The sequence below is a fragment of the Pontibacter amylolyticus genome (assembly GCF_014638845.1).
GTDB classification, from domain to species: Bacteria; Bacteroidota; Bacteroidia; order Cytophagales; family Hymenobacteraceae; genus Pontibacter; species Pontibacter amylolyticus.
In genome coordinates, this window is record NZ_BMFP01000002.1 from 1 (window position 1) to 115,343 (window position 115,343).

The following is a 115,343-nucleotide window of genomic DNA, read 5'->3' on the forward strand; positions in this document are numbered from 1 at the left end:
TCTTGCTCGTCTCTTGCATATAAGTCAACTTTTGTGTCAACTCATTTCAGGACGGTACACAGGTATAAAACAAAAGGCCTGCTGATTGCTCAGCAGGCCTTTTTTATGGTGCAAGGTATAAAGCAGGTTACAACCCGAACTCTGCCTTGATCTTGTCTACATAATCAAGCTTCTCCCAGGTGAAGGTCTCGAACTCCCTCACCTCTTTAGTGCCGTTTACAGATACTTCTACCTGCTTCTTGCCCGGCGTTCTGCCCATGTGGCCGTATGCGGCTGTTTCAGAGAAGATCGGGTTCTGCAGGCCAAAGCGTTGCACGATCGCGTACGGGCGCATGTCGAACAGCTTGTTTACCTTCTCGGCAATCTCACCATCGCTCATCAGGTTACCGCTCGCGTCCTTTACTTTGGTAGAGCCATAGGTGGTTACGTACAAACCTACCGGCTTGGCCACGCCAATGGCGTAAGCCACCTGCACCAGCACCTGATCGGCTACGCCGGCCGCTACCAGGTTCTTGGCGATGTGACGCGTGGCGTACGCTGCGGAGCGGTCCACCTTAGAAGAGTCCTTACCCGAGAAAGCGCCACCACCGTGCGCACCTTTGCCACCGTAGGTGTCTACGATGATCTTGCGGCCGGTCAGGCCTGTGTCGCCGTGCGGACCACCGATCACGAATTTGCCGGTTGGGTTGATGTGGTAGGTAATCTTGTTGTTGAACAGCTTCTGGATGCGCTCCGGCAATTGCTTCAGCACGCGTGGGATCAGGATACTGTCTACATCAGCTTTGATCTTGGCCACCATCTGCTTCTCAGCTGATAGCTTGGCGTCATTGCTGTCGTTTTCCGGTAACACAAACTCGTCGTGCTGGGTTGAAATCACGATCGTATCGATCTCCTCCGGCACATGGTTATCGCTGTAGCGGATGGTCACCTGCGACTTGGCATCCGGACGCAGGTACGTCATCTCCTTGCCTTCCTTGCGGATGGCGGAGAGCTCCTCCAGCAGCAGATGCGAAATGCTCAGCGCCAACGGCATGAAGTTGTCCGTTTCGTTGGTGGCATAGCCAAACATCATGCCCTGGTCGCCAGCGCCCTGGTCTTCCGGGTTGGTGCGCTCCACCCCCTGGTTGATGTCCGGGGACTGCTCATGTATAGCCGATATCACACCACAGGCGTCGGCATCGAACATATATTCTGATTTGGTATAGCCTATACGCTTAATCACGTCGCGGGCGATCTTCTGCACATCCACGTATGCTTCCGTCTTCACTTCGCCGCTCAGCACAACAAGTCCTGTCGTAACCAGCGTTTCGCAAGCCACTTTAGACTGTGGGTCTTGCTTTAAAAATGCATCTAAGAGGGCATCAGAAATCTGATCCGCTACTTTATCCGGGTGTCCTTCTGATACAGACTCGGAGGTGAACAAATATGGCATCTCAATGATGGGTTTAGGTACAAAGTATAAACCAACTGCCGGAAACGACAGCGATTGCAAAGCTACGGCAATTCCGCCACAATAAAAACGATCATTTACACAGGGTATACTTGCATTTAAAACCTAATCGCTCAGCCAAACTTTATACCTGCAGAATTGTATATAACAGATAAGAACCAATTACTCTGAAGCATAGCTAAGTGCCAGGCAAAAGATTGTTACAAGGCATCGTAACTAAACAAAAGCTATACAAAACCTTTTATATATAGCCTCGTTTCATTCATTAAAATTGCACATTTAAGACTCAACGATGAAAAAATATATTCTGATGATATGGTGTCTGGCTATGACAGCACAGGTCAGCCTGGCCCAAAACGATTCTCCTTACAGAACGAAATTTGCAGTAGACGCCCCCATAACGGTAGCAGGCATGGGCCTCAGTTATTATGGCCTCACCCGCATGCAGGACAAAGACGGGCTGACCGAAGAGCAGATCGCCAACCTGAACAAAAACCAGGTCAACAGCTTCGACCGCTTCTCTGCCGGTTGGCACTCCGACCAGGCCAAGAAAGTAAGTGACATCCCGTTCTACGGCTCTTTTGCGCTTCCGCTGCTACTGGCTTTTGACGACGATGTGCGTGGCAATGCAGGTCAGGTATTCGGCATGTATGTGCAGACCATGGCCATCACAGGCGCCCTGTTCACGATGTCGAGTGGTTTTAATCCGCGTACAAGACCCCTGGTGTATAGCTCGGAGGTTGAGATAGAGGACAAGACCCGTGCCAATGCCCGCAACTCCTTTTATGCCGGCCACACTACAGCGGCAGCGGCGGCTTCTTTCTTCTTTGCCAAGGTGTTCCATGACTTCAACCCGGACTCGCCTGCCCGCACCTACGTGTGGTTAGGAGCTGCCGCTGTACCTGCTACCGTCGGTTACCTGCGTTTGCGAGCAGGCAAGCACTTTCTGAGTGATAACCTGCTGGGCTATACGGTAGGTGCAGCTGTTGGTATTTTGGTACCGCAATTACACAAAAAGTCTAATAGCAGTGGCTTGTCACTAAGCCCAACCATCATCCCAACATTTACTGGCACTGCTTCGCAGGGAGCTAACCTGAGCTATACCTTCTAAGCTGCGGTATAAGGACCGTGCTGTTATCCGTTACTCCGCTCCCGCTGAAACCAATTCTGGCGTTTCGATACCAGGGTTAGGAGCAGGAAGCGAAGGGTTGATTTGCAATAGCTGATAAAGTGCTGCTTCCTTTGACAAGCGACATAAAAAAAGCGTCCGGCAGAATCTGCCGGGCGCTTTTTATTGGCTGTATGTGTGTTTTACTTTTTAAGGTTCTCCTCAAAGAGTTTGTAGATGCGCTTGTATTCGTCGGTCCAGCTGGCTGGTTCTGTGAAGCCGTGGTCCTCTACCGGGTACACGGCCAGTTCCCAGTTGTCTTTGCCCAACTCGATCAGGCGCTGGGTCAGGCGCACCACATCCTGGAAGTGCACGTTGGTGTCCACCATACCGTGGCAAATGAGTAACGCTCCCTTCAGGCCTTCGGCATAGTAGATCGGCGAACTCTTGGCATAGGCCAGGCTGTCGAGCTGCGGTACGTTCAGGATGTTGGAGGTATAGCCGTGGTTGTAATGGGCCCAGTCGGTAACGGATCGCAGGGCTGCGCCGGCGGCAAACACATCCGGCTCTGTGAACATGGCCATCAGCGTGATGAAGCCGCCGTAAGAACCACCGTAAATACCGATGCGTTTTGGATCCACGTTATACTTGTCTACGAGCAGCTTGGCACCATCCACATGGTCGCTCAGGTCTTTGCCGCCCATAAACTGATAGATTCCGGTGCGCACGTCGCGGCCGTAACCAGCACTGCCACGGTAATCGATGTCCAGCACGGTATAACCGTTGTCAGCCAGGAAGTTGTGGAACATGTACTCTCTGAAGTAAGAGCTCCACCACTTGTGGGCGTTCTGCAGATAGCCGGCACCGTGCACGAAGATCACCGCAGGGCCATTCGCCACCGCTTTCGCCGGACGGTACAATCGGGCGTATACGTCCTCTCCATCACTTGCCTTGAAGCTGATCACCTCCGGTTCGCGCCAGTTGTAGGACTTGAACTCGTCGGTAAGTGATTGCGTTACCTGGCGTGGCTTGGCTCCTTTTTTGTTGTCCTGCACAAACAACTCCCAGGGCTTGTTGCTGTAAGAGTAGCGGATGGCCAATGTCTTTTCGTCCGGCGACAGGGTTACTTCGTGCGCCCCGGTACCAGAGGTCAGTTGGGTCATCTCACCACCGTTGATCGGCATTCTGTAGAAGTGCTTCTCGCCCGGGTGTACCTTGTTCGCTGTGAAATACCAGTTCTTTTTGTCTTTGGAGATCTGGGGACCGGAAATCTCAAATTTGCCACTCGTAAGCGCTTTCTTGCTGCCATTGGTCAGGTTCACCGCATACAGGTGCGAGTAACCGCTCTCTTCGGACTGAAACCATACCTGCTCGTTATCCGGCATGAACCCGATGTCACCGGTACCGAAGCCTATACCTGGCCCATTGACCCAGGCTTCGTCGCGCTGGCGGTCGAGTGTGCTCAGTTTACCGGAAGCCGGATCAAGCTTCAGGATCCAGCGGTCTTTGTTATCGGCTGCGCGGGCTACCATCACGGCATGCTTGCCATTGTCTGACCACACGGGTCCAAACAGGGTTACGGCGCGTGCTTCTGTTTTGACAGGTTTAGTGGCAGGTTCTTTGGCGGTGCTTGCCTTCGTGTCGCGGTCGCGGAGATAGGCTGGCTGGTCGTTTATACCTTCAATACCCCCTACCTGCAGCGCATAGGTTGTGTCACGGCTGATATCGTACACAAATGACTCGAACGTTGCCTGCGCATCGCCTACCTTGGTGCGGGTGTTGATATCCTCGGTATAGCCCGTCGAGGTCACGAAATCTGGCACGATGGCTACTTTGGCATTCTTCGGACGCGTCACCATCCGGTAACTGATGTAGCGCTCGTCCGGGCTGAGCACGATGTTATCCACTGACTTGTCGCCAATGTAAATCTCCTTGGGCCTTTTTGGATTGTCGGCTTTCTGCTGTTGCTTGGCTGCCTTGCTATCTGCTTCGCGGTCGCGTACGATCTGCAGGAGGGCTAGTTGCTGCTCTTTCAGCCAGTCACGCTGTGGATTTTTGCCCTCTTCAGCCGGTTTGTTTCCCTTTTTGAAGTCAGTTAATTGTGCTAACTGGCCATTAGCGATCGTCCACAGGTATAAGTTACCATCTTTCACGAAGGCCACCTTCTTCTCGTCATGGCTAAACGAAGGACTGTTCTCGCGCTCTACCGTATTGGTGATCTGCTGCGTCCTGCCACTCTTAATATCGAGCAGGTAGAGGTCGCCGTTCTGCTCGTATACCTTCTGGGTTTTGGCTCTGTTATAACGGGCGTTCCAGGTTCCTGGCAAGGCTCGGCGTTCCTGCGCGCTCACCTTTTTCAGATTACTGCCACTAGCGGTTACGCTGTAGAGTGAGTCTTTGCGGTTCCCGTCCGGATTCCAGCTAAAGTAGATCTTCTTGCCGTCCTCTGACCAGAACACATTGCTCGGAGAGGTGCCGATCCAGGTCGGGTCGCGCATTATCTTCTCCACACTCAGCTTGCTGCTGTTTTCCTGCGCCTGTACTGCGGCACCGCCAGCCAGCACGAGCCAAGACATCAGGAGAAGGGCTTTCTTCTTAAGAAGCATAATAGTTGATTAGATTGTTGTTTGAGATAAAATTAAGCGATAAAATTCAAACTTACCAAACGGAGGCATATACCTCTTCCTGCCTGGGGCTATACCTTACTTGTTGCTACTTAGTGCCATAGGCGGACGCTGCTCGTCATGGTTCGTCAGATCCTGGTACAGCTTGGCCAAAGCCAATACTTTTGCCTCCCCGTAGAGTTGGCCCATGAAGGTGGTCGTCGTTGGCATGCCGTTTTTCTGGAACCCATTCGGCAACACTACACAGGGGTGACCGCTCAGGTTTGTCATCACCAGGTTACTGCCTGCAAAGGATGGGCTCAGGTATACGTCTATCCCTTTGAGCTTCTCGTGCATTTGCTGGATGATGAGCGAGCGCACACGCTGTGCCTGCAGGTACTCCACGGCGGTAATGAAGCGTCCTGCCCGGAATATATTTGGCCAGGCATTCCTATGCTGCTGCACCATCAGGCTGTCGCGGCGGCTACGGGTCAATTCGTCAAAGGCGGCGGCGCCTTCCACTGATATGGTCATGGTCAGGTCGCGGGCGGGCAGGTCAGGCAGTTCGATCGGCACCAGTTCTATACCTGCTTTTCGGAGTGCGTCCAGTGTGGCTTTGTCGTTTTCTTTGAAAGGATAGTCACGGTCAAAGTCTTTTTGCAGGTAGCCGACCCGAAGCTTCCGCACATCCACGTTTTTGTTGTAATTAAACGGCGCATCTACAACGGTCAGGTCCTTTCCATCAGGTCCGTAGATAGCGTTGAACACAATGGCACAATCCTCTGCAGAGCGGGCGATCGGGCCGATCTTATCCATCGACCAGCTCAGGGCCATGGCTCCATGCCGGCTCACCCGGCCAAACGTAGGACGCAGCCCTGTCGTGCCGCAAGCTGTTGAAGGCGACACAATAGAGCCCAGCGTCTCGGTCCCGATTGCAAATGGGAGCAATCCTGCTGCCACCGCTGCAGCCGACCCGGCTGAGGAGCCACTTGAGCCTTTCGTGGTGTTCCAAGGCGAGCGGGTCTTGCCGCCATACCATACATCGCCCATCGCTAGTTCCCCTAGTGTCAGCTTGGCAACCAGTACTGCACCCGCCTGCTCCAGCCGCTGTACAACTGTGGCATCCAGGTCAATCTGCTGATCTTTGTAGGGCACGGAACCCCAGGTTGTTTTATATCGTTTGGTGGCCAGCAGGTCTTTCACGCCATAGGGTATGCCGTGAAGCATCCCTTTGTATTTCCCGGATTTTATCTCCTGATCAGCACGCCTTGCCTGCTCCAGGGCTAGTTCTTCGGTTAGACTGGTCACACATTGCAAGGTAGGTCCATGCTGCTTCAACCGGCCCAGGAAGAACTTAGTAAGTTCCTCGGAGCTGATCTGCTTTGTGCGTACCAGCTCCGCCAGTTGAGGGACAGAATAAAAAGCGAGTTCTTCTCGGTTAGCAGGCAGCTTTATATCTTTCCTACGCTCCACCTCAAACTTTTCGCGCTTTTGCTCCAACTCAAACCCGACAGGTATAGGGTTAAACTGCAGAGCAGGTGCGACATCATTCGTCACCGGCTGCTTTCTGATGCGCTGGTAGCTTTCCCGGAATTCCGCAACACTGGCTGTGGCGGAGTCCAGCTGCGCATCCGTGAAATTCAGGCCGATCACTTGCTGCGCATTTCGCAGCACATCCACTGTGATCTTGTCTTCAGCCAGCTTCATTACAAAAGCTCCTGACAGGAAGCATGTGGCTCCGAGTATTGAATAGGTATAGGATTTTTTCATAGAAACATTCAGCTGTATTTGAGAGCTTTAAGTTAATAATTCTGATCCACTTATAGCTTTTACTACTGTAATATTAGTTATAAAAAAACCGCCCCCTGCAGAGCAAGGGGCGGTTTGTAAATTCTAAGTATTCAGAATCTGTTAAGGGTTCTGATCACCAGCAGACAAAGCCTTGTTGTTATTAAGCTCGTCCTGAGGAATTCTGAACAAGATCTGTGGATCCGTGATAGAACGCTCTTTTACCAGGATAAGTGCCTCAACGTGCTCGCCGTTAGGTCCAGTGCCGGTGATTCTCTTAACTGGCCTGTTCAGACGTTTCAAATCCAGGATAGAGAAACCTTCGCCCCAAAGCTCGATTCTTCTCTGGATCAGGATCTCTTCGATCAGGGCTGTACCAGAAGTTGCAGGAGCTACATACTGTGGATCTCTTGCTTTCACAAGCGTCTCAAGTACCGCTACCGCCTCTGCGTCTCTACCAAGTCTTGCAAGTGCCTCGGCCTCGATCAAGTACATTTCAGAAGCTCTCATCAGCACGTAGTCAGCTGCCCATGAACCAGCACCTGGCAGACGGAACTTCAGAGAAGTGTAGTTGTAGTAAGTACCTTTGTTATCAGCAGAAGGAGCCTGTACGATTTCTCTACGAACGTCAGTAGCTGACATTTTCTCGTAAAGTTCTCTTGTGATCAACTTCGTGCTACCCAAACCGGCGTAACCACCTGCGGTGTTTGCCATGTGCGAAAAGAAAGAAGCGTAGATCGTAGACTGGTCGTTAGGAATCTGAAGACCCCACATCCACTCGCTGTTTGATGCACCGAAACCAGCTTTGTAAGTAGCTGCGTTCATCAGCGTATAACCCTGACGAGCTTCGTTTGCTTTTGTAGCAGCTCTCTCCCAGTTCTCCATCTGCAAGGCTACACGAGCCTGAAGACCTTTAACAGTCTTCTGGTTGATGTGAGAAACGTGGTCTTTCGATTTGCCTTCCAACAATGCTTCAGCTGCATCAAGGTCAGCGATGATCTGGTTGTATACTTCCTGTACAGTACCACGGCCTTTACCTTCAGTAGTTGGCTCTGTGTATACAGGCACACCTGGGGCATTCTCGTTGCCTTTGTACGTATGCTGGAACAGGTTAACCAAATAGAAGTAAGAGTGCGCTCTCAGGAACAGGGCGTTGCCTTTGATGTAATCTCTACGCTCCTGCGTACCAGTAGCCTCATCCACATTAGAAATGATCAGGTTCGCATTGTTGATGGTTCTGTAGTAGTATCTCCAGGTACCGCCGGAACGAGACGTCTGGGTAGCTGTTCCGTAAGCAGAGTGGTTGTACTCTGCCACAAACCAACCGTAACCACGTACTGGTGTGATCACGTCGTTACCCATCATGTCCATGGTCAGGTCATATGACTTCTGACCAAAGTGACCGTGGCTACCATCCATCGATGTCCACATAGAACGGTAGATGCCGTTCAGGGCTACTGAAGCGCCTTCTGTAGAAGAAAACACCAAATCATTTGGCACCTGAGACTTAGGAGTTGTCTCCAGGTACTCTTTCTCGCAACCCGTCAGCACTAAAACTGCCAGTGCCAGCGGAGCTAGTTTTTTAACTATATTTTTCATACTAATAATATTCCTAATTAAAAGTTAGCGTTTAGACCAAGCGTGAAAGTACGCATCACTGGGTAAGTGAAGTCTGATGTACCAGTGAAGCTGCGCTGTGGGTCCATACCTTCGTTCTTCGTGAAGATCTTGGCATTGTCAACAGATACGAATGCACGCATGCTGTTTACACCTACTTTTGAAGTCAACGTGTTAGGCAGAGTATAACCCAGGTTGATGTTCTTGATGTTCAAATAAGAAGCGTCGAACAGCCATCTTGATGAAGCACCGTCCTGCGTTGCCAAACCTTGCTGCAGTCTAGGAACATCTGTGTTGGTGTTCTCTGGAGTCCAACGGTTCAGCATGTCCTTGCTGAAATGTGTACCGTATGTGCCTCTGTGCATCAAGCTACCGTAGTTGCTGTCGTAGAATTTACCACCAACCTGGAAAGTCATCAGAACAGCAAGGTCGAAGCCTTTGTAACGGAATGAGTTAGTAAAACCACCCATTAAGTCAGGTATAGCAGAACCCTGATAAGCATAAGTAGCGTTGTTGATAGCATTCGTTACTGTATCCTGGCCGATGATCTGGTAAGCTGGGTTATTTGCCTTATACAGTGTGTGGTCAGTGCGGTACAATGCATCACCATTAGATGGGTCTACACCATAGTACTCACGCAGCCAGAAATCGTAGATGTTCTGACCTTCAGCATAACGTTTAGTACCCTCTATAATTGGATTACCATCTGGCAATTTTGTGATCTTGTTGGTATAGCTGGTCAGGTTCAAGTCCATTCTCCAATCAAAATCGTTAGTAGATACAGCGTTGTAGCCTAACTGCAGTTCCCAGCCATTGTTCTTCATTGTACCAATGTTTTCCCACTTACCTAGGCCACCTGTAGAGTAAGGAAGTGGAATCAGGAACAACAGGTTATTAGAAATTCGCTCGAAGTATTCAACCGTACCTTCTACTTTATTGAAGAACTTGAAGTCAGCACCAATGTTAAAGTTAGCGTTAGATTCCCACTGCAGATCCATTGCTGGAAGTGAGGTTACCAGTGCACCTGGTGCATTCACGTTGTTCCAACCCAGTGAGTAAAGTCCTTGCCAGGCGTAATAGTTCTGCGAGCCATCTAAATTCAAGGTATTTTCGTTACCCTGCTCACCGTAGCTACCTCTCAGTTTCAATTCATCAACCCACTCAGCGTTGAAGAAGTCTTCTTCTGAAATTCTCCAGCCTGCACCAATGGAGAAGAAGTTACCCCAACGTGTATCTTTGTGAAAGCGGGAAGATCCGTCTCTTCTGAAGCTGGCAGAAGCCAGGTATTTATCAGAAAGGCTATAGTTCAACTGAGTGAAGTATGACTCGATTTTGTGATCTTCAAAGTCAGAAGTACCATCAGTCAAAGTTGCTGCAGAAGCGAGCTCAGTTGTACCTGGGAATGCAAAACCAGTTTTAGTGGCAGATACGTTTCTGCTCTCCCAATCATAATTTTCGTGGCCAGCCAAAGCTCGTAGGCTGTGGTTGCCGAACTGCTTGTTCCACGTCAATACCTGGTTGAAGGTATATGAAAGAGTTCTTCTATCAGACTTGGTAGAGCGACCGCTAACGTTCGCGGCATCACCGAACTGTGAGTTTTGGTAGGTAGTACCGAAGCCGTTATAGTAGTTACCACCGAAAGTTGTCTTGAAAGTAAAGTCCTCCAGGAACTTAACCTCAGCAAATGTATTCACAGTTGCCTCGCTTCTTCTCAGGGATCTTTCGTCAAGAGCCAGTGTACCAAGTAGGTTAGAGTTTGGTGCATATGGTCTGGCACCCATTTGGCTGGCATTACCCCAGTCAAGTGCATTACCACCACGGATTGGATCCGTTACGAAATTACCTTCGCCATCACGCTGCCATACTGGATAGATTGGGCCCATGTAGCGAGAGTAGTAGAATGGGTTAGATGTAGCAGTACCGGTTGCGTAGTTACCCTGGTTCTCAGACATGTTACCGGCAATATTGATACCTGACTTTAACCAGTCAGTTATTTGCGTATTGATGCTTGCACGCGCGTTTACACGATCATAACCAGAGAATTTAGCGATACCATCTTCTTTAATATAACCAACAGACAGGTAGTAATCGCTCTTCTCAGCACCGCCAGACACGTTCATGCTCAGGTCCGTACGGTTAGACTGCTGGAACAACTCCTCAGCCCATGAGTCGCTGTAAAGTAGACGGGCATTTGGGTTCAGACGACCAGTGGCCGGATCGATTACCTGGTTGCCAGGTACGTTGAATGGGTTGTATACAAGTCCGTTACCACCTGCAATGTTATCAGAAGCAAATTGGTTAGCAGCTGTGAGATCCTGGCCAGGCTGAGGCGCGCCTCCAAGCTTTGCGTTACGCATCGCTTCCCACATCAACTCATAGTACTCCTGCTCGTTAACACGGTCGTACTCTTTGATAGCACGATCAGAAACACCTCTTCTCAGGTTAACCGCAATGCTAGGCTTGCCAGTCTTACCTCTCTTAGTTGTGATCATGATCACACCGTTCGCAGCACGTGAACCATAAAGAGAAGACGCAGCCGCATCTTTCAATACCGTTACAGACGCGATGTCGTCAGTTGAAATAGACTGAAGTGTACCGCTGAAAGGAACACCGTCTACTACATACAGCGGCTCGCTGCTTGAGTAGATAGAACCAATACCACGAACACGCACAGATGCGTTAGAACCAGGAGCACCACCACCGTTGGTAGTCTGTATACCTGGCACAAGGCCTTCCAGTACGCGTGTAACCGAAGTCACCTGCTGTCTCTCGATCGCTTTTGTCGTGATAGTTGACTCAGCACCAGTGAAGGCCGTTTTCGCAATAGTACCGTAAGGCACCTGGATCACAACTTCTGACAGCTGCTTGCTGTCCATTTCCAATGCCACGTTAATAGAAGTATTTGCGCCAATCGCCACTTCTTGTGCCACGTATCCGATGTAACGGAACACCAGGGTGTTCGCATTTTCTGGTACGTTTACGCTGAATGAACCGTCTGCATTCGTTGCTGTACCAGTAGTGGTACCTTTCACAACTACAGATACCCCAGGAAGAGGTACTCCGTCCCCTGCCCCCGTAACTTTACCTGTTATTGTCCTGCTTTGTGCCGCTACCTGGCCCAAAAGCGCAAACAAAAACAAGAAGTTAAGTAGTAATACTTTCTTCATAAACTACACTTGTTTTGTTAGGTTGATGATAAATAGATTAGATAATAGAATAGTTTTATCACCAAATATAGGCATTAAAAACATTTAACAAAACCTTAACAAAGATTCTGCGTAATATTTTCCTTGCCCTTTAAAATCCCTCTGACGGCGCCTAAAGGCACAAAATGGCCTTTGCAGCACATTGAAGGCCACATAATTCGACAAAACATATATTTTGTTAGAGAACAGCCAAGGCATGTCTCTACCTAGAACGGAATTAATTTCCAATAAAATCTACGATCTGTACACGGGGTGTTATAACAAGCGTATAAGCATCCGTAACAAAGGCTAAACGTCGTAGTCCCCGGAGCCTCCGTAAGCGCCTGACTGGGCCATGACGATGGCATGCGCCTGCTGTGCTTCCTTGATGTTGTACTCGAATGCCAGGCGCTTGTAGTTAATCAAATCGATGATAGTGCCTATAAAACACAGGCCGCCCGTAAAGATGTAAAGCAGCCCCATGCCTATATGCCCTAATACAAAGCGATGCACGCCGGCTACCCCGAAGAAACCGATGGCGGCCGTTATGAGCACCAGCAATGGTTCACGGCGCCGCGCTCTGTAAACGGACACAAACTGCTGTGCCTCGTGGTCCGACATGGAGTTCAGCAAACCTTGCACATAAGCCATCTCATCGGGCTCAAGCTCAGGCATTAAATTAAATACATTAGCCATAGTTTATAGTTTAGAGTGATGCAGGTATAATTTGCGGAACTGCGCGAACAGCCCCGTCACACGCCAGCTTAGCAGCAACAACGCTGGCACCCCCAGCGGGTGGGCCTGCCAGGAAGATTCCAGTTCTCCCCTAAACAGGTAAGCGATGCTATGCCCAAGACCGCAACCAGGGCAGCCGCCCTGCCATACCCAACTCACCGGGCACAGGCTGAACAGGTGGTCGCCCGTGGGTTCCATACCGGCCAGCAGCAACAGGCCCAGTAGCCAGGCACCGGCCTCCGGCATGACACTGCGTGCCGCATAGAAGGCACTATTTCTGTTTATCGCTTGCATTGCCCCTATAAGGTATAGTTAATATCATGATTGTCCAAATTATAACACAATCATTTTAGAACATCTTCCTGCAGGTGTCTCGTATGAAAGTAAAAGGTATAAAAGATATCAGTATGGAATGTAACGTAGGATTGACTGAGCAAAAAGTTCGTGTGTTGGCAGGACTAGCCATCATTGGGGTGGGAGCCTATTACAATATAAAGGCCTTGTCGGCTATCGGCGTTATACCTATCCTGACAGGTATGCTGCGCTATTGCCCCGTAAACCAGGCGCTCGGCTATAATGGCTGCGCAGGGGAAGAGCATCGGGTAAAAAGCGCGGTGCTCTAATTTTTTATAGTACCTTACCTGTCATACCTAAGCGCCGGCTTTACGTACCTATAGCGCTATGAGAAAGATCATCCTATACATTGCGGCCAGCACCGACGGGTACATTGCCCGACCTGACGGGAACATTGACTGGCTGCACGACAAGAAGTACAACATCCCGGACGAGGATTTCGGCTACAGCGCTTTTCTGCAAACCATCGACACTACCCTGATGGGGCACAATACCTACCGTGAAATCCTGGGCTTCGATATGCCATTCCCCTACCCCGAACTGAAAAACTACGTCTTCAGTCGTTCGAAGCAGGAGGAGGCCGAGCATGTCTCGTTTGTGAGAGACGGGGCGGTGGACTTTATCGAAAAGCTCAAGGAGCAGCCCGGTAAGGACATCTGGCTGATAGGCGGCGGCATGTTGAACGCCACAGTGCTTAATGCAGGCCTGCTGGACGAGATCATCCTGACCTACATCCCAATCGTGCTGGGGAAAGGCATCCCGTTGTTTTCTGCGGAGACCGAAGAGCATAAACTGAAACTGATCCCGACCGAAAACAAACTGTACCGCAATGGTTTCCTGCAGGTCAGGTATAGCTGCTAAGGCTTATAATTCTAAGGTTACTTTTCCTCTATGTTGATACTTATATCCTGCTCATAAAAGAAGCCTGCCGGACGGTTTTGTCTGGCAGGCTTCTTTTACATAGGATGTATCCTTAAGACTATTTCTTTTTCTTGGCCTTCGCTTTGGCTTTTTTGGCTTTGGCCGCCTTCACTTTCGACTCTGTTTCCTCTGCTTCTTTCATCAGGGCTTTCCAGTCAAACTTGGCTTCCGGGCTGAAGTCGATGGTGGCTTCGCGGTCCTCCGGGTCGAGTTGCAGCACTTTAATGTCTTTGGTAAGGTAAGTCTGTATCTCGTCCAGGATCGGCTTCTCTTCGGAGCTGCAGAACGAGACGGCTATACCTTTGGCGGTGCCACGGCCGGTACGGCCCACACGGTGCACGTAGTTCTCGGGCTGGTCGGGCAGGTCGTAGTTCACCACGTAGTCCACGTTGGGTATGTCAATACCGCGGGCGCTCACGTCGGTGGCGATCAACAGTTTCACGTCACCCTTCTTGAAGCGCTTCATCACGTCGGTGCGGTCTTTCTGCTCTTTGCCGCCGTGTATACTGAGGGCTTCTATACCTACGCGCTCCATGGCTGCCACCACGCGCTCGGCACGCACCTGCGTGCGCACAAAAGCCAGTATCTTCTTATCCGGATTCTCCTTCACGACACGCTCCAGGAAGAAGCGCTTCTCGTCCATCTCCACATACATCACAGAGTGGTCCACGTTCTTGGACACGGGGTCTTTCGGAGAGATCTGGATGCGCACCGGCTTGTTAACCAGCGAATAGGCCAGTTCCTTGATCTTTTCGTTGATGGTAGCCGAGAAGAACAGCGTCTGGCGCTTGCGTGGCAGCTTGGTGATGAGCTGGCGGATGTCGTGGATGAAACCCAGGTCGAGCATGTGGTCGGCCTCGTCAAGCACCAGCACCTCCACGCGCTCCAGGCGGATGTAGCCTTGGCTCACAAGGTCGAACAGGCGGCCGGGTGTGGCCACCAGGATGTCTATACCTGCCTCCAGCCTGGCAATCTGCGGCCCCTGCTCCACGCCCCCGAACACGCAGAACGTCTTCACGCGGGTATAGCGTCCCAACTCCTCAAACACTTCGGTGATCTGCAAGGCCAGCTCGCGGGTCGGCACCATCACCACGCATTTGATGCCGTCGGAGCGGCGGCGGTTAATGGCGTACTGCAGCCTGTCGAGGATAGGTATAGCGAAGGCGGCGGTCTTGCCCGTGCCGGTCTGGGCGATGGCCAGCACGTCCTCCCCTTTCATGATGGGCGGTATGGCTTTGAACTGGATATCGGTCGGTTTGCGGAAACCAAGCTTGTCCAGGCTCTTCTTGATCTCGTCGGATATGCGGTAATCTTCGAACTTCATGGTGTTGCGTTACTGGTTAGCTACTGACCATTACGCAGGGCCGCAGCGAAATGCAAAGGTACGGCTTCTTTTTCTGATTTAATTCGACTGCCAGAAAAGAGGTGCCGGCTTCTAAGGCATAGGCTGCGTAGCAGATTACGAACCTACTGGTTTCTGCAGCCCGCCAAATGAAATTAACCAAGCCATTATTTAAAATTCAGAAGCAAAATAAAACTTATTTGATAGCTTTACTATTGTAAGGATAAGTTGTTATAACTTTGCCGCCCTGCTAAACGAATATAAGTTGGATCAGCAGACAGGTATCAGCCAAAACAAAGGGAAAGGTATGCGCTATGCCGGATACGACAAACCCACTACATGTTTCCCTACCCCCAGCTGGGCCGCATAACGGCGGAGACAGCCCAGCAGCAAGTGTCTTCTGCCGGACCTGTGCCCCTACCGAAATGGGCGCGCACTGGGGAGAACACTTGAAACAGCAGATTTTTGAAACATCTTATTTACGAGGCAGTTGACCAGATAAGATAAAGCATACATGAACAAAGCATACAAACACAAACCACAATTCACTCCGATGCAGCGCTTTTGGCAGCTCCTTGCTGCAGAAAAGCGTGAGATCGTATACCTGTACATTTATGCGGTCGTGGCCGGCCTGATCAGCCTTTCGCTGCCGCTGGGCATCCAGAGCATCATTGCGTTTGTTTCCAGCGGGCAGATCACGGTGTCGGTGGTGGTGTTGATTACCCTCATCGTGCTGGGCCTGCTGATTGTGGGCGGCATGCAGATCATGCAGCTGTGGCTGGTGGAGTACATCCAGCAGCGCATTTTCGCACGAACGGCCTTCGACTTTGCCTACCGGGTGCCGCGCCTGCAGTCCGAAGCGCTGCACCGCTATTACCCGCCCGAACTGATGAACCGCTTCTTCGACACGGTGTCGCTGCAGAAGTCAATGGCCAAGCTGCTCACTGACTTTACGACCTCTGCCATCCAGATCATCTTCGGCCTGATCCTGCTATCGTTCTACCACCCCTACTTTATTGTATTCGGCATGATCTTGATGATCGTGCTCATTGGCATCCTATACCTGACAAGTCCGCGCGGCATCGACACCAGCATCACCGAGTCGAAGTACAAGTACAAGTTGGTGGCCTGGCTTCAGGAGATGGCTCGTTCCATGAACACTTTTAAGCTGGGTGGTCAGTCCGGGTTACCGTCCGAAAAGACCAATGGCTTTGTCACCAGTTACCTGAAGGCACGCAAGCAGCACTTCCGGGTACTGATGACGCAGTACTTTAGCTTTGTGGGTTTCAAGACCGTGATTACGGGCGGTTTGCTGGTGCTGGGTGCTGTGCTCGTGATCCAGCGCGAGATCAACATCGGCCAGTTTGTGGCCTCCGAGATCGTGATCATCCTCATCATGACGGCCGTGGAGAAGATCATCATCAAGCTCGACACCATTTACGACCTGCTCACCAGCCTCGACAAGCTCGGGCAGGTAACCGACATGCCTCTGGAAGAGGAGCGCGGCGTTCCTGTCCCTAAAAGCGGGCAGGGGCTGTCGATCCAGGTAAATAATCTGCGCTACCGGTATCCGGACGTGGAGGAGTTTGCCATTGACGGCGTGTCGTTTGATGTGCTGGCCTCCGAGCGGGTATGCATTGCGGGCTTCAACCGGTCGGGCAAGTCGACGCTTAGCCAGCTGCTGCTTGGCTTGTATGAAAACTACGAAGGCAGCATCGCCTACAACAACCTCTCGATGCGCGACCTGGACAAGAACAGCCTGCGCCGCCTGATTGGTGACAACACCTCCAAAGAACAGGTTTTTGACGGCACCATCCTGGAGAACATCACGCTGGGCATACCTGACGTGCCGATCGAGGATGTGATCTGGGCGACTGACAACGTGGGCCTCACCGACTTTATACACGAACTGCCAGGCGGTTTGCAGACCGAGCTGACCGGCGGCAGCATCCGACTTCCGGCCAGTGTGTCGCGCAAGATCATCATGGCCCGCTGCCTGGTCCGGCACCCTAAAATGCTCTTACTTGACGACTTCTGGGGAGGTATGGAGAAGCACGAGAAACTACGCCTGATCCAGATGCTCTCATCGCATGAGTTCAGCTGGACGCTCCTTATCATCTCCAACGACCCGGAAGTGATGGCCATCTGCGACCGCACCCTGCTTTTAAAGGAGGGGCAACTCGTGGCAAACGGCAGTTTTGAGGAAATCCGCCACAGCATGCCCTATCAGCAACTGGCCAACCTGACAGTATGACTATGAAAGAAAAAGATCCTTATACCCCGTTGCAGGATGGCAGGACGATGGAGGCGATGGAAATGGTGCGCACACCCAGGCTCGGGCGTACGCTGGCCTACTGGATTACGGGCATCATGCTTTTCCTTATCCTGATCCTGTTTCTGCCCTGGACGCAGAACATCTCGTCCCGCGGCGCACTGACCGCCCTCAATCCGGAGGATCGCCCGCAAACCGTGCAGAGCACCATCGCCGGCCGCATTGAGCGCTGGCATGTGCAGGAGGGCCAGCTGGTGCAGAAAGGTGATACCATCGTGAGTCTGTCGGAGGTGAAGGAGAAATTCTTCGACCCACAGCTGCTGGATCGTCTGGATGAACAGGTGCAGGCCAAGGAAGGAGCCGCCACTGCCACCAAAGCCAAAACCGAGGCACTGCAGGATCAAGTAAAGGCCTTGCGGGAGGGCTTGCAGTTTAGCCTGGAAAAGGGGCGCAACAAAATAGCCCAAACCCGTCTGAAGGTGCAAAGCGACAGTGCCGACCTGGTAGCGCAGCGTGTAGAAGTGGAAATAGCCCGCAACCAGTATGCCCGGCAGGAAACGCTGTACGAGCAGGGGTTGAAGTCGCTGACCGAGCTGGAAGCCCGCCGCCTGAAACTGCAGGAAGCCGAGGCCAAGCTGATTGCCAACGAAAACAAGCTGGGCAGCGCCCGGGCCGAACTTCGCAATGCCTATACCGAGCTCAATTCGCTGCAGGCCGAGTACGCCGACAAACTGGCCAAAGCAGAATCGGAGCTTAACTCCAACCAGGCCTACCTCTACAGCACGATCGGGGACGTATCGAAGCTACGGAGCGAATACAGCAGCACACTGGTGCGCAGCGGCTTTTACCAGGTGGTGGCACCCCAAACGGGCTACCTCGTGCGGACGCTCCGGGCAGGTATAGGCGAGAACATCAAGGAAGGCGAGGCCATTGCCACCATCATGCCCGACAACCCGCAGCTGGCCGTGGAGCTGTACGTGCAGCCCATGGACCTGCCACTCCTCTACCGCGGCGCTCCGGTGCGCCTGCAGTTCGATGGCTGGCCGGCGCTTGTGTTCTCGGGTTGGCCAAACGTGGGCTTTGGTACGTTTGGCGGCAAAGTGGCCGTGATCGACAATACCGCCACCAACGGCTTGTACCGCATGCTGGTGGTACAGGACCCGGAGCAGGAAAAGTGGCCGGAGGCCATCCGGATAGGTTCCGGCGTACAGGGCTGGGCCATGCTGCACAATGTGCCGATCTGGTACGAGTTGTGGCGCCAGCTCAACGGCTTCCCGCCAGACTATACGGGCACCCTGCCTGTGGATGGGGCCAAGACCCAGACCAAAGAAGAGAAATAAGCACATGAAGCGATATCGTTTTTTAATCTTTTCGCTACTGCTGCTTTGCCTGACAGGTATAGCCAGATTAGGTATGGCCCAAACGGCGGACTCGGTGAAAGTGCTGACCATGCATGCGCTGTACGAGCAGGTGCTGGCGCACCACCCGCTGGCGGCGCAGGCGGCGCTCCTTGCCCGTCAGGCCGACCAGGAGTTACGTATGGCCCGCGGCGGCTTCGACCCGGTTATCGACAGCAAGTATGGCGAAAAGCAGTTTTCGGACAAGGAATACTATACCTACTGGAACAACAGCCTGCGTGTGCCGCTGTGGTTTGGCCCCGAACTGCTGGCAGGCTACGAGCGCAACAGTGGCCCTTACCTCAACCCTGAAAAGTACACGCCCTCCAATGGATTGAGCTACGCAGGTATAGCCGTGCCGCTGGGGCAGGGCTTGTTCATGGACGAGCGCCGTGCCATGGTGCGGCAGGCGCAGTTGTTACCCCAAATGGCCGAAGCCGAACGGCTTAAGCTGGTGAACAAACTGCTGCTTGACGTGGCTAAGGATTACTGGGACTGGCTCTACTATTATAATGAAGTACAGGTATATCGCGAGGCTCTGGAGCTTGCCGAAGTCCGCACCCGGGCTGTGAGTGAGCGTGCCCGCCAGGGCGACCTGGCTGCCATCGACACCGTAGAGGCAAGAACCGAGGCACTCAACCGCCGCGTCTTGCTAAGCGCCGCCCTGCAGCAGTATAATAACAGTAAGCTACGGGTGGAGATGCACTTGTGGGACGAAGGCAATCAGCCGCTGGAGCTTGCCGCTAATGTCATCCCCTCGGCAGCCGGCACCGAACTGGATCCGCTCAGCCCCGAAGACCTGCAGGAACTGGTGGCCCTGGCCAAAGTTAACCACCCCGACATTGTTAAACTCGACCTGAAAGGACAGCAGCTGGAAGTAGAGCGTCGCTTTGCCGCCGACAAGCTCAAGCCAAAGCTTAACGTAGAGTACAACCTGCTGCAAAGCGATTTTTTCCTGGACGGAGAGGCTTTTCAGGCTCCTTACATGCGCAACAACTATAAGGTGGGCATCAGCTTCAGCCAACCCCTGTTTTTGCGACAGGAACGGGGTAAGCTACAACTTACCAAAATAAAACAGCAGGAAGTGGGTTTTCAACAGTCCTTTACCTCGCGTGCCATCGAGAATTCGGTGCAGATGGTATACAACGAATGGCTGGCGCTGGAAGAACAGTTGGCGCTTCAGGAGCAGATGGTGGCAAATGCCCGCATCCTGCAGGAGGGGGAAGTTATTAAATTTCAAAGTGGCGAAAGTTCGATTTTCCTGATCAATGCCCGCGAGCAGAAGTTGCTGGAGTCGCAGATCAAGCTCTACGACCTACGCAGCAAATACGCTAAAACCAAAGCCCAGCTTTATTGGTCAGCTGGCAGTATGCAGCAGAAGTAAACGCATATTCTAAAAAAAATAGCAAGCACTTGTGGATAAGTGTGAGTTATCCACACGGTTGCTAACATGTTTAGCCACTTTCCAAAGAAGTTAGTTTATGAAGTTTTTATATGACTTTAAGAGGGGGTAGTTAAGGGTTATACCTATTAAGGCTAAATTGTTGCTGGTTAAATGGTTGTTGCATGATCACCCTATCCCCTCGTTTTATCGAGAACCCCTACCAGCAGAGGGGAATTTCCTAACGTTTCTACTAATAAAGGGATAGGCATTGTAGTCACCGTTTTAACTTACCGAGTCTAGCTACTCCTGCTCCAATGCCACCAACTTAAGGATTGTTTTGTCATTTCGACCTTGGGGAGAAATCTGGAATGTAGTCAAGGTTCTGAAATAATCCAGATATCTCGATTCTTTCGAGATGATGGTTTAGATTCACTATTCCTGACGTTGGCAGCACTCCTTCCTGCCCAGACGAAATTTTTCGTGCACGATTCGGACAGGTCGCGACCTGTCCCTACAAGTGATCACGTTTTCTAAAAGGCTCTTCGGGATTGATAAATCCCCGACAGTGAGGGTTTCATTTATAGGTATACGGGGACAAGTATGTCCCCCGCAGAACTACTTCCAGACAGGGATGTCCAGAAGGGCCAGTGTAAAGACGTTGCACGTAAACGACGTTACGGTATTACGTCGTTACACCCCAAAATCTCAAACTTCTAAACTCCCAAACTCACACTTCTTCAACTCCTACAGTCTGCCGCCCACTACAACCCGCTCTTTGTGCACGCTCTTTTGCCCATCCAGGTCGAAGAGCTCGATATAGAACAAGTAGTAACCGATAGCTGCTTTTGAGCCGTCCTGCCGGGTGCCGTCCCAGCGAAAAAAACCGTTGGTGGCCAGTAGTTCGTTGCGCACCAGTTTGCGGACTTCGCGTCCCTGTGCGTCAAACACGGTGATGTTGGCGATAAGACCGCTCTGATCAGCGGTGAAGTTGATGGTGGTAAAATCTTCGTAGCCGTCGCCATCCGGAGAGAAAACCCGGGGCTCGATGGTGAACGTGCGCTGGGCCGTTATACCTGGCTGTGACTGCGAATTGAGGTAGCCGGGTGTAGCAAAGACCGTGGTAGCCGCCGAATGGAAATTATCAGGCGTAGTCGGTCCGCCCAGCCGGATGCGCTCCAGCGAGATGCCGTTGCGGTCGTCAATCAGGCTGAAATGCATGCGCTCGGTATAGTCGAAGCGATCAGCCACCCGGCTGTCAGCCTGCAACAGCACCACTGAGCCAGCTGCATCCGGGTAAGAGGGCAGCGAAGCCATTCGCAGGAAGGTTTCATCCCGCGCTGCCGGGTAGTTGCTCTTTATGTTCTCGGGGTTAGTCGTGAGCACCATATACTGGCCTGGCTCGAGTACATAATGGGCGGTCGTGATCACCCTCCGGTTGGCGATGCTGTCGTTGCTGGTGTTAGCTAATTGCCAGTTCTGCAGGTTGATATACTTATCGCTGCGGTTCACGAGCTCCACAAAGTCCACGCCGCCCGGCCTGGGGTTGAAGAGCACTTCGTTAATCACTACATCGCCGGACTCCGGAGGAGAGGGCAAGGCAAAGGTAGCTGTGAGCGGTTGCGAAGCCAGGTTGCCGGCGCAGTCGCGGATGCCGGTGGCAGTCAAGGTATAGCGTTGCCGCTCCTGCAGCGGACTGGCCAGTTGCAAGACCACCTCATCAAACAGTGGCGAGACAGCCTGCACCGCAGCTATACCTATACCTGCCGGATTCAGGGTATAGCGGTTCACATTAGCAACCTGCGCACTGTCCAGCCGCTCGTTGAAACGCAGTGACAGTCGGTCAGGCGCCAGAGCGGTCACGCTGAGCAAGGCAGGCGGGGTATTATCAGGTATAGAGGCTGCTACGGAGTTAGGCTGGGCAGGCGTTCCGCCACGCGGGTCGTTGGAGGCGATCCAGTTTTCGGCGCCGGCGCAGGGGTTGCGTACGTCGATCATCTCAAGACTCCAGCCGCCGTTGCGCTTGTTGCTGTCGCGGTACCAGGAGTCGGTGTAGTTCACGGCGTAAATCAATCGGCCATTGGGCTGGCGCAGCTGTAGGAGCTCGCCTGTGTTGTTGAGGCTCGGAAAATTGCTGATGCCGATCACGCGGCCATGCTCCGTAAAGTTGGCTGCCTGTGTGTTGGGCACTACCACGGCATACTCGCCGGGCTGTAGCAGCGTGTTGGGTAGCGTCGTGGTAGAAGTAGCATCGGAATAGCGTATACCTTGCAGGGCCAGCACCTTTTCGGTCGGGTTGTGCAGTTCAATGTATTCCACGGCCGGCAGACCGAGGGCCGGTGTTTCGCGGGCCATGATCTCGGTGATGAGCAGCTCGTTATACCCGGGCAGCACAGGCGGCAGCGCATACTGGAAAATCTGTTCGACCGGGTTCGGCAGGACATTGCCATACAGGTCGGCTATACCTGTGGCTGCTATCGCATTGGCGCCGTTTCGCAGCGATTGGGCAAATGTAAGCAGTACCGTGCCACTCCCAGTGAGCTCGGCAGAGGTCGGTTTCATGTGGCCATTTAAGGTATAGCTGTCCGTTTTCTGGGCTTGTTCGCGGTCCAGCGGCTCATTAAAGCGCAGCTCCAGGGTATAGGGGCTCAGCGGCTGGGCGCTCTTTAGCACCGGTGGGTTAGTGTCCTTTATCCAGAAGTCATCAAAATAAAAGCGCTGGCTATTGGCCGAGCTATACCTGACCAGCACACCAAAATAGGCGGAGTGCTGGTGGGCGGCATCTGTTACCGTACCCTGACTTACATAGGTTTGTCCCGTTCCGGTCACATCGATCTCGAGCCGCCAGGTATAATCAAGGCCCCGCGTCACCCGCACCCGCACCACGTTGTTGGAGCTCGCCACCGTTTTGTCTTGCCCCTTGATGATCAGCACAGGGGTCTTTCCGGCATCTTTTCTATAGAGACTCACCTCGTCGGCCGTGTTGCCGATCCGTACAAAATAGCCGTTCACGTCAGCGGCTTTCAAATCCGCTTTGTCCGCGATGAGAAAAATATCGGCATAATTGCTCGATGAGGTAGCCAGGCGCAGGTTGGCCCAGAACTCCCATACCGCACCCACCGCTGCCTGCGAGGGTGTGGCCAGGTATAGCACGGTGCCCGTCACTGCCGGCCCGTTGCTCTGCATCTGGTTCTGCGGGTTGACAAAGAAACCTTTCACATCACCTGACCAGGCGGGGTTTTGGGTGAAGTTTCCGTCAGAGAAGTCGTCCTGGAGTTGGGCGGTCGCCAGGTATGGGAGGAAGAGCAAAAGCCCAGCTATTAGTATTCTGCGAACAGAAACCGCTTCAATGGCATAGCGATAGAAACAATGGATAAACTTCCATAATGCTTGAACACACTTTGATACCCTGAAAGCACCTTGGCAACCAGTGCGACAAATGGTGCGATTACTGATTACCCGGTCTTTGGTTAACCCTCCACACACGAGAGCAGGTATGAGCTCTGATATAACAAATGCTTGGCGTAAAGTTTGTTTCATGCGCAGATGTTTCGGTGAAAACTTACGAACTTCGCAGCCGCAAAAGGGAAAGGGCGGGTCACGAACCCACCGAAAACAAGGACCTCACAAGCATCCCAGGACGCTGTGAGGACAGTAAACCGGCCACTTTTGTAAAATTTAGAACTTTTACGCGAGCTAAGAGAGTTAGTTAGAGGAAGTTGAGAAGATAAGGGTTGCGTAGGGGCAGGTCGCGACCTGCCCGAATCGTGCACAGTTATAATTTGTCAGAATCATGAAATTCCAGGAAATCCTGATTCTGACAAGAAGCAATCAACAATTCAATATTCACTAATTTACTCCATCACTCATTCACTCAATTACATAATATACCCTAAACAATGAAAGTAGCAGTAGTAGGCGCCACCGGATTGGTGGGCGGCGAGATTTTGAAAGTACTGGCGGAGCGCGACTTCCCGGTAACGGAATTATTGTTGGTTGCTTCTGAGAGGTCTGTTGGTAAACAGATGGCGTTTAAGGGTAAACAGATAAAGGTGATCGGGATGCAGGACGCGATTGCGGCTGTCCCGCACATTGCCATTTTCTCTGCCGGCGGCAGCACCTCTACCGAGTGGGCCCCCAAGTTTGCTGAGGTAGGCACCGTGGTGGTAGATAACTCCTCGGCCTGGCGCATGGACCCGACTAAAAAGCTGGTAGTACCGGAGATCAACGCCAAAGAGCTGACCAAAAAAGATAAGATCATCGCGAACCCGAACTGCTCGACCATCCAGATGGTGGTGGCCCTGAACAAGCTGCACGAAGAGCTGAAGGCCAGGCGCATTGTGGTGAGCACCTACCAGTCGGTGACGGGCACAGGTGTGAAGGCGGTGGAGCAGCTCATGAACGAGCGCGCCGGCAAAGAAGGAGAGAAAGCCTATCCTTACCCGATTGATTTGAACGTGCTGCCGCACATCGACGTGTTCCAGGACAACGGCTATACCAAGGAGGAGATGAAAATGATTCTCGAGACAAAGAAGATCATGGGCGATGATTCCATCCGCGTAACAGCTACAGCAGTGCGTATACCAGTGATGGGCGGCCACTCCGAGTCGGTGAACGTGGAGTTTGAGAAGGACTTTACGCTGGACGAAGTATACCGCATCCTGAATGAGACTGAAGGCGTGAAGGTGGTAGACGACGTGAAGAACCTACAGTACCCGATGCCGAAAGACGCCCACGGCAAAGACGAAGTTCTCGTAGGCCGCGTGCGCCTGGACGAAACGCAGCCACGCACCCTGAACATGTGGATTGTAGCCGATAACCTGCGCAAAGGCGCCGCGACCAATGCCGTGCAGATAGCAGAGTATTTAGTAAAGCAGGGGTTAGTGTAGGTATAGCTGCAATACTCCAATAAGACTTAATAGATTGAAGGATGGGGACTGATGAGGTCCCCATTCTTATTTCTTATGGACAGCAGGGCAAGCTCCTTTATGGCAAATTAAGCGCGCCAATTTGCTATAATCGTCTTACATGGCAAGTTCAGTATATCAATCTTGTTGCTACCTTAGCAGAGCCTATACTTTTTGTATTGATTTCCCGGTGACAAAATTTCTTTAAAATGCCCATCCAGCCCATTCATACCCAAAGGCTCGTCCTAATCCCCTTCACTCTTCCGGTGGCACAGGCGCTTTACGCCTTCAACACAGGTATACTTGCCGAGATTGGCCTGCAACCCACCCGCTACTGGCCAGACCAGGAAAGTATGGACAGCCTGCCGCGCATCATTAAAAGACTCGAGAAACTACCGGAACCGACCGGATTTGAATCGTGGATGATCGTGCTGAAACACAATGCCACTGTCATTGGCGATGCCGGTTTCAAAGGAGGGCCTAATAAGGAAGGGGCTGTAGACATCGGTTATTCCATCATCGAGCAGGAGCAACAGAAAGGATATGGGCTGGAAACAGCCAGGGCATTGGTGAACTGGGCATTTTGGCACCCGGAAGTGAAAGCTGTTACAGCGAATTGCCTGCTGGAAAATCCCGCCTCGATCCGGCTACTGGAAAAATTAGGCATGCAGGAAATTGTCAGGGATGATGAAATGATTTACTGGAAACTACTTCGTTCCTAAGTAGTTAGGCACAACGAAGCTATGCTTAAAAATCTACCCGATACAAGTCCTCCATTTGCCGCTGCGTAATGAACGGGGGCATGGCACGGAAAAGCGTGTTCCGGAGCCTACTCAGCAGTGGATTCCGCCAATGGGCGACTTCCCCTAATGTTCTGGACAGTTGGATTACTTTGGCGGTGCGGGCCTTGCGGCGCTTTTCGTAACGCTTCAGGGCGTTTGCCAGCACAGGCTCCTGCTTCAGGCACTGCGCCAGTACTACGGCATCTTCTATGGCCTGGCAGGCGCCCTGCCCCATGTTGGGCGTAGTAGCATGTGCTGCGTCACCGAGCAGCACAACGCGGCCGTACACAAAATGCTTCAGCGGTTTCAGGTCGGCAATGTCGTTCCAGATGAGTTGGTCCTGCGAGGTGGAGGCCAGCACAGCTTCTACAGGCGAATGCACTTTTTCGAAGTGCCGGGCCAGTTTCTCGGGCGTCATGCGCCGCATTTTCTCGTCGCGCTGCGGGGCGTTGATACAGGCATACCAGTAGATTTTGTCATCGAGCAGCGGCGCTATACCTACCCTGCCCTCCGGCGCCCAGGTTTCTGCCGATATCATTTTGTTGATGTCTACACCCGGATTCTCGATCACAGCCCGCCAGCAGGTATAGCCGGCGTAGCGCGGCACACTGTCGGGCACCAGTTGCTGGCGCACCACCGAACTGATGCCATCAGCGGCGATGAGCAGATCGGCGGTGGCGTGGCTGCCGTCGGCGAACAGGACCTGTACCTGGTTGCCGTGCTGACTTACTTCCTCACAGCGCTTGCCCAGTTCCACGGTGTCGGGCTTGAGGTGGCTGAGCAGCACCTCGTGCAGGTCGGCCCGGTGAATCACAAAGTTGTTGATGCCATACTTGTTGCTCAGGCGGCGGGTGTCCATGTTGCTGATTTCGCGGCCATGCTCGTCGAAGATCACCAGCGCGTCGAGCTGCTTCCCTCTGGCCACCACGTCGTCCATTACGCCCAGCCGTTGCAGGCCCTGCATGGCATTGGCAGCCAGCCCCACGCCTGCTCCCAGCCCCCTGAACCTGGAAGCTGCCTCGTAAACGGTGGCCTCTATACCTGCCTGCTGCAGCGCGAGCGCCGCGCACAGACCGCCGATACCTCCTCCTACTATAATGGCTTTCATACCTGTTGCGGTTTTATACCTTTACTTCATCTTCTACCGAAGACCTGCCAAACACTTTTGCCACCCACCTGGGCAGGAAGATAGAGCCCAGCACCAGGTATGGATAGTACGTAATCAGACGGTAAAGCACTACCACAATGTTGCTGAAGCCTCCCAAAAACAGCCCAAAGAAACTCGGGAAGGCCATTTCCACGATGCCGGCCCCGCCTGGTGTTATGGCTACCAGCATCACGATCCAGAAAATAAGGTTGCGCGAGATGATGAGCAGGTGATCGTCAAACGTGACATCGACGAAGGCCGCGATGAGGCAGTTGAGCAGGAAGTAGCGGGCGCTCCACACGAAAATTGTCGAAATAATTGCCCGGGCCCAGTAGTTAAAGTCTTTGCCGCGCAATTGCTGCGACGCCCATATGATCTCGTTGCCATGCTGGTGCGCGTTGATGCGCCACTTGCGCAGCAGTCTCCAGCCAGTCAGTTTCAGCAAAATCCACTTGAAGGCACGCGGGCGCACAAACAGCGCATAGATCATGATGAAGGTATAGACGGCAATCAGGGAGTAGCTGATGTAAAAGGCCATTTTGAGCGCACCGATATCGGCTGCCGAAAGCCCGAAGCTGGGAAACACTTCGCCCTGGATGAATAGCAACACGAGGGGCGCCGCAACGATAAAGAACATATTGTCGAGCACGGCCGTGACCATGACGTAGGCCAGCGACTTGCCCAGCGGTATACCTTCTTTGTTGAGCAAAATAGTGGCGATGGTAGAGCCGCCCACTACCGAGGGTGTGATGGCAGAGGCGAATTCCCAGAGCATGATCACGTCGAGGCTGCTGCGCCAGCTCAAAAACTTGTCGGTCAGGTTGCGGATGCGGTACATGTAGCCAAAATCGCGGATCACGAGCACAAGCAGCGCCGCGGCCATCCACCACCAGTTGGCCTCAGCTATACCTTTCAGATCGCCGAGCTTATCGTCTTTGATAAACAGCCAGGCCGTGGCACCCAAACCCAGCAGAACCGGGATCAGGATCTTGATCGGACTGAAACTCTTTAATATGGTTTTTCTATTTTGATCCATGTAGGCTATTCTAACCCAGTTCTTCGGCCCTTGCTCTTACATAGCTGACGTGCAAAACTACTTAACTATTCGGCAACTTGGGGAAGCGGGTTGGCTTTTTAAGGATTTTCTGGCATCGCTACCCGAGAATGAGCTGTGTTACCTGTGCTGCCTGCCCTTCGGCTCTGGTAATAATAAAGTCGTTGAAACCCTCGCCTACCTCGATGCCGATCAGGTTGAGCTGCAACATGTCGAGTATGGCCAGAAAGTTGAAGATCATGCCAATTTTGTCCGGGAAGGCCGAAATGATCTCCGAAAAGGCGATCTGCTCCTTCTCCTCCATCACCCGGATAATGTAGTCCCGCTGCTCCTCTATGGTATAAGGATAGGTGAGCACGGTATGTTTCGGTCGGCTCTGCTCCTCTTCAAAACGGTGCATCACCTTGTCGAACACGCGCATGAGTTTGTAGAGGCTCAGGTCCTGCAGTTCGTACTCGAAGTGGTTGGCGTTGGCGATCTGCTGCAGCTCTTCGTGCACGTTGCCCCGGTTTTCCTGCGCCAGACGGTTATCTTCCATCTGCCCGAGGTCGCCCAGCACGGCCTTGTACTTCTTGTATTCCAGCAGGTGCTGCACCAGCTCCTGACGCGGGTCTATCTCGTTGCCTTCCTCGTCTTTTTCGGTGCGGGGCAGCAGCATTTTGGCCTTGATGCGCATCAGCGTGGCGGCAGTCAAAATAAAATCGCTGGCCACCTCGATGTTGAGCTGCTCCAGTTGCCGGAGGTAGCCCATGAACTCGTTGGTGATCTGAAAAATCGGAATGTCGTGTATATCCAGCTCGTCACGTTCGATAAAGAAGAGCAGCAGGTCGAATGGCCCCTCAAACAACGGTAATTTAATTTCGAAACTCACTTCTCTGGCCTTTGGTTAATGCGCTGATCGCAACTGATGTACAAAAATACTAATTTATTCGAATGAAATAGCAGCTTAATGGCCACGCTATAAAGGCCGTGCCGCCACGTTTTCCGAACAAATTAAGCTCACACCTGTATAAGTGTAGCATTATCAAGGGGAGTCTCTACCATTAAGTTCCGCTAGACTACCACTTATTGACAATCACCCACTTACCACGCTTACAACATACGCCACCGACGGCTGCCCTGACAGGATAGGGAGGAGAAATAGCAGCTTGTGTTCTGATTTTTGCTAACTTTACGTTTTGTCCGGCAGATTGTGTTTTGCACAATGCAAACTTTTGCCTGAAAAATTTGTTGGAAGTCTATAATAAAGACATTTCTATGATCATCAAACCAGGAGATCTCCTAGCCTCCATCGACACGCCCGCCGACCTCCGCGCCCTCAAGCCGGAGCAACTCCTGCAGGTATGCCAGGAGCTAAGGCAATACATTATCGATGTGGTATCGATCCACGGCGGCCATTTTGGGGCCAGCCTTGGGGTGGTGGAACTGACCACGGCGCTGCACTATGTGTTTCAAACCCCTTACGATCAGCTGGTATGGGATGTGGGCCACCAGGCCTACGGGCACAAGATCCTGACTGGCCGCCGCGACATTTTCCACACCAACCGCAAGTATGGCGGAATCTCCGGTTTCCCGAAAAGAAAAGAAAGCGAATACGACACCTTTGGCGTAGGCCACTCGAGCACATCCATTTCGGCGGCACTGGGTATGGCGGTTGCTTCTCAGTATAAGAAGGAAGAAGACCGTCACCACATCGCCGTGATCGGTGATGGCGCCATGACGGGCGGCATGGCCTTCGAGGCCCTGAATCACGGTGGCGCGACCAACGCCAACCTGCTGGTGGTCCTCAACGACAATTGCATGAGCATCGACCCGAATGTGGGCGCTCTGAAAGAATACCTGACCGACATCACCACTTCGCGCACCTACAACAAGCTGCGCGACGAACTGTGGAACGTACTCGGCAAGATCAGCAAATTCGGCCCGAACGCACAGCATATTGCCTCTAAAGTAGAGAGTGGCATCAAGGCTACCCTGTCCAAACAGAGCAATCTGTTCGAAGGCCTGAACTTCCGCTACTTCGGCCCGATTGATGGTCACGACATCAACCACCTGGTATCGGTGATGGAAGACCTGAAGCGCATACCGGGTCCGAAAATTCTGCATGTGCTTACGACCAAAGGCAAAGGCTTTGCCCTGGCCGAGAAAGACCAGACCAAATGGCACGCGCCGGGTCTGTTTGACAAGATAACGGGCGAAATCTACAAGAAGCACTACGATGCGCCACAGCCGCCAAAGTACCAGGATGTATTTGGCCATACGATGGTGGAGCTCGCCGAAAAGAACGACAAGATCATGGGCGTAACGCCTGCCATGCCGTCGGGCTGCTCGCTCAACATCATGATGGAGGCCATGCCCGACCGTGCCTTTGACGTAGGTATAGCCGAACAGCATGCGGTGACCTTCTCTGCTGGCCTGGCTACGCAGGGCATGGTGCCGTTTTGCAACATCTACAGTACGTTCATGCAGCGCGGCTACGACCAGGTGGTGCACGATGTGTGCCTCCAGAACCTGCACGTGGTGTTCTGCCTCGACCGCGCCGGTTTCGCCGGTGCCGACGGCCCGACCCACCACGGTGCTTACGACATCGCCTACATGCGCTGCATCCCGAACATGGTGGTAGCTGCCCCGATGAACGAGCAGGAACTGCGCAACATGATGTACACCGCTTCGCAGGATGGCGCCGGTCCGTTCACGATCCGCTACCCACGCGGAGAGGGTGTGATGCCCAACTGGCGTACCCCATTAGAACAGCAGCAAGTAGGCAAGGGCCGCACGATACAGGAAGGCGAAGAAGTTGCCATCCTGACATTCGGCCACATCGGTAACTACGCCGTGGAGGTTTGCCAGAAACTGAGCTACGACGGCATTAACCCGGGTCACTACGACATGCGTTATTGCAAGCCGCTCGACGAGGAGCTACTGCACCACATCTTCCAGAAGTACGGCAAAGTGATCACCGTGGAAGACGGCTGTCTGCAAGGTGGCTTCGGAAGCGCCGTGCTGGAGTTCATGGTAGACCATGGCTACACTTCGCAGGTGAAGCGCCTCGGCATGCCGGACCAGATCTTCGAGCACGGTTCGCAGCTGGAGCTCCACCGCGACGCCGGCTTCGACCCGACTGCCATTGAAAAAACCGTCAGGGAGATGATCGGTGTGGCCGTGAAGGTATAAGTTTTTGACAAAAGACATAAGACAAACCCCGCAGTTCTTTAGGAGCTGCGGGGTTTTTGTTTGTAGATTTTAATGTGTTGCTCGTAGGTATAGGTCGTGACCTGTCGGCGGCATTAGCCAATGCGATGAAACAGGAAATTATACTTGGCGGTATACCTTCCAATCTATACTTTTATACCACCAGCAATCTGCTCATGCACGATTCGGACAGGTCGCGACCTGTCCCTACCTGATAAACCTCACAAACTATGATAAACGCTAACACCTATTTCGACCACGGCTCCGGCGACACACTCGTTTTTCTGCACGGCTTCTGCGAGAGCAAGGATGTCTGGACTGAATTCGCAAAGCCGCTGCAGCAGAAGTTCAGGACCATTGCCCTCGACCTACCCGGCTTTGGCGACAATACCCAAGGTATAACCGACTACAGCATGGAAAGCATGGCCGACTATGTGAAAACGAAACTGGAAGAGCTGGGCATTAAGAAATGCATGCTGGTGGGCCACTCCATGGGCGGCTATGTGGGCATGGCCTTCGCTGAAAAGTACGCCAGCCTGCTCAGTGGCCTCTGCCTGTTCCACTCCTCCGCCCTACCCGACACCGACGAGAAGAAAGACAGCCGCAACAAGACCATCGAATTCGTGGAGAAGCATGGTGTGGAGAAGTTCATGCAATCCTTCATAGAGCCGCTCTTCTACACCGGGAACCGCGACAGGCTGCAGAAAGAAATCGCCTTGATGAAAGAGATCGGCACCAACACACCGAAAGAAAGTGTAACCGGTGGCCTGGCCGCCATGCGCGACAGAAAAGACAGAACGGAAGTGCTGAAAGCAGTTAAATTCCCGGTGCTGTTTATTTTCGGAAAAGAGGACGGGGCCGTACCTCTCGACAAAGCCTTGGAGCAATGCCACCTGCCTGACAACAGCATGGTTTATTTCCTGGGACAAACCGGCCACATGGGCATGTTCGAGGGCACCTACGAAACCCGCAAAACGCTGGAGAAATTTGCGGAGACGATTTATGGGTGAGGTTTTTAAATTGTTAAATTGCTGATAGTTGGATTGCTGGGTGTTGGGTGCATGATTATCCGCACCTCCGTAGAGGGGATCTCAGCACGGCTCGGACAGGTATACTGGTGCACGATTCGGACAGGTCGCGACCTGTCCCTACAGGTATAGCCACGTGCTGTAAAAGGCTCTTCGGGATATCCATGTCCCGAAGCTTTATAGAGGGCCTCTACCCCTAACTATTGGGGATGTCCACATTCCCGTGCGCAGTTTTGTAGGTATACAGGGATTAGGAAATCCCCTACCTTTTGCTTTCGGATTGATAAATCCGAAAGAGCCCATTGCCTATTTGCCTGCTTTGCAAGTGTACGGGGACAAGAATGTCCCCCGCAGAAATACTTCCTGACATGGATGCCCGGAAGAACCGGTGTAAAGCCGCTACACGTGAATGACGTTAAGGTGTAATTGCGCTACATTACAACTTTCTAACTTTTTAATTTTCTAACTTCCCACCTCTTTAACTCTCAAACTCCTAAACTCCCTAACTCTCCAACTTCCTTGCTTCACCAGACCTTAGCCCCGCCAGCCCGCATCTTGCCTATGCTTGTGCTTTCGCAGTTTGCGGGTACTTCGCTCTGGTTTGCGGGCAATGCAGTGCTGCCCGATTTGCAGGCGTCGTTGCAATTGCGGGATGGGGCGCTGGCTTTGCTCACTTCGGCAGTGCAGCTCGGTTTTATAGCAGGTACCCTGGTATTTGCTTTTCTGTCGCTGGCAGACCGGGTGTCGCCGAGGCTGCTGTTTATGCTATGTGCGCTGTTGGGTGCTGTGGCCAATGCGTTGGTGGTGTTTGCTGCCAAAGACCTTTATGCTGTGCTGCTGCTCCGGGCACTGACGGGTTTTCTACTGGCAGGCATCTATCCGGTAGGGATGAAAATTGCAGCCAGCTGGTATAGCGCCGGACTGGGCAAGGCCATTGGTTATCTGGTGGGAGCATTGGTGCTGGGCACGGCTTTTCCGCACCTGATCCGGGCAATGGGGGCTACGCTTCCCTGGCAGCAGGTGATGGTGGCGGTCAGTGTGCTGGCGGCGACTGGCGGCTTGCTTCTATACCTGTTCGTGCCCGATGGGCCATACCTGAAAAAAGGAGCCAGCTTCAGGATCGGCAACATGCTGCAGGCTTTTCGGGACCGCGATTTCAGGTCAGCTGCTTTCGGCTACTTTGGCCACATGTGGGAGCTCTATACCTTGTGGGCTTTCACACCATTGATCCTGACCTTGACACTCCCCCAACTTTCTCCCGGCGAGGTGTCGGCTTACAGCTTTGCTGTGATCGCGGCCGGGGCGCTGGGCTGCGTGGGCGGCGGTTATTTGTCGCAGGTATGGGGCAGCGCCCGGGTGGCTTTTGTGCAACTAGCGCTTTCGGGTTTGTGCTGCCTGCTTTCGCTGCTCGTGTTTCAGGTAGATGTGCCCCAACTGCTCATACCTTTCCTGCTCTTCTGGGGCATTGTGGTGGCCGGAGATTCGCCGCAGTTTTCGGCCCTGACTGCCAAAACCGCTCCTCCCAAACTGGTTGGCACCGCACTTACTATTGTGGTAGCCATTGGCTTTGCCATTACGGTGGTCAGCATCCAGCTCACAGGCTTTTTGCTCTCGCAGTTGCCACTGCACTATACCCTGGCGCTATTGGCTGTCGGCCCAATGCTTGGCTTGCTGGGGCTGCGTCGCCTCGTATAGTGTGCATCGCGACCTGCCCGGCTATACCTGAACCGTGGTCTTATACCTATACCTATCACGCCAATAAAAAAGCCGGCCCTGTTTTGGACCGGCTTTTCTACTCAAAATATACTTAAAACCTATACCTTATTCGGCTTTCATCTCCATCTTGGAGCCATCGCCTGCCACAAGGTCCATTTCTTTGTCTGTCAGTTTTTCTACTGTAAAGTTCTGCGATTCGCTCGCCCCCTCAAACGTGAGCGACAGGCGTCTGCCCGCCTGGTCGTAGGTCCAGGTGCCGGTTTGGAGTGAGCCACCGCCACCCATGGCGAAGCGACCGTCCGAGTAGAACTGCATGGTCTCGTCTTTTTCGTCAGAGGTCAGTTTGTCTTTGTCGCCGGAGGCTGTTGTTTCTTTGGCGGCTTTCCAGGTCTTGCTGCTGCCACCTGAGATCATGTTAGCGGTGCCGGCGTTGTCTTTGTCACCGCCGCAGCTTGTCATAAAAGCCATCAGCACGAAAGCCATGACGAATGTAAAGTAGGCTTTCACCTGTTTCAGATTCCTGTTCATTTTATTCATAGTTTATTGGTTATACTTTCTTGCGCCCGTTTACCTAAAGCTGCGTGCATAGAGTACGGTTAAAACTTTTTTAAAGTTGATGAAAGCTATATAATCTGGCAGGAATACAATACGATACAACCATGCACACCATTTGGCGTATTTATTTAAGCAGTACACTTTTACAGCTGCATCAAAAAAACTGTTTACTGACATTATAAGAATTTGAAATATGGGATTGCGTGATTTTTTCAAGAAAGGGGAAAAGGAGCCCGTTAAGGCTCCAAACCCAACCAACCGCCAGCCAGGCGACAGCACATTTTTTAACCAGCAGTCGCCGCAGCAACCGGGGGCACAGCCCGTTACGGGCCAGGACACTTACACTGTAAAGAGCGGTGACTCGCTCTCTAAAATCGCCAAGCACTACTACGGCGACGCCAATGCCTGGAAAAAGATTTACGAGGCCAACAAAGCTACCATCGGCAGCAACCCTGACCTGATCAAGCCAGGCCAGCAGTTTGTCATTCCGAAGCAGTAGGTTTGCTTAGAAGTAAACAGCGAGAGCCGGCTAGTGATAGCCGGCTCTCGCTGTTTAAGAGGTATACGGAAGGGAATGTCTTAAAAGCCCCCGCCACCAAATTGCCAGTTACCGCTATTGGGCATATTGCTTTCCCGCTCGGCTGTAAAGGTGCTCCGTTTCATGCGGATGGGCAGCGTCATCATCACATCCACAGGTTTTCCGTTTCGGGTGCCGGGCTGCCAATCAGGCATTTTGTTCAGCATCCGCAACACGGCTTCGTCCAGGGCCGGGTGCAGGCTCTTGATGATGGAGGGGTTCTTCACTTTGCCCTGTGCGTCCACTGTGTAGGTAGCCACCACCACGCCCTGCAGGTTGAGGTTGGCCAGGTGATCTGGCAACTGCAGGTAAGTGTTGAGGTGGCTCTGCAGCCCCTTCTTAAACACCGGCAGCACAAGGGGCACACCAACCTCCAGCGTATCGGCGGTGCCATCTTCAAATGATTGTATGACCTTATAGTAGTGACTGGTGCTGGCTTTGATCTTTTTATCCAGCTCCACCTTCTCCACCTGGCAGTTAAACAGATCCGCCGCGACAGGGTAGTCTTTTTCATAGAAGGCCGGGTCCGGATACCACCATCCCGGACTGTTTGCATGTTCTTTCTCCGGCTCCGGCTCTACCGCCAGTCTGTTGCCGAAGTAATATCGCTCTTTCACTTTGCCATTGGCGTACACAACACCACCTTTTGGAAGCCCCTCATCACTAAAGAACTGTCGCACAATCGGTTCGCCACCCTCGGGCCCGTAGGTCCATTCGCCTGCCTGGTAGCCATCCCGGTAGTCCCCCGTCTTCACCATGCGTGCCCCGTTCTCGTCCAGCGTAATGGCGGTATAGGTGCCGTTGCCGTCCTGTACCGTCTGCTCACCCTCGTGGTTCCAGAAGCTCAGCAACCGCTTGGTGGAGCCATCATACTCTTTTACCATCAGCGGTCTCCCGTCCGGCCACCAGAATTCCCAGGTTCCCGTCAGCTTCATGCCGTCGTACTTTCCTTTGCAGTCAAGTTGTCCGTTGGGGTAGTAAAAGGTCCACGTCGCCCACTTCTGCCCGTTCTGGTAATGGCCTTTGGCCTTCACAGTACCGTCGGCATAATAGGTTACCGCATAGTTGAAGGCAGGCTGCTTAAATTGCTTATGTTCCGGAGCGAGTCCGGGAAGTAGGCCAGGCGCCTGTACACGGCTGCCTCCGGCTTGGTCACCTGCCACTTGGCATTGTAAGGGATAACAACGGGTTTGTAGTTAGCATGCTCGCTCTGTTGCGCAAAAGAGGGACTGGCAAAGAAACTGGCAACAAGGAAAAGTAAAAATTGCTTCATAGAAAGAGGTAATCGTGTCTTTAAAGAAAAAAGCCCCCCAAACCATGACAGTCCGGTGGGCCTTCTTCAATCAATAAGTACTCTTTAATAGCTTAGAAACGCTCGTCAGCAGCGAAGAAGAAGTCGCCTTCGATCTGTGCGTTCTCGTCAGAGTCAGAGCCGTGCACGGCGTTGGCCTCGATAGACTTGGCGTATACCTTACGGATCGTGCCTTCCTCAGCCTGCGCCGGGTTGGTAGCGCCGATCAGCTTACGGAAATCCTCTACTGCGTTGTCTTTCTCCAGGATCATGGCCACGATCGGGCCAGATGACATGTACTTCACCAGGTCGCCGTAGAAAGGACGCTCCTTGTGTACCTCGTAAAATTTACCGGCACGCTCCTCAGTCAGTCTTGTCTTCTTCATCGCCACGATGCGGAAGCCGCCTTCCTCGATCATTTTAGTAATGCCACCGATGTTGTTGTCTGCAACCGCATCCGGCTTAATCATGGTAAATGTGATGTTTCCAGCCATGTCTATTCTGTTAATGTGTGTATGTTTCTTTTTGAAGGTGCAAAATTAGCGCATTTAGCTCAATTATAGCAGCACTTGGCCCCTACTTTCTGCAAATATTTATGCTGGGGCGCAACCGGCTATACCTACAGAGAGGCCTCATGCATGCACGCAGAACGCCCTGAAGCGTCTTAAAACGCTATTTTATTGCATTAGAAGTTATTTCTTCAGAAATTCGCGCCTTATATCCCTATTAATCAGCGGATTTATAACAAGCTTTATGCATGACATTAATGCTCTCAAAGAGCTCCTGAGAGAACCTAAAGAGGTGATGATCACCACACACCACAAACCTGACGCCGATGCGTTGGGTTCGTCACTGGGTCTGGCCGGCTACCTCAAAAAGCTCGGTCACCGGGTTACGGTTATCACCCCTTCCGACTACCCGAGCTTTCTTACCTGGATGGAGGGCAATGATGACGTGCTCGTTTACTCCGAGAAAAACGACGCCCTGGTGCAGCGCATCATCGCAGAGTCGCAGGTGATTTTCTGCCTCGACTTCTCCAACCTGTCGCGCATCCACGAAATGGGTGAGTATATCCGCAACGCCAAAGGCACCAAAGTGCTGATAGACCACCACCTGCAGCCAGAGGATTTCGCTGACCTGGATTTTTCTAACCCACAGGCCGCCGCTACCGCCGAGCTGGTATACGACCTGATCAAGGCGCTGGGCGATGGCGACAAGATCGACACAGGTATAGGCGAGTGCCTCTATGCCGGAATCATGACCGATACCGGTTCTTTCCGCCACCCGAGTACCTCCAAAAACGTGCACCTGATCATCGCTGACCTGCTGCACATTGGGGTGAATACCTCTAACATCCACCGCCTCATCTACGACAGCTCCACGGAACTGCGTTTGCGCTTTCTGGGTTATGCCCTCAAAGACAAACTGGTCGTGCTACCCGAGTACAGAACAGCATATATTTCCATTACGGCGGAGGAGCTGAAAGCTTATGATTCCAAAACCGGCGATACCGAAGGCCTCGTGAACTTTGCGCTCTCTATCGAGGGCATTGTTTTTGCAGCCGTGATCATCGACCGTGTGCAGGCCGTCAAAATGTCTTTCCGCTCAGTGGGCAATTTTTCAGTAAACGAGTTTGCCCGCGCCAACTTTAACGGTGGCGGACACAAAAACGCAGCCGGCGGCATGTCGCTCGACAACCTCGAGAACACTGTGGCCAAATTCGAAAGCCTGCTCCCACAGTACCAAGAGCAGCTGCAGGCTTCTTGTTAAGTAACAAACACTTTATCCAACCTATAACCGATGCTATTTAAATCAAAGTTCTTACTGCCGGTGCTTGCCGGTGCCATGTTGCTGCAGTCTTGTGGCGATAAAAACAAAAGCGACGAGTTTCATACTACGGCTGACGGCCTGGCTTATAAAATATATGAGCAGAAAGACGGTGAGTATGTGAACCGTGGCGAGATCGCCGCCAACGACACCTCTGGTGCCCGTCTCGGCCAGGTGATCACCATGCACATGTCGTACCGCACGGCCAACGACTCTGTGCTGTTCGATTCACGCCAGCAGGGCCAGCCGGTGATGCTTCCGGTAATGGAGCCAACCTTCAAAGGCAGCCTGGAAAACGCCCTGACCATGATGCGCGCTGGTGACAGCGGTGTGTTCAAAATCAGCGTGGACTCGCTTTTCGCCAACACATTCAACCAGCCGATGCCTCCGTTTGTGAAGCCAGGCACACACTTTACATTCTTCCTGAAAGCTGAAAAGATCCAGTCTGAGCAGGAAGCGGTAGCCGATCAGCAGAAGATGTTCGAAGAGCAGATGCTGGCCCAGCAGGAGCGCGCCAAAGAGCAGATCAAAGTTGACGATGCTAAAATTCAGGAGTACATCAAAGAGAAAGGCCTGAAAAACGTGCAGAAAACCGACGCTGGTGTGTACTACGTAATTACAGAACAAGGTAAAGGCCCGAAAGCCAAAGCCGGCGACAACGTATCGGTGCACTACAAGCTGTCTTTCCTGGACGGCAAAGAGCTGGAGTCTTCTTACGACAACCCAATGAGCGGCGGTCAGCCGTTTACGTTCCCGCTTGGCCAGGGCCAGGTGATCCAGGGCTGGGATGACGGCATTGCGCAGCTGAACAAAGGCAGCAAGGCGATCCTGCTTATACCTTCTCCGCTGGCGTACGGCGAGCAGGCGCGTGGCGAGCAGATGCCGGCCAACTCGATCCTGCGTTTCGACGTGGAGCTTGTGGACATCAAAAACTAATCACTGAGTACCCTTTAACCCGAATACCATGCAGCTGACACATCCAAAGCAGAAACTGAGTACCTGGTTTGCAAAGGCTCTCTTCTTGTTCGTTATAATGGTCTCTTTCGCATCCTGCAAAGAAGATACTCCGAGTTATTATATAACGCCTGAGCAGATCGAAGCTCAGAAGAAGTTAGACGAGGAGACGATCAGAAAGTACTTCAGAGCGAACAATGTAGACACGACCAAGGTGGTGCGCCTCAACAGCGGCATTTATATCCTGACCAAAAAAGCAGGTGAAGGTGATGTGATCAAGGCCGGGCAGTACGCGGAGGTGAATTACATCGGCCGGAACGTGAGCAACGACGTGTTTGACAGTTCTTTCAGAACCGGCAAGACGTTTTCGGTGCTGGTAGGCGCGGGTCAGGTGATCAAGGGTTGGGACGAAGGTCTGCAGCACATGCGCAAAGGCGAGGAAGCGAACCTGTATATCCCATCTTACATGGGTTATGGCATGTACGGCAGCAACAGCATTCCACCAAACTCTGTGCTGATCTTCGAAATAGACGTACTGAACGTACGCTAACAACTATTTTGACATAAACAGAAAAGGCGATGCAGATGCATCGCCTTTTCTGTTTATCAGCTCAGCACTTCCGATAGGATGGCCAGCGACTTGATTTCGCCCAGCCGCTCCACGTGGAGCTGGTAATAGCGGATCAGGATAGAGAGCATTTCGCGGCGCACCTTGCCATTGGGTATAACCGCCTGCGCAGGCGTGCGCAACAACTGGTCGAAAAGCTGCTCGTACGCCTGCAAGGCCAAAACCGGCGGCGCATCGGTCAGCGACTGCGCATTGGGCGAGAAGGCCACTTGCTCTACGATCTCCGTTCCGCTACTTGGTCCGAAACCCAGGTGGTGACTCAGGTGCAGCAAAAAGACCAGGTGGAAATTCTCAAAATGGTCCTGCAGCTCGTCGAACTCGATGATGGCGTTGAACAGAAAATGAAAGAGCGTCGGGTTTTCCTCCTCCTCTTTAATAGTGCGCGACACCATCTCGGACAGAAAAAGCAAAATGCTGCTCTTGCGGATGTCGAAAGGTATGGTAGCGTATGGGTAGGCACTCTTGTACTCTGAAATGCGGGTGATACCGCCCCTTTGTGAGGTATAGACCACCATATCGAGCAGCGTGAAAGGCTGGAACAAGGCAATGCGGGAGCCCGGGCCTTTTTTGCGCACGCTGTTCACGATGTACGACTGCACGCCCAGTTGCTCGGTGTATACCTTGGCGATGATCGACGACTCGCGAAACTTGATGTAGTTGAGTACGATGCCTCTTGTCTTGACTAACATTTACTCTCCAGTACGGCTATTTAAGTGATACAGGTTTGGCATGCTTCGCGGCCGGCAGAAAAGACCAGGTATAGCACCCGCTTTTACCTCTTCTGCTTCATCCCTTCCTGAAAGCAGTGGCGGCAGCGGGCTTCGTAGGATTCGGTCTCGCCCAGCAGCACCTGTTGCTCAGAGGGGGAGTTCCTGAAAGAGTATGTCGCGATATCGCCGCACTGCACGCAAATAGCATGCACCTTGGTCACATACTCGGCCACCGCCATCAGCGCCGGCATCGGCCCGAAAGGCTTGCCCAGGTAATCCATATCCAGGCCGGCGGCAATCACGCGCACGCCGCTGTTGGCCAGCTTTACGCATACCTCGGCCAAACCGTCGTCGAAGAACTGCGCCTCGTCTATACCTACCACATCGCAGCTGCCGCCCAGCAACAGCATATCCTGTGCAAAATCTATCGGCGTAGAACGTATGGCATTGGCGTTGTGCGACACCACATCCTCTTCGTGATAGCGCTTGTCGATGGTCGGCTTAAAGATCTCCACCTTCTGCTTGGCGATCTTGGCCCTGTTCAGTCGCCGGATCAGCTCTTCGGTCTTCCCCGAAAACATCGATCCGCAGATCACCTCTATCCACCCTCTTCTGATTGCGTGGTTATCGTTCCCAACGCGCGGTTCTATAAACATCTACTATTTCGTAATGGCTGATTTGTTGATTGACTGAATTGTTGATGGTTGAATTGTTGATGGTTGAATTGTTGATGGTTAATTGTTAATTGTTGACAATTCTGGTAGAGTTTACGGCACGTTTATCGATGCCAATTGGACAGGCCGCGACCTGACCCTGCAAAGCAACGTCAATGCTACGTAGCACTACGGCGTAACCTTGGAATGCCGTTACATATCAACTTTCTACTTTACAACCTTTGTACCTTTCAAACTTCCCAAACTCCCTACCTTTCTAACTTCCTAACTGCTATACTTCATGTGCGGGAGCATGGTCTGCCGGGGCACGCAACCTTTGGCATCTCCGCTTACTAATGTACACTGGCAGGTTAGTCTTTCGTTAGACTGCAGGCGGCCTCTGCCACGGTAGCGTTCTTCGCTGTCGGTGAGCGGCCCGAAGTGCTCCAACCCCTCCTGCACCACAATGCGGCAGGTGGTGCAGCGGCCTTTGGCGCCGCAGGCGTGCATCCAATCAATGCCGTCGGCCTGCAGGGCCTGCAGCAGCGTTTGGCCGGGTGCCACCTCCACCTGCCGATTGAACAGGTTCTGCACCGTTAACTTTGGCATATTATTTATTAACTTTACGAAAGAAAGGTATACCAATGGAAGACAAATATAATCAATTAAGGCTTGAACGTTACAGCAAAGAACTGGCAAATGTGCTTTGCGACCGGCACTTTGCTGCGCATGACACCATTAACGGACCCCAACTAATTGGCTTTACGCCCATTAAACAGGTCAATTTGTTTGTGATCAAGGAGCTCCTGCTCAGGTGGCACCACGAGATGGCCAACCTGCGCAGTCCGTATTTTGACTATGAGCATGAGGAGGTGAAAGAAGCGCTGCTCAACTTTATGAACGTGCTCTCGCGCAAGATCCTGATCAAGCGCGATGCGTTTGAGCCCCTGCTTCAGAAAGCGATCCTCGACACGTTCCTGCTTAAACTATCCCCGGCAACCATGTTCGAAGAGAAGTTCCTGCGCATCCAGGAGGACATCACCCTGTCCAAACTGCAGGAAAACCTCAAGTACATTGACCTGGACAAGTCCCTGTTTGCAGGTTTTGTGGGTACGCTCTCCCCTTCTAACCGCGACCGCGACTACATCCTGAGCCGCTTCAGGCTATACCTGAACGCAAACCGTGACAGCGTTGCGCCACTGGCGGAGGTACTGCAAGCGTTTAACAGCCTGTTGCCGATTACGGAAGAAGAGATCATGCAGCAACAGATCTCGCCTTTGGCCGCGTACGCCGCCTCTGTTGCCAAGCCTACGCCAGCCGCCCCAATCGAAGAGAAAGATGTGGTAGCGCCCATCCACATGGCGCAGCGCGAGGCTTCTATACCTGTAGCAGCGCCCGCTCCAGCACCAGCAGTGGCAGCAGCGCCCCGGCCTGCCGCCATGGCCGACAACAACCTAAACGAGCGCTTCAAAGCGGAACGGCCTACCATGAACGAGAGGTTCAGCAAACCGGCCACTGCTTCTCTTGGCGACTCGTTGGGCAATGGCAAGATAGAGTCGCTCAAAAACTCCATCTCGATCAACCAGCGCTTCAGCTTCATCAACGAGCTGTTTGATGGCGACAACATGACCTACTACAACACGATTCAGCAGCTGGACCAGTTCAGGAGCCCGGACGAGGCAACGCACTTTATCACCAACGACCTGGCCCGCAGGTACGACTGGAGCAAAAAGCAGGACAGCGTGAACAAGCTGCTCCGTCTGATCGAGCGCAAGTTCGCCTAGGCGCAGGCCATACGCATCACATAAAAGACCTCTCCTTCGGGAGCAGGTCTTTTTTTATGCCTATCCGCTTTAGCCTCAATCCGCTACCCCACCCCATTTTTTACCAAAGCAAAATAATTCAATCCAGGTATACCTCAGGCGTTGCAAATACGGATTCGAAGCATTATTTATGCATTTTCTTTGGGGGCTGGAGCAGAGGCCACCGTGTTTTTATGTATCTGTTCGGAAATAAAACAGTATACTTTATGCAACACCCAAAGAATAACCGCTCGTACTAACAATTCAAAATAACCTTATTATCAGCCATGAGAGACGATTTCGATTACGATGACGACTTAGATTACAGCTTCGATGATGAAGAGGAGGAGGATGACTTCGGGATGACCTTCGAAGAGGATTTATACCTGATGATACGGGAGAAACTCCGCGACACCATTCAAGAGTTCAAGGGCGAACACCCTGCCCTGAAAAAGCTGGAGACGCACGTGAGTAGCTTTAAGGTGAACGCCAAGAACACGGACGACTCTAAATTTTACCCACTGGCAGCCAAATTGCTGCTGGAGCACATAAAACCACTCACCCAAGACTCAGAAGAGATTTTGGAAATTTACGAGAACATGCAAACCGACATTGGCCGCTTCAAAAACCAGCGCGCCCATGGTCACGAAGGAGAATTTTACCTGACTGCTTAGAACATAACCCCTATTACGAAAAGGCCAGACTCCGGTGATGAGGCTGGCCTTTTTCGTAATAGGGGGCTTAATGAAAGTAACGTTCCACATTGCTTTCAATCACCACATCAGGTTTTTCCTGATCAATGACCTGCTGGTTATAATTCCCCCAATAATATATTACTTTTTCAAAGTGGCCACTAATAAACTGTCTCATAGCAATCGTAAACGAATCATGAAAAACTAAAGCAACCAAGCCTGTTGTATCATTCGGGTTAACGTGGATGACAGATTTATCATAAGGGCCATCGACCTCTGCTAAAGGCTTTAACTGGCCTCCTTTTTTTAAGGTAAAGTGTGGCTTATGCTCCTGATAGCTGTCAAAATTCCGTACTCCCAAAATATGCAGCAAATCGCCGTCGCCTTCCAGTTTCCACTCGATATCATAATCGTTTAGGGATCTAGGTTTGAGAGCAGGCATTTCGGACGCCATCTCTGTAAAAAGCTTTCTATACCCAATAAATGCTCCGTAGTTATTCCAGTGGGTATCATACTTCAGATATAGTTGTGCCTCCTTTTTTGCCTCGAGCATGTCGGGCCTTACATCGATTACCTGAATACTTCCATCTAACTTCTGTAAATACTGATTTACCTGTTCTACTCTGCTTAAGGTGTCTACTTTTTGGATCTGAATCTGGTATGGTAATAGTTCCGGGTAAATGCTATGAGAGTTGGGATAGAACACCTTAAAAAACCGGCCTCCCTTTGCTTCAACAAATGCCTTTTTTTCAAGTGTTCGCATGGCAACTTGTCTGAGCTTGGTACTGTCATACAAATTCCTGCGAGCATAATCATCTATAATATTGTCATACTCCCCAGACAAGAAAAGCCACCCGTCTTTTCCGATAGCAACCTTTTCCGGCATAAAGGACTCCTTGAAAAGGTTAAGCCGGATATCTCTGCCCATTTCGATCAGTTCATGCCTAAAACCAAAATTGTCATTGAAATAGGCTGCAAAAGCTTGAGGATACCCGGTCAGATTATTGCCATCGATAGAAGGCATAGGGGCAAGCACTCTGTTTTCATGGTTCTGATAAACGGATCCACGCCAAAAAACATTTTTAAGGTATGGGGCAGATAAGAGCAATATAAAGGATACAGACATGGCAACAGGCAAAAACTGTTGCCTTGGTATCGCAGCCAAAGGAAACGATAGCTGCAAAAAAATGAAAACTGATAGTGAAATAAGCATCGCCATGGTCTCAGCAATTGGGTAAATTTGTACTGCGGTCCGGACCGGCTGGTAGTGCTGGGTTATATCACCTGAATACAAAAAGGGATCATAGACATCATTTACAAATCGGGGTTTGAAGGAAGCCACGGCACCAGTCATCTCCACTGTCATGTACTCGTTTGCATACATGTGTTTCAATGAAGTAGGTGTCATTACTTCCAGCGTCTTGCCATTATGGGTTACATGAATGCTCTCAATCTGGACTTCCTGTTGCTTTATGTCCTCACTAATATCCAATCTTAATTGCCTGATATTGAGCACAGCGGGTAGGTCAAAAGTAATTAACTGAATTTCTTCTGTTACATCTACGAATTGACGAATGGAATTACCTTCTTTAAATTCTACTTCGTCATGTGTAGTATAAAAAAGCTGAAAAAAATCAGGGTTTTTAACCTTTGCCCTAACAAGCACGCTCACCTTATCTGAATTATAAACTCCATTTACATTGAAGTGAGTGAACACCAGAAGCAATACGAAGTAGCTGCCACAGAAGCACGCCAAATTAAGGAAGCTTGATAGTCCAAAATATGACTTCCTTCTTGTACTCCAAACCAGTAAAACAGAGAGAATGATAATAAATGCGCTTATGCTTATCAGGTACTGGTTTGGCATGCGCTCTTTGTAAAGGCTTGCCAGTGCCATACTCTCATTCTTGAGCGTAATAAAGGGGTCGTACATGTCACTTACTTGTACCAATTTGAGCTTCCCGGCTTCCTGCTCGATATGTTGATTTAGCTCAAAATAGTCAGAAAGGGACGCAAGAGGTATAATGGTTGCTCTGTCCCCTTTTTTGAGCACTATCTCCTGTAGCACGATACCTCTTTGCTCAGGCTCCTGGCCCATATCTATTCGCAAACCACCAATACTGTCGACAGGTAAATCAAATGTTAGCAACTGCCTTTGGCTTAACCCGCTTACCTCTAACTTTACAGAATGGTCATCTGAAAAGTTGGTTGCACCGACAGGAAGATAATATACTTGGAAGACATCATCACTGTCCACTTTAGCATCGAGCACAACTTGAAAGTTGTCTTGATTATCTGATTCTGTTGCAGCTTGAAATACATCTTCTATTTGTAATGCAATGAAGCCACTAAGCAATACCAAAAATATAATGGATAGAAACCTTGATGGGTTTTTCATAAAACCTTTTAAAATCTGAAGTAGATAAATGGATTATAGCTGCTCTTAGCCAGTTCTATAGAGCATAGTATAAAAATGCCCACCGTGAGCACATAAATAACTACACTCCTTGCGGCGGCGCTGAAACTTTGTTGCAATTCGACAGCACGAAGCCAGTTTCCCCCCAAACGTTGAAGATAGACACGCGAGGGCATTGAAAAGACAATGGCCAGGACAAGCATGAACAGGGTGTAGCGGTCGAAGTAAATGAGAGGTTTATAATTGATACCGGAAGAGAAGCCGCACAATGCCTTTAAATAGCCAAGAGCATAAGTTAAGTCCTCTGCTCTGAACAGAACCCATCCAACTAGTACAATTGTCAAAGTGTAGGTATGTTGTACAAAAGCAGGAACTTTATCCAGCCATTCCTTTAGCTTAAGCCGCTCCAAAATCAAGAAAAACCCATGAAAAAGGCCCCAAACTATAAAATTCCAACTAGCCCCATGCCATAGTCCAGTCAGGAAAAAAACAATGATGAGGTTTCGATAGGTTAGCACTTTCACAACTCGGCTGCCGCCTAAAGGGATATAGACATAATCTCGGAACCAGGAAGATAATGAAATGTGCCATCGTCGCCAGAACTCCTGAATAGACTTTGAAATGTATGGATAATTGAAGTTCTCCATAAAATTGAAGCCAAACATACGGCCTAGGCCGATAGCCATATCTGAGTAGCCGGAAAAGTCGAAATAAATCTGGAGTGAGTAGCAGATTATTCCAATCCAGGCCATTGGAGTAGGTATATCTGCAACAGGCATTGTGAATACCTGGTCAGCGATAAGCGCTAGTGAGTTTGCAATAAGTACTTTTTTACCCAACCCTCGTGTAAAACGGGTTACACCACTGTAGAACATTTGCCAATCACATGTCCTTCCCTTTATTTGTTCAGCTATGTCGTGATAGCGCACTATTGGACCGGCAATCAACTGCGGAAACAATGAAATGTAAAGGCCGAGATGGAATGGGTTCCGCTGCAACATCACTTCCTTACGATACAGATCAACCAGGTAGCTTATATTCTGAAAAGTAAAGAAGGAGATCCCTATAGGTAAATGTATGGAGCCTTCATCGAAGGTGGTAGAAAGCCCTAGACTATTGAGGAATTCGAAAATAAATCCGAAGTATTTATAATAAATGAGGATGACGATGTTAATTATGACTGTTACACCCAATGCCGCTTTCTGCAGAAAGCTATTATATCTGAAATGATTGATAAGTACTCCGCCTATATAATTGAGCAGAATGGAAAATATCATCAGGAAGACAAAAAAAGCCTCGCCCCAGGCATAGAATAGCAAACTTGAAAAAAGTAGTAGGTAGTTCCTGTATCTTGGATGCGTCAAATAATAAGATATCAAGATTAAAGGCAGGAAAACAAAAAGAAAAACAGCCGAACTGAATACCATATAAATAAAATTTTGCGCAAATCTACTAGATTAAATTAAGATTAATAAGGTTATACAGACCTTGTTATCAAATAACTCATTCAACAAACAGCAAACTAGTACATGGAGGCATTCATATCCAAGACTGAAGAATTATTACTATATTTAGGGCCTTAAAATGCCATTGAGCTATGCCAGCAGAAGAATTAGTATACCAGGACCAGGTGAAAGACCACCAGCAGAAAATAAAGCAAGTGTTTCAGGAAGTGGGGAAAGTGGTGGTCGGACAGTCTTATATGGTGAGTCGTCTGCTCATTGGTTTGTTCACCGGCGGGCACATTTTGCTGGAAGGCGTGCCCGGACTGGCCAAAACGCTCACCATCAACTCGCTGGCCCGCGCACTGCGCCTCGACTTTCAGCGCATCCAGTTTACCCCGGACCTGCTGCCCTCCGACCTGATCGGCACGATGATCTATAACCAGAACTCATCGCAGTTTGAGGTAAAGAAGGGGCCCATTTTCGCTAACCTGATCCTGGCCGACGAAGTGAACCGCTCCCCGGCCAAGGTACAGTCGGCTTTGCTGGAGGCCATGCAGGAAAAGCAGGTGACCATCGGTGAGACCACTTACAAACTGGACCTCCCCTTTCTGGTACTGGCCACCCAAAACCCGGTGGAGCACGAAGGTACCTACCCGCTGCCCGAGGCGCAGGTCGACCGATTCATGATGAAGGTATACATCGACTACCCGAAGAAGTCGGACGAGTTGGAGATCATGCGCCGCATGGCCAACATGGCCTTTAACGACACCGTAAACAAGGTGCTCTCGAAGGAGGATATCTTCGCCATCCGCAGTGAGATCAACCAGGTGCAGATCTCGGAGACGCTGGAGAAGTACATCATCGAGCTCGTGTTTGCGACCCGCCGCCCTGCCGAGTACGACCTCAACGAATTTGCCGACTACATTCAGTTTGGGGTTTCGCCGCGTGCCAGCATTGCCCTGAACCGTGCCGCCAAAGCCATCGCCTACTTCGACGACCGCGACTACGTGCTGCCCGAAGACATTAAGGAAGTGGCCCACGACGTGATGAACCACCGCATCATCCTCAACTACGAAGCGGAGGCTGACGGCATCAAGACCAAAGACTTTATCGAGGCGATACTGCGCAAAGTGCCGATCAGCTAAGCTATACCTATATTGATCCCTATACCTGCAGGTATAAGGTATAGTGCCTTGATGTAGCATCTCCATTCATAACTAGCCTCTATACCTTTCCGTAATTTTAACCCCGACTGTTTTGTGCATCAGCACAGCACAGCCGGGGTTATGCGTTTTCTAACTAAGGTACAAACTATGCTAAGAGGCTTATTCAGGTTCTGGATCTTAAGTAAATTGTTTGGCGGCCGGGGCGGGGCAGGCGGCGGGAGAGGCCGTGGCGGTTGCGGCGGCATTGGCTGCCTGGGCATCATCGTACTCGCCATACTGGCTTATTTCCTGTTTCAATATCTGGGCGGAGACACGGGTACAACCGCTGACTTTTAAGGTATAGCTCTTTTTGGGAAAAAGGATACTTTGACAATAGACAAAGGACTCTATTGCATTGAGGCAACTATAGTTCTATAACTTTAGGAGACCAGTCTTGGTATGCAGCGTTAGCTTTGCTCCTTTCCCTTTGACTACCCAAACAATTCCCACTATCTGCTTTAATCTTTCGTCCATTGTCATAAAGTCCTTTGTCAACAAGCCTGCAGGTATAGGTATAGAAAAAGGCCCGCTCTTTCGAGACGGGCCCTGTGCGTAGTGTGGGAGACTAAGCCACACCACTATTGATTGCCGCAATTGATCTCACCCATAATGCGCAATCAGTTTCTTATGAAGGCAGGATTGATGCAGCAAAACTATACCAGCAATATTAGCTGTAGATTATTGTAAGGTTACTATATTGTTAAACCCTATCCTAAATCCCAGCCGACTGCCTCTATAACTGTAAATTTACCTCCCGCTACTACCATAGCCAGCTCAACAAACCTAATATTATCTGTATATCAATAAGTTATAAACAAATATTAGGTTTTATTAATAGAAACTTAATGCCCTATTAATATTGTGGTAATATAGCCTCTCTACTTTTGTCGCATCAATAAGACTACAATTACAATGCGACAGAATCTCACCACAGTTCTATTTTTCCTCTTATCCGCTTTCCTTTCGGTGCATGCGCAGACTGGCAGCATACAGGGGGCAATCAAAGACGCTAAAAACGGCGAAGAGTTGATCGGCGCCATCATTAAGGTGCAGGGAACGGGGCTGGGTGCCCCGTCGGATGCCTTCGGCAAGTTCCGCATCGACAACCTGAAAGAGGGAACTTATACCTTAGAAGTGAACAGCCTGTCCTACACCCCAAAAACGATTGGCAATGTAACCGTATCGGCAGGCAAAACCACCACGGTGGACGTGGACATGGAGCAGAACACGTCGCAGTTGGCGGAGGTGACGATCACCGCAAAAGGGAACAGGGAAACCGAGCAAATCCTACTCCTGGATCAGAAAAAAGCGGTTATCGCCACACAGGCCATTGGTGCGCAGGAACTCTCCCGGAAAGGCGTGAGCGATGCTGAGGGAGCGGTTGCCAAGATCTCAGGCGTATCGAAGCGCGATGGCGTGAAGAACGTGTTCGTCCGTGGGTTGGGCGACCGCTACAACACCACTACCCTGAATGGGTTTGCCATACCTTCCGAAGACCCGGAATTCAAGAACATCTCCCTCGACTTCTTTACGAGCGACATCATCCAGTCGGTGGATGTGAACAAGGCCTTTTCAGCGTCGATGAATGGAGATGTGGGGGGTGCCATCATTAACATCAACTCCAAAGAGTTGGTGGATGACCAGGCGCTCCAGATCGGTTTTTCAACCGGCATAAACAGCCAGGTGCCTGGCAGCGATTTTTATCTTCCTAAAGGATTGAACAGCTTGGGCTATGCCACTGCATCTAGTGGTCCGATAGACCCCAACAGCAATCCGCAAGACGTATCCAGATACTCTCGTGACCACTCCTTCAACACTTCGCTCAACCCGGTTCAGAAAAACCCGCTGCTCAACGGTGGTCTTTCCATAGCGGGCGGCAGCAAGTTCCTGGGCAAGCATCGCTTTTATGTGATGGGCTCCATGGATAACAAATACCATTACCAGGAAGGTGTTTCCCGCCTGATCACGGCCACCAACCCTGAGAACCCCTTCAAAGATTTTGACTACCAGCAATCCACACGCAGCGCCTCTCACATGCTGGCGGGCAACCTGGAGTTCAACCTGAACAACAGCCAGCTGCGCTATAACTCGCTATACCTGCATACAGCCACGGCTGCCGCCTATAGTTTCTATGGCAAAGAAACCGAACTGTTCCAGAAAGCGGACGAGTTTAATTCTGAAGGCCATACCCGGCGCCTGCAGGTGAACGACAACACCGCTTTCATCAACCAGCTTATCTGGAACGGAGAGGTATCGGACAGGGTAAAGTATAACGTGGGTGCTGCGGTAAACCGTGTGATTGGCCAGGAGCCTGACCGCCGGATCATTATGCTCCCTTCTGCCGGCGACGGCAGGGTGGAACTGGGTATAGGAGAAGGAAGAGCCCAGCGCTTCAACTATAAAATAACGGAGACTGCCCTCCTCCCGAAAGCCAATCTGCAATACGCGCTTTCGGCAGACCCGGAGAAGCTATCTTATGTTGAAGTTGGCTACGACGGCAGAATCAGCTCCAAAGACTTTGCAGCTCCCATCTACAACTACATCTGGGACGTGAGCAAAGCACCAGCTCCTGTTTTCCCGCTGAGCAGCATAGAGCTTGACTCCCACCTAAACCAGGAAGGTTTGAATAATGGCCACTTCATGCTGGAGCAAAACCTGGACGTCTACGATGTAAAAAGGATCAACCACGGCGCTTATGTTGACTTGGTGCATAAGGCCGGGAACAAGCTTACTTTAAATGCCGGCCTGAGAGCAGATGATGTGTACATGAAGATAAACTATAACGTGAACCGTGGCGCAAATCAAGGCTCTAATGTGATGGATAAGTTCTTCTTATCGCCAAGCTTTAACGCCAAATACGAGCTCGACGATAAAAACCATATCAGAACAGGCCTTAGCCGCACCTATACCCTGCCGCAGGACAAGGAGTTGTCGCCCTTCATTTACCAGGGAATTTTCGGTAAAGAAAACGGCAACCCCAATCTGAAGCCATCCACCAATTACAACTTCGACCTGAAGTGGGACTTTTACCCCTCCACAGAAGAGCAGATATCGGTGAACGCTTTCTACAAGCACATTCTGAATCCGATTGCTCGGGTAGACCAAGGCAACTCAGCCGGCCTGGCAACCTACGACAACGTAGCAGACCATGCCGTGGCCGCCGGCATTGAGGTAGAAGTGAGGAAGTCGCTGATGAACCTGGCCGAGAAGCACCGCTTGAATGCCGGCCTGAATGCATCCTACATCCACACAAGGATAGACGATCTCCCTAGCTTCTTTGCGCAAAACACCTCCTCTACCCTGGAGGGCGCTGCACCCTACATACTGAATGCTGACCTGACTTATAACCTGATAACCAACAGAAATACCAGCCTGACCTCTGCCGTGGTTCTGAACTACTTAAGCGACAAGGTGCACACCATCGGTACACGTGGCTACACCAACCTGATCGAGAAGGGCATCACCACACTGGACTTCATCACCACCCTGGGACTCAACGACCACCTCAAGTTCAACATCAAAGCGAAAAACCTGCTGAACCCGGCCTACAGGCTAACCAGAGAAGGCGCCGGCTCGGACACCAATGCCCAGAGCGTGACAATCGGTAGCTATAAAAGAGGCGCTCAGTTTGACCTCGGTGTGACCTACCAGTTTTAACAATTCGATAACGTTCCGGTCACATTCAGTTGATCTTCCAAATCTAAATTTGAATAAACAATTAAGAAAAATGAAAAAGACATTCCTTTACCTGTTACTGCTTCCGCTGGGACTATTCTCATGCAAAGACGACGAAACGACAACCCCAGAACCAGGTCCTGCGGCCACTAAAGAGCTGAGCGGTGATATCTCTACCGATGTAACGCTGGACGCAAGCACAGAATACAAACTGACAGGCTCATTGCTTGTAGTGAACGGCGGAAAACTCAGAATACCGGCGGGCACAGTGATCAAGGCTGAGAAGGGTTTTAACAAGTACATTCTGGTAGAGCAGGGCGGTCAGATCTTTGTGAACGGCACAGCCGATAAACCGGTAAGAATTACGTCTGCAGCGGCCAGCCCGGCGCAGGGCGACTGGGGTGGTTTGATCATCAACGGCAAGGCAAAACTGTCCGGCCCGGCAGGCAAAGTGACTACCAGCACTACAGAAGTGAACCCGGCTGTCATCTACGGCGGCGATAATAACAACGACAACTCAGGCGTCATAGAATACCTGATCCTGGAGTATACCGGCGCGAAATCCTCCGCCGACATCGAGCACAACGGCCTGACACTGAACGGTGTAGGAAGCGGCACTAAAATCGAGAACGTTTACATCCCATACGGTGCTGATGACGCGATTGAGTTCTTTGGCGGTTCGGTAAATGTAAAGAACCTGTTGGTAGTGGATTCTGACGACGACATGTTCGACGTAACGCAGGGCTGGTCAGGTACGCTGGACAACGCATATGGTGTGTGGAAGGCTGGCTATACCAGCACAGAATCTGACCCACGCGGCGCCGAGTTGGACGGCAACCTAGATGGCAACACTCCTGGCGACGTGAACCAGTCTGATTTCATCTTCAAGAACATCACGATCGTAAACGAGTCTACTTTCGAGATGCAGGATGCCGTGAAAGTGCGCAGAGGTGCAAAGGCTACTATCACTAACCTACTCGTTAAGGGTACTACTGCCACAGATCTGATCGACATGACAGATGGCAAGGGCAATGGCAATTCAGGAACTGTAATCGAATACAAAAACGACGGCATGACGGTTAAGCAGGAAGTTAAAAACCCTGACAACGCTAACATTAAAGCAAACAGCGCTATCACAGGTGCTAACACATCCGTATTCGGCTGGACTGGTTACAAGTTCTAAGTAAGAGTTAAAATACAAATCGGGCTGTCACAGAATTAATCTGTGGCAGCCCGATTCATTTGCGGGTTACTTGCAGGTAATGTCTTCAGTGCTGAAGTCCAAATCGGACTGATCAGGATGAATTCCCAACAGCCTGCAAGATTTCCCAAAAGTTTTAATTAAAAGGAGTCAGAGAGAACCTCTGGCTCTTGGTGTTTACAGGCGGTTCGGCCAAAGGTATAGCATGCATTAAACAGCGATCGGTATAGAGTGACTGATCATTGATCAGTTGGCCCGCCTATACCTGCCGGTGCTTTGGTAACACAAATTTAACATTGGCATAACAGTCGAGTAACATTAGCGTCTGACCTTTGCGAGGTCGAAAACGAAGACCGCGCTGAATCAACTGATTGGCTCTTTTCAGATTCGATACTGCCCTCCTGACGCGAGTAGACTCCGCTAAAGGAACAGACTAGGGCAGGCAGTAAACCATACTCACCCAAACAATGAAGGCATCAACTGTAACGCGTGCTATCCTGGCGGCAGGACTAGCCGCAGGCATTTTGTTCTCGAAAGAAGCGAAGGCCCAGACATCGGACTCCACCTCGCAAACCACGACGGTGGTACAGCAGCCAGCCCCTGCAGCGATGCAGGAAGCTCCAAAAAAGAAGGCTTGGTACGACAAAATCTCGCTGCGTGGCTACGCGCAGGTACGTTACAACCGCCTCCTCGAAACCAACCCCAACTTAAAGTGCGACCAGTGCGACAAGTCCCTCGGTGAGGGCGGAGGCTTGTTCCTGCGTCGTGGCCGCCTGATCTTCAGCGGCGATGTGAGCGACCGCCTCTCCATCTACATCCAGCCTGACTTCGCTTCCTCGGCTTCTTCCAACGCGCTGCACTTCTTCCAGCTCCGCGACGCCTACTTCGACGTGTCGCTCGACAAGGCCAAGGTATACCGCTTGCGCGTGGGCCAGAGCAAGATCCCCTATGGCTTTGAGAACCTGCAGTCGAGCAGCAACCGCCTGGCACTGGACCGTAACGACGCTCTGAACAGTGGCATCGCCAACGAGCGTGACCTGGGCATCTTCTTCTACTGGACACCGGAGGAAATCCAGGAGCGCTTCAAGCTACTGACAGACGCGGGCCTGAAAGGCACGGGCAACTACGGCGTGTTCGGCCTCGGCATCTACAACGGCCAAACGGCGAACAAGCCGGAAGTGAACAACACGCAGCACGTGGTAGCGCGTCTCTCCTACCCTTTGCTGGTGGGCGGCAGGCAGATCATTGAGCCAGGTATACAGGCTTATACCGGTAAATATGTCGTGACGCCAGACCAGGTTTCATCGGGCGTAGGTATAGCCGAGAAGTATTTGAAAGACGGTTTCACGGACCAACGCATAGCGGCCTCAATGGTACTATACCCCCAGCCCTTTGGTTTTCAGGCAGAGTACAACATAGGCCGCGGGCCGGAGTTCAATCCGGAAACCAACGCGATTGAGGTGCAGAACCTGCACGGCGGCTATGCGCAGGCGATGTACCGTAAAGAAGTCGGCTCGCAGGTGCTTATACCTTTCGTGAAGGTGCAGCACTACGAAGGTGGCAAGAAGCATGAGCGCGACGCGCCAGGCTACAGTGTTTATGAAACAGAGATCGGCGTAGAGTGGCTGGTGCACAAGAGCGTAGAGCTGACGGCCGACTACAGCATCGGTGACCGCACCATCCGCAACGCCCAGAATTTCGACAATCGCCAGCACGGCAGCCGCCTCAGGCTGCAGGCGCAGTTTAATTTTTAAGTAAAGGTCATCCCTTTTTGTGCTATACCTGATGCAGCCGTTGGTTCTCTGGACTCAGCGGCTGCTGCGGTTCAGCCTTCTCCGTTAAAACCTTAATTCTTAACATAACCGTAACATGGCCGTAACCTTCGGATAATATGAAAGTGGTAATATTGCACCGTGCTTCTGAAGCAGTACCAATGGCCTGACTAACCATTGCAAAGCTCTGAGGCACACAAAGCAGGGCGCAGCTTAGACTACTGCGTTTTGTGTAAAAAATAATTGCATGGCATTAGCTTAATTCTCACCCTTAACTAATACAGCGCGTGAACCACAAACTCAAAGGAGTCCTTCTGGTGCTCTTGTCCGGCCTCTTCTATACCTACAACACACAAGCCCAGACCGTTAACGACAGCAAGTTCGGCAAAGGCCTCCACTTCGTGGCCGCCGACTCCTCTTTCAGCCTCAAGTTCGGCACCCGCTTTCAGCTACTCTACCAGGGTGGCAACACGCCTGCCACCGGCAACTGGGACGACCGCTTCCTGATTCGCCGCGCGCGCCTGAAGTTCGATGGTTTTGCCTTTTCCCCCAGACTGGAATACAAAATTGAGCTCGGCCTGAGCAACAGCGACATCGGCAGCGACGTGCCCGACCTGACCAACAACGCCGACAACATCATCCTCGACGCGGTGGCCAAATGGCACCTCACCCCGAACCTGCAACTGTGGGTGGGCCAGACCAAACTGCCGGGTAACCGTGAGCGTGTGGTATCGTCGCAGAAACTCCAGTTCGTGGACCGCAGCCTGCTCAACTCCCGCTTCAACCTCGACCGCGATGCGGGCCTGCAACTACACCACGAGCACCAGCTGGGTCAGGTCGTGCTGAGAGAGATCGGCTCCATTTCGATGGGCGAAGGCCGCGACATTACCGTGAACAACACGGGCGGCTATGACTACACGGCCCGTTTCGAGGTACTGCCTTTCGGGGCGTTTAAAGGCGGTGGCGATTATGTAGGCAGCGACATCGAGCGCGAGCAGACACCCAAACTCTCGCTGGCTACTTCTTTCGACTACAACAGCAACGCTGGTCGCGACCAAGGGCAACTCGGCGATTTCCTGAGCGACACGCGCAGCCTGCGCACCTGGTTCGTGGATGCCATGTTCAAGTACCGCGGCTTTTCGGCCATGGGCGAGTATGCCAACCGCAAAGCCACCGATGGACCTGTGGTGCTGCGCGACGAGCTGGGCGACGTGGCGGAAACCTTCGTAACGGGCACGGCCCTGAACCTGCAGGCGGGCTACCTGCTGCCGAGCAACTGGGAATTAGCGGCCCGCTATACCGACTTCAACCCGACAACCGTGACAGGTATACGCCAACAGGACCAGTATACCCTGGGGGTGTCAAAATACATTGTGGGGCATTCGCTGAAGGTGCAGAGCGACATTACACTGATACAGGAAGCGAGTCGCGAAGACCGCACCCAGTTCAGACTGCAAATGGAATTAGCCTTATAATAAAACCTACTGAATACCAAATAAGTACACCCGCTTAATAATTCAACATTAAAGAGACCAGACACACTTAACTTATACATCCTAAAATCAACTTGTATGTTAAATCTTAGCTTTTACCGATTCAAACTTAGCGCGGCCATCCTATTGGGTGCTTCGTTTGCTTTCACATCGTGCGGCGGCAACACAGAGGAAGGCGGCAGCGACATGTCGGGTTCTATCTCGATTGACGGCTCTTCTACGGTATACCCTGTGACGGAGGCCGTGGCCGAAGAGTACCGCGCCGAGGCGCCGGACGTGAAAGTAACCGTGGGTGTGTCGGGTACGGGCGGCGGCATGAAGAAATTCTCCCGCGGCGAAATCGACATCGTGAACGCCTCCCGCTCGATCAACGATTCAGAAGCGCAGACGGCAAAAGAAAACGGCATTTCGTATGTGCAGCTTTCGGTGGCCTACGACGGCCTGACCGTGGTGGTGCACCCTTCCAACGACTGGGTGAAAGACATTACCGTGGCTGAGCTGAAGAAAATGTGGGAGCCTGAAGCACAGGGCACGATCACGCGCTGGAACCAGATCCGTCCGGAGTGGCCCGACAAGGAAATACACTTGTATGGCGCAGGCGTGGAGTCAGGCACGTACGACTACTTCACCGAAGCCATTGTAGGCAAGAGCCACTCGAGCCGCGGCGACTATACCGCCAGTGAAGATGACAACGTGCTGGTTCAGGGCGTGTCTACTGACCCGCTGGCGCTAGGCTTTTTCGGATACGCTTACTACGAAGAAAACAAGGGCAAGCTGAAGGCTATACCTGTTGACAACGGCGCAGGCCCTGTACTGCCGTCGCTGGAAACTGTAAAGGATGGTTCTTATGCTCCGCTTTCACGTGCGCTGTTTTTGTATGTCAGCTCCAAGGCCGTGGCCAGACCAGAAGTGGTGGACTTCATCAACTTCTACCTCGAGAACGCGGGTGAGCTGGCCCAGGAAGTAGGTTACATTGCCCTGCCTGACAACGTGTACAACGAGCAGAAACAGAAGTTCGAGCAATTTGCCACTGGCGCCGCTACGGCCAACCAATAGTAAGATCCTGAAATAAACCAGCGCAGGTATAGCCCTAAGAAACAAAGGCTATACCTGCGCTTCAATCATAAACACCTTGAGAGTACAGGAGAAAATAATAGAAGGCTTGCTGTGGCTGTCGGCTGCCATCACCATACTGGTCACGGCCAGTATCATTTGGGTGTTGCTGTCGGAGTCAATCCAGTTTTTCAGCGAAGTGTCCATTGTGCGCTTCCTCACGGAGAAGGAATGGACGCCCCTTTTTGCCGATAAGAAGTTCGGCATCATGCCGCTCGTAGCGGGCACCTTCCTGACCACGGCCATTGCCATTGCGGTGGCATTGCCCATCGGGCTCACCATCGCCATATACCTGAACGAGTACGCCCATGCCCGTTTCAAAACCATTATCAAACCTTTGCTGGAAGTACTGGCCACCATCCCTACGGTAGTCTACGGCTTCTTCGCCCTGACCGTGGTAACGCCTTTTCTGCAATCATTTATTCCCGGTTTGGCGGGCTTCAACGCGCTGTCGGCCGGCATTGTGATGGGCGTTATGATCATCCCGATGATTTCCTCGCTTAGCGAAGACGCCATCAGCGCCGTGCCCCGCTCGCTGCGCGAGGCCGCCTACGGCATGGGCTCCACCCGACTGCAGACCGCCTTCGGGGTGATGGTGCCCGCCGCTTCGTCGGGTATACTCGTGTCGGTGATCCTGGCTATTTCGAGAGCCGTGGGCGAGACCATGATCGTGGCCATTGCGGCAGGTCAGCAGCCGCGCCTAACGCTAAACCCGCTGGTGCCGATCGAAACGATTACCACTTACATTGTGCAGGTGAGCATGGGCGATGTGCCGCACGGCTCGCTGGAGTACCGCACTATCTTCGCGGCAGGTATGACGCTGTTCGTATTCACATTCCTGCTGAACAACCTCAGCTTCTGGATTAAAAAGAAATATCAGGAAAAGTATGACTAACTCCGAGAAAAACCGCCTCAAAGACAAGGCCTTTCAGGTGTTCGGCATTTTCTGTACCTTCATCGGACTGGTAGTACTGGCCATCTTCCTGATCGATATCGTAATAGAAGGTGTGGGCCGCATCGACTGGGACTTTATGACCAGCCTGCCCTCACGCCGTGCCGCCCGCGCAGGTATACTCACCGCCTGGGCAGGTACGCTCTGGATTCTGGTGCTGTCCGCGCTGATTGCCTTCCCGCTTGGTATAGCCGCCGGCATATACCTGGAGGAGTACGCAAAAAAGACGAAGCTCTCAGATTTCCTGGAGATTAACATTGCCAATCTGGCCGGCGTACCGTCCATTATTTATGGTTTGCTTGGTCTGGAGCTGTTTGTGCGTTTTATGCACCTGGGACCGGTTTTGCTGGTCGGCGCGCTTACGCTTTCGCTCCTTATCCTGCCCATTGTGATCGTGACCACCCGCGAAGCCATCAAGGCCGTGCCCCGCACCATCCGCGACGGTTCTTTTGCGCTGGGCGCCTCTAAGTGGCAAACGGTGTGGAACCAGGTGCTGCCCGCCTCGTTTGGCGGCATCCTGACGGGCGTGATCCTGGCGCTATCAAGGGCGGTGGGCGAAGCGGCACCACTTATCGTGATCGGGGCGCTGGCCTACGTGCCTTTTGTGCCGAAGTCGCCGATGGACGAGTTCACGGTGCTGCCGATCCAGATTTTCAACTGGACCTCGCGTCCGCAGGCGGCCTTTTTGACCAACGCGGCGGCCGCCATTATTGTACTCTTATTGATTACCTTCTTGCTGAACGGCATTGCGGTATACCTGCGCCACCGTCAGCAAAAGAAAATAAAATGGTAAGTTTTCACCCATGACCAAAAAACAAAGTAAGTTAGAAGCCAATAACCTTGACGCCTACTACGGCGACTTCCAGGCGCTCAAGAACATCAACATCGCCATGGAAGAGAAGGCCGTGACCGCCTTTATCGGCCCGTCAGGCTGCGGCAAGTCCACGTTTCTGCGCACCCTGAACCGCATGAACGACTACATCGACGGTTTCCGCATCCAGGGCCAGATTTTGTTGGACGGCCGCGATATTTATGCCACTGACGTGCGGGTAGACGAACTCCGCAAGGAAGTGGGCATGGTGTTCCAGAAACCGAACCCGTTCCCGAAGACCATTTACGAAAACGTGGTTTACGGCCTCAAAATACAAGGCATAAAGGACAAGAAGATTTTGCAGGAAGCCTGTGAGAAGTCGCTGCAGCAAGCCGCTCTCTGGAACGAAGTTAAAGACAAGCTCGACAAGTCGGCACTGGCCCTTTCAGGTGGTCAGCAACAACGCCTGTGCATTGCGCGCGCCCTGGCCATACAGCCTTCGGTTATTCTGATGGACGAGCCTGCCTCGGCCCTCGACCCGATTTCCACGGCCAAAATCGAGGAGCTGATTCACGAACTCAAAAAGAACTACACCATTGTGATTGTGACGCACAACATGCAGCAGGCAGGACGTGTGAGTGACCATACCGCCTTCTTTTACATGGGCGAACTGGTGGAGTATGCCAAAACCAAGACCATGTTCACGAGTCCGAGCGATACCCGAACCCAAAACTACATTACGGGCCGCTTCGGTTAACAGGCGCTCCCCACCGATTCACGTATAGGAATTAAATCTCACGCAAAAAAAGACATACGAATGCAACATATTGATGAAGAACTGCGCCGCTTGCGGGAAAAGCTGCTGGAGATGTGGGACCTGGTTGACTACCAGCTCACCAGCGGACGCGACGCCGTGATGAATGCCGACCACGAACTGGCGGACCGGATTATCAAGCTCGAACGCAAGGTCAACAACTACGACATCAAAATCGACCGGATGTGCGAAAACTTTTTCGCCCTCTATACCCCTGTGGCGGTAGACCTGCGAACTGTGCTGGCCATGCTTAAGATAAACACCAACCTAGAGCGCATCGGCGACACCGCCGAGGGGATGGCCCATTTCGTTAAGAAAATCGACCGCCCCTTCGACCCTGAGCTCATAGAGCTCACGAAGATGATGGAAATGTATGACCAGGCGCTTGCCATGTTCCGCGAATGCCGTGTCGCGCTCGTACAAGACGACCCCAAGCACGCCAAGGAAATCATCAAGCTCGACAAGGCCCTCAACAAAATTTACCGCAAATCGGACGTGGTTATCACCAAGTACCTGCAAGCCAACCCCGACCGCATACCGGAAGCTTTGGCACTCCTTTCTATTATCAAGAAGTTGGAACGCGTAGGCGACCAGGTGACCAACATGGCCGAGGAAATCATTTTTTACCGCGAGGCGAAAGTGGTGAAGCACAAAAGGAAAAAGAAAAAGAAGGATGAGTAAATTGTTGAATTGTTGATGGTTCAATTGTTGGTTTGCGGGGAATAAATTCAATACGTATAGACGTTTTTCTGGCGCAGGTTTTCGAACTTGCGCCTTTTTTATGAATTCAGGTTTATGATGGAGGAACGGAGCTACCCCTACCATACCGGACTTGATCGCCGAGGCCTGGCTATACCTTGGCGCTGGAATTGTACCCACGCCAGGGTATAGCCAGGCCCTTAGTAATTATACAATTTGTGTCGTACCTTTGCGCAAAATCACGAAGGTGCTGTTTAAAGAAGTCATATACTTAATGCAGAAGGATTTCCTGCTGGAGTGGCGGCAGAAGTATGCTTTTAACGGCATGCTACTCTACGTCAGTAGCACGGTGTTCGTCTGCTACCTCAGCTTCGGGCTCCGCTCGAATGCCCTGCAGGTGCCCGTCTGGAATGCCCTGTTCTGGATTATCCTGCTCTTCACATCGGTCAATGCCATTGCCAAGAGCTTTATGCAGGAAAACCGCGGCCGGCTGCTCTACTTCTACTCGATCGTGAGTCCGCAAGGCATAATCTTAGCTAAGATACTCTACAACGCCTGCCTGATGCTGGTGCTGGCGCTGATTTGCTTCGTGTTCTACGCTTTCGTGCTGGGCAACCCCGTAGAAGACATTCCGATGTTTTTGCTCAGCATTCTGCTCGGCGCCATCGGTTTCGCAACTTCCCTCACCATGATTTCAGGTATAGCCTCCAAGGCCGCCAACAGCAGCACGCTCATGGCCGTGCTCAGCTTCCCGGTGATCGTGCCCATGCTGCTGATGCTGATCAAAATGTCCAAAAACGCCATGGATGGGCTGGAGCGGGCTGCCAGTCTCGACGAACTACTTACTTTGCTTGCCATAAACATGATCGTTGTCACTGTTTCTTATATTTTGTTCCCGTACCTTTGGCGTTCGTAAGGTATAGCCCGTGGAGCAAGGTATAGCCGACACATAACAAGGTATAAGTAGCTAACTTATCTAAAATTAAACACAGTTTCAGCGCAGATTTGCGACAATTTGGGCTGCGGAACTGTTAGAAGTAAAAAGCAGAATGGAGACCGGCACAGGCTGGCTTTCATCAAAATAAGAGAAGAAGGAACATGAAGAAGAACTGGTGGAAAATACTGACCGTGCTGCTGCTGGTGTTTACCGTGGCGGTGGGTATGCTGTCGGAAGTTCCCCGACTGGCCATCCTCAACGAGACCATCCGCAACCTGTACTTCCACGTGCCCATGTGGTTTGGCATGATTCTCATCCTGATGGTTTCGGTAGTGTATTCCATCAAATACCTGCGCAAGCCGAGCTTCCGGAACGACATCATCGCGCACGAAGCCGCCAAAGTGGGCATCCTCTTCGGCGTGCTGGGCATCGTGACAGGTATGGAGTGGGCCAAATTTACGTGGGGCGAGTACTGGAGCAACGACCCGAAACAGAACGGTGCCGCCATTGGCCTGCTGATTTACTTTGCCTACCTCGTGCTGCGCAGCTCTTTTGCCGAGCAACAGCAGCGCGCGCGCATCAGTGCCGTGTACAACATCTTCGCCTTTGCGGCCCTTATCCCCTTGCTGTTCATCCTGCCCCGCCTGACCGACTCGCTTCACCCGGGCAACGGCGGCAATCCCGGCTTTAACGCTTACGACCTTGACAGTAGCCTGCGGATGGTGTTTTACCCGGCCGTGCTGGGCTGGACGCTGCTGGGCGTATGGATTATCAACGTGAAATCAAGATTGGAATTACTGAGACAACGCATATATGAAAATGTTTAGAATACTGGCCATCTGCTGCTTTATGCTGGGCGTCCTGTTCACCTTTGAGCCAACCGTGGCCATGGCGCAAGACCAGATGGTGGAGTTCTCGTCAGCCCCGCAGCAAAACATCGAAATGGCCGACGCTCTGCGCCAGGACGGCAAAATATACGTGGTGGTGGCCGTGCTGCTCACCGTGCTGGCAGGCGTGCTGTTCTACCTGATCGCCCTCGACCGCAAGGTGGGCCGACTGGAGAAACAGCTGAAAGACGAGTATGTGAACCGCTAAATCTTTTTGCCCGACTAAGGCGAAAAATGACAAATATCCCTATCTGCGATGGATTTAAAACTTTCTATCGTGTGTTAGGCTAACAGAAATGGAATATCTATAATCAGGTAAAGATGAAAAAATCACACATCATCGGCATTATCGTTATCGCCATGGCTATTGGTATCATCATGACCACGGCTGGCGACGCAAGTACCTATGTTTCATTTGGCGAGGCCATTGAACTGGCAGAAGACGGCAAATCCACAAAAGTGCACGTGGTAGGACGCCTCAAGAAGGATGACAAAGGACACATCGTAGGCATGCATTATGAGCCGATGAAGGACCCGAACTACTTCGCCTTTACACTGGTGGACACCAACCGCTTCGAACAGCGCGTGGTCTACTTCAACCCCAAACCGCAGGACTTTGAGCGCTCTGAGCAAGTTGTGATTACGGGCAACATGCAAAATGATGTGTTCGTGGCAGACAAGATACTCCTCAAGTGCCCGTCCAAGTACACGGAGAACGAAATTCAAACCAACACCGCAGGTATATAAATTAGTGAACAGTTGATCGTTAAGAGCGACTTCATCTGGGGCAACGCTCTAACTTTTTAACTTTTTAACTTTCTAACTTATCAAGATGATTAATACGCTAATCGGAGACTTTGGCCACGCGAGTGTGATTGTGGCTTTTGTAGCGGCCATTGTAGCCTCCTATGCTTATTTTATGGCCGCGCGCCAGAAAACGGAAGAGAGCGGCGATACCAGCTGGCGCAAACTGGCACGTGCTGCCTTCTATGTGCACGGTATAGCGGTGGTGGCCATTATCTTCAGCCTTTTCAACATTATCTACGAGCACCGTTACGAGTACTATTACGCTTGGAGCCACTCGTCTAACCACCTGCCTGTTCACTACATGATCTCCTGTTTCTGGGAAGGTCAGGAGGGTTCGTTCCTGCTTTGGATGTTCTGGCACGTGGCACTGGGCGTGGTGCTGATGAACGCTGGCAAGAAAAACAAGCAATGGGAAGCGCCTGTCATGGCCATCTTCTCTTTCGTGCAGATCTTCATCTCGTCCATGATTCTGGGTGTGGTGATCGGCGATTTCAAGCTGGGCTCGTCTCCTTTTATCCTGATGCGCGATTTTATGGCCGACGCCCCGGTGTTTGCCATGGACCCGAACTTTAGGCCAGCCGACGGCACCGGTCTGAACCCACTGCTGCAGAACTACTGGATGGTGATTCACCCGCCGACCCTGTTCCTGGGTTATGCCGCCTCGCTTGTTCCGTTCGCGTTCGCCATTGCCGGCCTTTGGAAAGGCAAGTTCAGTGAGTGGATTCGTCCTGCAATGCCATGGTCACATTTCGCGGCCGTAACGCTGGGAATCGGTATCATGATGGGTGCATACTGGGCTTACGAAACCCTGAACTTCGGGGGCTACTGGAACTGGGACCCGGTGGAGAACGCGGTGTACATCCCGTGGCTCGTGCTGGTGGGCGGTATCCATACCATGATTGCCTATCGCCGCAGCAAGCAAGGCCTGCGTGCCTCCTTCATCCTGGTGATCACCTCATTTGTTCTGATTCTGTACGCGACCTTCCTGACGCGAAGCGGTATTCTGGGCAACGCCTCGGTACACTCCTTTACGGACTTAGGTCTGTCAGGCCAGTTGTTTACCTACATGATGGTATTCACGGTGCTCGCTATCGGCCTGTTGGTGTATAACTGGAAGAAGATCCCCACGACAGAGAAAGAGCTTTCAACTTACAGTGCTGAGTTCTGGGTATTCATTGGCGCTGCCGTGCTTTGCCTGGCCGCTTTCCAGGTGCTTGTAACGACTTCTATACCTGTATATAATTCCTTCCTTGGTTTCATCGGGATAGAATCTAACGCCGCCCTGCCAGCCGACCAGATTGAACACTACACCAAGTTCCAGTTATGGGCAGGTGTAGCCATCGCCATCCTGACAGGTGTTGGCCAGTTGCTGTGGTGGAAAAAAGCGAACAAGAAGAGTTTCAAGGACGCAATCACCATGCCGCTGATGCTCACGCTGTTGTTTGCCAGTTTGGTGATCATCCTGTCCAACAAGTTTGATGTCTTCACTTTCAAACTCGACAACCCGGTATACATCCTGCTGTTTGTGGTATCACTCTTCGCGGTGTTCGCCAACTTCAGCATCATACTTGGCCTGTTGCAGAAGAAAATAACACTGTCAGGCGGCGCCGTGGCACACATCGGTATAGCCCTGATGCTGATCGGCATTCTGTTCTCCTCGGGCTACTCGAACATCATTTCGCAGAACAACTCAGGCCTGCTCTACTCACGTGAGTTCCCTGACGAGATCAACCGCGACAACGTGCTCCTGTGGCGCAACACGCCTGTGCAGATGGATCGCTTCAAGGTAAGTTACCACGGTCAGTTCCAGGAAGTGGAAGGCGTGCCGGGCTATGTGACCAAAGAGTTGCTTTACCAAACAGACGACATGTACAAAGCCATTGCCCGTGGCAAAATAGAAGCTAAGGGCAAGGTATACTACGAAACCGGCGACACAGTGGACCTGATTTCACCGGAAAACACCTACTACGAAGTGAGCTACACGAGCGACAAGGAGAACTTTGTGCTATACCCTAGAGCGCAGGTTAACCCGAACATGGGCCTCCTCGCCTCTCCAGACATCAAGCACTTCACAGACAAGGACCTCTATACCCACGTTTCCACTGTTCCGGACCCGAACGAGGAAAAGGACTGGGGCGAACTGCAGGAGTACGTACTCTCTGCCGGCGACACAATCGTGATCAATGACTACATCGCCATATTCAACGGCATTGAGCAGATAGAGCAGGTGCCGGGCGTAAAACTGGCGGAAGGCGACGTGGCGGTGCAGGCCGCCATGAAGATCATGGGCGAGCGCAAGAACTACCACGCCCACCCTGTACTGATGATCAAAGACCAGATGATGGGCCGCGTACCGGAAGTCATCGAAGACCTGGGTATCCGCATCACCTTCCTGAACATCGACACCGAGAACCACCGCTTCACGATCGGGGTGAACGTGACACAGAAAGACTACATCATCCTGAAAGCGATGGAGAAGCCGTTCGTGAACATCCTCTGGATCGGCACCATCATCATGTCCATCGGCTTTGTGATGGCAATTGTGCGCCGCAATAAAGAAGGTGGCTCTGGCGAGAGCAAAGCTCCCAAGGTGAAAGAGGAACGGAAGGCACAGGCAGCGTAAAACTGCTAAATTGTATTAGATTTGTAAGGCAGGCTTGTAAAGGCCTGCCTTATTTGTTTAGATTCTGACCATACCCTGGACATAAAGTGTATGAATTAATTACCTTTAGCTCTTCTCGATGAAAAGCCGCGACAAACTATACCTTAAACCTGTAGGCGGGCTCTGTAACAGAATGCGGGCCATAGATTCAGCCGTGAGGCTGGCTGAAGAAACCGGGAAACAGCTTGTCGTGTTTTGGGGAAGAGACCAACGGTTAAACTGCAGATACGCTGCTTTATTTAAGCCCTCACCGAACTTCAGTGTGATGGAAGAAAAGCAGTGGGCGGGCAAAAAAGCCATCTTCCCTTATCTACCGGGTTCCAGACCAATGAGCATAGGCAAAAAAAGTCTGTACGCACTGACTAAGTTTGTCTTGAATATTAATGCAGAAATATGGTATGAGGAGATAGAACATACAGTAGCTCCGCTTGACACCTCTATCCAACCTAATAAAATTAGGAGTATGCAGGATTATGAAGTACAGTCATTGTCAAGCATTAACCCACTATTGCAGGTACTGAATACTATAGGGAGCGCCTTTGTTTGCTCTGCCTGGAAGTTGACTTCTGGCCAGAACTACAGAGAGAATTTTGTTCCAATCGACAGGCTTCATAGTCAGATAGCCGAACTGAGCAACCGCTTCACCAATATGGTTGGCGTGCACATACGCCGTTCTGATCACACAGCATCCATCGAGCACAGTCCTTTACAAAAATTTACTAGCGCAATGGATCGTGAAATAGAAGAAAATAACGCTAATTTCTTCCTGTCTACGGACTGTAAGACAACCGAGAAAGAACTCCTGGAAAAGTATCCTAACAGAATTACTACATTCCAGAAAAGCAGCTATAATAGAAATTCCGAACAAGGTATACAGGAAGCCTTAATTGATTTATATTGCCTTTCTAAAACTGATAAAGTTCTGGGCTCCTATTACAGCTCTTTTTCACAGGTGGCTGCTGAGATTTCAGGTATAGAAGAAGTTACGATTAACTAGGAAAGGAATGGCAGCTGCTTTTTTCAGGATACTCAAACGTAAAATCAACAGTGCCTTCTATGTGACGTTACGCCTTTTCAGTTATTACCCCTTCTTCTCTTACCTGCACGGCCGTGGCGAGAAAATCAATTTGACAGAAGAATACGAAGTGGATTTTACAGAGGATGAGAAAGCCTTTTTAAAAAAGTGTGCTGCGTCCTACAACTATTTTGAATCTGATTATGGGCTGGGGCACAGACAGAAAGAGCTTTCGGTTTTTAAACTGAAAGATGTCACCTTTTTAAGCCACACCGGAGCTATCCTGCTTAACCATAAACTGATTGTAGAATCAGCTTCAAGCGTAACCCGGCTTACAGAAACGAAGGCTTTCCGGGACTTCAGTCTGCTGTTTCCACATACCTATTCGTATGGAGTATATACCACCATACAACATAGTCACTGGGCTGACAATAATATCTCTCACTGGTTAATTGACTGCCTGCCGCGCGTGTACATTATCACGCAATTAATAAAGGAGCCGGTTACCCTTTTGATGTGGAGTGGGGCGCACCCATACCAGAAACAAATGCTGGAATACTTACTGCAGGATTATCCGCACGTCAAGATAAAGTACATCAGCAAGCATCATAAGATCAGAATAGCTAATTTTTACCTGCCGTCTTTTGTAGCAGCGACCTTTAGCGCATACCTGCCGATAGAAGTTAGTCAGTGGATAAGGGAAAAAATCTGGGGTGGCTATGGGATTGAACGCGATAATCCAAAAAAACGTGTTTACATCAGCCGCTCGAAAGCAACACTTCGCCGCATCTTAAATGAACAGGAGCTGATCGCGCTGTTGGAGCAGTATGGTTTTATCACGATCTGGGCTGAAGACCTGGATTATAGATCACAGATCCAACTGTTCTATGACGCCGAAGCTGTCGTGTCCTCCCATGGGGCCGGCCTGACCAATATTCTATTTGCTGAAAAATGTCACGTGTTGGAGTTTCATCCAGCCAAAATTATGAAAGCACACTATATGCTATTAAGCAAGGGGCTCGGGTTCAATTACACCCCCATCATTGGGTCTCACGGAGACGACAGGGAGTGTTACACCGTGCCATTACCAGAGGTAACACAGTGGCTTCATACAAATTTTAACACAATTCCATGAAAATCACCCTCATAGGCTCCGGCAATGTGGCCTGGCTCTTGGGCAAAGCGTTGCAACAAGCAGGGCATGATATCGTAGCCGTGTACAGCCCTACTGCGGCACACCGGGAAGCCCTGGCTCAGGTGCTGCCGCCAGCCAAGGCAGTCGACTCGCTGGACTTGCGTGCCACAGGTGCCGAGCTGTTTGTGATTGCCGTGCCGGATGCGGCCATTGCCTCGGTAGCCGCGGCAGTTCGGGTCCCGGATGGCGCGATCGTAGTCCATACCTCCGGCTCGCAGCCACTGGCAGCGCTGCAAGGTATAGCGGGTGCCCGACCCGGCGTATTTTATCCTTTGCAAACCTTCTCGAAGTCGAAACCTGTAGATTTCAGCACGACACCCATACTAATAGAGGCTGAAGACGAGCAGACGCTGCAGGCTTTGCAGGCCCTAGCCAGCACAATCTCAAAGGAGGTGCATCAGGTAGACTCTCTTAAAAGAAGGCAGCTGCACCTGGCGGCTGTGTTTGCCTGTAACTTCACGAACCACCTGCTGGGTATAAGTCGTCAGCTGCTCCAACAGGCAGCGCTGCCCGATACGTTGCTGCAGCCGCTTATTCAGGAAACGATTGCCAAGGCGATGCAAAACCACCCCTTCCTGGTACAGACCGGGCCTGCGGTACGCCACGACCAAAACGTGATTGAGGAGCATCTGAGATTGCTGCAGGACCAGCCGCTTTACCAGCAGGTATACCAACTGCTCACACAAAGCATACAGGACCATTCCCAAAAGCGTTAGGCATCCCCAGCGTAACCAATTGATCCCCCTACAGTTATATTCGGTGGAGGTATAAAGCGCCCGGCTTTGAATCGGGGGGCATGTTTACTAACTTTGCACCGTAAATAGCAAGACTCATGAAAATTGTAAATATAACTTTCAAATTCGCTGACGGGTCACCGGATCAGGTCCTCCCGGCTGTGGAGGGCGAATCGGTGCTGGACGTGGCGCTTAACAACGACATCAAGCTACAACACAACTGTGGCGGCGTGTGCGGTTGCAGTACCTGCCACGTGTACATCGAGTCGGGAATGGACGACCTACCGGAGATCTCCGACAAAGAAGAGGACTATATTGACCGTGCCGTAGACCCGCGCATCAACTCCCGCCTGGGTTGCCAGTGCGTCATGCAGGGCAACGAGGACATTGTGGTCACCATCCCGCCGCAGGACTTCCTGGGTCACTAAGAGGAAGCGATTAAACTTAAGTCAACATAGATAACCTGAAAAGACATGGATAAGAATTATGAGCCGCCAATTCACTGGAGCGACCACGAAGACATAGCGATGGCCCTGTACGAGAAATTCGGCGATGACTTCAACGAGTCAAAAATCTACCGCGTACGCTTTACCGAACTGCTGGAGTGGATTCTGACGCTGCCGAACTTTGCCGGAAAGCGTGAAGAATCGAACGAGGGGCACCTGGAGCAAATACAGGCGGCCTGGGTATACGAGTGGCGCGATAATCAGGACTAAGCTGATATTCAGCCCTGAAAAATTCGTAATATTAAATTAAATATATATTTTTAAAGGTCCTTTCACTGGAAAGGACCTTTTTCATTTAGCTTATGTCTATCACACAACCTGACCTGACACGCATCAACACCTTCGTTTTCGATGTGGACGGCGTACTAACAGATGGCTCCCTCTACGTGTTTGCTGACGGCGAGAAAGTGCGTGCCTTTAACATTAAAGACGGCTTTGCGATCAAACACGCCATACGCCAGGGATACAATGTGGCCATTATCTCCGCTAAAAATGAGCCTGGGGTACGTGTGCGACTCGAGGAGCTTGAGATTGAGCACATTTTTCTGGGTGCGGAAGACAAAGTGGAAGAACTTGAAAACTACCTGTACATGCAGGGTGTTCACCCCGCCACAGTAGCCTACATGGGCGACGATATGCCAGATATGGAAGCCATGCAGCGCTGCGGCCTCAGGGCCTGCCCCGCCGATGCAGCCGATGATATACGCGAGATATGCACCTTTATTTCAACCAAAGACGGCGGTAAGGGTGCTGTGCGTGAGTTGATTGAAAAAATCATGAAGGTGCAGGATACCTGGTAAGCGCATTATACTTTTCTCAAATCAAATAGCAAATTTCTTTTACATAAAAATTTGCATATATATAATTATTTTTTAATCTTACAGACAGTTTATTCAAAATTATTTATTTTCATTTTTATGAAGACAGGAAAAGTAAAGTTCTTTATTGAATCAAAAGGCTTCGGCTTCATCACCGAAGACGAAACAAATGAGGATTTCTTCGTGCACGTAACGGGTTTGAACGGCCTGCAAATCCAGCAGCACGACAGAGTAGCTTTCGACACGCAGGAAGGCAAAAAAGGAATCAACGCGGTAAACGTACAGCGTCTCTAACAGCTCTACACCGACAAGAAAACCCCTTCCAGCAAGGGGTTTTTTTATGTCCTTAGTTTGAGGTGCCACCTACTGGTCTTAACTTTACAAGGGCTATACCTGTTATCTTGTCTTGAAAGAATTCTTATCCCTTATCCGCTTTCCCAATCTGCTACTCATACTCCTGAGCCAGGCGCTGGTGCAAGCCAGTTTGCTGAGCGCGGGTATAAATTTCTCAGGTATACCCACTCTTGGCTTCCTGATACTGACACTCTCCACGATGTGTATTGCCGCAGCGGGCTACATCATCAACGACTATTACGATATCAAGATCGACGCCATCAACAAACCTGACCGGGTGGTGGTTGGCAAAAGCATACGCCGCAGACCGGCCATGTTCACGCACATGGTGCTTTCGTTTGTAGGTATAGCGCTGGGTTTCTACCTTTCGATACCGGTTGGGCTTATCAATGTAGGCGCGGTCTTCCTGCTGTGGGGCTATTCTGACCGGTTAAAGAAATTACCATTAATTGGCAACCTGGTTATTGCACTTTTATCGGCCTCTATGCTGCTGGTTGTGGCCGTTTATGCGGGCAAGCTCAACAAAATCACCATCAGCTACGCGGTGTTTGCCTTTCTGATTTCGCTTATCCGGGAGATCGTCAAAGACATGGAGGATGTGCGGGGAGACGCCTCTTTTGACTGCCGTACGCTTCCAATCGTGCTGGGTATACGGCGTGCCAAGTACGTGCTATACCCTGTTATCGCGCTTTTCCAGGCCTTCCTGCTGGTGGTCATTTTTCACCCCGTCACAGGGATAGGCTTTGACATTTACATGCTGCTGCTGGTGCTGATCCCGAGCATCTGGATGACGGTAAAACTGGTGCGGGCCGACCGCAAGCGTGACTTTACCTACCTGAGCAACCTGGGCAAGTTCATTATGCTGACTGGTATTCTGTCGATGTTGTTGATCAATTAAAAACCAGGTATACCCATTAGCCCCTTCCCTTTTAATTCAAACTTCCAGAAGGTGAGGGTATGATGAAGCTACCATCTGCTACTTCATTCCCTGTACCTCTTTTAAGAATACAGACGCTGCGCTATACCTAACCTGATGCGCTAGCCAGTCTCGCTCAAACCGTCCATCACTATAACTGTGCGAGCGGGAGTATCCGGTACTTATACCTGCCCCTGCACACAATTGTCTGGCATCAGCACCGCATAACTATTGGTGTTGAAGGTAAGAGGTAAAGGACTTGCATTTTAGATGTGCATTTTGTTAATTACATAGTCTATTTGCTTTCGCAACGGATAGCCGTACCCGAACCTACCTTACCTTATGAACAAACTTCACCTGTTACTCGAGGCCTACGGGCTTCGGAAGACGAAGTGCCGTATAGAGGTGCTTCGTTTGTTTCTTGAGCACCGACACGCCCTGGCGCACGCTGCCATAGAACAGCAGCTCGGCCCACAGTTTGACCGGGTCACGCTGTACCGCACCCTGCACGCCTTTGAGGAGCATGGGCTGGTGCACAGTATCCCCAGCACGGACGGCATTACGCGCTATGCCCTTTGCCAGCAGGCCTGCAACAAACACCGGCACCAGCACGACCACATTCACTTCAGCTGTACTGCCTGCGGACATACCTACTGCCTGAACGAGGTATACGTGCCGACGCTGCGAATGCCGGAGGGCTACCAGGTGAAGGAATTCCGGTTTTGTGTGCAGGGTGTGTGCGACAAGTGTGTATTGCAGCCAGTAGAGTACTTAGCGCACGCATAGCCAATTGCTATACCTGATAACCCTTGATCCTTTAGCGAAACCTGTATACAACCCATTGTTATGCCCGCAACCACTCTGACCGCTGCCGACCAGTTTCGCCAGCTTGCCGCCTCCCCCAGCAAACTGCGGCTCTTTATGCTGTCCAGGCTACCGATGGCTTATATGGCCGGCCTGCGGGTTGGTTCTATTTCAGAAGAGCGGGCGGAGGTGACGATCCCCTATAAGTATCTCAACAAGAACCCGTTCAACTCCATCTATTTCGCGAGTTTGAGTATGGCGGCCGAGCTTTCGACGGGTTTGCTGTGCATGGCCCAGACTTACAAGTCAGTCCCGGCTGTGTCGATGCTGGTGGTGCACATGGAAGCGGATTTTATGAAGAAAGCAGTGGGGAAAATTACCTTTAGCTGCGAAGACGGACATAGTATAAAAGCAGCCGCAGACCAGACCAAGCTTACTGGCGAAGGGGTAACCGTAGTGGCTACCAGCACAGGTATAGACGAGGCCGGCGACAAAGTGGCCGAGTTTCGGTTCACCTGGTCGTTGAAGGCGAAACTGAAAAAATAAGGATGGAACCTGGTAGCTAACAGCTGGTTATACTTCGTCTATACAGCTGCTCTAATCGAGCCATTTAGCGTTGTGCCGGCCGGTGCTATACCTTACACCTGCATGTATTCAAAAGCGACGAGATCCTTCCATACACAAGCTCAATCTATACCTTATTCTTCCAACATGAAGACATACATTGTTCTGCTACGGGGTGTGATGCCTACCGGGAAAAACAAGGTGCCGATGGCACAGCTGCGTCAGGTATTGAGTGATGCCGGCTTTCAACAGGTGCGCACCTGGATTCAGAGCGGGAATGCTGTGTTGCGCAGCGATTTATCAGCCAAAGAGGTAGAGTTGCGGGTACATCAGCTGATCAAAGAGCATATCGGTCCGGACTTGGCCATCGTGGTCAGAACCGGTCACGAGCTCAGGCAAATGCTCGACAACAACCCGTTTCTGGGTGACGAGTACCCGATAGCGCGGGTGTTTTTTGTCTCTTTTCAGGAGTCGCCGGCTGAGGAGAAGGTACAGGCACTGCTCGCACAGGACTTTGGGCAGGAGAAACTTCGTATAGACGGCATGTCAGCTTACATGTTCATACCTCAAGCCTTCAGCGACAGCAAACTCAGCAATAATTTCCTGGAGCGGAAGCTAGGGGTTGCGGCCACCACCCGAAACTTTAACACCATCACTAAAATGATTGCCTGGGCTGAGGAAGAACAAGACGTAGCCACTCCCCATAAAATTAGCTCATGAAGAATGCCTGAATCTGGTATTTTGCCTGCGCCGGCATCCGCCTGAAATAGCGCCCCTAACTACTGACAGTACAGACAGCGTAACTTAACAAGCCATATACCTACAACAACCAATATGCAATCAACCGCCCCGACACCCGAGCTATACCTGGCCGAGCTTCCCGAAGAACGCCAGCAAATCATGAACGACCTAAGAGAGGTGATCGTCAGGAATATTCCAGCGGGTTTTGAAGAAATGATGGGCTACGGCATGCTGGGCTACGCAGTTCCGCACAGCCTCTACCCGGCCGGCTACCACTGCGACCCAAAACAGCCGCTGCCTTTTATGGGCATCGCCTCGCAGAAGAACCACATCGCCGTGTACCACATGGGGATGTATGCGGACGAAGGCCTGCTCAACTGGTTCCAGGAGGAGTTTCCGAAACACAGTAATCGGAAGCTCGACATGGGCAAAAGCTGCATCCGTTTTAAGAAGCCGGAGCATGTGCCGCTGGCCCTTATCGGTGAATTGGCCTCCAAAATGACGCCGCAGGAGTGGATCGACCTCTATACCCGTACCTTCAGAAGATAAAAGCCATACCTTTTCTGCCTGTTTTTGCTGGCTCCTATACCTAAACCAGCTATATTTGCGGTTTCAATCGATAGCTATACCTTTGACACCAGCAGATAAAAAGAATATAGTCATTTTCGCTTCGGGGTCGGGCAGCAATGCGCAGCGCCTGATGGAGTACTTCGAGCACCATCCTGCCATACGTGTGGCCGCCCTTTTCGCCAACAATCCGAAAGCGTATGCCCTAAAACGAGCCGAGACCTTCCACGTCCCGGCTTTTTTGTTTTCCCGCGACGAGTTCTATAACTCCACGAAAGTGCTGGAGCAGGTACAGTCCTTCCAGCCCGATCTGATCGTGCTGGCTGGTTTTCTATGGCTCGTGCCCCAGAACTTCCTGCAGGCCTTCCCGGACCGCATCATCAACATTCACCCGGCCCTGTTGCCCCAGTACGGCGGCAAAGGCATGCACGGGCTCAACGTACACACAGCCGTAGTTACCGCCGGCGATAAGGAGTCAGGCATCACCATCCACCGCGTGAACGAGGAGTACGACAAAGGTGAGTTTGTCCTGCAGGAGCGCTGCCCGGTATACCCCGACGACACGCCTGAGGATCTGGCGGCCCGCGTACTGCAACTTGAGCACAAGTATTTGCCGGAGGTAGTCGAGAAGCTGGTACTGCAACTGCCTTAGAGCTTCCGGCACCATCAGCACATTAAGCAATTAATCCATTAGCACATTATATAGCCTATACCTATGCAATCTGTCAAAATCAAATCCGCACTTATCTCGGTTTACTACAAAGACCGCCTGGAGCCACTGGTAGAGCTCCTGAAGCAGCACAACGTGACCATCTACTCTACAGGTGGTACGCAAGCCTTTCTGGAAGAGCAGGGCGCTGAGGTAGTAGCCGTAGAGGACCTGACCGCTTACCCTTCTATCTTCGGAGGCCGCGTGAAGACCCTGCACCCAAAAGTGTTCGGTGGCATCCTGCACCGCCGCGCCAACGAAAGCGACCTGGCCGAGCGTGAGCAGTACGAGATTCCGCCAATCGACCTGGTGGTGGTAGACCTGTATCCGTTCGAAGAGACGGTGGCGTCAGGTGCATCGGAAGCGGATGTGATTGAGAAGATTGACATTGGCGGTATTTCCCTGATCAGGGCCGCGGCCAAGAATTTCCAGGATGTGCTGATCGTGTCGTCGCGCGAGCAGTATGACGAGGTGGTGGAGTTGCTGCAAACGAAAGACGGTGCTACGGAGCTGGCGGATCGCAAGCGTTTCGCGGCCAAGGCGTTTGACATTTCATCCAACTACGACACGCACATTTTCAACTACCTGAGCAAAGAGCAGGACATCCACGTGTTCAAGCAGAGCGTGCGTGAGGCGACTCCGCTGCGTTACGGCGAGAACCCGCACCAGCAGGGCACCTTCTATGGTAAGTTGGAAGACCTGTTTGAGCAGCTAAACGGCAAGCAGCTTTCTTACAACAACCTGGTAGACGTAGATGCCGCCGTGGCTCTGGGTGCTGAGTTCGAAGAGCCCGCCGTAGCCATCCTGAAGCACACCAACGCCTGTGGTTGTGCAACTGGAGAGACGATCAAAGAAGCTTATCTGTCTGCCCTCTCCACCGACCCGGTTTCGGCTTTTGGTGGTGTGATCATCGCCAACCGCACCATCGACCTGGGTGCTGCTGAGGAGCTGAACAAGCTGTTCTTCGAGGTACTGATCGCCCCTGACTTCGACGCGGACGCACTCGAGCTGCTGCGCACCAAGAAAAACCGCATCCTGCTGAAACAGAAACCAGTAGAGCTGCCAGCCAAGCAGTTTAAGACATTGCTGAACGGCGTGATCGAGCAGGACAAAGACCTGAAGACCGAGACAGAGGCCGACTTCAAGACAGCCACCAAGCGTGCCCCTTCGGCAGCCGAGAAAAAAGCGCTCGTGTTTGCAGCCAAGGTGTGCAAGCACACTAAGTCCAACACTATCGTGCTGGCTACCGATAAGATGATGATCTCGAGCGGCGTGGGCCAGACCTCTCGTGTGGACGCCCTGCGCCAGGCGATTGAAAAAGCCAAAAGCTTTGGTTTCAACATCAGCAACACGGTAATGGCCTCCGACGCTTTCTTCCCTTTCCCGGACTGCGTAGAGATTGCGGACCAGGCAGGTATAAAGGCAGTGGTGCAGCCGGGCGGCTCCATCAAAGATCAGGACTCGATTGACTATTGCGACGCCCACAATATGGCCATGGTGATGACGGGTGTGCGCCATTTCAAGCACTAAGGTATAGCGCCTGTTGCAGGTATAGAATTTTTCAAAAGCCCCATTCAAAAAAGAATGGGGCTTTTCTTTTACGTCCTGTACTCCAGCCAAGCAGGTATAGCAGGCTTCTGATGTGTCGTATACGTCGCCACAAGTTGTGTTAAAGCTAACCTCGCAACATGCTGCGTGCTTCCGGTAAACTATTTATCCATCCGGCCAAATCAAACTCCAGCACACATCCAATTTTATACCCGCAGATGCGTTATGTAAGGCAACACAGAGAATTGTATGGAATATGGGAAAGAAAAACTCTGAAAACTTTTACCTCTTCTGCATCAGCATTATTAATTCCGCTGAAAATCACTAATTTTGCGGCTAGTTTTTGATTAGAAATATTGTATATTAAACATATAACTGGGCAGCCGCACGCCTTCAAAAAATAAGAATGGGACTATTTAACTTTCTTACCAGCGATATAGCCATTGATTTGGGTACCGCCAATACCCTGATTATCCATAACGACAAGATTGTGGTGGACGAGCCATCCATCATCGCTGTGGATCGCACCACGGGCCGTGTACTTGCAATTGGCCGCAATGCCATGCAGATGCACGAAAAAACCCACGAAAACATCAAGACCATTCGTCCGCTGAAAGACGGGGTGATCGCTGACTTCCATGCCGCTGAGGAGATGATCCGGGGTATGATCAAGATGATCGACACGGGCCGTCGCCTGTTCCAGCCTTCGCACCGCATGGTGATTTGTATTCCTTCAGGTATAACCGAAGTGGAGAAACGCGCGGTGCGTGACTCGGCCCAGCATGCCGGTGCCAAAGAGGTATGGATGATTCAGGAGCCTATGGCCGCTGCCATAGGTATAGGCATCGACGTAGAGCAACCGATCGGTTCCATGATCGTGGACATCGGGGGTGGTACGACGGAGATCGCTGTGGTGGCCCTTTCCGGCATTGTGTGCGACCAGTCCATCCGCATCGCCGGCGACGTGTTCACCAAAGACATTCTGGACTACATGCGCCGCCAGCACAACCTGCTGATCGGCGAACGCTCTGCCGAAAAGATCAAAATCGAAGTGGGCTCTGCGTTGACAGAGTTGGAGAACCCACCGGCTGACTACGAGATCCGTGGCCGCGACCTGATGACAGGTATACCGAAGGTGATCAAGGTAACGTACCAGGAGATCGCCATTGCGCTGGACAAGTCGGTGTCGAAGATCGAGGAAGCTGTGCTGAAGGCGCTGGAAATCGCGCCGCCGGAGCTTTCTGCCGACATCTACGACAACGGCATCCACCTGACCGGTGGTGGCGCATTGCTGCGTGGCTTCGACAAGCGTCTGGCTGCCAAAACCAAACTGCCGATCCACATCGCCGAAGATCCGCTCAGAGCGGTAGTGCGTGGCACGGGTGCGGCTATCAAAAATCTGGAAGGTTTTAAGAACGTCCTCCTGACTTAAAAGTGCCGCATGCGGAATCTATTTGCATTTATTTATCGGTTCCGTGCATTCCTTCTATTCGTGTTGCTGGAGGCGCTCTGCATCTTCCTGATTGTGCGCTACAACACATATCAGGGAGCCGCTATGTTCAACTCCGCCAACACCTATGTGGGGCGTGTGCTGGAGTTTCAAAGTGGCGTAACCGACTACTTCAGGCTGGCGTCTGTGAACAGTACGCTTGCCCAGGAAAATGCCGTGCTACGCCAGCAACTCATGTCTTACAGGCAGGACGCTGAAGCAGACAGCACCGATCAGCTTGACACGACCTTTTTCGCAGCCACCGACTCTGCCAAATCAGAGCCCTTCATTTTGCATGCCGGCCGTGTTATTAACAACTCAATCCGTCGCACGAACAATTATCTGACACTGGCAGCAGGAAGCCTGGATGGCGTGAAGCCGGGTATGGGCGTTATTTCCCCGAACGGGGCTGTGGGGCGCGTAAAAACCGTATCGAAGCACTATGCCACCGTTACCTCGCTCCTGCACTCACAGATGCTGATCTCGGCCAAGATCAAGAAAGACAACACCTTTGGCACCATTAAGTGGACCGGCGGCGACTACCGCACGGCCCTGCTCGACTACATACCGCTTCACGTGAAGCCCGAGCCCGGCGACACCGTGGTGACTAGCGGCTTCAACACGGTTTTCCCGGAAGGGATCATGATCGGCACCATCAGCGAGGTGGAGCGCGAGCTGGATAAGAGTTTCTATACCATCCGGGTGCAACTCTCGGTTGACTTCGCCCAACTCTCCTTTGTGTATGTCGTGGAAAATCCGCGGCGCCCGGAGCAGGACTCCCTTGAAACAGAAGCAGGAATAATCCCCCATGAATAACAGCTTAGGTATAGGACATATAGTGCAGTTTGTGGTATTTGTGGCCTTGCAGATACTCTTAATGGACAACCTGGTGCTGTTCGGCACCGGCTTCAGCTTCATCTACATCGCCTTCCTGCTTTTCCTGCCCCTTGAGATGAACCGGGTCCTGCTCCTGTTCCTGGGCTTTATAGCGGGCTTTGCAGTCGATATTTTTTATGACACGATGGGTATACACGCAGCGGCCAGTGTGCTGCTAGCCTATTTAAGACCCATGATATTGAACCTTCTCACACCGCGTGATGGTTACGATACGAATGACTCCGTGAACATACACATCATGGGCTGGCGCTGGTTTCTGGCGTACGCCCTCACCCTGATCCTGGCGCACCACACAGCAGTGTTTCTGCTCGAGATTTTCAGCCTGGAGGGTTTGTCGGCCGCAGTGCCCAAAATACTGCTGAGCACCTTGTTCACGGGAGTGGTTATGGTTATATTGCAGTTACTGTTCTTCTCCCTTAAGAGAGCGAATAGATGAATTACCTCGAAAACAGAAAATACGTCATACAAGCAATCTTCCTGGTGGTGGGTGTGGTTTACGCACTGCGCCTTTTCTACATCCAGGTAGTGGACAGCAGCTACAAGCAGGCCGCTGAGACCAACGCGATCAAGACGGTTATCCAATACCCTTTCCGGGGCCTGATCTACGACCGCAACGGCGAGCTGCTGGTGCAAAACACGCCCGTGTACGACCTGATGATCGTGCCCAAAGAAGCCCGTAACATCGACACACTGCGCCTGGCCGGCATGCTGGACATTACGCTGGAAGACGCCCGCGAGCGCTTCAAAAAGGCCCGCGCCTACTCCTGGGTGAAGCCCTCCATTTTTCAGCAGATGCTGAGCACCCAGGACTTTGCCCACATACAGGATAACCTGATCGATTTCCCCGGTTTTTACATCAACGCCCGTACCGCCCGCGGCTATCCGCACCAGAGTCTGGGGCATGCGCTTGGCTATATCGCCGAGATCAGCCCCAAACAGCTCGAGGACAGCACCTACGCAGGCTACCGTCCTGGCGACTACATCGGCAAGGCAGGTATAGAGATGGCCTACGAAAAGTACCTGATGGGCAAGCGTGGCGTCAAATACAAGATGGTGAACGTGCGCGGCATCGACAAGGGCTCGTTTAAGGACGGTGCTTACGATACGCTATCCATAGCCGGTCAGAACATGGTGAGCACCATCGACCTGGATTTGCAGGCTTACGGCGAACACCTGATGAACGGTGCCAAGGGCAGTATTGTGGCTATAGAACCGAAGACGGGAGAGATCCTGGCCTATATCTCAGCACCTTTCTACGATCCGAACCTGTTTACCGGCAAAGACTACGGCAAGAACTACATGCAGCTACTGCAGGATCCGGACAAGACCATGTTCAACCGTCCGATCATGGCCGACCGCAACCCGCCGGGCTCTATCTTCAAACTGACACAGGCCTTGATCGCACTGGAAGATGGTGTAATAGACCCCAATACAAGGTATGCCTGCAACAAATCGCTGGTGAATTGCCACCCGCACCCCTCGCCGCTCGACTTGCGCGGTGCCGTGCAGCACTCCTGCAACCCCTGGTTCTTCCAGGCCTATAAGGCGCTCATCAACCAGGGCAAGTCCAAAAACACCTTTACCGACACCTCGATTGGCCTGAGAGACTGGCGCGAGCATGTGCTGACTTTTGGCTTCGGCAAGAAACTGGGCATCGATATACCGGGCGAGAAGTCAGGTATCATCGCCTCCACTGACCTGTACGACCGTGTGTATGGCAAGGACCGCTGGAAATACTCCACCATCTACTCCCTCAGCATCGGGCAGGGCGAATTGGGTGTGACGCCGCTGCAGATGGCAAACTTTATGGCTATTGTCGCCAATAAAGGCTATTATGTGACCCCACACCTCATCCGTTCGATTGGCGAGGACGGTAAGCCCTTGGCAGAAAACTACGAACGTCACTATACCTCTGTAAAGCCTCATCACTTTGACCCGATTATAGAGGGCATGGCTGAAGTGGTACGCGCCGGTACAGGCCGAAAGGCCAGCCTGGGCAAAGTAGGTATAACCGTTTGCGGCAAAACCGGAACGGCCCAGAATCCGCAGGGCCCTGACCATGCCGTGTTCGTGGCTTTTGCCCCCATGGAAGACCCAAAGATTGCCATTGCGGTGTATGTAGAGCACGGTAAGTGGGGCGGACAGTCAGCGGCTCCAATTGCGGGCCTGATGATCGAGCAGTACCTGACGGATACGGTAACGATCAAAGAGCAGGAGAAGTGGGTATTGAGCCGCGAGTATTTGAATATTAGATCGAAGTAAGGGTATGTCAACAACGCAACATCGTGTACTTGGAGGAAAGATCGTGCAGCCTAGCAGCCGCCGCCAGTCAACCAGCGTGTTTGGCAATCTGGACTGGTTTACGGTGCTCATCTACTCTGTGCTGGTGGCGCTGGGCTGGATGAACATCTATGCCGTGGTGTACAGCCCCGACAACGTAGTGAACATCTTCAGCTTCGACATTAACTCGGGTAGGCAGCTAACGTTTATTGCAGCGGGTGTTATTCTAATAATAATATTGCTCGTAGTCGATTACAAGGTGTACGAGCACCTGGCTTATCCCATCTATGGCGGTATTATACTCCTACTGCTCTTTACGCTGGCAGTAGCCAACCCTGTAGCAGGTTCACGCTCCTGGCTTGATTTGGGGGCTGGCTTTCGCCTACAGCCTGCCGAGCTTTCTAAGTTTGCCACGGCACTGGCCATCTCCAAATACCTGAGCCAGGTGAGCCTGCGCCAGCAGAAAATGAAAGACCAGATGATCCTGGCAGCCATTACCTTTTTGCCGGCCGTCATCATCATTCTGCAGAACGAAACGGGTTCGGCGCTGGTGTTCGGCGCCTTCATTCTGGCTTTCTTCCGCGAAGGCATGTCGCCACTCATCCTGATTATCGGTGGATCAGCAGCGGCCATCTTCATCCTGACCCTGCTCGTTCCGAAGCTATACCTGCTTATCGGCATTGCCGCCCTCATGGGCCTGGCCATGTTCCTGGACTACCGCCTCATGCGCCGCTTCAAGACCATGATCGCGCTCTTTGTGCTGGTGGTCGGCATGGTGTTCAGCGTAGACTATTTCGTGAATGACATCCTGCAGCCGCACCAGCAGAACCGTATCAAGGCGCTGATTAATCCGGAGGCGGACCCGCTGGGCTATGGCTGGAACGTGACACAGTCAAAGATCGCGATAGGCTCGGGCGGATTCTGGGGCAAGGGTTTTCTGGAGGGGACGCAGACCAAGTTCGACTTCGTGCCCGAGCAGAGTACCGACTTCATCTTCTGTACCATCGGCGAGGAGCACGGATGGGTGGGCAGCACGATTCTGATCGCCCTCTTCCTATTGCTGATGATGCGCATCGTCTACATTGCTGAGCGGCAGAAGTCCGTCTTCGGCCGCACCTATGGCTACTGCGTGGTGTCGGTTATCTTCTTCCACTTTGTCATTAACGTGGGCATGACCATTGGCCTGGCGCCCGTGGTAGGTATACCACTGCCTTTCTTCAGCTACGGCGGTTCTTCGCTGTGGTCGTTTACCATCCTGCTGTTTATCCTGCTGGCCATCGATGCGAACCGGAACAGGGAGTTGGTAAGGTAAGGTATAGCAAAAGGTACTTCACTACAGAAAGCGGCCAGTGCAGCGGGATGCTCTTTTTAGGGTGATTCTGACGCACTGGCCGTTTTGTTTCTATTGATGCCCCTCCCACAGCATTAATTTCCCATCTATCGCCGTATCAAATCACCACAACTACAGACACAACAAACCGTAATCATATATTGCTGACAATCATTATTTTACAACCACACAAAGGCACTATCTGCAAACTTGTGCGTCTGCTGTTAAGGGGTGGTCGGCGGCATTACTCCACTTGCAGCACTAGCTGAGACTCCTGATACATTGTATATCTGATTTACAGCATCAAAACTATCTGCTTTACACTTATACCTCCATGCCTAAATTTGTCATTGAAAGAGAGATACCGGATGCCGGCAAGCTGACACCGGATCAGTTGAAATCCATTTCACAAACCTCCTGCGGCGTGCTCGACAAGATGGGGCCGAAGATCCAATGGGTCCAGAGCTACGTGACTGACGATAAGATTTACTGCATCTACAATGCGCCGAACGAAGATATGGTGCGGGAGCATGCCAGGCAGGGAGGCTTTCCGGCCAATAAGATAAGCAGGGTGGGCACGGTCATAGACCCAACGACAGCAGAGTAAAAATACCGTTGCATGGCCTTACGCGAAAGGTTAATCGGGAATTAAATCTTTGTTGCAGGTTTATTTCCTGGGGCTATACCTGATCAGTGACGTTGCTGTCAGCTTCGTAACAGGCTGTCCGGTTTTTGGATTAATGAATCGCACCAACCCCTGTCGCATGAGTCTTTCGTAGGCTGCAGCATAATTCGACAGGGTATAGTGCGTGCCCAAACTGTGCTGCTCGTAGATGTACTGCAGCGAGCGGTTGTTGCATCTTGTCGTATCTCCCGATAATTCCTGTGCCAACCTGGCTACAGCGTATTTGTAATGCTCCTGGAACAGGGACATCTGCTGCGCCTGCAGATTAACCCCGAATAGCGGCACCCCGTCTTCCTGGTAGTCGCTATACCCTTCCAGCAACTCTTTGAGCCTGGTATACGCTTGCGCTGACGTGGAGGCTAGCACAAGGTAGTAACCTGTCTGTTTTTTGTCAGGAAGATTAATCCGGAACCTTAAGGTATAGAAGCCTCTCCTGCTGAAAGTTTCTTCAAAGCAATCGAGCAAATACTCCTCTCTCCTGTCTGCGTTCCTGTTCTGCTTATAGAAGCCCTTAATCTGCTCCAGCCGTTCCTCAAAGATTTTCTGAAACAAGCTATCAGGCTTGGCCTTTTTCACGGCAGCCTCCAAGGTTTTCGGGTTGAAAAGCATCAGCAGGTCCGATGCACTGGTCTGAACAGCATGAAGCAGGAGTTGCTGTGCTATACCTTCCTCAACAGGGTTAAGAAAAGCGAGGGCCGGTTGACCTGCTTCCAGGATCTGCTCTGCCAGCGCCTCCCCGCTCTCCTCCAGCAGCATGACCGGCGGATGCACCAAGTCTTGGTAAAACGGCAGGTGCTCTACCTGCTCCTGCAGTTCAGCCAACGCAGGCTGGTCAGCGTCATAAAAGACAGTTTTTATACCTTGATTCAGATCGAGCCGGGAGCCAGTGCTTTTGTATACCTGCCGTAGCAGCTGCAATGCGGCGGGGGCCGGTTCGTCACGCTCTAGCCCAGCTTGCAAATCCATAAAGCGCATTCGTGTTTCAAACATACCAACTTGCTGCAGCCTGGTAGTGGCCCAAACTTCAAAAATACGGGGCAGCAGCTCAGCTTTGATTTCTGAGGCTGTTCTTTCGATCTTAAAGAAGTCGCGGGGTGCTGCGGACATGAATGGGGTATTGTGCTGTAAAGGTCTGTAATGCCTAACCTGTACGGATGTATTGCTTCAGGTATACAAAGTTAAAGCTTAATCAAACAAAAAGCCCTTGCAACTTCCGTTACAAGGGCTTTCTTCAGTTTATTCAGTACCAGGAGCGGGAATCGAACCCGCACGAGCTTGCGCTCACAAGATTTTAAGTCTTGCGTGTCTACCAATTCCACCATCCCGGCGCCTTCCGAAGCGTTTTTCGGAGAGGTGACTTTAAAAAACAAAGACGTTGCTTATCACAACGTCTTTGTCAATTTGCCTTTTTTGAGCGGGAGACGAGGTTCGAACTCGCGACCTCGACCTTGGCAAGGTCGCGCTCTACCAACTGAGCTACTCCCGCTTTTAGTCATTCCCTAAACCCCCTGAGCGATTTAGTGATACAAAGATATAGACAAAAATTCAGAAGTCAAGAGGCAGCGCTAAAATTTTCCGTCACTTTTTCATTTTCCCCTGATTTTCAGAGAGTAAATTTTTCGAAAAATCTTAGGCACAGCCCCGCTATACCTTTCAGCGCACCGTCTCGCCTTTGTCTTTCAACAATAATTTGAGCTCGTTGAGTTTCAAAAGTGCCTCCACAGGCGTTATGGTGTTAATGTCAAGCTGCTCCATCAGCTCTTTTACGCGCAGGAGCTGTGGGTCCTGCAGCTCGAACATGCTCAGCTGGAAGTTGTTCTTTGGCGCCGTCTTCATGCGCTGCTTCGGTGCCTGCTCCGACACTTTTTCCTTCTCGAGGTGGTGCATGATCTCGTCGGCCCGCAGCACCACGCTGTTGGGCATACCGGCCATCTGGGCCACGTGTATACCGAAGCTGTGCTCGCTGCCGCCCTCCACCAGTTTGCGCATGAACAGGATCTTGCCGCCCGTCTCCTTCACCGACACGTTGAAGTTCTTCACGCGAGGGAAGTCCTCGGCCAGCTGGTTCAGTTCGTGGTAGTGCGTGGCGAATAGCGTTTTGGCCCGGAACTTCGGGTGGTTGTGCAGGTGCTCAACAATGGCCCAGGCGATGGAAATGCCGTCGTAGGTGCTTGTACCACGCCCGATCTCGTCCATCAGCACCAGGCTGCGGTCCGAGAGGTTGTTGAGGATGCTGGCCGTCTCGGTCATCTCCACCATAAACGTGGACTCGCCCTTCGAGAGGTTGTCCGAAGCGCCCACACGGGTAAAGATCTTGTCGATGATGCCGATCTGGGCTGCCTCGGCCGGCACAAAGCAACCGACCTGCGCCATCAGCACGATCAGGGCCGTCTGGCGCAGCAGGGCACTTTTACCGGCCATGTTCGGACCCGTGATGATGATGACCTGCTGCTCTTCGTTGTCTAGGTAGATGTCGTTGGGCACGTACTCCTCCCCCAGCGGCAGTTGCTTCTCGATCACCGGATGGCGGCCTTTCTTAATGTCCAGCACGCGGCTCTCGCTTACCTCCGGCTTCACGTAGTTGCCAGCCAGGGCTATACCTGCGAAGGCACTCAGGCAGTCGATGACGGCAATGACTTTGGCGTTTTGTTGTATCTGCCCCACGTAATCCATCGCCTGCAGCACCAGTTCGTTGAAGAGGCCGAACTCGATGGTATAGATGCGCTCCTCGGCATTCAGTATCTTCTCTTCGTAGGTTTTGAGCTCCTCGGTAATGTAGCGCTCGGCGTTCACCAGCGTCTGCTTGCGGATCCAGCTGGCCGGCACTTTGTCTTTGTGCGCGTGCGTCACCTCCAGGTAGTAGCCAAACACCTTGTTGTAGGCAATTTTGAGGGAGCTTATACCTGTATTCTTCACCTCGCGCTGCTGCAGCTGGGCCAGGTAGTCCTTGCCCGAAAAGGCGATCTGGCGCAGCTCGTCCAGCTCCTCGTTCACGCCGTCATTGATCATGTTGCCCTGGTTGGTAAGCATCGGGGCGTCGGGTTTCAGGATGTTCTTGATCTCCTCGCGCAGGCCATCGCAAGGCGCCAGTTGGTCGGCCAGCTTTACGAGCGCAGGTATACCGCTGGCGGCTAGCATTTTTTTGATCGGCTGGATCGCGTCCAGTGCCTTGGCTAGCTGCATCAGTTCCCGTGGATTGACGCGACGCACAGCCACTTTGGAGATGAGGCGCTCGAGGTCGTTGATCTGCTTGAGGTGCAGGTAGAGCTCGTCAAGCAACTCGCTGTGTTTGGTCAGTGCTTCCACCGTGTCGAGCCGGCGCCTGATCTGTACCACGTCTTTCAGCGGCAACACTACCCATTTTTTTAGCAGACGCGCGCCCATTGGTGTGGTGGTCTGGTCGAGGATCTGGATCAGCGGCACGCCGTCCTGGTTCTGCGGGTAGACCAGCTCGAGGTTGCGCACGGTGAAGCGGTCGAGCCATACATATTTATCCTCCTCCAAACGGGAGATGGTGGCGATGTGGCTGATCTCGTGATGGTGCGTTTCGGACAGGTAATGGAGAATGGCACCCGCTGAGGTGATCGCCTCCTGCATGCCTTCTATCCCAAAGCCTTTGAGGGAAGTGGTGTTAAAATGCCGCGTCAGGGACTCGTAGGCAAAGTCGTAGCTAAACACCCATTCCTCCAGCGCATAGTACCTGAAATCGGGACCATAGCTTTGGAAGAAGGTTTCTTTCTCGCGCTTACAAAACAGCACTTCCGCCGGTGCCAAGCTCTGCAGCAATTTGCCCACGTAATTCTTGTCGCCCTGCGCCGTGATGAACTCGCCTGTGGAGATATCCAGAAAGGAGACGCCCGCCTCTGTCTTGCCGAAATGCACGGCTGCCAGGTAGTTGTTGCTGCGTCGCTCCAGCACCTGATCGTTAAAAGAAACGCCCGGTGTTACCAGTTCGGTTACCCCCCGCTTCACAATGCCTTTCACCGATTTCGGGTCCTCCAGCTGGTCGCAAATCGCGACGCGCTCGCCGGCACGTACCAACTTGGGCAGGTAGGTGTCGAGGGAGTGATGCGGGAAACCAGCCAGTGCCGTCTCAGAAGAGGAACCAGCTCCGCGCTTGGTCAGCACGATGTCCAATATCTTACTGGCCTTGATGGCGTCCTCGCCAAAGGTTTCGTAGAAGTCCCCTACCCTGAATAGCAGCAATGCGCCCGGATGCTTGGCCTTAATGGCGTTGTATTGCTTCATCAGTGGGGTTACAGTGCCGTTGTCTCCTCCTTTCATACCTGTATATCTTTGCTGGGATATTATCTTCCCGATTAATCTTAAGTTTTAAATAGTGCGAGCGTCCTTGCTCGTGGATGCTATAGCGAAGCCGCTGGGCCCAAGTATAGGCATAGCCTACTTTGATTCATAGCAAATGCTTATTTCAGGTATAGCAACCAGCATTGTTCTATAGCTTCGCCTGTGCGGCGGGCACCTACTTTTTTTCTTGACAAAAAAAGTAGGCAAAAAAGTCAAGACGATTTTAAACTCGCTGACCGCTCAAACACAAAATCGTCAAGAGTGCACGTGGCAAGCGTGATCTGCTTCGTTGCTCCCGTGCAAGTTAGTCTTTCAATGCCTGCCAGTGGTTCGTGTTACAGAGGCTATATCTACAAACTGCCAGTAGCAGCAATCCCCTCTTGAGAGGGGCAGGGGCGTGTTAGTGTCAAATCAGTAAGAGTACCGAACTGCATCCACTAAGAAGCTATAGCTGGAAGATGGCAGAACAGAATCCTGTCAATCCTAAAATCCTGCAAATCCTGATTCTGACAGCCTTTTCGTATCTTTGCACCAAAGCACGGCCTGTGCTATACCTTATAGCAGAAGTCCTTTGCCCCAACACCCATTACTAATAACCCAATGCGAAAACTCTCCATGGACGACCTCAACCGCGACTCGGTTGAAGAATTCAAAAATAAGAAAAAAATACCGTTAGTCTTGGTGCTCGACAATGTGCGCAGCCTCAATAATGTGGGCTCGGTTTTCCGCACGGCCGACGCTTTCATGGTCGAGAAGGTATACCTCTGTGGCATCACCGGCACCCCACCCCACCGCGATATCGAGAAAACAGCTCTTGGCGCTACTGAGTCCGTGGATTGGGAGCATGTGCCGGATACATTGGAGCTGGTAAAGCAGCTGAAAGCACAAGGTTATAAAATTGGTTCGGTGGAGCAGGCGGAGAACAGTGTGAAGTTAAACGAGTTTATACCTGATCCGGAGCAGCATTATGCGCTGGTGCTGGGCAACGAGGTGTTTGGCGTGGAACAGGAGGTGATCCATCACTCTGATTTCGTGCTCGAAATCCCGCAGTTCGGCACGAAGCATTCGCTCAACATTTCGGTGGCAACCGGTGTGGTGGTTTGGGACTTTCTGAGCAAGATCGCCCGCTAAATCATTGAAACACAACACCTAACATCCTGAGGTAAATTTTTCAAGATTTTTAGCCTCCCAGTTTAAACCTTTCCCTCCCAGGCTTGTCTAAAATACGGCTAAAAGTTGAGCCGGGGGAAACCGCCATTTCCGTTAAAAGAACTGCGGCGTACCCCGGTTATTACTTTTCTCTCCCGCCCCCTCTGCCGCCTCTACACCCTGTGGCGATAAAAGCACCTCTTTTGATTACCCGTATAAGAAACTATGAGAATCTTTACTTTACCATTACTCCTCGTTCTTTTCCTACTGTTTATCTCCAGCACCACGCTCCTGGCTCAGGCACAACCGCAGGCCGCTGCCCAAGGCCGCATCTCCGGCACGGTGCAGGACGAAGAAACCAAAGGCCCGCTTGGCTTTGCCAATGTCGTGTTGCTTACTGCCCGTGACTCCAGCCTGGTAACCGGCGCCACTTCGGATATGGAAGGCAAGTTCGAGTTGACCCGCGTGCCCCAGGGGCGCTTCATTTTGCGCATCTCCTCAGTGGGCTATCCTACCAAATTCATACCTAACATCGCCGTTTCGGCTACCAACAGCAACCTGCAGTTGGGCGCTATACCTGTGCGAGGTAGTGCTACGCGGCTGAAAGAAGTGCAGATCGTGACAGAGCGGCCCATCGTATCCTTTGAGTTGGACAAGCGGGTGGTGAACGTGAGCCAGGATATCAATGCCGAAAGCGGCTCGGTGGCCGAGGTCATGCAGAACCTACCATCGGTGACCGTCGATGTGGACGGCAACGTGAGCATGCGCGGCAGCTCCAACGTCACCATTCTCGTGGACGGCAAGCGCTCCGCTCTCTCCAACCTCACCCTCGACCAAATCCCCGCCAACCTGATCGAAAGCATCGAACTGATTACCAACCCCTCGTCGAAGTATAACCCCGAAGGCACATCCGGCATCATCAACCTGGTGCTGAAGAAGGAGAAGAAGCCCGGCTTCAACGGCTCTGCCTCCGTCACGGCCGGTACCTACGACAACTACAACACGTCACTCAACCTGAACTACCGCTACTACAAGTGGTCGCTGAACTCGGGCTACGACTTCAGGCAGCGCACCCGACCGGGATGGAGCAATAGTTCTACTACCAACTACCACTTCAACGACTTCGGTCAGCAGGACAGCACCAGTTATCGTCTGCAGGAGGGTACCCGCAACAGCAAGGACGTCTCGCACAGCTTCCGCTTGGGTGCCGACTATTTTCTGACGCCCCGCCATACCTTGTCAGCCTCTGGGATCTACCGCTTCGGCCGTGACACCGGGTACAACAACATCTTCTACCGCTTCGAAGACGAGAACCGCCAATTGGTAAACACCCGCACCCGCAACACCGACGAGGAGGAGAATGAAAATGCCGTGGATGTGACGCTGGGCTATCGGCAGACCTTTGAGCGGAAAGGGCAGGAACTGACGGCCGACATCGTCTACAACACCAACATCGACGACGAAGTGGCGCTGTTCAATGAGCGGAGCAGCCTGCAAGGCGCCTTCCCGGAAATGCAGCAGACGCTGGTGGACGATGCCAACCGCGAGGTTGTCGCCAAAGCCGATTATGTGCACCCCATTTCGGAAAACAGCAAGTTCGAGGCGGGCTTCCGGAGCTCCTTTGAGCGCCTGGATGAGGATTCACGCTTCTTCAACCGCAACAACGAGACCGGCGAAATGGTGTACAGCACCGACCAGAGCAACCATTTCGTCTTCGATCAGAACATCTACTCCGTCTACTCCAACTACAGCAACCGATATAAGTCCATCAGCTACCAGGTGGGCTTGCGCGCCGAGCAGACCGTCACTAAAACCGACCTGCGCACCGAGGACGAAAAGAGCAGCAACGACTACTTCAGCCTCTTTCCGACGCTCTTCATCACCAAGGATTTCAACCCGGACAACAAGCTGCAGTTCAGCTACAGCCGTCGCATCAACCGACCGCGCAGCCGTTTCCTGAATCCCTTTGTGGACCGCTCGGACCGGTTCAGCGTGCATTACGGCAACCCGGAGCTCAAGCCGGAATTTGTTAACTCGCTGGAGTTGGGCTACCTGAAGTACTGGGGTGAGGCTTCTATCAACGCGACTGTCTTCTACCGCCACACCATGGATGAGATAGAGCGATTCCGCAAGGCAACCCAGGTGATCGTAGGCAACGACACCATACCTGCCACCGAAACCACGTTCCTGAATATCTCCGACAACCGGGCCTATGGGGCTGAGCTCGGCTTCAACTACCCGGCTACGAAGTGGTGGCGTATCAACGGCAGTATCTCCGGTTTCCGGACGCAGCTCAACACCACCCAGGGCGACACAGAGCTGAGCAATGCGCAATTCAGCTGGAACTCGAAGGTGAACTCCACTTTTACTGTGTGGGAGGACCTCAACATCCAGCTCTCCGGTTTCTACCGCTCCCCAATGGCTGACATTCAGGGCCGTATGGAGCAGATGTTCAGCGCTGACCTGGCCATGAAAAAAGACGTGCTCAAGAAGAACGGCACCATTTCCTTGCGCGTATCGGACGTGTTTAATACGCGGCAGTTCAACTTCCTGAGCTTTGGCCCGGAGTTCAGGACCGAGAGCGAGAACCGTCGCCAGAGCCGCATTATCTACCTGGGCTTCACCTACCGCCTCAACAGCGAGGGCAACAACCGCGAGCGCCGCCGACCAAACGAGCAGAACGGTGGGGACGATGAGGGTTTTGAGAATTAAAACTTGTGAAGAAACAAGAAGCCGGGGAGAGATCTCCGGCTTTTTTGTTGAGGCCCCTCTCCCCTATCATTCCCTCTCGTTTCTGTCATTTCGACGAAAGGAGAAATCTGATACCTACTGGCCGTACATCGAGTGCCTGCGGTGATGCGGCCTTTCTGAAAACGGCAAGGAGGTAAAGGAGGAGGCAGTTATGTACTGTCCAGCATCTTTTACCGCCAGCTCCCGCTGCGCCCGAACCGGCAGTAATAAGGGTTACAGACTTCTCCTTTCGTCGAAATGACAGATGAGTAACCGAAATGACACGCCGCTATACCTTCTGCCCTGCTTCTCCGTATCTTAGACCGAACAAAAAACCAACTCCATGACACTTCCCGCCCGACTGCCCATCATCGACCTGCACTGCGACCTCCTCGTATACCTGTCGGACGTGCCCGATTCGGCCATTGACAACGTAGCCGAGATCGGGTGTTCGTTGCCGGCTCTCACGCAAGGCAATGTGCGGTTGCAGACGATGGCTATTTACTGCGCCACCGCGCCAGGAAGCACGAACTATGCTCACTTGCAGGCTGAGATATTCCGCAAACTGGCCACAGACGAGCGCAGCTGCCTGACGGCGGTGACGGACATGGCTTCCTTACAGCATGCGCTGAGCGGACGAGGCGATATCGGTATGATTGCTTCCATTGAAAACGCCTCTGGTTTTTGTGAGGAGGACGAACTGCTGGAAGATGGCTTTAAGAAACTGGAGAAGATCATCGAAGCGGTGGAGCGGCTTTTGTACATCAGTTTCACCCACCATATGGGCAATCGCTTCGGGGGCGGCAACATGACAGACCGGGGCATCACCCGCGACGGCAAAATGCTGCTCGACTACCTGCATGGCCGCCGCATCGCCGTGGACTTTTCGCACACCAGCGACGCCCTGGCCTACGACATCCTCGAGCACATCGACCGCGAAAGGCTCGATATACCTGTCATGGCCAGCCACTCCAACTTCCGGCCGGTATGGGAGCACAACCGCAACCTGCCCGACGAGATCGCGCAGGAAATCATTCGCCGGCAGGGGCTGATCGGCATGAACTTTTTGCGGGCCTTTGTGAACAATGAACAGCCCAAAGCCTTGCTGCAGCACATACTTTATGGCTTTGAGAAAGGAGCCGAAAACAGCATCTGCTTCGGAGCCGACTACTTTTACACCTTGGACTCGCCAGACCTGAGCCGTGTGCCTTACTATTTCAAAGAGCACGAGCATGCGGGCACCAGCTATACCTATTTGCTGGAGCAGCTGCAGGAAACGCTCTCGCCTGCGCAGCTTGAGAAACTCGCCTTCGGAAACGCACAGCGCTTCATGGAGCGCATCTGGTCCTGATTCAGGCTTTAATCCTATCTTTCGCTGTAGCAAAAACAGCTATTTTTTGCATAAAATCTTGTGCTGAAAATAATATTTATTATATTTAAAGTGGACTATATAGAGGTTGTTCAAAACAGGGCTTTCTCTGTTACAACACACTTCTGTATGGGAGGTCTGTCACCTTATAAAAAGCTACTATGAAATTTATCGGACTGTTTCTCCTGCTTGCCGGACTGGTTTCGCTCGTTATGGGTCTTACAGGTGCCAACCTGCTGGCGTTAAACTGGGTTAACCAGTGGGGCGAAGGCATTGGCTGGGCTATACGGGCGGGCGTCACGGCACTCGGTGGGGTATTGTACTATATTTACCGACACGAAGATTAGGGCCATTCGCTTATTTTCTATATAGAAACTTTGCCATGTGCAAACAAACTCCGTATACGCAAATACTGTACAACAAAAGTCGACTAAACCATGGACTCTCCGCAGTACGCACCATACTATATTCAGATAAATGAGCTCTTCATTGACACGGTCGTAATAGACGACACGGAGTTCATCACGCTTTGGTGCTTCACTGTGCTTGATGATGAGTACAAGTTCATTTACCTGGGCTGCGACTTCACACAGTTTAACCAGATTCTGATCGGCGCCGGCGACAAAGGCAAAGAGATCGCGCTGCACATGGCCAACGTGCTCAACAGCGACCACGATTCCCCTACCCTGGTGCCCATCAAAGAGCAGTTCGACGACTACCTGGAGCTAACCGGTTTCGACCTGATCGTGTATGAGCCGCTGGCCGTGGATGATGAACTGGAGGATGAGTACGAGGACGATGATGACCTGCCCCTGGAGCAACTTCTGGGCGGTGGCAGCAAGCGCTCCGACAACACCTCGCAGAAGTACCTGATCTACCAGCTCGACAAGCTATACCCCTCCAAGATCTTCGAGCCCGAGAAGCTGCAGCGCGAAAGCATGACAGAACAGTTTGAGGACGACTCGCTGGAACTGGCGCAGCTTTATTACGATTACCTTAATGCCTCCGAAAACGGCTACTCAGAGTGCGAGGCCCGCCAGGTGGCAGGCCTTGAAAAAGACCTTTTCTTCCGGATGGCCCGCAAAGCCGCCGACCTCTGGAGCTAATCCTGTCCCTGCTATACCTACCGGGCGCTATCATACTGCGCAGCCAATTGCAGGCGTGCCCGCAGCTGTAGCTGCATCTCGTTTACCCAATTCCTGATCTCTTCCTCTTCCGCGCGCAAAAGCGTTTCCTGGTAATGGTCCAGCTGCGATTGTTGCGAGGTATACACGTACGCCTTGTAGCGCTCGTCGAACGCAGCACCGGTCAATTTCCCAAACTCCTCTACCGTTGCCCTGTCGGCCGATCCCAGCGAATCGGGCAAACTATTATGCAATCCTTCAGCCCTGGCAACCTGCTGCAATTGCTTCAGGGCGTGGCTGTAGAAGTCCAGCATTTCGGTGCTAAGGGCTTTAACCTCTTCGGATTCGGATCGTTCAGTCGCCAGTCGTGCCAACTCGGCCTGCAGCATGGTGGTGCTGGCGGCATAGTCCAGGAAGGCGGCGCTGCGGCTCATCTCCTTTACAACGGGCGGCGTGTCGGTTTTGGCCTGTTCGGTTTTGGGGCTTTCGCCGCAGGCGATCATGAACAGGAACAGCAGCCCGAAGGCCAGGGTGAGCAGTTTATCGGTGAGCATAGGTCAGGGTGCGCAAGGTGTCGTTTCTAGCTATACCGTATACCGCGCCTCACAAGTTATGTTTCCTGCCTGGAAACACTCCAAAGTACAGCAATGCCTTGGTTTAAAACCGGTATGACTTTCGAACCAGTGTCAGGTTGCTTTCGCGGCCCTGCTCCGGTATAACGTGCTTGGGCAAGGGCACACGCACCAATTGCTGCGGCAAGCCAATGCTTACATCGTACAGGTAGAGCTGTAGGCTGCTGCTTTGTTTCAGGCGTACTTCCAGCTCCACTTCTTTCGAGTCCGGCAGCCCGTGCACCTTGGCAAAGTATACCGCTCCTTGCGCTGTTTCCATCGGCCCCAGGGTCAGGGTCTCGCCGTTGATAGCGGCTCCCAGCATACCGCCTTCCTCGGAAGGCTGCAGCACCAGGTCGAGGTGGGCGGCTCCTCGTGGTGACTGCAGCCTGATGGTCAGCACACGCTCGCCGGGGGCTATCGCTTCGTTCACCAGACTGGCGACAGGCGCCTCCACAGGTATAGGTTTCGCTACGTTTTTCAGGTACTCCCGCGCGGCCATAGGGTATATTTCGGTCAGGGCACCTGAGGTTGGGTTCGGAAAGAACTGCTGGTTCCAGTCGTCGGTGCGCTTGAAGGCGGACGCCCAGACGGCTACGCTGTCATCGGTGTTGAGGTAGTAGCTCACGTGGCTGTGCAGGGGCTGGATTTCGCTTGGCTTCTCCGCCTCTATGGCCCGGAACAGCTGGATGCCCCCCACAAAAAGCAAGAGGCCCGGCAACAGCGGCAAGGTGCGCCAGCCGAAGCTGCGCTCAATCACCACCAGCAAAGGGATAGCCAAGCCGGCCAGCAGGAGCAGTGTGGCCACCATGGCCACCGGCATCTGCAGCGCAAACACCACAAACAGGAAACGAACCAGCGGCATCAGCATAAAAATAGCAGGCGCTATACCTGCCAGCAACACCAGCACATAGGCCCAACCCACCGGCTGGTGGTGCAGGTCTTTCAGGAAAAGCACCAGCAAGGCCAGCAGGCAGAAAAGCAGCGGGAACATAAACAGATAAGCGGCCGACGGCACTATCACCAGCGCGACAGCCATCAGCAAGAACCAGTGCAGACAGATACCCAGCGCCAGTGCAAACACCGACATCCAGCGCAGCAGCAGCCAGCAAAGAAAGAGCAGCATGCCGAGTGCCAGTAACAGATAGGCCATAAAGAAACGGTCATCGCCGTATACCCCGTTCATTTCATGGCTGTAAGGCAACATGCCTTTCACAAAGCTGTTGAGCGGAAAGAACAGACCTGCGATGATACCTGCCACCAGCAGAAAGCCGATGAAAGCACCCAGCAGTTGCGGAAGGGAGAAGGCTTTTTTGCGCAGGCCCACCACAACACTGGCCAGCAAGAGCACCGTGGTGAGCACCGCCCAGACGATGTTCATCCCGGCCGGGTACTGCACCAGCCAACTGCCCGCCGGGTTAAAGAAGATCTTGTCCTGCGCCCTGGTGTTTTCGAGCGAAACGTTGCCCAGGTGCCGTACCAGCGCCAGCATGTTGCTGCCGTGGTGCTGCAGGCTGTTTCGGTCCAGGTTCTCGGGCGAATCGGTCATTTTATGGTAGTGCACGAATCCGTCGATGAAAGCCGAGTTCACGCCCGTATACCCGGCATCTCTGAACACAGTGAAGTCGGTGTTATTGGGTAGGTTGCGGTATACCTCGTACATCATGGAACTGGCAAAGGGGTAGGGTGCCGCCGCTGCAAACTGCTCCACGATCCAGCCGTTTTCGGGGCTGATCTCGAAGGTCATGCTCGGGCCGGCGTTGCCGCGCGCCTCCACATTCACGACCACGCCCACTTCCTGCGCCCAGGGGTGCTTCAGAAAAGCCTTGGCCCCGTACAAACCGTACTCCTCGCCGTCCGTCATCAGGAAAATAACGTCGTGCTGCAGCGGTTCGCCCCTTTGCAGGGCGCGGGCTGTCTCGAGCATGGCGGCTATACCTGCGCCGTCGTCGCCGGCACCGGGGGTGTTGGGCTGTGAGTCGTAGTGCGCCATCAGCAGCACGGCTTTACCGCCCGGCTGCGTTCCTTTCAAGCGCCCCAACAGGTTGTAGACATAGCCCACGTTGCTGGTTTCGCCCACCGGGTTCACGACCACCGCCTCCTGCACCTGTGGCTGCAGCTCCAGCATCTCCATTTGTTTAAGCAGATACTGCCGCGCCTCCGCATGGCCTGGCGTGCCCATGGCATGGGGCTGGCTGGCCACCTGCTGCACATGTTCCATGGCGCGATCCGCTGAAAAATCGGCAGCCGGCGCATCGGCAGGCAGCGCCTCCGGTGGACGCATCAGGCTGACGCTATACACACTCAGGCCCACGAGGGCGATCAGCAGAAAGAGAGCTAAGAGATAGGGTCTTGTGGACATGGCCAGGTATAGCGAGGTTTTGTACGGTTAATATAGCAAATTCCTATGTATGTCTGTTAATTCTCCGGACTGCCACGATAATCCGGGCAAAGTAAAGTCTATACCTGCTGCACTGCGCTTCGGCCATACTGCAGCTGGGAGCTTCTGAGAAAACGAATGGCATTAAAAAAGGCCCCGACAGGTATACTGCCAGGGCCTTTGTTTAAAGTTATAAGCTGATTTAGAGGGAAGGGTCGCCTTCGGACAATACCTCGTTCTGACGCAGATGCACCGGTGTGGTTTTCTTGCGCAGGCGTAGGTTGAGCATCTCCACCATCAGCGAGAAGAACATCGCAAAGTAAATGTAGCCTTTCGGGATGTGCTGGTGCAGGGCCTCTACTATCAGCATGAAGCCGATGAGGAGCAGGAAGGAAAGCGCCAGCATCTTCACAGTCGGGTGCTTGTTCACAAAATCGCTCACGTACTTGGCGAAAATCAGCATAATGCCCATCGCGATGATCACGGCAACAACCATCACCAGGATTTCCTGTGCCAGACCGACGGCCGTCAGGATAGAGTCGAAGGAGAACACGATATCGATCAGGATGATCTGGATGAGCACTTTGCCCAGGGTGGCGGTTCCCTTTCCGGCTTCGTGGCCCTCCTCCTCGCCCTCCAGTTTATTGTGTATCTCGGTTACCGACTTGGCCAATAAAAACAGACCGCCGGCAAACAGAATAATATCGCGCCACGACACCGGGAAATCCTCGTCGGTAAACGGTAGGTTGATAGAGAAGATCGGCTCACTCGCGCTCACGATCCAGGCGATGAACATCAGGAGGATGATGCGGAAAACGAGTGCCAGCGTCAGGCCGATGTTGCGCCCCCTGGCCTGCTGATCCTTGGGCAGCCGGCTGACGATGATCGAGATAAACACAATGTTGTCGATGCCAAGCACGACCTCCATAAAGGTCAGGGTCAGCAGACTTATCCAGGTGTCCGGATTAGCGAATATTTCCATAAGGTGAGAGTTGAATTGTTAAATGGTTGCCGTCAGATAAAAACAATTTAACCATTCAACCATGTAGCCATTAAGATTTCATGTTGACGTACTGAAGCGGCATACCTATTTCTTCGGCGTTTGTACGCAAAACGGCGATCACTTGCTGCAGATCGTCGATTTTTTTGCCTGTCACCCGGATAGTTTCGTCCATGATGGCTGCCGACACCTTCACCTTGCTGTCTTTGATCAGCTTCATGATCTTTTTGGAAGTCTCCTTGTCGATGCCGGCTTTCACTTTGATGTCTTTCTTCACCATCGCTCCGCTCTGGTAGGCTTCCTTGGAAAAGTCGAGGGCGGTGGCGTCGAGACCCTGTTTTACCATTTTGCCGATGAGCACGTCTTCGGTGTGCTGCACGCGCATGTCATTTTCCATGCTGATGTGCACTTCATTGTTTTTCTTGTCGAACTCCAGCGAGCCTTTGGTGTCGCGGAAGTCGTAGCGGTTCATGATTTCCTTGCGGGCCACGTTTATCGCATTGTCCATGATCTGCGGATCTACTTTGCTGATGATATCGAAAGATGCCATAGTTTTTCGGGTTAGGTTAAATGATAAGATTTACACGGTTTATAAGCTGCAAAGTTATTTATCTAATTGTTGATTGCTAGTTGTTGGATGGTTGAATTGTTAAATGGTTGAATTGTTGGTTGGCGAATGAATGGAACGCGCGGGATTTCTCTGTCTGAACCTTTATATAGGGTCCCCACCCAAGGATTTTCAGGATTAAAAGATTGACAGGATTCTTGTGTAAAAGGAACCCACCCCTGCCCCTCCCGGGAGGGGAATCACCTCCCCCAACCCCTCCTAAAAACAGGAGGGGAGCGTGAACGATAGTTATCCTCCGCCCCCCTCTTTGTCGAGGGCCCCTATTCCCAAGGGGGACTTATATCATTACCTTAATCAGGTATAAGCACTGTAGCTTCCGCGGTTTGGGATCCCACTGATTTAACACCCCCCTACCCCCAGACGGGAATTTTAGCTACTGCCATTTTACAGGTATAGGCCTCGTAGCAGCAGTTCCTTTGCTAGACCGGGTCCAACCACCCCTAACCCCTCCTTGTCTAAGGCGGGGAATCCGTAACTGCCAATTCACAGGTATAAGCGCTGTAGTTACAGCATCACATTACTGGCAGGTATGGCAAGACTAACTTGCACCGGAAGCTATGAAACAAACAGCATTAGCCAGGTGCACTCTTGACGATTTTTTGTTTGAGCGGTCAGCGAGTTCAAAATCGTCTTGATTTTTTTGCCTACTTTTTTTATCAAGAAAAAAAGTAGGGCCCGCCCGGCCAGGGCAAGCTATAGAACAATCCAGGTTGCTATACCTGCAACAAGCAGTAGCTATACCACTTGCCCGCCGCTAGGTGAAAAGCGATTATGCAATAACACACCCGCTATACCTACCACACCACATTTTGTAGTAAACTTGCATTATAAAAACGCTACCGAATGAAAGTCATAGAACCCGCTACCCCTGAGCAATTCAAACAGTACTACCAACTCCGTTACGACACCCTGCGCAAGCCCTGGGACCAGCCCGAAGGCAGCGAACGAGCCGAGGATGATGAACAGGCCATACACGCCATGCTGGTGGACGACGAGGGCGAGGCCGTCGGCGTGTGCCGCCTGCACCTGAATACGCCGCAGGAAGGGCAGATCCGCTTTATGGGCGTGCGGGGCGACAAGCAGGGACTGCGCCTGGGCGACCGGCTGCTCAGTTACCTTGAGGACCGCGCGCGGCAGCTTGGAGCTACCTCCATTACCTTGCAGGCCCGTGAAAATGCCGTGAACTTTTACCGCCGCAACGGGTATGACGTAATAGAAAAATCATACCTGTTGTTTGGTTCTATTCAGCACTACAAAATGGCCAAGCAACTCTAACACGTTGCAGAAATGGCTTTGGACAAAAACAAAAAACTTATCCTGACTGCCGGTGCGGTGTTGCTCGGCGCCGCTATCATCAGCAGTTGCAGCAGCACAAACGCACCCCTCGAAACGGTGCCCAACGTGGACCTGGAGCGCTACATGGGCAGGTGGTACGAGATCGCTTCCATCCCGCAGCGCTTCACCAAAGGCTGCCGCTGCACCACAGCCGACTATAAATTCAATACCAAAGAGGGCTATGTGGAGGTATACAACTCCTGCCTGAAAAAAGGCAAAACGAGTGATGTGAAGGGGAAGGCTTTTCCGGTGGAGGGCAGTAACAACAGCAAGCTCAGGGTACAGTTCTTCTGGCCTTTTAAAGGCGACTACTGGATCCTGGAGCTCGACCCGGAGTACCGTTATGTGATGGTGGGTGCGCCCGACCGCGAAAGTCTCTGGCTCCTCTCCCGCACCCCTACCATGGACGATGCCACTTACGCCAGACTAGAGCAACTGGCCAATGCCAAGGGCTTCCCGGTGGAACAGTTGCAAATGACGGATCAGGAGTGCGCCGAATAGCGGGTGTAGTGCAATAGCGTGTGTAGAGCAACACAGTCAGTTAGCTTATAACTAAGCCGGGGCTAGGGTTAAAGCTTATAATCGAGCGGCAGCATATCGCCTACTTTCTCCCAGGCCCAGTACCCTTCGAACAGCACATCAAGCGGGTTCAGAAAATTGCCTGAGGCTTCTACTTCTACCACATTTGACTGCAAAGAGAAAACCGACGTTTGGTACGTAGGCTTGCGGGCGCTGCCTCCATTCAGAAAATTGGAAGTACTGCTGACGTAAGCCGGCTCTTCCTGCTCACCGGTATACACCACTTGCATGAATTGCTCAAAAGACAAACGGGCTTTGCCTCTGCCAGTTGTCAGGTACTCGCTGTAAGGAACGGGATTTATGTCTAACCGCTCTACAAAGCGTGGAAAGCGGGCGCGTTTCAGAATGTCGCTGATGCTGTCGGAAACAATGGTCGTGTTGCCACAGGCCCTCAGGTGCGCCCGCGCGCCTTCTATTTCTTCGTCTGTAGGCCGGTTGGGGTTAGGCAGGCGGTACAGGCGGCGCAGGTTAAAGCCCTCTTCTACAAGGCGCTGCTGCTGCAGTGCCCGGGCAAAGTGCATGGCGGAGCCTCTGTAAGCCGACTCCCTGTTCTTGTCCCAGCGGCGTTGTTTGCTTTTGCTGCCCTGCATCGGTTCGTAACGCGGGTAGCCCTCGAAGGTGACATACCCCTCTTTTGTTCGGTAGGTGAAGTCTGTCAGCTGGTACTCCACCTTGTAGCCCAGCAAATTGTTTTCGATTATAAGCGGACCTCTGGCTGATACCACCAATACGCCACTGCGCTGGTCAAAATCAATGGTCAGCACTTCCGGGTTTAAAAGTTTGCAGCCCTTTGCAATCCAGCTCCGGCCAAGAAAGTTTTCTTTGAATACTTCCAGGTTGTCGTGCCACTGCACATCGCGTTTCCCTTGTACTTCTACTACGCCCAGCACGTGCGCCTTGGGTGTCAGCTTAAAGAGGATGGAGGGAGGCAGGCTATCGGCCTGCACCCGGTGCACCAGCGGTTCGTAGCCCAGGTATGAGATGATGACTTCGTACGTGCCTGCAGGCATTGCAAGCGCGAATTCGCCTTTATCGTTGGTGTTGGTTCCGCGCGTAGTGGTGTTCAGGTAAACCGACACAAATTCAATGGGATCGTTGGTGGCAGCATCTACCACACGGCCTTTCAGTGTCTGGGCCTGCAGCGTCAGAACGAACGAGAAGAAGAAAGAGAAAAGGAGCGCCTGTTTCATATATCTGAAACTACTAATATCTCTCCTTAAAATCAACCCTATACCTGGCCAGCGCTCAACACGCCCGCCACAACCCGGTCGTATCTTCTGCGGCGGTACCGTCAATAGGTATAGGGGACTCCTGCAATACGGGGTCTTCTTCCTGGTTGAAGCGGTCGGCGCTGAATAGGAAGGACACGATGCCCAGCAACAGCAGAAAAACAAAAGGGATGACCAGGTTGAGATAAAAGAAATTGCGCAGCGGCTCGTGCAGTTTCTGGAAGCGCTTCAGGTATAGGAAAAGCAGCACACCCACCAAAAGGTAGAGCGGAACCACGGCATAGAAGATCACCTGCCAGCCAAACCAGTTCTGGTATCGGAAAATGAGCGCCAGCAAGGCTGTCACCAGCGAAAAACTACTGAACGCGCCCAGCAGCGCCAGCCATACGTTCGAAACGATGTAGAAAAAAGACAGGCCGACCTGCACCAGCAGCAGCAACATGAGCACGGCCATGGCGAACACGAACACAAAACTGCCGCCCGTCAGCCCCAGAAACTTCATAACGACCCCTACCACCGCCATACCCATGGCAATGTAAAGCACCAGCGTGAACGAGCGGATGAACGAGATCAGCTGATACCGCACGTCTGCTACCAGCGAGCGTCTTTCGTGCCGGAGGGGATGTTGTTCGAAGGTCATGACAGTTCTTTTAGTCCTGTTTACGCATTTCCTGTCGGCGCATCGGCATCTGGTCGATTATTTTAAAGACCTCTTCCAATGGCACTGCTTTCGGGCTCCGGTATTTTTCCAGCCCGTCTTTCCCCAGCAAAACCAAGGTATAGACACCGGGTGCGACCGCAAACTTTTGCAGCAGTTCTTCCCGCATACCCGCCTCCTTGCCACCTGGTACCAGCTCCAGAACTTCCAGTTGTCGCTCGGCTATACCTTGCGTGTTTTTGCGGACTCTATTTTGTTGCTCAACAAAATCCGCATTGTCTGGTGCGGGAGCAAACAGCAGGAGCACACGTTTTTCCCATTGTAAATCATCCAGTTTCATAGGCGTTTTGGTTTGGGCGAGCAGCAGATGGGGCAGCAGCAGCGCCAGACAAAATGCAGTTCTAAAGAAATGATTCAGGTTCATACTATAGCATACGTGTAGGCGGCATAGTAAGGTATAAGCGGGGGTTTGTCGAACATCAGTGACAATTCATCTATTTTTTTGAATATACTTTAGAATACACCAGATGAATCTCAAAATAATTCCACTACCTTTGCGCCCTGAAAAACACACGCAACCACTACCACACAAAATAAAACCATGAAATCCAAAGCGTTAACCGCTTCAAAGGCCTTGTTTTGGCTTTTAATCATCTGTGCTCCAATCGCAAGCATGGGCCAGCAACTCTCCCAAACCATTCGTGGCAAAGTCATCGACAAAGAGTCGCAGGAGCCGCTCATTGGGGCCACCGTTGCCATCCTCACCACTACCCCAGCCATAGGCGTAACCACCGATGTAAGCGGCAGCTTCCGCCTCGACAAAGTACCAGTGGGTCGCCATACCCTGCGTATCAGTTACCTCGGCTACGAAGAGCAGGTGCTACCCGAGCTATTGCTGGGCTCGGGCAAGGAACTGGTGCTGAACATCGGCCTGAGCGAATCCTTCAGAAAACTGCAGGAAGTCGTGATTAGCGCCGAGCAGCAGAGCAAGGGAAATCCGCTGAACGAGATGGCGATGATCAGTTCGCGCTCCATTTCAGTGGAGGAAACCAAGCGCTATGCCGCCAGCGTGAACGACCCTGCCCGTGCCGCCCAGAACTACGCGGGCGTGGGCATCAGTCAGGACATGAGCAACGAAATCGTGGTGCGGGGCAACTCGCCGCGGGGCGTGCTCTGGCGTGTGGAGGGCATTGAAGTGCCCAACCCGAGCCACTTTGCCGAAGAGGGAGCGGCGGGCGGTGCCGTAAGCATTCTGAGCGTGAACATGCTCGACAACTCCGACTTCAACACAGGTGCTTTCCCAGCCGAATATGGCAATGCGCTGTCAGGTATTTTCGACATCCGCCTGCGCAACGGCAACAACGAAAAGCGCGAGTATGCGCTGCAGGCAGGTATACTGGGTATAGACTTTGCCGCCGAAGGTCCGTTCAAGGCGGGCTCCAAAGCCTCTTATCTGGCAAATTACCGCTACTCCACGCTGGCCATGCTCAATAAAATTGGCGTCAAGATTTCGGGTGATGCTGTGCCTGTTTTCCAGGATTTCTCCTTTAAGCTATACCTGCCCACGGCCAAAGTGGGCTACTTCTCTTTCTGGGGACTAGGCGGTTTGAGCGAGCAGAACGTGAAAGCAGAGCGTGACAGCGAAAAATGGGAGGGCTACCTCGACCGTTTCGACGACCGCTTTCAGGCGCGCATGGCTTCTACAGGTATAAGCCACATCCTGTTCCTCGGCAAAAACGATTACATCGAGTCCACGCTCTCTTTCTCCACGAGTGGCAACAAGGTATGGGTCGACTCGCTGCAGGCAGACTACACGGCCATTCCTTTCTACCGCCACGATTTCGCGCAGCAGGCTACCCGTTTCTCCTCGCTCTACAACCGTAAGTTCAACAACCGCCATACTTTGCGCACAGGCATCATCCTGAGCCAGCTGGGCTACGACTCGTACGCAGGCGGGCGCAACATCGAGTACGAAGAAGGCGAGTTTGTAAACCAGCGCGGCAACACGCAAATGGCGCAGGCTTTTGCGCAGTGGAAGTACCGCTTCACCGAGCAGCTCACCCTCAACACGGGTCTGCACAGCCTCCACTTCGGACTGAACGGCAACACCGTAGTAGAGCCGCGCATGGGTATGAAATACCAGCTCGATGCCGCCCGCTCGTTTAGCGCTGCCGTTGGTCTGCACAGCCGCCACGACGCCCTCACTGCCTACTTTGCGCAGCAGCGCCAAACCGACGGTAGCTATACCCAGCCCAACCGCAAACTGGGCCTGACACGCGCCGCGCACTATGTGCTGGGCTACGACCAGATGCTGCGCGAAGACCTCCGTCTGAAAGTGGAGACCTATTACCAGCACCTCTTCAACGTGCCCGTAGGTATAGCCGAAAACAGCACCTACTCCGCCCTCAACTACGAGCGGGGTGTGAGCCGTGAGACCTTGGTGAACGAGGGCACTGGCCGCAACTACGGCGTGGAGATGACACTGGAGAAGTTTTTCACCAACAACTACTACTTTTTGCTTACCACCTCGCTCTACGACTCCAAATACAGCGCCCGCGACGGCAGTCTGCGCGACACCCGCTTCAACGGCAACCACATTGTGAATCTGTTGGCAGGCAAGGAGTTTAAAGTGGGCAGCAACAAGCAAAACCTGATTGGCCTGAACGGCAAGGTGATGTGGGCTGGCGGCAACCGCTATACCCCGATTGACCTGGAGAAATCAAAAGAGATGAAGTACGAAGTGCTCGACGCAGCCAACCGCTTCGGGGTACAGACGCCCGACTACTTCCGCTCCGACATACGGGTGAGTTACCGCAAAAACAGACCGAACGCCAGCTACATCCTGTCGCTTGACATCCAGAACTTCACCAACCGCCAGAACGTGTTTGGTGTGCAGTACGACCGCATAAAAGAAGAGGTGATTACACGCCACATGGTGGGCATGCTGCCGATTCTGAATTACCGCGTGGAGTTTTAGTGCTTTTCTCAGCTATGAAAACAGAGGGCGGCTGCTTTATTTAGGTAGCCGCCCTATTTTGTGCAGCGGCTGCTCTTTTTCAATGTGCTGCACTGAGTCGGCCACCTGCAGAAACAGGGTGTCGCTAAGCGGCAGTGTATTGGTTTGGTTGTGAAGAGTCAACGCTTCGGAACCAGCCGGGTCGCCGGTGTCGCGTTTGAGGGCACCGTTCAGGATGATGAGTTTGAAGAACAGGATGAAACCAACCACCGCCAGGGCATGGACCAGGAGCGCTCCCTTGTTATGCGTATCGGCTGGGGTTGTAAGTACAGCGATCAACCGTCGGATCAACAGCACAGCGCCGATCACCAGCACCAGCAGCCCCACCATGTGGTGCGCTCCGGGTGCGTGCGCGTACTCCCAGCCAAATAGTAGATAAGTGAGCCAGACCAGCGCAGCTCCACCCGCATAATAAGTGAGTCCGCGTGCTATACCTGTCACAAACTGCTTCTCGATGCGCATATTCTATCCCTGTAGTTTCATATCGGTCAGGTCACGCAGCTCTGCCTGCAGGTCCTGCGCCATCTGTTGCATCTCCTGCATGGCCTGCTCTTTTGTTTTGCGCTGCAGCAGGTGCAGTTTCACGTCATCCGACAGCTTAATGTAGCCGTCGTAGCACTCGAATTGGAAGGTACTCATCGACCCTCTTGACTCGCTAACCCGCTTGTAGTTGTTCCGTTTCACAAAAAGGAAATCAATGCCGGCCAGTGGCAGCATTTCACCCAACGTTATACCTGCAAACCGCACGCCTTCGCGGCAGGTCATTTGTGCCAGGTCAAATTCTGTTCGGTAGTGCGTGAACTGCGTGATAATGGCGGTCGGAAGAAAAGCGTAGGCCGCTACCGAGCCGTTTACAATCATGGTGATGGCCAGGGTGGTGGTGAGCCAGCCGAGCGCCCGGGCGCTTGCGCTGAAATAATGACCGGTGTGGTAGCTGTGTCGGGTGGCTGACATACGCGTCTGAAATGATCGTCAAGATAAGGTTTATTTCTGAGATACCTGCTCCCGTTTCGGCACGATCAGCTGCCTGTTTTCATCATACAAGCCTACTAATATGCTGTTGCCTTTATCATCCACTCTGAGCCCGCCATACTGCACTTTTTCAAACGTTTTGGCCTGTCCTTCCTCAAAAAAGTAAGACTCCGCCCCCAGGTTGAGCGACCAGCCGCCTTTGCTATACCTGAGCAGGACTTCGCCGGGGTGCAGCGGTTCTTTTTCTGGTTGGTAACGTACCAGCTGCGCCACGTTTTGGGAGTCCAGCTGCACAACGGCATACCCGCGACTGGGGAGTTTTTCCAGTTCCTGCGTCTGGCTGATGGCATAGCTGAGCACCATGTAATCGCCCTGCATGAGGGAGCGCGGGTCTACCGGGGCGAGGCTGAGCAGCACCAGTTGGCCATCTTTCAAAATCTCTTCCTTCTCCACCACCGAAAGATTGAAAAAGGCCAGCACCGCCACCAGGTTGACCAGCACGATGATACTTTTGAGGTTACGCTTCATGGCTTCTTAAGTATCGGTTTAACAGGTATAGGCCAGCGAGGAAAAGGCTGCCCGTGAGCACCAACACCCCGGATTTGGCCAGGAGCGTCATGTTCAGGTCGTAGTAGTAGAGCACCAGGAAATAAGCCAGCGCCAGCAGCCCCACCCAAAATCCGGGTCTGTGACCGATGTAAAAGCTCGAAAGCACCACCAGCAAAGCCCCCGGCACCGAGGGAGCCAGCACAGTCGGCAGCAACACCACCGCGCAGCAGGTATAGAAAATGGCCAGCGTCTTCTGCTCCTTCACCCCGCTTTCGCGCAGCACACGGTGTAGCAACAGCAGCAGACAGGCAATCAAAAACAAACCCGACAGCCAGAAATGAGTGATGCTGGAGGAGAGCAGTTTCTGGTGCACAAACAGCACCAGCGCGATGATCAGGGAGAAGATCAGCCCCATGCGCACCGGCCCGAAAACCAGCGCAAACCGCCGTGACAGGGCCAGCAGTTTCGCTTCGTACAGACTAATGAAGGTAAGTATACCTGCCAGCACCATGATCAGGGCATGCGAGAGGTTATATACCTTGTGGATGAAGATCAAACTGAGCAGACTGCCGTTAAGCACCAGCACGGAGATGAACACACAAACGGCACTCCTTGAGAAAACCAGCACCAGCGCTGACGCTATACCTAAAGTAATGGCTGCGGCCGAGGCGCTATCCGTCAGTTGGCCGGCACCGAAGGCCAGCATCACGTAGCTTGTGATGTTCATAGAAATACCCAGCGCGTCAGCGGTCGTATCCTTATTGCTACGAATCATCACTTCCGCCCCGACCAGGAAAATCAAACCAAAAACCAGCATCGCTATCCCTGATTGGAGTAGCTGCGTGCTCGCAATAGCCCCCATCAAGGTACCCATCGCCAGCAAACCACCCAGAATCGTCAGCACCTTCACAGGCCAGCGTTTCAGCAGCGAAGTGGATTGGGCTGCTTCTGATGTGATGGCAGCACCATCATAGCTGAAGTCGGGTTGCTCCTGTGCAATTTCCTGCAGCAGGGTTTCGAGTTGCGGATATTCTTTATCGGCCATGCCACTGTCGGTTAAGTTTTCCCAAATACTGAATCAGCAACGTAATGCTGCCCACCACAAAAAGCGTGGCCAGCAACAGCATAATCTCCGGCACGTCCTCCCCGATCCGCACCAGGATGGCTGTCACCACCGCGATGCCACTGAAAGGAACGGCCGTCAGGTAAAAGATATCGCGCACCTTCAGGCCATAGGCGATCCCTACGCCATACATAGCCACGCCGAGCACATAAGCCAGTCCGTAATCTTCGCGTATACCTGCAAACAGTGCTGAGATCATGCTGACAGTGATGACGGTGATCGCCGCCAGCCCCACCAGCCTCGGAAACCAGCGGTGCTGTATACCTACACGGCCTTTTGCGGCTAGCACTTCCCAGATGACAACGGCCGCTGCGTTGATGATGAACAGCACATCCATTACCACGGCAAAGGACCAGTGTGTGGCCACCTGCTGGGTATAGAGCACGAAGGTGGTGTTGAGCAGCACGAGGAAGATGAACCACAGCGGCTGAAACCTGGCCACAACCACCCACAGCACCACACACATCGTCCAGCCCAGAAAGAAGTCGTAGGCATTGGCGCCGGTCTGGTAGATTTGCCCGAACACGGCGAAGAGCACGCCCACCAACATGGTGCTGGCCGTGAGCAGCACATTTTTCACCGTGCCGCTGAGTTTGGTGAACACCGCCGCAAACGTAACGGCCAGTATCAGCAACTCGATCAGGCCCAGCTTCACAAACTTGTGCATATCAACCCAGTTGTAGGCGAAGAAGAAGATAATGCCCGAGATGAGAAAGCTGCCTCCGAGCCCCAGCAAGAACAGCCGGACAAACTTGATCCAGTCCTGCGGCCCGGCGTATACCTGCTCTTTGCGAAGCCAGGCGGCTATACCTGCCTCGCGCCAGTTGCTGTGCCGGGCGATGCTGTAGATGATTTCGCGGGTGAGGTGTGGTTTCATAGAATCAATTGAAAAGATGCTGTCATTTCAAAATGCAAGCTGATATGTTTTGAGTCTGCTGCACAGTGACTTTTAATAATATAGCTCCCCTTCTTGCTTTGAAGGCATTTCCCTGCTTAAACTGTCACGGGTATTTTTCTGCACCGCAATGGCAGCGAAAAGGCTTAGTAAAAACGACATGCCATAGAAGCCTTTTTCGCTCAGGAGCAGATCCGCATTCCAAAGCCCCACGGTCAGCAGCACGATCGCCAGAATGGTAGAAAACCAGCTAAGTCCATAATAGATGTTGGTCACCGGTATACCCTCCAGTTGGTCGCGCACGCTTTTTTGGAGCGAGATGGCGGAGAATAAACCAAACATAAGTATGGCAAAATAATAGCCCTTTTCGTTCAGCAGCATGTCGGCATTCCAGAGGCCGATGAGGTAGGCGGTGATACCGGTCAGTAAGGTCGCCCAGGAGGCTGCTACAAATGCGTTGGATGGTTTCTGATTCATGTTTTCTTTCGTTAAGTGATGAATCAAAGGTATAGCAGCCCCTAAAGCTTTCTTTTGACAATTGTCAAAAAAGGAAACCATCAAACCTGGCTTCGGATCCTGCTCAGCGTTTCCTGGCTAATGCCCAGGTACGAGGCAATTTGCCCAAGCGGGATTCGCTGCAGAATATGCGGTGAGGTTTCCAGTAGCTGTTCATACCGTTCCCGGGCCGTTTTGAACTGCATAGCCATCAACCGCTCTTCCAGCCGGATGTAGTACTGCTCGTTGATGATCCGAACCAGGCGCTCCAGGTCATGGTGCTGATCAAACAGCTGGTGTAGGGCTTCAGAGCTAATTCCCCACAAGGTGGAGTCTTCCAGGGTTTGGATGTTTTCTATACCCGGCTTTCGGGAAATGAAGCTGTAAAAAGAGGTAATGAAATTGTTTTCAAAGCCAAACCAGTACGTCACTTCCTTGCCATCCAGGTTGTTGTAGTATCCGCGCAAACAACCTTGCTCCAGGAAATACAGCTTATTGCACACCATTCCCTCCCGTACCAAAAAGGCATTTTTGGGCAACTCCACCCGCGTTAACGCCTTGGAAAGCGCCTCCCATGCTGGTATAGAAATAGGGTGGTATTGGAAGATGCATTGGTGTAGGGTGTTCATTTTGGGGTACTTTTTCTTCAGGTATGGAGTTAGAATTGCTTTGCTAGGAACAAGAGGAAGTTGTTTCCAATGAAGCTACCGCATAGTGTAAAATGCATTTTAAATACATTCTACATCTTGTTAGCGGGTCGTGCTTTTAATTCAATGTTTGTTTTAAGATCAATAAGTCTTTGCTTGACGTTTGACTCCAAAATTTTCTTTATTGATCCTTTGAGCAGATTGAATGGAAAACGCAGCTTAAATGAATATAAAAAAATCACTTCAGTTGAGTTGGGTTTTAACTCCCTAAATGTCCAGGAACCTAAGAATGATTTAAACATAAAAGGTCCTTTCGTCATTTTGATTGCAGTTGCCTTGGGTCTATTGAAAGTTACATACTCGGTTACCATGCCAAGTCCATTTGTAGCAACACAATATGCTTTTGCTCCTTTTTCTGCCTTTGTAGCTCCTTCAATTAAATCGGCCTTTTTGAGAAAAGTATCCCAACTTAACCTTTGCTTGTAATCCTGTGTGTAGTCGAAAGCGACTTCAGGGTTACAGTTAACCTCTATCGATGCTGTAAACTTTATGCTTTCCATTTATTCGCTGTTTTTTTTAATTGAAGTCAATAAATAATTCTGGAAAGCTTTCAAAATTAGTCTTACTGGGTAATTAAATAATAAGTATACTCGTCCATCCAGGCTATAGGATGTCATAAGCTGAAGCGTTGTTATTTCCCCTTTTCTAGTCAAGAAGTAAGAGCCATTTGGGACTCTAAAAATACCCTGTGAAATGTCAAAAAAGTAGCCCACTACAAATCCTTTTTCTGGATTAAAGTTGAACGAATATTCTTTCAATGGTTTCCAAGTCGTTATTTCTTGCACAAACCTTTTGCCAGAGTCAAAGTAAGCTATTCGCCGACCACCTTTTCCTTCTGCCAATAAGTCTGCTCGTAATGGTCGAGGGATACCAAGAAGTTTAAAAATGAATGGATCAGAAAACTGTTCAATTCTGACATTGGTGATATTGTCCCAAATGATTTCTGGTTGTGCTTTGATACTAATGGTCGTAGAAATTGATTTGGTGATATGTCGATTGAAAGTTGTCAATTTAGCTCATGTTTTTGTATACTCCTCTAACGAACTAGTGTATGGCGCGTGTCCCGAAGGGCATGTGCCATACACTATTGATTTTAGATGCTTTTATCTTTGTCCAAAATTGTATCTAATACTATGAAGTCTCATACCCTCATCAAAAAGCATAAGCCTTGTTCCGTTTGAAGAGCACTCGCAAAACCCGAATACAATTACGGCGGCAGGTATCATACAGCTAAACTTCTCGTTGAACAGAATTTTATCAAAAAAAGCTTTTTCATAAAGATTAAGAGTTGCATCGGTCAAGTCGTTCATAGAGCTGTCCGCAACAATTTTATGGTCCAAGAAAAATAGCTTACCTGAATATGTTTGCTCCGTCCAAGGTCCAAACGTATTCATATATATGTCTTTAAAGGTCTGGGCATGTTGGTTTTTTGTAAGACTGAAGCCGGGATCATTTTTCCTTAGCTCGTACTCTTTCTCAAGAGTAGCCGTGACATATTTTTCCGTTAAATCCTTTGAACGAAAATTAACCTGGAGCTTGGATATTTTGCTTTCATCTGACCCCTTAAAAACCAAACCGCTCTGGTTATAGATTATCTCAACATACTTGGGTATCTTATGTCTTGTGCCGTGATGTCTGTCTTTAAAGTTCTGCTTTTTATGTTTTACAACTATTCCATTTTCACTTAACAAATCATCAAGTTTATCAACACTTATCTCAGATACAAGTTGATAGCCATTTATTGTTAATATTCCGTTTCCGATCACAATCTCGAGCTGTTTCTCTTGACCATACCCCTTGGAGGTCAAGAGAAAGACTAATAACATTGAAAAAAACAACCTCTTCATATTACAGGAATTGCACCTAATGTACTTGGCAAAATGTGGCGAAGCTAAATTATAGGCGTGGTTATGGGTTTATTTTTATTCTCTGCTCTTTTTCTTTAGACATACTGATTGCTCCCTTTTTATCTATTTTCCCATTTTTTGAAATCACAATGATTTCACCAGTATTTGGAATTGGGGCATATGTGCTATCACATTCATATTCATAGTATATGCTGTCTACACTTAGCACGGAGAAGTCTTTACCAATGATTGCTGTCATAGAACATGAAGTCAAGCCACAGTCTGAGCCGCAAGCGCCATGGAAAAGATTCTCTTGATTAATCAGAAACCCTGACTTAGAATAAGTCGCTACAACTGGATAATATTCTGCCGCCGGATGATAGAAAATTAAAGTATAAAACGAAGTAGTGTCAGGTAGCATACCATAGCAAAAGCTTTCATTGAAGTAATCAGCCTTAGCAAACAATGTATCATTGCTTTGCTCGTTTAGCCTTTCTAATCCTGTAACGTCTAGACGTGCAAAGCCATCAGATCTAATTTCGATTGGAAGACTTAAATTCTTAAACTTCTTCAGGAACAACTTAAATAGTCGGATTCGACTTGCTGAAGTGTCTTCAGAGATAGAATTCTCAATTAGTTCATCATCTACTGCTTCAGTTGAATCGCTACTGCTACACGCAAGTAGACTGACACATAAAAAAAAGAGTATAATTCTTTTCATTCTGTAGATTGAATAACCCATAACTACTTCAAAATCCCAAACATACGCTTTTCCGCATATTACCAAACATAGCGAAATTCCGTTATTCATCCACCTTATCCTCAAGCATTTTAGCAGTTTCTAATTTGACTTAAGAAATAGCAGCTATACCTTTGACCTCATCAAACCCAGCGCTATACCTGTGGAAACGAAACAGCAAATTAAAACCCGCATCGCCCCGACCCCCAGCGGCTATTTGCACTTGGGCAATGCGCTGTCGTTTGCTATTACCTGGGCGCTTGCCCGCAAGCAGCAAGGCATAATCGCGCTGCGCATCGATGATCTCGACAATGCCCGTTTCCGCCCCGAGTACCTGCAGGACATCTTCGACACGCTCGATTTCATGGGCCTCGACTACGACGAAGGGCCGCACAACCCACAGGATTTTCAGGAGAACTACTCGCAGCTTTTAAGGCTTCCGGCTTACCAGGCGCAACTCGACAAACTGGTGCAGCAAGGTATGGTGTACGCCTGCCCCTGCTCCCGCAGCCAGATAGCGGCCCTGTCGCCTCAGGGGCTATACCCGCTCACCTGCCGCGATGAGCAGTTGCCCCTCGACACACCCAACGCCGCCTGGCGCGTGCGTATACCTGAGGGTACAACCATCTCTTTTCAGGATCAGCTGCTGGGCCACTGTACGGTGGCGCTTGCCCTCGAAATGCCCGACTTTGTGGTGCGCCGCAAAGATGGTATACCTGCCTACCAGATCGCCTCGATCGTGGATGACCTGGCCATGGGCGTGAACCTGATCGTGCGGGGTGAGGACCTGATGCTCTCCACGGCGGCGCAGCTTTTTCTGGCACAGCACACGGGCGCCACCGCCTTCACCGATGCAGCTTTTGTGCACCACCCGCTTATCGTGAGCGAAGGCAACAAACTCTCCAAATCGCACAACGCCCTCTCGCTTACCGAAATGCGCAAGGCCGGACTCACCTCGCAGCAACTCTGGCAAAAGCTAGCTGCGCTGCTCGGCTGGCAAAACGCAGAAATAGCGGACGCGCAAAATTTCCTCAGCAAGTTCCGGCTCCAGGACCTACCACGGCACATCGCGCAGGTATAACACTCTTATCCTGCCCCATAAATTTCTGGAATATGCGCTGCTAAAGAAGAATTGTCCCCTTGAGGGGACTATAGGGGTGTTAGGCTCCAGGCAATATGCTTTAAGTGCTTACTCTGGCAAATGCACACCCCTATAATCCCCTCAAGGGGATAGTTTTATATTGCTACACTCGCTGACCATCTTTCAAGCTTCGAAATTGGAAATCTACGAAACAGGAGAAGGTATAGCTGCCTGCAGGCGGGCACAAAAAAGCCCTGCTGTCTTCCAGGCTATACCTGAAACCACAGCAGGGCTTTTTGTTTTTTTTTAACTGAGCTTATTTGGCTGCCTGCACTTTCACCGGCACTTCCAGGTTCTCCCAGCGCAGCACCATGCCATCTTTGGTCACATCATACACCAGTCGCTCGCTCATGGAGGCTGCCTGGCGAGGCTTGGCTTTTACGCGCAGCGCGTCCTGTTTCTCGTCGTACTGCGTGCCCCACTGCTTGGCTGTCTTGTTGAAGATCAGTGTCCACTCCTCTTCGCCAGGTATGGCATAGAAGCTGTAGGTGCCGGCTGGCAATTTCTGGCCTTCCACCATCACGTCCTTGCTGGTGGTAACGGTTGTGGCCTCGTTTGCGCCCGCACGCCATACCTCGCCATAAGGCACCAGTTCACCCCAAATGGTGCGGCCTTTCACAGCCGGGCTGCTGTAGTTGATGGTGATGATGGCGTCCCCGATCTTGCCCGTGGCCGTAGTCGGCGGACTGGCTTTTGGCTTGGCGTCCTGCGCCCATACAGTGGAGGACATCAATATGCCCATAAACAACATGGCGAGCGAATACATGAATCGTGCTTTTCTCATAATGGTTTTATTTTGGTTATAGTAGTAAGATCCGCAAAGGAAGAATCCATTGCCTACTAACTAACGTGGCGCATAAAAGTTTGATTGTCTTGACTATGAATATCTTGCACAGGTATAGCCGGATGTGGAAGCGGCTGTTGTTGCAGCACCCCGGCTTTTCTTCCGTATAGAAGGAAAATTGCTCAAAACAGAGAAAGCCGCGGAGCCTATGCCTTCTTACGATCGACACAGAAGAATTTCTAAGCGAAACTTACGCCTCCCCAAACCGG

106 protein-coding genes and 2 tRNA genes (1 of these 108 running past the window's edge) are annotated in these 115,343 nt (G+C 51.9%); 64 read left to right on the forward strand and 44 right to left on the reverse strand.

The genetic code is table 11. The features are described 5' to 3' along the window. Positions 1-127 precede the first annotated feature (127 nt). A complete protein-coding gene (metK, locus tag IEV97_RS04885) occupies positions 128-1,432 on the reverse strand; it encodes a methionine adenosyltransferase (RefSeq protein WP_188500413.1) in 1,305 nt (434 codons plus the stop codon). A 310-nt stretch (positions 1,433-1,742) separates the two neighbouring features. Between metK and IEV97_RS04890 the strand changes: the two genes are divergently transcribed. Then, positions 1,743-2,561, forward strand: coding sequence for a phosphatase PAP2 family protein (locus IEV97_RS04890; protein WP_188500414.1), 819 nt, complete (start codon positions 1,743-1,745; stop codon positions 2,559-2,561). 200 nt (positions 2,562-2,761) lie between these two features. On the opposite strand, the gene IEV97_RS04895 is transcribed toward IEV97_RS04890, so the two are convergent. The 6 genes from IEV97_RS04895 to IEV97_RS04920 all read right to left on the reverse strand — a co-directional run bounded on the left by IEV97_RS04895 (position 2,762) and on the right by IEV97_RS04920 (position 12,780). Next, positions 2,762-5,164: a prolyl oligopeptidase family serine peptidase gene (locus IEV97_RS04895; protein ID WP_188500415.1), complete on the reverse strand. Its 2,403-nt coding sequence runs from the start codon at positions 5,162-5,164 to the stop codon at positions 2,762-2,764. A gap of 96 nt (positions 5,165-5,260) precedes the next feature. Continuing rightward, positions 5,261-6,931, reverse strand: a complete 1,671-nt coding sequence (locus IEV97_RS04900) for an amidase (protein ID WP_188500416.1) — start codon at positions 6,929-6,931, stop codon at positions 5,261-5,263. Between the two features lie 141 nt (positions 6,932-7,072). Next, positions 7,073-8,548 carry a RagB/SusD family nutrient uptake outer membrane protein gene (locus IEV97_RS04905; RefSeq protein ID WP_188500417.1) on the reverse strand — a complete coding sequence of 492 codons (1,476 nt, stop codon included), beginning with the start codon at positions 8,546-8,548 and terminating at the stop codon, positions 7,073-7,075. 17 nt (positions 8,549-8,565) lie between these two features. Continuing rightward, the gene (locus IEV97_RS04910; protein ID WP_188500418.1) at positions 8,566-11,733 is read right to left on the reverse strand and encodes a SusC/RagA family TonB-linked outer membrane protein; all 3,168 of its coding nucleotides are present in this window, start codon (positions 11,731-11,733) and stop codon (positions 8,566-8,568) included. A gap of 327 nt (positions 11,734-12,060) precedes the next feature. Next, positions 12,061-12,447, reverse strand: a complete 387-nt coding sequence (locus IEV97_RS04915) for a TM2 domain-containing protein (RefSeq protein ID WP_188500419.1) — start codon at positions 12,445-12,447, stop codon at positions 12,061-12,063. Positions 12,448-12,450: 3 nt separating this feature from the next. Beyond that, on the reverse strand, positions 12,451-12,780 hold the full coding sequence (locus IEV97_RS04920) for a DUF2752 domain-containing protein (RefSeq protein WP_188500420.1): 330 nt from the start codon (positions 12,778-12,780) through the stop codon (positions 12,451-12,453). A gap of 113 nt (positions 12,781-12,893) precedes the next feature. On the opposite strand from IEV97_RS04920, the gene IEV97_RS04925 reads away from it, so the two are divergent. Beyond that, positions 12,894-13,109 carry a YgaP family membrane protein gene (locus tag IEV97_RS04925; RefSeq protein ID WP_188500421.1) on the forward strand — a complete coding sequence of 72 codons (216 nt, stop codon included), beginning with the start codon at positions 12,894-12,896 and terminating at the stop codon, positions 13,107-13,109. Between the two features lie 58 nt (positions 13,110-13,167). Beyond that, entirely contained in the window at positions 13,168-13,701 is a 534-nt protein-coding gene (locus tag IEV97_RS04930) for a dihydrofolate reductase family protein (protein ID WP_188500422.1), read from the forward strand. Positions 13,702-13,819: 118 nt separating this feature from the next. On the opposite strand, the gene IEV97_RS04935 is transcribed toward IEV97_RS04930, so the two are convergent. Then, positions 13,820-15,085, reverse strand: a complete 1,266-nt coding sequence (locus IEV97_RS04935) for a DEAD/DEAH box helicase (protein ID WP_188500423.1) — start codon at positions 15,083-15,085, stop codon at positions 13,820-13,822. Between the two features lie 532 nt (positions 15,086-15,617). On the opposite strand from IEV97_RS04935, the gene IEV97_RS04940 reads away from it, so the two are divergent. The 3 genes from IEV97_RS04940 to IEV97_RS04950 are packed head-to-tail and all read left to right on the forward strand — an operon-like array spanning position 15,618 to position 20,156. Continuing rightward, positions 15,618-17,357, forward strand: coding sequence for a peptidase domain-containing ABC transporter (locus tag IEV97_RS04940; protein ID WP_229733804.1), 1,740 nt, complete (start codon positions 15,618-15,620; stop codon positions 17,355-17,357). A gap of 2 nt (positions 17,358-17,359) precedes the next feature. Then, positions 17,360-18,715, forward strand: coding sequence for an HlyD family secretion protein (locus IEV97_RS04945; protein WP_188500424.1), 1,356 nt, complete (start codon positions 17,360-17,362; stop codon positions 18,713-18,715). A 4-nt stretch (positions 18,716-18,719) separates the two neighbouring features. Then, entirely contained in the window at positions 18,720-20,156 is a 1,437-nt protein-coding gene (locus tag IEV97_RS04950; RefSeq protein ID WP_188500425.1) for a TolC family protein, read from the forward strand. Between the two features lie 744 nt (positions 20,157-20,900). On the opposite strand, the gene IEV97_RS04955 is transcribed toward IEV97_RS04950, so the two are convergent. Further along, positions 20,901-23,462 (reverse strand): lamin tail domain-containing protein, encoded by a 2,562-nt coding sequence (locus IEV97_RS04955; RefSeq protein WP_229733805.1) that lies wholly within the window; start codon positions 23,460-23,462, stop codon positions 20,901-20,903. Positions 23,463-24,052: 590 nt separating this feature from the next. On the opposite strand from IEV97_RS04955, the gene IEV97_RS04960 reads away from it, so the two are divergent. Further along, the gene (locus tag IEV97_RS04960; protein WP_188500427.1) at positions 24,053-25,042 is read left to right on the forward strand and encodes an aspartate-semialdehyde dehydrogenase; all 990 of its coding nucleotides are present in this window, start codon (positions 24,053-24,055) and stop codon (positions 25,040-25,042) included. A gap of 227 nt (positions 25,043-25,269) precedes the next feature. Continuing rightward, complete coding sequence (locus tag IEV97_RS04965) at positions 25,270-25,782, forward strand: GNAT family N-acetyltransferase (RefSeq protein ID WP_188500428.1); 513 nt, start codon at positions 25,270-25,272, stop codon at positions 25,780-25,782. Between the two features lie 25 nt (positions 25,783-25,807). Here the strand turns inward: IEV97_RS04965 and IEV97_RS04970 are convergent, their stop codons facing one another. From IEV97_RS04970 to IEV97_RS04980, 3 genes are all read right to left on the reverse strand, one after another. Next, positions 25,808-26,950 (reverse strand): FAD-dependent monooxygenase, encoded by a 1,143-nt coding sequence (locus IEV97_RS04970; RefSeq protein ID WP_188500429.1) that lies wholly within the window; start codon positions 26,948-26,950, stop codon positions 25,808-25,810. Positions 26,951-26,963: 13 nt separating this feature from the next. Further along, a complete protein-coding gene (locus IEV97_RS04975) occupies positions 26,964-28,025 on the reverse strand; it encodes a lysylphosphatidylglycerol synthase transmembrane domain-containing protein (protein WP_188500430.1) in 1,062 nt (353 codons plus the stop codon). Positions 28,026-28,143: 118 nt separating this feature from the next. Beyond that, positions 28,144-28,914: a segregation and condensation protein A gene (locus tag IEV97_RS04980; protein WP_229733806.1), complete on the reverse strand. Its 771-nt coding sequence runs from the start codon at positions 28,912-28,914 to the stop codon at positions 28,144-28,146. A 386-nt stretch (positions 28,915-29,300) separates the two neighbouring features. On the opposite strand from IEV97_RS04980, the gene dxs reads away from it, so the two are divergent. The 4 genes from dxs to IEV97_RS05000 all read left to right on the forward strand — a co-directional run bounded on the left by dxs (position 29,301) and on the right by IEV97_RS05000 (position 33,958). Further along, the gene (gene dxs, locus IEV97_RS04985; protein ID WP_188500431.1) at positions 29,301-31,217 is read left to right on the forward strand and encodes a 1-deoxy-D-xylulose-5-phosphate synthase; all 1,917 of its coding nucleotides are present in this window, start codon (positions 29,301-29,303) and stop codon (positions 31,215-31,217) included. Between the two features lie 56 nt (positions 31,218-31,273). After that, positions 31,274-31,450 (forward strand): hypothetical protein, encoded by a 177-nt coding sequence (locus IEV97_RS04990; RefSeq protein WP_188500432.1) that lies wholly within the window; start codon positions 31,274-31,276, stop codon positions 31,448-31,450. A gap of 15 nt (positions 31,451-31,465) precedes the next feature. Next, positions 31,466-32,245, forward strand: a complete 780-nt coding sequence (locus tag IEV97_RS04995) for an alpha/beta fold hydrolase (protein WP_188500433.1) — start codon at positions 31,466-31,468, stop codon at positions 32,243-32,245. Between the two features lie 579 nt (positions 32,246-32,824). After that, on the forward strand, positions 32,825-33,958 hold the full coding sequence (locus tag IEV97_RS05000) for an MFS transporter (protein ID WP_188500434.1): 1,134 nt from the start codon (positions 32,825-32,827) through the stop codon (positions 33,956-33,958). Positions 33,959-34,084: 126 nt separating this feature from the next. Here the strand turns inward: IEV97_RS05000 and IEV97_RS05005 are convergent, their stop codons facing one another. Beyond that, positions 34,085-34,516, reverse strand: a complete 432-nt coding sequence (locus tag IEV97_RS05005; RefSeq protein ID WP_188500435.1) for a lipocalin family protein — start codon at positions 34,514-34,516, stop codon at positions 34,085-34,087. 211 nt (positions 34,517-34,727) lie between these two features. Between IEV97_RS05005 and IEV97_RS05010 the strand changes: the two genes are divergently transcribed. After that, positions 34,728-35,033, forward strand: a complete 306-nt coding sequence (locus IEV97_RS05010) for a LysM peptidoglycan-binding domain-containing protein (RefSeq protein WP_188500436.1) — start codon at positions 34,728-34,730, stop codon at positions 35,031-35,033. Positions 35,034-35,113: 80 nt separating this feature from the next. Here IEV97_RS05010 and IEV97_RS05015 read toward each other — a convergent pair whose 3' ends face one another. The 3 genes from IEV97_RS05015 to IEV97_RS05025 all read right to left on the reverse strand — a co-directional run bounded on the left by IEV97_RS05015 (position 35,114) and on the right by IEV97_RS05025 (position 36,896). Next, on the reverse strand, positions 35,114-36,145 hold the full coding sequence (locus IEV97_RS05015; protein WP_188500437.1) for an energy transducer TonB: 1,032 nt from the start codon (positions 36,143-36,145) through the stop codon (positions 35,114-35,116). Between the two features lie 20 nt (positions 36,146-36,165). Then, positions 36,166-36,384, reverse strand: coding sequence for a hypothetical protein (locus tag IEV97_RS05020; protein ID WP_188500438.1), 219 nt, complete (start codon positions 36,382-36,384; stop codon positions 36,166-36,168). Positions 36,385-36,476: 92 nt separating this feature from the next. Next, positions 36,477-36,896 carry a nucleoside-diphosphate kinase gene (locus IEV97_RS05025; RefSeq protein WP_116541640.1) on the reverse strand — a complete coding sequence of 140 codons (420 nt, stop codon included), beginning with the start codon at positions 36,894-36,896 and terminating at the stop codon, positions 36,477-36,479. Positions 36,897-37,155: 259 nt separating this feature from the next. On the opposite strand from IEV97_RS05025, the gene IEV97_RS05030 reads away from it, so the two are divergent. Genes IEV97_RS05030 through IEV97_RS05040 form a run of 3 tightly spaced genes read left to right on the forward strand, consistent with a single transcriptional unit; the run spans position 37,156 to position 39,733 of the window. Continuing rightward, a complete protein-coding gene (locus IEV97_RS05030) occupies positions 37,156-38,172 on the forward strand; it encodes a DHH family phosphoesterase (protein WP_188500439.1) in 1,017 nt (338 codons plus the stop codon). 30 nt (positions 38,173-38,202) lie between these two features. Continuing rightward, positions 38,203-39,165 carry an FKBP-type peptidyl-prolyl cis-trans isomerase gene (locus IEV97_RS05035; RefSeq protein WP_188500440.1) on the forward strand — a complete coding sequence of 321 codons (963 nt, stop codon included), beginning with the start codon at positions 38,203-38,205 and terminating at the stop codon, positions 39,163-39,165. 28 nt (positions 39,166-39,193) lie between these two features. Next, complete coding sequence (locus tag IEV97_RS05040; RefSeq protein WP_188500441.1) at positions 39,194-39,733, forward strand: FKBP-type peptidyl-prolyl cis-trans isomerase; 540 nt, start codon at positions 39,194-39,196, stop codon at positions 39,731-39,733. A gap of 56 nt (positions 39,734-39,789) precedes the next feature. On the opposite strand, the gene recO is transcribed toward IEV97_RS05040, so the two are convergent. From recO to IEV97_RS05055, 3 genes are all read right to left on the reverse strand, one after another. Next, on the reverse strand, positions 39,790-40,500 hold the full coding sequence (gene recO / locus IEV97_RS05045; RefSeq protein WP_188500442.1) for a DNA repair protein RecO: 711 nt from the start codon (positions 40,498-40,500) through the stop codon (positions 39,790-39,792). An 83-nt stretch (positions 40,501-40,583) separates the two neighbouring features. After that, a complete protein-coding gene (locus IEV97_RS05050) occupies positions 40,584-41,177 on the reverse strand; it encodes a thymidine kinase (protein WP_188500443.1) in 594 nt (197 codons plus the stop codon). Positions 41,178-41,459: 282 nt separating this feature from the next. Further along, positions 41,460-41,783 carry a 2Fe-2S iron-sulfur cluster-binding protein gene (locus tag IEV97_RS05055; protein WP_188500444.1) on the reverse strand — a complete coding sequence of 108 codons (324 nt, stop codon included), beginning with the start codon at positions 41,781-41,783 and terminating at the stop codon, positions 41,460-41,462. 35 nt (positions 41,784-41,818) lie between these two features. On the opposite strand from IEV97_RS05055, the gene IEV97_RS05060 reads away from it, so the two are divergent. Both IEV97_RS05060 and IEV97_RS05065 read left to right on the forward strand, forming a co-directional pair. Then, positions 41,819-42,958: a DUF8457 domain-containing protein gene (locus IEV97_RS05060; protein WP_188500445.1), complete on the forward strand. Its 1,140-nt coding sequence runs from the start codon at positions 41,819-41,821 to the stop codon at positions 42,956-42,958. A gap of 305 nt (positions 42,959-43,263) precedes the next feature. Further along, complete coding sequence (locus tag IEV97_RS05065) at positions 43,264-43,650, forward strand: hypothetical protein (protein WP_188500446.1); 387 nt, start codon at positions 43,264-43,266, stop codon at positions 43,648-43,650. 67 nt (positions 43,651-43,717) lie between these two features. On the opposite strand, the gene IEV97_RS05070 is transcribed toward IEV97_RS05065, so the two are convergent. Together IEV97_RS05070 and IEV97_RS05075 are read right to left on the reverse strand one after the other, a co-directional pair. Further along, positions 43,718-46,066, reverse strand: a complete 2,349-nt coding sequence (locus IEV97_RS05070) for an alginate O-acetyltransferase AlgX-related protein (RefSeq protein WP_188500447.1) — start codon at positions 46,064-46,066, stop codon at positions 43,718-43,720. 8 nt (positions 46,067-46,074) lie between these two features. Next, positions 46,075-47,448, reverse strand: coding sequence for an MBOAT family O-acyltransferase (locus tag IEV97_RS05075; protein WP_229733807.1), 1,374 nt, complete (start codon positions 47,446-47,448; stop codon positions 46,075-46,077). 233 nt (positions 47,449-47,681) lie between these two features. On the opposite strand from IEV97_RS05075, the gene IEV97_RS05080 reads away from it, so the two are divergent. The 36 genes from IEV97_RS05080 to IEV97_RS05255 all read left to right on the forward strand — a co-directional run bounded on the left by IEV97_RS05080 (position 47,682) and on the right by IEV97_RS05255 (position 83,631). Further along, positions 47,682-48,674 carry an AAA family ATPase gene (locus IEV97_RS05080; protein ID WP_188500449.1) on the forward strand — a complete coding sequence of 331 codons (993 nt, stop codon included), beginning with the start codon at positions 47,682-47,684 and terminating at the stop codon, positions 48,672-48,674. A gap of 168 nt (positions 48,675-48,842) precedes the next feature. Next, positions 48,843-49,031, forward strand: a complete 189-nt coding sequence (locus tag IEV97_RS05085; RefSeq protein ID WP_188500450.1) for a hypothetical protein — start codon at positions 48,843-48,845, stop codon at positions 49,029-49,031. Between the two features lie 615 nt (positions 49,032-49,646). Further along, on the forward strand, positions 49,647-52,391 hold the full coding sequence (locus tag IEV97_RS05090) for a TonB-dependent receptor (RefSeq protein WP_188500451.1): 2,745 nt from the start codon (positions 49,647-49,649) through the stop codon (positions 52,389-52,391). 70 nt (positions 52,392-52,461) lie between these two features. Then, the gene (locus IEV97_RS05095) at positions 52,462-53,592 is read left to right on the forward strand and encodes a beta-helix domain-containing protein (protein WP_188500452.1); all 1,131 of its coding nucleotides are present in this window, start codon (positions 52,462-52,464) and stop codon (positions 53,590-53,592) included. A gap of 485 nt (positions 53,593-54,077) precedes the next feature. Continuing rightward, positions 54,078-55,364, forward strand: coding sequence for a porin (locus IEV97_RS05100; RefSeq protein WP_188500453.1), 1,287 nt, complete (start codon positions 54,078-54,080; stop codon positions 55,362-55,364). 305 nt (positions 55,365-55,669) lie between these two features. Then, positions 55,670-56,857, forward strand: coding sequence for a porin (locus IEV97_RS05105; protein WP_229733808.1), 1,188 nt, complete (start codon positions 55,670-55,672; stop codon positions 56,855-56,857). 96 nt (positions 56,858-56,953) lie between these two features. Beyond that, positions 56,954-57,931 (forward strand): PstS family phosphate ABC transporter substrate-binding protein, encoded by a 978-nt coding sequence (locus IEV97_RS05110; protein ID WP_188500454.1) that lies wholly within the window; start codon positions 56,954-56,956, stop codon positions 57,929-57,931. Between the two features lie 76 nt (positions 57,932-58,007). Further along, positions 58,008-58,883 (forward strand): phosphate ABC transporter permease subunit PstC, encoded by an 876-nt coding sequence (gene pstC, locus IEV97_RS05115; protein WP_188500455.1) that lies wholly within the window; start codon positions 58,008-58,010, stop codon positions 58,881-58,883. Further along, on the forward strand, positions 58,876-59,733 hold the full coding sequence (gene pstA, locus IEV97_RS05120) for a phosphate ABC transporter permease PstA (protein ID WP_188500456.1): 858 nt from the start codon (positions 58,876-58,878) through the stop codon (positions 59,731-59,733). Before pstC ends, pstA begins: the two co-directional genes overlap by 8 nt. A gap of 10 nt (positions 59,734-59,743) precedes the next feature. Next, a complete protein-coding gene (pstB, locus tag IEV97_RS05125) occupies positions 59,744-60,508 on the forward strand; it encodes a phosphate ABC transporter ATP-binding protein PstB (RefSeq protein WP_188500457.1) in 765 nt (254 codons plus the stop codon). A gap of 60 nt (positions 60,509-60,568) precedes the next feature. Next, complete coding sequence (gene phoU / locus IEV97_RS05130; protein ID WP_188500458.1) at positions 60,569-61,246, forward strand: phosphate signaling complex protein PhoU; 678 nt, start codon at positions 60,569-60,571, stop codon at positions 61,244-61,246. A 292-nt stretch (positions 61,247-61,538) separates the two neighbouring features. Further along, a complete protein-coding gene (locus IEV97_RS05135) occupies positions 61,539-62,180 on the forward strand; it encodes a heme exporter protein CcmB (RefSeq protein ID WP_116541867.1) in 642 nt (213 codons plus the stop codon). Between the two features lie 182 nt (positions 62,181-62,362). Further along, positions 62,363-63,028: a cytochrome c biogenesis protein gene (locus IEV97_RS05140; RefSeq protein ID WP_188500459.1), complete on the forward strand. Its 666-nt coding sequence runs from the start codon at positions 62,363-62,365 to the stop codon at positions 63,026-63,028. Then, positions 63,015-63,296, forward strand: a complete 282-nt coding sequence (locus IEV97_RS05145; protein WP_229733809.1) for a CcmD family protein — start codon at positions 63,015-63,017, stop codon at positions 63,294-63,296. The genes IEV97_RS05140 and IEV97_RS05145 overlap by 14 nt, the downstream gene beginning before the upstream one ends. A 113-nt stretch (positions 63,297-63,409) precedes the next feature. Continuing rightward, a complete protein-coding gene (locus tag IEV97_RS05150; protein WP_188500460.1) occupies positions 63,410-63,835 on the forward strand; it encodes a cytochrome c maturation protein CcmE domain-containing protein in 426 nt (141 codons plus the stop codon). Positions 63,836-63,920: 85 nt separating this feature from the next. Further along, a complete protein-coding gene (gene ccsA, locus IEV97_RS05155; protein ID WP_188500461.1) occupies positions 63,921-66,518 on the forward strand; it encodes a cytochrome c biogenesis protein CcsA in 2,598 nt (865 codons plus the stop codon). Positions 66,519-66,636: 118 nt separating this feature from the next. After that, on the forward strand, positions 66,637-67,554 hold the full coding sequence (locus IEV97_RS05160) for an O-fucosyltransferase family protein (protein WP_188500462.1): 918 nt from the start codon (positions 66,637-66,639) through the stop codon (positions 67,552-67,554). Positions 67,555-67,561: 7 nt separating this feature from the next. Next, positions 67,562-68,707, forward strand: a complete 1,146-nt coding sequence (locus IEV97_RS05165) for a glycosyltransferase family 61 protein (protein ID WP_188500463.1) — start codon at positions 67,562-67,564, stop codon at positions 68,705-68,707. Then, complete coding sequence (locus IEV97_RS05170) at positions 68,704-69,483, forward strand: Rossmann-like and DUF2520 domain-containing protein (protein WP_188500464.1); 780 nt, start codon at positions 68,704-68,706, stop codon at positions 69,481-69,483. Before IEV97_RS05165 ends, IEV97_RS05170 begins: the two co-directional genes overlap by 4 nt. A 116-nt stretch (positions 69,484-69,599) precedes the next feature. Further along, positions 69,600-69,929, forward strand: a complete 330-nt coding sequence (locus IEV97_RS05175; RefSeq protein WP_188500465.1) for a 2Fe-2S iron-sulfur cluster-binding protein — start codon at positions 69,600-69,602, stop codon at positions 69,927-69,929. A 45-nt stretch (positions 69,930-69,974) separates the two neighbouring features. Next, positions 69,975-70,217 carry a Fe-S cluster assembly protein IscX gene (gene iscX / locus IEV97_RS05180; protein ID WP_188500466.1) on the forward strand — a complete coding sequence of 81 codons (243 nt, stop codon included), beginning with the start codon at positions 69,975-69,977 and terminating at the stop codon, positions 70,215-70,217. Positions 70,218-70,309: 92 nt separating this feature from the next. Next, positions 70,310-70,807 (forward strand): KdsC family phosphatase, encoded by a 498-nt coding sequence (locus IEV97_RS05185; protein ID WP_188500467.1) that lies wholly within the window; start codon positions 70,310-70,312, stop codon positions 70,805-70,807. Between the two features lie 117 nt (positions 70,808-70,924). Then, positions 70,925-71,119 carry a cold-shock protein gene (locus tag IEV97_RS05190; protein ID WP_076669063.1) on the forward strand — a complete coding sequence of 65 codons (195 nt, stop codon included), beginning with the start codon at positions 70,925-70,927 and terminating at the stop codon, positions 71,117-71,119. 112 nt (positions 71,120-71,231) lie between these two features. Then, positions 71,232-72,077, forward strand: coding sequence for a geranylgeranylglycerol-phosphate geranylgeranyltransferase (locus IEV97_RS05195; RefSeq protein ID WP_188500468.1), 846 nt, complete (start codon positions 71,232-71,234; stop codon positions 72,075-72,077). Between the two features lie 360 nt (positions 72,078-72,437). Then, positions 72,438-72,881, forward strand: a complete 444-nt coding sequence (locus IEV97_RS05200; RefSeq protein ID WP_188500469.1) for a Fur family transcriptional regulator — start codon at positions 72,438-72,440, stop codon at positions 72,879-72,881. A gap of 60 nt (positions 72,882-72,941) precedes the next feature. Continuing rightward, positions 72,942-73,445: a PaaI family thioesterase gene (locus IEV97_RS05205; RefSeq protein ID WP_229733810.1), complete on the forward strand. Its 504-nt coding sequence runs from the start codon at positions 72,942-72,944 to the stop codon at positions 73,443-73,445. Between the two features lie 165 nt (positions 73,446-73,610). Continuing rightward, on the forward strand, positions 73,611-74,183 hold the full coding sequence (locus tag IEV97_RS05210; protein WP_188500470.1) for a DUF1697 domain-containing protein: 573 nt from the start codon (positions 73,611-73,613) through the stop codon (positions 74,181-74,183). A gap of 114 nt (positions 74,184-74,297) precedes the next feature. Further along, positions 74,298-74,753 (forward strand): DUF1801 domain-containing protein, encoded by a 456-nt coding sequence (locus IEV97_RS05215; RefSeq protein ID WP_188500471.1) that lies wholly within the window; start codon positions 74,298-74,300, stop codon positions 74,751-74,753. An 82-nt stretch (positions 74,754-74,835) separates the two neighbouring features. Then, a complete protein-coding gene (gene purN / locus IEV97_RS05220) occupies positions 74,836-75,423 on the forward strand; it encodes a phosphoribosylglycinamide formyltransferase (RefSeq protein ID WP_188500472.1) in 588 nt (195 codons plus the stop codon). A 63-nt stretch (positions 75,424-75,486) separates the two neighbouring features. Then, complete coding sequence (gene purH / locus IEV97_RS05225) at positions 75,487-77,010, forward strand: bifunctional phosphoribosylaminoimidazolecarboxamide formyltransferase/IMP cyclohydrolase (RefSeq protein WP_188500473.1); 1,524 nt, start codon at positions 75,487-75,489, stop codon at positions 77,008-77,010. 424 nt (positions 77,011-77,434) lie between these two features. Beyond that, complete coding sequence (locus IEV97_RS05230; RefSeq protein ID WP_007652384.1) at positions 77,435-78,460, forward strand: rod shape-determining protein; 1,026 nt, start codon at positions 77,435-77,437, stop codon at positions 78,458-78,460. 9 nt (positions 78,461-78,469) lie between these two features. Then, positions 78,470-79,333, forward strand: coding sequence for a rod shape-determining protein MreC (gene mreC / locus IEV97_RS05235; RefSeq protein WP_188500474.1), 864 nt, complete (start codon positions 78,470-78,472; stop codon positions 79,331-79,333). Continuing rightward, positions 79,326-79,850 (forward strand): hypothetical protein, encoded by a 525-nt coding sequence (locus tag IEV97_RS05240; protein ID WP_188500475.1) that lies wholly within the window; start codon positions 79,326-79,328, stop codon positions 79,848-79,850. Before mreC ends, IEV97_RS05240 begins: the two co-directional genes overlap by 8 nt. Further along, positions 79,847-81,676: a penicillin-binding protein 2 gene (gene mrdA / locus IEV97_RS05245; RefSeq protein ID WP_188500476.1), complete on the forward strand. Its 1,830-nt coding sequence runs from the start codon at positions 79,847-79,849 to the stop codon at positions 81,674-81,676. Before IEV97_RS05240 ends, mrdA begins: the two co-directional genes overlap by 4 nt. Positions 81,677-81,680: 4 nt before the next feature. Continuing rightward, complete coding sequence (gene rodA, locus IEV97_RS05250) at positions 81,681-83,006, forward strand: rod shape-determining protein RodA (RefSeq protein ID WP_188500477.1); 1,326 nt, start codon at positions 81,681-81,683, stop codon at positions 83,004-83,006. A gap of 352 nt (positions 83,007-83,358) precedes the next feature. Beyond that, the gene (locus IEV97_RS05255) at positions 83,359-83,631 is read left to right on the forward strand and encodes a DUF4242 domain-containing protein (protein WP_188500478.1); all 273 of its coding nucleotides are present in this window, start codon (positions 83,359-83,361) and stop codon (positions 83,629-83,631) included. A 60-nt stretch (positions 83,632-83,691) separates the two neighbouring features. On the opposite strand, the gene IEV97_RS05260 is transcribed toward IEV97_RS05255, so the two are convergent. The 4 genes from IEV97_RS05260 to mutS all read right to left on the reverse strand — a co-directional run bounded on the left by IEV97_RS05260 (position 83,692) and on the right by mutS (position 87,993). Then, positions 83,692-84,816, reverse strand: a complete 1,125-nt coding sequence (locus IEV97_RS05260; protein ID WP_229733811.1) for a class I SAM-dependent methyltransferase — start codon at positions 84,814-84,816, stop codon at positions 83,692-83,694. 137 nt (positions 84,817-84,953) lie between these two features. Then, positions 84,954-85,037, reverse strand: a tRNA-Leu gene (locus IEV97_RS05265). 85 nt (positions 85,038-85,122) lie between these two features. After that, positions 85,123-85,195: transfer RNA gene (locus IEV97_RS05270), tRNA-Gly, on the reverse strand. Positions 85,196-85,362: 167 nt separating this feature from the next. Beyond that, complete coding sequence (gene mutS / locus IEV97_RS05275) at positions 85,363-87,993, reverse strand: DNA mismatch repair protein MutS (protein ID WP_188500479.1); 2,631 nt, start codon at positions 87,991-87,993, stop codon at positions 85,363-85,365. 621 nt (positions 87,994-88,614) lie between these two features. Between mutS and IEV97_RS05280 the strand changes: the two genes are divergently transcribed. From IEV97_RS05280 to IEV97_RS05300, 5 genes are all read left to right on the forward strand, one after another. After that, a complete protein-coding gene (locus IEV97_RS05280; protein ID WP_188500480.1) occupies positions 88,615-89,145 on the forward strand; it encodes an RNA methyltransferase in 531 nt (176 codons plus the stop codon). A gap of 243 nt (positions 89,146-89,388) precedes the next feature. Beyond that, the gene (locus tag IEV97_RS05285) at positions 89,389-91,875 is read left to right on the forward strand and encodes a TonB-dependent receptor (RefSeq protein WP_188500481.1); all 2,487 of its coding nucleotides are present in this window, start codon (positions 89,389-89,391) and stop codon (positions 91,873-91,875) included. Positions 91,876-92,236: 361 nt separating this feature from the next. Beyond that, entirely contained in the window at positions 92,237-93,244 is a 1,008-nt protein-coding gene (locus IEV97_RS05290) for a dipeptidase (RefSeq protein ID WP_188500482.1), read from the forward strand. A 179-nt stretch (positions 93,245-93,423) separates the two neighbouring features. Next, positions 93,424-93,609, forward strand: coding sequence for a hypothetical protein (locus IEV97_RS05295; protein ID WP_188500483.1), 186 nt, complete (start codon positions 93,424-93,426; stop codon positions 93,607-93,609). 90 nt (positions 93,610-93,699) lie between these two features. Further along, positions 93,700-94,368 (forward strand): hypothetical protein, encoded by a 669-nt coding sequence (locus tag IEV97_RS05300; protein ID WP_188500484.1) that lies wholly within the window; start codon positions 93,700-93,702, stop codon positions 94,366-94,368. A 17-nt stretch (positions 94,369-94,385) separates the two neighbouring features. Here IEV97_RS05300 and IEV97_RS05305 read toward each other — a convergent pair whose 3' ends face one another. The 4 genes from IEV97_RS05305 to IEV97_RS05320 all read right to left on the reverse strand — a co-directional run bounded on the left by IEV97_RS05305 (position 94,386) and on the right by IEV97_RS05320 (position 98,927). Beyond that, positions 94,386-94,940 carry a DUF4142 domain-containing protein gene (locus tag IEV97_RS05305; RefSeq protein WP_188500485.1) on the reverse strand — a complete coding sequence of 185 codons (555 nt, stop codon included), beginning with the start codon at positions 94,938-94,940 and terminating at the stop codon, positions 94,386-94,388. 103 nt (positions 94,941-95,043) lie between these two features. Next, complete coding sequence (locus IEV97_RS05310) at positions 95,044-97,359, reverse strand: M20/M25/M40 family metallo-hydrolase (RefSeq protein ID WP_188500486.1); 2,316 nt, start codon at positions 97,357-97,359, stop codon at positions 95,044-95,046. A 220-nt stretch (positions 97,360-97,579) separates the two neighbouring features. Continuing rightward, positions 97,580-98,359: a TerC family protein gene (locus tag IEV97_RS05315; RefSeq protein ID WP_188500487.1), complete on the reverse strand. Its 780-nt coding sequence runs from the start codon at positions 98,357-98,359 to the stop codon at positions 97,580-97,582. A gap of 70 nt (positions 98,360-98,429) precedes the next feature. Next, positions 98,430-98,927, reverse strand: a complete 498-nt coding sequence (locus IEV97_RS05320; protein ID WP_188500488.1) for a YajQ family cyclic di-GMP-binding protein — start codon at positions 98,925-98,927, stop codon at positions 98,430-98,432. A gap of 921 nt (positions 98,928-99,848) precedes the next feature. On the opposite strand from IEV97_RS05320, the gene IEV97_RS05325 reads away from it, so the two are divergent. Together IEV97_RS05325 and IEV97_RS05330 are read left to right on the forward strand one after the other, a co-directional pair. Next, positions 99,849-100,280, forward strand: a complete 432-nt coding sequence (locus tag IEV97_RS05325; protein WP_188500489.1) for a GNAT family N-acetyltransferase — start codon at positions 99,849-99,851, stop codon at positions 100,278-100,280. 12 nt (positions 100,281-100,292) lie between these two features. After that, complete coding sequence (locus IEV97_RS05330) at positions 100,293-100,841, forward strand: lipocalin family protein (RefSeq protein WP_188500490.1); 549 nt, start codon at positions 100,293-100,295, stop codon at positions 100,839-100,841. Positions 100,842-100,909: 68 nt separating this feature from the next. On the opposite strand, the gene IEV97_RS05335 is transcribed toward IEV97_RS05330, so the two are convergent. The 3 genes from IEV97_RS05335 to IEV97_RS05345 are packed head-to-tail and all read right to left on the reverse strand — an operon-like array spanning position 100,910 to position 103,230. Beyond that, positions 100,910-102,109 (reverse strand): carboxypeptidase-like regulatory domain-containing protein, encoded by a 1,200-nt coding sequence (locus IEV97_RS05335; protein WP_188500491.1) that lies wholly within the window; start codon positions 102,107-102,109, stop codon positions 100,910-100,912. Between the two features lie 55 nt (positions 102,110-102,164). Beyond that, positions 102,165-102,788 carry a hypothetical protein gene (locus tag IEV97_RS05340; protein ID WP_188500492.1) on the reverse strand — a complete coding sequence of 208 codons (624 nt, stop codon included), beginning with the start codon at positions 102,786-102,788 and terminating at the stop codon, positions 102,165-102,167. Positions 102,789-102,798: 10 nt separating this feature from the next. Next, positions 102,799-103,230, reverse strand: a complete 432-nt coding sequence (locus IEV97_RS05345; RefSeq protein ID WP_188500493.1) for a DUF4174 domain-containing protein — start codon at positions 103,228-103,230, stop codon at positions 102,799-102,801. A gap of 177 nt (positions 103,231-103,407) precedes the next feature. Between IEV97_RS05345 and IEV97_RS05350 the strand changes: the two genes are divergently transcribed. After that, positions 103,408-105,783, forward strand: coding sequence for a TonB-dependent receptor (locus tag IEV97_RS05350; RefSeq protein ID WP_188500494.1), 2,376 nt, complete (start codon positions 103,408-103,410; stop codon positions 105,781-105,783). A gap of 36 nt (positions 105,784-105,819) precedes the next feature. Here IEV97_RS05350 and IEV97_RS05355 read toward each other — a convergent pair whose 3' ends face one another. The 11 genes from IEV97_RS05355 to IEV97_RS05405 all read right to left on the reverse strand — a co-directional run bounded on the left by IEV97_RS05355 (position 105,820) and on the right by IEV97_RS05405 (position 113,131). Then, on the reverse strand, positions 105,820-106,284 hold the full coding sequence (locus IEV97_RS05355) for a hypothetical protein (protein WP_188500495.1): 465 nt from the start codon (positions 106,282-106,284) through the stop codon (positions 105,820-105,822). A 3-nt stretch (positions 106,285-106,287) separates the two neighbouring features. Beyond that, on the reverse strand, positions 106,288-106,776 hold the full coding sequence (locus tag IEV97_RS05360) for a hypothetical protein (protein ID WP_188500496.1): 489 nt from the start codon (positions 106,774-106,776) through the stop codon (positions 106,288-106,290). A gap of 30 nt (positions 106,777-106,806) precedes the next feature. Next, entirely contained in the window at positions 106,807-107,322 is a 516-nt protein-coding gene (locus IEV97_RS05365; protein WP_188500497.1) for a GDYXXLXY domain-containing protein, read from the reverse strand. After that, positions 107,312-108,388, reverse strand: a complete 1,077-nt coding sequence (locus tag IEV97_RS05370; protein WP_188500498.1) for a DUF4401 domain-containing protein — start codon at positions 108,386-108,388, stop codon at positions 107,312-107,314. Before IEV97_RS05370 ends, IEV97_RS05365 begins: the two co-directional genes overlap by 11 nt. Then, on the reverse strand, positions 108,378-109,343 hold the full coding sequence (locus IEV97_RS05375) for a DUF2157 domain-containing protein (RefSeq protein ID WP_188500499.1): 966 nt from the start codon (positions 109,341-109,343) through the stop codon (positions 108,378-108,380). The genes IEV97_RS05370 and IEV97_RS05375 overlap by 11 nt, the downstream gene beginning before the upstream one ends. A 72-nt stretch (positions 109,344-109,415) precedes the next feature. Further along, positions 109,416-109,838, reverse strand: coding sequence for an inner membrane protein YiaA (gene yiaA / locus IEV97_RS05380; RefSeq protein ID WP_188500500.1), 423 nt, complete (start codon positions 109,836-109,838; stop codon positions 109,416-109,418). An 80-nt stretch (positions 109,839-109,918) separates the two neighbouring features. After that, positions 109,919-110,485 carry a Crp/Fnr family transcriptional regulator gene (locus tag IEV97_RS05385; RefSeq protein WP_229733812.1) on the reverse strand — a complete coding sequence of 189 codons (567 nt, stop codon included), beginning with the start codon at positions 110,483-110,485 and terminating at the stop codon, positions 109,919-109,921. 110 nt (positions 110,486-110,595) lie between these two features. After that, positions 110,596-111,063 (reverse strand): type II toxin-antitoxin system RatA family toxin, encoded by a 468-nt coding sequence (locus IEV97_RS05390; RefSeq protein WP_188500501.1) that lies wholly within the window; start codon positions 111,061-111,063, stop codon positions 110,596-110,598. Further along, positions 111,064-111,573, reverse strand: coding sequence for a hypothetical protein (locus IEV97_RS05395; RefSeq protein WP_188500502.1), 510 nt, complete (start codon positions 111,571-111,573; stop codon positions 111,064-111,066). A 93-nt stretch (positions 111,574-111,666) separates the two neighbouring features. Next, positions 111,667-112,410 carry a DUF7738 domain-containing protein gene (locus tag IEV97_RS05400; RefSeq protein WP_188500503.1) on the reverse strand — a complete coding sequence of 248 codons (744 nt, stop codon included), beginning with the start codon at positions 112,408-112,410 and terminating at the stop codon, positions 111,667-111,669. A 61-nt stretch (positions 112,411-112,471) separates the two neighbouring features. After that, positions 112,472-113,131 (reverse strand): hypothetical protein, encoded by a 660-nt coding sequence (locus tag IEV97_RS05405; protein WP_188500504.1) that lies wholly within the window; start codon positions 113,129-113,131, stop codon positions 112,472-112,474. A 181-nt stretch (positions 113,132-113,312) separates the two neighbouring features. Between IEV97_RS05405 and IEV97_RS05410 the strand changes: the two genes are divergently transcribed. Beyond that, the gene (locus IEV97_RS05410; RefSeq protein WP_188500505.1) at positions 113,313-114,230 is read left to right on the forward strand and encodes a glutamate--tRNA ligase family protein; all 918 of its coding nucleotides are present in this window, start codon (positions 113,313-113,315) and stop codon (positions 114,228-114,230) included. A gap of 316 nt (positions 114,231-114,546) precedes the next feature. Here the strand turns inward: IEV97_RS05410 and IEV97_RS05415 are convergent, their stop codons facing one another. Beyond that, on the reverse strand, positions 114,547-115,074 hold the full coding sequence (locus tag IEV97_RS05415; protein ID WP_188500506.1) for a DUF2911 domain-containing protein: 528 nt from the start codon (positions 115,072-115,074) through the stop codon (positions 114,547-114,549). A gap of 208 nt (positions 115,075-115,282) precedes the next feature. On the opposite strand from IEV97_RS05415, the gene IEV97_RS05420 reads away from it, so the two are divergent. Then, positions 115,283-115,343: the 5' portion of a mechanosensitive ion channel family protein gene (locus tag IEV97_RS05420; RefSeq protein ID WP_188500507.1), read on the forward strand. It continues 1,295 nt past the right edge of the window; 61 of the gene's 1,356 nt are visible here — the first part of the coding sequence; the start codon lies at positions 115,283-115,285; its stop codon lies off the right edge, out of view.

Excerpts from the sequence above, each read along its gene's own strand:
- IEV97_RS04895 (WP_188500415.1), bottom strand. The coding sequence starts at position 5,164 with ATGCTTCTTAAGAAGAAAGCCCTTCTCCTGATGTCTTGGCTCGTGCTG.
- IEV97_RS04925 (WP_188500421.1), top strand. The coding sequence starts at position 12,894 with ATGGAATGTAACGTAGGATTGACTGAGCAAAAAGTTCGTGTGTTGGCA.
- IEV97_RS05165 (WP_188500463.1), top strand. The coding sequence starts at position 67,562 with ATGGCAGCTGCTTTTTTCAGGATACTCAAACGTAAAATCAACAGTGCC.
- IEV97_RS05060 (WP_188500445.1), top strand. The coding sequence starts at position 41,819 with ATGGAAGACAAATATAATCAATTAAGGCTTGAACGTTACAGCAAAGAA.
- IEV97_RS04910 (WP_188500418.1), bottom strand. The coding sequence starts at position 11,733 with ATGAAGAAAGTATTACTACTTAACTTCTTGTTTTTGTTTGCGCTTTTG.
- IEV97_RS04995 (WP_188500433.1), top strand. The coding sequence starts at position 31,466 with ATGATAAACGCTAACACCTATTTCGACCACGGCTCCGGCGACACACTC.
- IEV97_RS05175 (WP_188500465.1), top strand. The coding sequence starts at position 69,600 with ATGAAAATTGTAAATATAACTTTCAAATTCGCTGACGGGTCACCGGAT.
- IEV97_RS05005 (WP_188500435.1), bottom strand. The coding sequence starts at position 34,516 with ATGAATAAAATGAACAGGAATCTGAAACAGGTGAAAGCCTACTTTACA.
- IEV97_RS05010 (WP_188500436.1), top strand. The coding sequence starts at position 34,728 with ATGGGATTGCGTGATTTTTTCAAGAAAGGGGAAAAGGAGCCCGTTAAG.
- IEV97_RS05170 (WP_188500464.1), top strand. The coding sequence starts at position 68,704 with ATGAAAATCACCCTCATAGGCTCCGGCAATGTGGCCTGGCTCTTGGGC.
- IEV97_RS04965 (WP_188500428.1), top strand. The coding sequence starts at position 25,270 with ATGCCCATCCAGCCCATTCATACCCAAAGGCTCGTCCTAATCCCCTTC.
- IEV97_RS05370 (WP_188500498.1), bottom strand. The coding sequence starts at position 108,388 with ATGGCCGATAAAGAATATCCGCAACTCGAAACCCTGCTGCAGGAAATT.
- IEV97_RS05415 (WP_188500506.1), bottom strand. The coding sequence starts at position 115,074 with ATGAGAAAAGCACGATTCATGTATTCGCTCGCCATGTTGTTTATGGGC.
- IEV97_RS05025 (WP_116541640.1), bottom strand. The coding sequence starts at position 36,896 with ATGGCTGGAAACATCACATTTACCATGATTAAGCCGGATGCGGTTGCA.
- IEV97_RS05365 (WP_188500497.1), bottom strand. The coding sequence starts at position 107,322 with ATGAAGCGTAACCTCAAAAGTATCATCGTGCTGGTCAACCTGGTGGCG.
- IEV97_RS04960 (WP_188500427.1), top strand. The coding sequence starts at position 24,053 with ATGAAAGTAGCAGTAGTAGGCGCCACCGGATTGGTGGGCGGCGAGATT.
- IEV97_RS05405 (WP_188500504.1), bottom strand. The coding sequence starts at position 113,131 with ATGAAAAGAATTATACTCTTTTTTTTATGTGTCAGTCTACTTGCGTGT.
- IEV97_RS05145 (WP_229733809.1), top strand. The coding sequence starts at position 63,015 with ATGAAAATGTTTAGAATACTGGCCATCTGCTGCTTTATGCTGGGCGTC.
- IEV97_RS04975 (WP_188500430.1), bottom strand. The coding sequence starts at position 28,025 with ATGGATCAAAATAGAAAAACCATATTAAAGAGTTTCAGTCCGATCAAG.
- IEV97_RS05315 (WP_188500487.1), bottom strand. The coding sequence starts at position 98,359 with ATGGAAATATTCGCTAATCCGGACACCTGGATAAGTCTGCTGACCCTG.
- mutS (WP_188500479.1), bottom strand. The coding sequence starts at position 87,993 with ATGAAAGGAGGAGACAACGGCACTGTAACCCCACTGATGAAGCAATAC.
- phoU (WP_188500458.1), top strand. The coding sequence starts at position 60,569 with ATGCAACATATTGATGAAGAACTGCGCCGCTTGCGGGAAAAGCTGCTG.
- IEV97_RS04950 (WP_188500425.1), top strand. The coding sequence starts at position 18,720 with ATGAAGCGATATCGTTTTTTAATCTTTTCGCTACTGCTGCTTTGCCTG.
- IEV97_RS05040 (WP_188500441.1), top strand. The coding sequence starts at position 39,194 with ATGCAGCTGACACATCCAAAGCAGAAACTGAGTACCTGGTTTGCAAAG.
- IEV97_RS05400 (WP_188500503.1), bottom strand. The coding sequence starts at position 112,410 with ATGAAGAGGTTGTTTTTTTCAATGTTATTAGTCTTTCTCTTGACCTCC.
- IEV97_RS04890 (WP_188500414.1), top strand. The coding sequence starts at position 1,743 with ATGAAAAAATATATTCTGATGATATGGTGTCTGGCTATGACAGCACAG.
- IEV97_RS05305 (WP_188500485.1), bottom strand. The coding sequence starts at position 94,940 with ATGCTCACCGATAAACTGCTCACCCTGGCCTTCGGGCTGCTGTTCCTG.
- IEV97_RS05310 (WP_188500486.1), bottom strand. The coding sequence starts at position 97,359 with ATGTCCACAAGACCCTATCTCTTAGCTCTCTTTCTGCTGATCGCCCTC.
- mrdA (WP_188500476.1), top strand. The coding sequence starts at position 79,847 with ATGAATTACCTCGAAAACAGAAAATACGTCATACAAGCAATCTTCCTG.
- IEV97_RS05085 (WP_188500450.1), top strand. The coding sequence starts at position 48,843 with ATGCTAAGAGGCTTATTCAGGTTCTGGATCTTAAGTAAATTGTTTGGC.
- IEV97_RS05020 (WP_188500438.1), bottom strand. The coding sequence starts at position 36,384 with ATGAAGCAATTTTTACTTTTCCTTGTTGCCAGTTTCTTTGCCAGTCCC.
- IEV97_RS05090 (WP_188500451.1), top strand. The coding sequence starts at position 49,647 with ATGCGACAGAATCTCACCACAGTTCTATTTTTCCTCTTATCCGCTTTC.
- mreC (WP_188500474.1), top strand. The coding sequence starts at position 78,470 with ATGCGGAATCTATTTGCATTTATTTATCGGTTCCGTGCATTCCTTCTA.
- IEV97_RS04970 (WP_188500429.1), bottom strand. The coding sequence starts at position 26,950 with ATGAAAGCCATTATAGTAGGAGGAGGTATCGGCGGTCTGTGCGCGGCG.
- IEV97_RS05260 (WP_229733811.1), bottom strand. The coding sequence starts at position 84,816 with ATGTCCGCAGCACCCCGCGACTTCTTTAAGATCGAAAGAACAGCCTCA.
- IEV97_RS05390 (WP_188500501.1), bottom strand. The coding sequence starts at position 111,063 with ATGGAAAGCATAAAGTTTACAGCATCGATAGAGGTTAACTGTAACCCT.
- IEV97_RS05320 (WP_188500488.1), bottom strand. The coding sequence starts at position 98,927 with ATGGCATCTTTCGATATCATCAGCAAAGTAGATCCGCAGATCATGGAC.
- IEV97_RS05385 (WP_229733812.1), bottom strand. The coding sequence starts at position 110,485 with ATGAACACCCTACACCAATGCATCTTCCAATACCACCCTATTTCTATA.
- ccsA (WP_188500461.1), top strand. The coding sequence starts at position 63,921 with ATGATTAATACGCTAATCGGAGACTTTGGCCACGCGAGTGTGATTGTG.
- IEV97_RS05215 (WP_188500471.1), top strand. The coding sequence starts at position 74,298 with ATGCAATCAACCGCCCCGACACCCGAGCTATACCTGGCCGAGCTTCCC.
- IEV97_RS05240 (WP_188500475.1), top strand. The coding sequence starts at position 79,326 with ATGAATAACAGCTTAGGTATAGGACATATAGTGCAGTTTGTGGTATTT.
- purH (WP_188500473.1), top strand. The coding sequence starts at position 75,487 with ATGCAATCTGTCAAAATCAAATCCGCACTTATCTCGGTTTACTACAAA.
- IEV97_RS05375 (WP_188500499.1), bottom strand. The coding sequence starts at position 109,343 with ATGAAACCACACCTCACCCGCGAAATCATCTACAGCATCGCCCGGCAC.
- metK (WP_188500413.1), bottom strand. The coding sequence starts at position 1,432 with ATGCCATATTTGTTCACCTCCGAGTCTGTATCAGAAGGACACCCGGAT.
- IEV97_RS05095 (WP_188500452.1), top strand. The coding sequence starts at position 52,462 with ATGAAAAAGACATTCCTTTACCTGTTACTGCTTCCGCTGGGACTATTC.
- rodA (WP_188500477.1), top strand. The coding sequence starts at position 81,681 with ATGTCAACAACGCAACATCGTGTACTTGGAGGAAAGATCGTGCAGCCT.
- IEV97_RS05335 (WP_188500491.1), bottom strand. The coding sequence starts at position 102,109 with ATGAAACAGGCGCTCCTTTTCTCTTTCTTCTTCTCGTTCGTTCTGACG.
- iscX (WP_188500466.1), top strand. The coding sequence starts at position 69,975 with ATGGATAAGAATTATGAGCCGCCAATTCACTGGAGCGACCACGAAGAC.
- IEV97_RS05110 (WP_188500454.1), top strand. The coding sequence starts at position 56,954 with ATGTTAAATCTTAGCTTTTACCGATTCAAACTTAGCGCGGCCATCCTA.
- IEV97_RS05140 (WP_188500459.1), top strand. The coding sequence starts at position 62,363 with ATGAAGAAGAACTGGTGGAAAATACTGACCGTGCTGCTGCTGGTGTTT.
- IEV97_RS05065 (WP_188500446.1), top strand. The coding sequence starts at position 43,264 with ATGAGAGACGATTTCGATTACGATGACGACTTAGATTACAGCTTCGAT.
- IEV97_RS05205 (WP_229733810.1), top strand. The coding sequence starts at position 72,942 with ATGCCCGCAACCACTCTGACCGCTGCCGACCAGTTTCGCCAGCTTGCC.
- IEV97_RS05355 (WP_188500495.1), bottom strand. The coding sequence starts at position 106,284 with ATGCGCATCGAGAAGCAGTTTGTGACAGGTATAGCACGCGGACTCACT.
- IEV97_RS05190 (WP_076669063.1), top strand. The coding sequence starts at position 70,925 with ATGAAGACAGGAAAAGTAAAGTTCTTTATTGAATCAAAAGGCTTCGGC.
- IEV97_RS05360 (WP_188500496.1), bottom strand. The coding sequence starts at position 106,776 with ATGTCAGCCACCCGACACAGCTACCACACCGGTCATTATTTCAGCGCA.
- recO (WP_188500442.1), bottom strand. The coding sequence starts at position 40,500 with ATGTTAGTCAAGACAAGAGGCATCGTACTCAACTACATCAAGTTTCGC.
- IEV97_RS05290 (WP_188500482.1), top strand. The coding sequence starts at position 92,237 with ATGACACTTCCCGCCCGACTGCCCATCATCGACCTGCACTGCGACCTC.
- IEV97_RS05050 (WP_188500443.1), bottom strand. The coding sequence starts at position 41,177 with ATGTTTATAGAACCGCGCGTTGGGAACGATAACCACGCAATCAGAAGA.
- IEV97_RS05350 (WP_188500494.1), top strand. The coding sequence starts at position 103,408 with ATGAAATCCAAAGCGTTAACCGCTTCAAAGGCCTTGTTTTGGCTTTTA.
- IEV97_RS05035 (WP_188500440.1), top strand. The coding sequence starts at position 38,203 with ATGCTATTTAAATCAAAGTTCTTACTGCCGGTGCTTGCCGGTGCCATG.
- IEV97_RS05285 (WP_188500481.1), top strand. The coding sequence starts at position 89,389 with ATGAGAATCTTTACTTTACCATTACTCCTCGTTCTTTTCCTACTGTTT.
- IEV97_RS05325 (WP_188500489.1), top strand. The coding sequence starts at position 99,849 with ATGAAAGTCATAGAACCCGCTACCCCTGAGCAATTCAAACAGTACTAC.
- IEV97_RS04905 (WP_188500417.1), bottom strand. The coding sequence starts at position 8,548 with ATGAAAAATATAGTTAAAAAACTAGCTCCGCTGGCACTGGCAGTTTTA.
- IEV97_RS04935 (WP_188500423.1), bottom strand. The coding sequence starts at position 15,085 with ATGAAGTTCGAAGATTACCGCATATCCGACGAGATCAAGAAGAGCCTG.
- IEV97_RS05200 (WP_188500469.1), top strand. The coding sequence starts at position 72,438 with ATGAACAAACTTCACCTGTTACTCGAGGCCTACGGGCTTCGGAAGACG.
- yiaA (WP_188500500.1), bottom strand. The coding sequence starts at position 109,838 with ATGAATCAGAAACCATCCAACGCATTTGTAGCAGCCTCCTGGGCGACC.
- IEV97_RS05000 (WP_188500434.1), top strand. The coding sequence starts at position 32,825 with ATGCTTGTGCTTTCGCAGTTTGCGGGTACTTCGCTCTGGTTTGCGGGC.
- IEV97_RS05030 (WP_188500439.1), top strand. The coding sequence starts at position 37,156 with ATGCATGACATTAATGCTCTCAAAGAGCTCCTGAGAGAACCTAAAGAG.
- IEV97_RS04930 (WP_188500422.1), top strand. The coding sequence starts at position 13,168 with ATGAGAAAGATCATCCTATACATTGCGGCCAGCACCGACGGGTACATT.
- IEV97_RS05135 (WP_116541867.1), top strand. The coding sequence starts at position 61,539 with ATGCAGAAGGATTTCCTGCTGGAGTGGCGGCAGAAGTATGCTTTTAAC.
- IEV97_RS05070 (WP_188500447.1), bottom strand. The coding sequence starts at position 46,066 with ATGAAAAACCCATCAAGGTTTCTATCCATTATATTTTTGGTATTGCTT.
- IEV97_RS04915 (WP_188500419.1), bottom strand. The coding sequence starts at position 12,447 with ATGGCTAATGTATTTAATTTAATGCCTGAGCTTGAGCCCGATGAGATG.
- IEV97_RS05210 (WP_188500470.1), top strand. The coding sequence starts at position 73,611 with ATGAAGACATACATTGTTCTGCTACGGGGTGTGATGCCTACCGGGAAA.
- IEV97_RS04945 (WP_188500424.1), top strand. The coding sequence starts at position 17,360 with ATGAAAGAAAAAGATCCTTATACCCCGTTGCAGGATGGCAGGACGATG.
- IEV97_RS05080 (WP_188500449.1), top strand. The coding sequence starts at position 47,682 with ATGCCAGCAGAAGAATTAGTATACCAGGACCAGGTGAAAGACCACCAG.
- IEV97_RS04920 (WP_188500420.1), bottom strand. The coding sequence starts at position 12,780 with ATGCAAGCGATAAACAGAAATAGTGCCTTCTATGCGGCACGCAGTGTC.
- IEV97_RS05185 (WP_188500467.1), top strand. The coding sequence starts at position 70,310 with ATGTCTATCACACAACCTGACCTGACACGCATCAACACCTTCGTTTTC.
- IEV97_RS05230 (WP_007652384.1), top strand. The coding sequence starts at position 77,435 with ATGGGACTATTTAACTTTCTTACCAGCGATATAGCCATTGATTTGGGT.
- IEV97_RS05055 (WP_188500444.1), bottom strand. The coding sequence starts at position 41,783 with ATGCCAAAGTTAACGGTGCAGAACCTGTTCAATCGGCAGGTGGAGGTG.
- IEV97_RS05295 (WP_188500483.1), top strand. The coding sequence starts at position 93,424 with ATGAAATTTATCGGACTGTTTCTCCTGCTTGCCGGACTGGTTTCGCTC.
- IEV97_RS05280 (WP_188500480.1), top strand. The coding sequence starts at position 88,615 with ATGCGAAAACTCTCCATGGACGACCTCAACCGCGACTCGGTTGAAGAA.
- pstB (WP_188500457.1), top strand. The coding sequence starts at position 59,744 with ATGACCAAAAAACAAAGTAAGTTAGAAGCCAATAACCTTGACGCCTAC.
- pstA (WP_188500456.1), top strand. The coding sequence starts at position 58,876 with ATGACTAACTCCGAGAAAAACCGCCTCAAAGACAAGGCCTTTCAGGTG.
- IEV97_RS04940 (WP_229733804.1), top strand. The coding sequence starts at position 15,618 with ATGAACAAAGCATACAAACACAAACCACAATTCACTCCGATGCAGCGC.
- IEV97_RS04900 (WP_188500416.1), bottom strand. The coding sequence starts at position 6,931 with ATGAAAAAATCCTATACCTATTCAATACTCGGAGCCACATGCTTCCTG.
- IEV97_RS05160 (WP_188500462.1), top strand. The coding sequence starts at position 66,637 with ATGAAAAGCCGCGACAAACTATACCTTAAACCTGTAGGCGGGCTCTGT.
- IEV97_RS05330 (WP_188500490.1), top strand. The coding sequence starts at position 100,293 with ATGGCTTTGGACAAAAACAAAAAACTTATCCTGACTGCCGGTGCGGTG.
- IEV97_RS05340 (WP_188500492.1), bottom strand. The coding sequence starts at position 102,788 with ATGACCTTCGAACAACATCCCCTCCGGCACGAAAGACGCTCGCTGGTA.
- dxs (WP_188500431.1), top strand. The coding sequence starts at position 29,301 with ATGATCATCAAACCAGGAGATCTCCTAGCCTCCATCGACACGCCCGCC.
- IEV97_RS05300 (WP_188500484.1), top strand. The coding sequence starts at position 93,700 with ATGGACTCTCCGCAGTACGCACCATACTATATTCAGATAAATGAGCTC.
- IEV97_RS05255 (WP_188500478.1), top strand. The coding sequence starts at position 83,359 with ATGCCTAAATTTGTCATTGAAAGAGAGATACCGGATGCCGGCAAGCTG.
- IEV97_RS05100 (WP_188500453.1), top strand. The coding sequence starts at position 54,078 with ATGAAGGCATCAACTGTAACGCGTGCTATCCTGGCGGCAGGACTAGCC.
- IEV97_RS05345 (WP_188500493.1), bottom strand. The coding sequence starts at position 103,230 with ATGAACCTGAATCATTTCTTTAGAACTGCATTTTGTCTGGCGCTGCTG.
- IEV97_RS05150 (WP_188500460.1), top strand. The coding sequence starts at position 63,410 with ATGAAAAAATCACACATCATCGGCATTATCGTTATCGCCATGGCTATT.